The organism is Brevundimonas sp. Leaf280 (assembly GCF_001422455.1).
In the GTDB taxonomy this organism is placed as follows: Bacteria; Pseudomonadota; Alphaproteobacteria; order Caulobacterales; family Caulobacteraceae; genus Brevundimonas.
Window position 1 is genome coordinate 1 of record NZ_LMNC01000002.1, and the last position, 109,029, is coordinate 109,029.

Consider the following 109,029-nt stretch of genomic DNA (forward strand, 5'->3'; position numbering starts at 1 on the left):
ATGGCCAAGGAAAAGTTCGAACGGACGAAGCCGCACTGCAACATCGGCACGATTGGTCACGTTGACCACGGCAAGACGACGTTGACGGCTGCGATCACGATGACGCTGGCGAAGGCCGGCGGCGCGAAGGCGATGAACTACGCCGACATCGACGCTGCGCCGGAAGAGAAGGCGCGCGGCATCACGATCAACACCGCGCACGTGGAATATGAGACGGCCAACCGTCACTACGCCCACGTCGACTGCCCCGGCCACGCCGACTATGTGAAGAACATGATCACCGGCGCCGCGCAGATGGACGGCGCGATCCTGGTGGTGTCGGCCGCTGACGGCCCGATGCCGCAGACCCGCGAGCACATCCTGCTGGCCCGTCAGGTCGGCGTGCCGGCCCTGGTGGTCTTCATGAACAAGGTCGACCTGGTCGACGACGAAGAGCTGCTCGAGCTGGTCGAGATGGAAGTGCGCGAGCTGCTGAGCTCGTACCAGTTCCCCGGCGACGACATTCCGATCACCAAGGGTTCGGCCAAGGCCGCGACCGACGGCGTGAACCCGGAAATCGGCGAACAGCGCGTTCTGGCCCTGATGGAAACCGTCGACGCCTACATCCCGCAGCCGGAGCGTCCGGTCGACCTGCCGTTCCTGATGCCGGTCGAAGACGTGTTCTCGATCTCGGGCCGCGGCACCGTGGTCACGGGCCGCGTCGAGAAGGGCATCGTCAAGGTCGGTGAGGAAGTCGAGATCGTCGGCATCCGTCCGGTCCAGAAGACGACCTGCACGGGCGTGGAAATGTTCCGCAAGCTGCTGGACCAAGGTCAAGCGGGCGACAACGTCGGCGTGCTGCTGCGCGGCACCAAGCGTGAAGACGTCGAGCGCGGCCAAGTGCTGTGCAAGCCGGGCTCCATCACCCCGCACACCAAGTTCCTGGCCGAAGCCTACATCCTGACCAAGGAAGAAGGCGGTCGTCACACCCCGTTCTTCACGAACTATCGCCCGCAGTTCTACTTCCGCACGACGGACGTGACCGGCATCGTTCACCTGAAGGAAGGCGTCGAGATGATCATGCCGGGCGACAACGCCGAGCTGAACGTCGAGCTGATCACCCCGATCGCGATGGACCAGGGCCTGCGCTTCGCCATCCGTGAAGGCGGCCGCACCGTCGGCGCCGGCGTCGTCGCCAAGATCGTCGAGTAAGAAGACNCCCCCGATCGCGATGGACCAGGGCCTGCGCTTCGCCATCCGTGAAGGCGGCCGCACCGTCGGCGCCGGCGTCGTCGCCAAGATCGTCGAGTAAGAAGACGTCCTTTTGGCCTAACGCGCTCACGCGCTGCTTGAGGCCGGTTGGATACAGAGTAGCGTAACAGAACGGCCCCCGGAGCAATCCGGGGGCCGTTTTGCTGTGGGTGAGCCACAGGCGCCCGCAACGGGCCTGCTGTTCAGGCGTTAGGTTCGTCTGCCCAACAGCCAAGGTTCACGATGCGTCTGATCTCGTTGCTTGCGTGCCTTGTCGCCCTGTCGGCTTGCGCCACCCATCCCGGCAAGGTCGATCAGGTCCGTTTCGCTAAGGATGCCGAGTCGGTGTTGGCGACGACGGAAGCCGGGACGCTGGGCGGCGTCGATGGGGCGGGGACGCGAGCGTTCCTCGGCGTGCCGTTCGCGGCGCCGCCGGTCGGCGATCTGCGTTGGCGCGCGCCGCAACCGGTTGAGGCCTGGCAGGGCGTTCGGGACGCGACGCGGATCAGCTCGGACTGCACCCAGGCGATCGGGCGTCGCTCGATTCTGGGCGGCGGCGGCGGGTTCGTCGTCGGGTCCGAGGACTGTCTGTATCTGAACATCTATGCGCCGGGCGGAGACGCGGCCGAGGCTCGGCCGGTGATGGTCTATATTCCCGGCGGCGCCTTCACCGTGGGGGCGGGCGCCAACTACGATCCGTCGAAACTGGCGCGCGAGCAGGGGCGGGTGGTCGTGACGATGAACTATCGGCTCGGCGCGCTGGGCTGGCTGGCGCATCCGGGGTTTCAGGCGACCGGCGAAGGCTTTGGCGGAAACTTCGGCCTGATGGATCAGCAGGCCGCGCTGAAGTGGGTGCATCGGAACATCGCGGCCTTCGGCGGCGACCCGGCCGACGTCACCCTTTTCGCCGAAAGCGCGGGGGCGTGGACGGCCTGTTACCTGATGGCGTCGCCGCAGTCGGAGGGGCTTTATCAGCGGGTCATCATGCAGAGCGGCGGATGTCTTGAGCCGTCGTCCTTGGTCAGTGCGCAGGATGCGGCCCAGTCGGGGCCGATGTTCGCCGAAAGGCTGGGCTGCACCGGCGACGATCAGATTGCTTGTCTGAAAGCGCTTCCGGCCTGGCGGCTGTCGCGGGCGGCGTCATTAAGGGCGGGGATCAACGGGCCGGGATCATGGGGGCCGGTGCATACGGACGCCACTGTGCCGGAAAACCCGGCGGTCGCGATCCGCGAGGGGCGGTTCACGCGCGTGCCCGTCCTCGTCGGGACGAACCTCGATGAGGGGCGGCTGTTCGCTAACGAGGTGCAGGACATGGATCGCTATCAAAAGGAGACGATCTGGATGTATGGCGACCAGGGCGCGCGGGTGCTGGCGCGCTATCCGGTGGGAGAGGACGGCCCCGCCTATGCCATCGCCACCAACTTCACGGATCAGAGGTTCGCCTGTCCGTCACAGGCCTTGCGGCGACTGCTGGCCCAGCATGTGCCGGTGTGGGGCTATGAGTTCGCGGATCGCAGGGCGCCGTTTGTCTTGCCGGATCGGATCGTCGGTCTGGATTTAGGCGCCTATCACGCCAGCGAACTGGCCTATGTGTTCGGCACGCGCTGGGTGTTTGCTGATCCCAAGCGGTTCACGCCTGAGCAGAAGGCGCTGTCGGAGCGGATGCAGAGGCTGTGGGCGACATTCGGCCGTTCGGCCTTCGCCGCCGAATGGCCCCGCGTCGAGGGTGCGGGGCCGGTGCGGGTGTTCAAGCCAGACGGCGATGTCATGGACAACGGCTTCTTCGAGCGCCACCACTGCGACTTCTGGGACGGGACGCCGTTCGGCGCCGTCCACTAGATAAAGCGGACGGTGACGCCCGGCTTGACCTTGTCGGCCAGCATCCAGGCGTCCCAGTTGGTCAGGCGCACACAGCCATGCGAGGCCGTCTTGCCGACCAGATGCGGGTCTGGCGTGCCGTGGATGCCGTAGCTGGGCTTGTTCAGATCGATCCAGACGACGCCCACCGGATTGTTTGGGCCGGGTTTGACGACGACCTTCTTCTTGCCGTCGCCATAGCTGAGTTTCGACGGGTCGTAGGTATAGTCCGGGTTTCGAGCCACGCCGTTGACCTTGACCGTGCCAGTCGGGGTCGGGTTGTCGCCGCTGCCGATGGTGGCCGGGAAGTAGGCGATCAGCTTGCCATCGGCGCCGAACGCTTTGACCGAGCCTTCGCTCTTGTCGACGTCGATGTGGTCCACGTCGGCAGGCAGGGGCGCGCTGTTGACGGCGGGGACAAGCAGGCCTTGGCCGACGCGGTTGAAGTCGGCGCCGGGGTTCATGGCGCGCAGCAAGGCCTCGGTGATGTGGAAACGTTCGGCCAAGGCCTCGACGATATTGGCGTAACCCATGTGCGCCGCCTGACCCTGAGCCTCCAACTCAGTGGGCACGACGCCGAGGTAGGGTCCGGCGATGTCCTGCTGGGTGATGGTGTAGGTGGTGGTCACAGCGCCCGGTCCGGCGGCGGCGCGCAGTCGGCCGAGCACGTCAGCGTTCAACTCGCCGTTTACGGTCATGCCGTTGGCTTCCTGAAACGCCGAAATCGCCTGACGCATGTTCGACCCGGCCAGGCCGTCGATCGCGCCGGGCGAGAAGCGGGCGCGCTCCAGAAGCACCTGGGCGCGGATCAGGGCGGGCTGCGGCTGCTGCTGGGCGGCGTTCGGGGCGGCTGGCTGGCCGTCTTGCGCGGCGGGCGGCGGCGAATAGGCGGTGTTTTCGATGGCGTCTCGAGAGAGAGGGCCGGTTTGGCCCACTTGCGCGGCCTCGGCCGTCTGCGCCGCTGGGGCGGCTGTGTTCTCTTCCTTCGGCGAACAGGCCCCCAGAGAGAGAACAGCGAGTGCGGCGAGGTAGGCGGGACGGTTCATAAGAGACTTTCGAGGTGGTGAGTGCAGGCGGTCGGTGTTCAGTTGGGTTCGCCGGTCGCGGGGTCGGTTTCGGTTTCGCCGGAGTTGGACGAGTCCTTCGAACCCTTGGGCTCGGTCGCCGGGCGCGGCGGCTGGCCGTCGCCGTCCGGCCGCAGGTTTTCGTTTTCGACGGCTTTGCTGTCAGGGCGTTGATCGGTCATGGTCTTCTCCTTGGGTCACTCAAACGCGCCAGGGCGACCGCGGCTCCGTCAACGCGCGTTCACCATGCCGGTGAACCCTGATGAAACGCGCATAGGGCAGGGTGCAGTCTGGAATGGACCTTGCTGCGCAGGGCCCTAAGAGGATGCGTATGGCCGGAATGCTGCAGGTCGAGATCATGGACGCGGCGGCGATGGATGCTGCCGCCGTCGCCCTGTGGCGTGCGTGGACGGCTGGCAATCCCGTTCTGGCCAGCCCCTATTTCCGCTGGGACTATGCCGAGATCGCTTCGCGAGTCTGCCCCGGCGCTGCGATCGCCGTGTTCCGACGGGACGGTGAGATCGTCGGCTTCTTCCCGCATCAGCGACGCGGCGGGGCGGTGCAGCCGCTGGGCGCGCCCATGAACGACTATCACGGCGTGATCGCCCCGGCGGACGAGACGATCACGCTGGAAGACGTGGCGCGGCTGTTGAAAGCCAAGCGGCTGAACGTGCCCGGCTGGATCGGCACGGGCGAAACGGGCCAGACGCGCGAGACGGTGCAGGTGGCCATGCCCGAGGCGGGCTATGACGACTGGTACGCCGAGCGTCGCAAGACCTTCGGCAAATACTTCAAGGACAAGGAGCGGGCGCGCCGCAGCCTGGAGGCCGAGCTGGGGCCGATCCGGGTGGAGCGGGGTCTCAGAGATCCGGCGCTGCTGGATCATCTGATCGCGCTGAAGGCGGCGCAGTATCGGCGCTCGGGCCTTCATGACATCTTCGCCTGCGGCTGGACGCGGGATCTGCTCCACGCTCTGATGAGCGAGCCGCGAGAAGGATTCGGCGCTTCGATGGCGGCCATGCATGCAGGCGACAAGCTGGTGGCGATCGAGTTCTCGCTGCACGCCGGGCGGCATTACCATTTCTGGTTCCCTGCCTATGAGCCGACGCTGGCGCGGTGTTCGCCGGGCATCCTGCTGAGCATGGACACCATGCGGCTGGCGGCGGCCGAGGGCTTCCGGGTGTTCGACTTCGGCTTCGAGGGCGAGACCTACAAGAAGTATTTCGTCAACGCGCGCCAGACCGTGCGCGAAGCCGTGGTGATGCAGCCGGGCGTGACCCAGGCGCTGAGCGACTTCACGGTGGCGGCGCTGAACAGGGCGGGCGGACGCGGCGAGGCGGTGCGGGCGTCCCTGCGTCGGCGCTGGGCCACGATCGAAGCCTGCGAGGCGACGCCCGTCGGGCGGCTGAGGGGCGCGGCGGTCGCCGCACGATCGGCTGTCCAGAAGGCAGCTGCGAAGAAGAAGACGCCGGCGCGCGTCGCCCACGTTTGAGGACATCGGCATGACCCAACGTCGCACACGCTATCCGGGCCCGATCGCCGAGGCCAAGACCCACGCCCACACCCTGATCGAGCAAGGGTTCGCCGAGGACGCGGCGCTGGCCTCCGTGTTGGATCGCTATCCGGCCGAGCTGTTCGACATCAACCTGTATGACTACGACGACGAGGGGCAGGTGTCCTTGCGCACCGGCGCGCGGGGGCGGCTGTCGGGCGAGGAGCTGCTGGAGGCGATCAAACAGGGTCGGCTGTGGGTCAATCTGCGCGGGGTCGAGACGGGCTGGCCCGAGCTGTGGGCGGCGGCGATGAAGGATTTCGCCGCGATCCAGGCGACCTATCCGGGGATGCGGGCGGTGCGGAATGCCGGGCAGTTGATCCTGTCGTCGCCCAAGGCGCGCGTGCCCTATCATTTCGACGCGGCGGGCGTGGTGCTGTTCCATCTTCGTGGGCGCAAGCGGCTGTTCGTGTATCCCGGCGACGAGGGGCATCTGCCCGAGCGAAACATGGAACAGGTGGTCGCGCGCCAGACGACCGAAGAACTGCCTTACACGCTGGCGTTCGAACAGGACGCGCAGGTCATGGATCTGGAGCCAGGCCGCGCCCTGACCTGGCCGCTGTATGCGCCGCACCGGGTGGAGAATCTGGACCGCTTCTGCGTCAGCCTGTCGATGGATTTCCAGACCTGGCCGTCGCGGTTCAGGAACGGGGCGCTGTTCACCAATGCAGTGATCCGCAGCCGGGGCGGGCGGCCGCGCTTCACCGACGGCATGACGACGCCGGAGCTGGCGGCGCGCTGGGCCGCGTCGCTGGCGCTGAAGAAGGCGGGCGCGATGAAGAGCAAGATCGCCAACTTCGAGCGCGACTTCGAGCCGGAGATCGGCGCGGCTGACGGCGCGGGCGCGCTGAACGCGACGTCATGAGCTCGGGGCGTTAATTCGAGTTCATGACCTCGAGTTAAAATGACTTGGGCGCGGGCGGCGCGCACCTTCTTCTCACATTCGGGAAGGGAACACCGCTCATGAAAACCGCACTGATCGCCGCCGCCGCCGTCGCCACCCTGACCGGGTTTGTCGCGGCGCCCGCTTCGGCCGCCGAGGTCGAGATCCGCAACGCCGTCGCCCGTGTGGTGGTCATCGTCGAGGATCGTCAGGATATCGGGGTTGAGGTCACGCAAGGCCAGACGCGCTTGCCGGCCATCCAGGTTCGCCGCGACGGCAATGACGTCAAGATCGACGGCGGCCTGCGCCGTAACGGCATGTGGGGCGGCAACAGCGCCATTCGCGGCTGCAACTCCGGCCGCAGTGATGCGGGCCAGCCGGGGCAGGGCGCGACCGTTGAGGTGCGCGACCTGGGGCGGATTCGCCTGGAAGACGCGCCGCTGATCGTCGTGCGCACGCCCCGCGCGGTGGATGTCAGCGCCAGCGGCGCGGTCTTCGGCTCGGTCGGACGCGGCGCGCGATCGGTCGAGTTGGACAACGGCGGCTGCGGCAACTGGAACGTGGCCAATGTGGACGGCGATCTGGAACTGGGACTCGGCGGCTCGGGCGCGATCCGCGCGGGCACGTCTCGATCGCTGAACGCCAGCGTCGGCGGGTCTGGCTCCATCTCGGCCGGAGCGACCGGAGCCCTGAAGGCGGCCGTCGGCGGATCGGGCAATGTCGAGGTGGCCAGCGCCGGCGGACGCAGTGAACTGTCCATCGGCGGCTCGGGCGGTGTGAATGTGCGGCAGGGCCGAATGGACAAGCTGTCGGTCGCCATCGGCGGATCGGGCGATGTTCGCTACGGCGGCGCAACGCGCGACCTGGACGTGGCGATCGCCGGATCGGGCAGCGTCCGCGTCGCCTCGGCCACGGGATCGGTTTCTCGCTCCGTCGTCGGATCGGGAACCCTGCAGATCGGGCAGTAAGACCCGAGCGCCGAGAAGGCCTCCGGTCGTGGAACCCCGGGGGTCTTTTCCGGCCCAACAAAAAGCCCCGGCGGATCGCTCCGCCGGGGCTCTTCGCACGGCTCAGGTCCGAGACGCTTAGAAGACGCTCAGGACGCTGGAGATGGCCGAGACGCCCAGGTTGGCGCCGGCGCGGTCACGCGCTTGCAGACCGCCGCCGAACGAATAGCGCAGGCCGACCGACCAGGTGTCGACGTCCAGCGAATCGATGTCGGCGCGGGTGTAGGCGGCGCCCAGCGAGAACGGGGTGTTCTCGAATTCGTATTCGGCGCCCACGCCGTAGGTCCAGGCGTCGGTGTCGCCGCCCGAGAAGTCGACGTTGTTGTAGGCGACGCCGGCGTTCAGGCGCAGGTTCGGCATGACGTAGAAGGCGGCGTCGGCGCCGACGGTCCAGATGTCGGCGTCCACGTTGTCAGCGGTCGTGTAGGCGACTTGGCCGGTCAGGGTGGCGTTCGACAGATACTTCTGAGCTTCAGCGCCCACGGTCCAGATCGGCTCATTGCCGCTGCCGATGCCGTTGGCGGCGACGAAGGCGCCGGCGCGGACGTCGGAGGACCACATCTTGGTCAGGTGAGCGGCGGCGGCGCCGGTGACGTCTTCTTCGCCAAAGGCCTTGGTGTAGTCGATCGCGCCGTTCAGGGTCACGGTCCAGTCCTGGGCCGGCAGGGCGACCGAGCCGTCAACGGTCCAGACGTCGGCGTCAACGTCGTCGCCGGCGATTTCGATCGACGGGTTGGAATAGGTCACGCCGACCGAACCGATGGCGTCTTGGGCGAAGGCCGGGGCGGCGAACAGGGCGGCGGCGGCGGCCGTGGCGAGGAGGATCGTCTTCATTTTTCTTTTGTCCTTAGCGGTCTGCACCCGGATGGGGGTCCGGGGAGGGGCGCTGCTATCAGCCTAGGACGAAGCGGAGCAATAAACCGGCGTTCGATTGGCTTAGGATGGCAAGGTTGTTGCGCAACAGCCACGCGTTGCGGCCAGAATGTGTCACGACTTGGCGATCTGTGGGGCAAGTCGTCAAGCGCGCGCCGCAGCCGCGCTCATGCACTATAAAGAGGCGTCCGACGCCGCCGATGCCGCCGACGAATGTCTCGTGGCGCCGAGCACAGGCGTGGGCGAAGACCGCGTCGAAATCCTGTGTCAGCCCGGGTTTGCGCGCTTGACGAAATCAGAATCGATAGGCATAAGCCACCACTCTTGTTGGACCGGCTGTGCAGCTCGCTGCAAACGCGGTTCGCAAGAACGACCTAAGTCACTGTTCTTTGCAGCTTCTTGGGATATCAACGGCCTTCGCGGGCAACTGCGTGGGCCGATCGTTTTTGCGGATTTGCGTTCCCTGAGGGCTTTTTGCCCGAAGGCCTTCGGTCTTTGAAATGGTTCACAGGGACGCGGTCCTCCGACCGCATTGGAAGTAAGCACCGATATGGATCAAAGCATCCGCATCAGGCTCAAGGCCTTTGATCACCGCGTCCTCGATTTTTCGACGCGCGAGATCGTTAATACCGCCAAGCGCACCGGCGCGACCGTTCGCGGTCCGATTCCGCTGCCGACCCTGATCGAGAAGTTCACCGTGAACCGCTCTCCGCACGTCGATAAGAAGTCGCGTGAGCAGTTTGAAATCCGCACGCACAAACGCGTGCTCGACATCGTCGACCCCACCCCGCAGACCGTGGACGCGCTCATGAAGCTCGACCTGTCCGCCGGCGTGGACGTCGAGATCAAGATTTAAAGTAGAAAGAGGCGGGATCCGATGCGCACGGGCGTGATCGCCAAGAAGCTGGGCATGACCCGCGTGTTCGCCGATGACGGCGCGCACGTACCGGTCACTGTGCTGCAGCTCGACGGCTGCCAAGTCGTCGGCCAACGTACCCAGGAGCGTGACGGCTACGTCGCTCTCCAGCTGGGCGCTGGCACGAAGAAGGCTAAGAACACCAACAAGGCTCAACGCGAGACCTTCGCCAAGGCGGAAGTCGAACCGAAAGCCTATGTGACCGAGTTCCGCGTCGATGCGGACGGTCTGCTGGACGTGGGCGCCGAACTGTCGGCCGAACACTTCCTGGTGGGCCAGAAGGTCGACATCCAGGGCGAGACCATCGGTAAGGGTTTCGCCGGCGCCATGAAGCGCTGGAACTTCGGCGGCCTTCGCGCCACCCACGGCGTTTCGGTCTCGCACCGTTCGCACGGTTCGACGGGTAACCGTCAGGACCCGGGTCGCACGTTCCCCGGCAAGAAGATGGCCGGCCACTACGGCACCGAAACCGTCACCACCCAGAACCTGACCGTCGTCCGCGTGGACGCCGAGCGTGGCCTGATCCTGATCAAGGGCGCTGTCCCCGGTCACGACGGCAGCTACGTTAAGGTTCGCGACGCCATCAAGAAGGCTCGCCCGGCCGACGCTCCGTTCCCCGGCGCGCTGAAGTCGAGCAAGTCTGCTGCTCAACCCGCCTCGACCCCGGCTGAAGAAGCCCCCGTCGAAGCGACCGAAGGCGGTGAAGCGTAATGAAACTCTCTGTCATCCAACTCGACGGCAAGGCTGCTGGCGACGTGGAACTGTCGGACGCCGTCTTCGGCATCTCCGACATCCGCGGCGACATCCTGGCCCGCACCGTCAACTGGCAACTGGCCAAGCGCCGCGCCGGTACGCACAAGGTTCAAACCCGCAACGAGAACTCTCGTACGGGTAAGAAGATGTACAAGCAAAAGGGCACCGGCGGGGCTCGTCACGGTTCGCGCCGTGCACCGCAGTTCGTCGGCGGTTCGCGCGCCTTCGGCCCGATCGTTCGCGATCACGGCTTCTCGCTGCCGAAGAAGATTCGCGCCCTGGCTCTGCGTCACGCCCTGTCCTCCAAGGCCAAGTCGGGCGACCTGATCGTGGTCGACACCGTCTCGGTGAAGGAAGCCAAGACCGCTTCGCTGCGTGAAACGCTCGGCAAGCTGGGCTGGACCAAGGCTCTGATCATCGCGGGTCCCGAAGTCGATACGAACTTCGGCCTGGCCGCACGCAACATCCCGCACATCGACGTGCTGCCGAACGCCGGCCTGAACGTCTATGACATCCTGCGGGCTGACAAGCTGGTGCTGACGAAGGCCGCCATTGAGGCCATCGAAGCCCGCTTCAGCGATAAGGAAGCCGCGTAATGGCCGCTCAACCTACCGCCAAGCACTACGACACCATCCTGGCTCCGGTGATCACCGAAAAGGCCACGATCCTGTCCGAGCAGAACAAGGTCGTCTTCCGCGTCGCCGACACAGCGACCAAGGACGAGATCGCCGCTGCGGTCGAAAGCCTGTTCAAAGTCAACGTCCTGAAGGTCAACACCCTGGTTCAAAAGGGCAAGACCAAGCGCTTCCGGGGTATCCTGGGTCGCCGGGTCGACATCAAAAAAGCGATCGTGACGCTGGCTGACGGCCAGTCGATCGACGTCACCACGGGGCTCTGATCAGATGGCCTTGAAACATTACAATCCGACCTCGCCGGGCCGTCGCGCCCTCGTGCTGGTTGACCGTTCGGAACTCCACAAGGGCCGTCCGGAAAAGTCGCTGACCGAAGGCCTGACCAAGTCGGGCGGACGCGGGCAGGGCGGTCGCATCGCGGTCCGCTTCCGTGGCGGCGGCGCCAAGACCCTGTACCGCAAGATCGACTTCAAGCGTCGCAAGTGGGACATGGTCGGCACGGTCGAGCGTCTGGAATACGATCCGAACCGCACGGCCTTCATCGCGCTCGTGACCTACGAGGACGGTGAAAAGACCTACATCATCGCGCCGCAACGCCTTAAGGCGGGCGACACGATCGTCGCGGGCGAAAAGACCGACGTGAAGCCGGGCAACGCCATGCCGCTCCGTTCGATGCCGGTGGGTACGATCATCCACAACATCGAAATGAAGCCGGGCAAGGGCGCCCAGCTGGCCCGTTCGGCCGGCGCCTACGCCCAGCTGGTCGGTCGCGATCAGGGCTATGCCCAGATCCGTCTCGGCTCGGGCGAACTGCGTATGGTCCTGGACGGCTGCATCGCCACGGTGGGCGCGGTTTCGAACCCCGACCACATGAACCAGAACCTGGGCAAGGCCGGTCGCAAGCGTCACATGGGCTGGCGTCCGCACGTTCGCGGCGTCGCCATGAACCCGATCGACCACCCGCACGGTGGTGGTGAAGGCCGGACCTCTGGTGGTCGTACCCCCGTCACCCCGTGGGGTAAGGACACCAAGGGCACTCGTACCCGCAAGAACAAGGCTACGGACAAGTACATTATCCGTACCCGCCACGTTAAGAAGGCTCGCTAAGAATGGCCCGCTCCTCCTGGAAAGGCCCGTTTGTCGACGGGTATCTGCTCAAGAAGGCCGACGCCGTTCAATCGTCGGGTCGCAAGGACGTGATCAAGACCTGGTCGCGCCGCTCCACCATCCTGCCGCAGTTCGTCGGTCTGACGTTCGGCGTCCATAACGGTCAGAAGCACGTGCCCGTGTCGGTCTCGGAAGAGATGGTCGGCATGAAGCTCGGCGAGTTCGCCCCGACCCGGAACTTCCCGGGTCACGCGGCGGACAAGAAGGCCAAAAGGAAGTAACCGATGGCCCAGACAAAAAACGAGCGTCGGGTCGCCCCGACCGAGGCCCGCGCCAAGCTGGTCAACGTGCGTATCAGCCCGCAAAAGCTGAACCTGGTCGCCGCTTCGATCCGCGGCATGCCGGTCCAGAAGGCGCTGAACGAGCTGGAATTCAGCCGTAAGCGCATCGCTGGCGACGTCCGCAAGGTCCTGTATTCGGCGATCTCGAACGCCGAGAACAACCACAACCTCGACATCGACAATCTGGTCGTCGCCGAGGCCTTCGTGGGCAAGAACCTGGTGATGAAGCGTTTCGCGAGCCGTGCTCGCGGTCGTTCGTCGCGCATCCTGAAACCGTTCAGCGAGATCACCATCGTGGTCCGTGAAGCCGGCGAGGCCGCCTGATGGGACAGAAAATCAATCCGGTCGGTCTGCGCCTCGGCGTGAACCGCACGTGGGACAGCCGCTGGTTCGCCGCCGGCGCCGACTATTCCCGCCTGCTGCACCAGGACCTGAAGCTGCGCGAGTGGCTGCGGGAACGCCTGGCCGCCGCCGGCGTGTCGCGCATCATCATCGAGCGCCCGCACAAGAAGTGCCGCATCACCATCTACGCCGCCCGTCCGGGCGTCGTGATCGGCAAGAAGGGCGCTGACATCGAGAAGCTCCGCAAGGACATCTCGGCGCGCACTGAGGGTGAAGTTCACCTGAACATCATCGAAGTCCGCAAGCCGGAAACCGATGCGCAGCTGATCGCCGAGAACATCGCGCAGCAGCTGGAGCGCCGCGTGGCCTTCCGTCGCGCCATGAAGCGTTCGATGCAGTCGGCCATGCGTCTGGGCGCCAAGGGCATTCGTATGAATGTCTCGGGTCGTCTGGGCGGCGCCGAAATCGCACGTATGGAATGGTACCGCGAAGGTCGCGTGCCGCTTCACACGCTGCGCGCCGACATCGACTATGGTTTCTACGAAGCCAAGACGACCTACGGCATCATCGGCGTGAAGGTCTGGGTCTTTAAGGGTGAAGTGCTGGAGCACGATCCCATGGCGCAGGACAAGCGTTGGGCCCAGGAAGCTTCGGGTCCTTCCTCGAACGAAGGCCGCGAACGCGGCGGCCCCCGTGGCGACCGCGGTCCGCGTCGCGACCGGGGACGTGAGAACTAAGTCATGTTGCAACCGAAGAAGACCAAATACCGCAAGGCCTTCAAGGGCCGGATCCATGGCTCGGCCAAGGGCGGTTTCTCGCTGAACTTCGGGTCGTATGGCCTGAAGACGCTGGAGCCGGAACGCATCACCGCGCGTCAGATCGAAGCGGCTCGCCGCGCGATCACTCGCCAGATGAAGCGTCAGGGCCGCGTCTGGATCCGCGTCTTCCCCGACCTGCCCGTCACGGGCAAGCCGGCCGAAGTCCGGATGGGTAAGGGCAAGGGCGCCGTGGACCACTGGGCCGCGCGTTGCCACCCGGGCCGTATCCTGTTTGAAATCGACGGCGTGCCAGACGATGTCGCCCGCGAAGCACTCCGTCTCGGCGCCGCCAAGCTGCCGGTCCGCACCAAGGTCGTGACCCGTATCGACGCCGGCGTCGCGCATGTGGAGGCTGCCGCCTAATGACCAAGATCGCCGATCTGCGGTCGCAAACGACCGACCAACTGTCCGACGAGCTGCTGAAGCTCAAGAAGGAACAGTTCAACCTGCGCTTCCAGGCGGCCACCGGCCAAATGGAAAAGACTCACCGCGTTGGTGAAGTCCGCAAAGACATCGCTCGCATCTCGACGCTTCTGCGCGAGAAGCGTGCGGCCTCGTAAGGAAACGAATATGCCCAAGCGAATTCTTGAAGGCGTGGTCGTGTCCGACAAGGGCGAGAAGACTGTCGTTGTGAAGGTGGAGCGCACCCTGCTTCACCCGCTTCTGAAGAAGACCGTCCGGTCGTCCAAGAAGTACCATGCGCACGACGAAGCCAACGCGCTCAAGGTCGGCGACATCGCTCGCATCGTCGAGTGCGCCCCCAAGTCCAAACTGAAGCGCTGGGAAGTCCTTTCCAACGCCTCCGCCTCGTAATCAGAAGGATCTGATCTTATGATCCAGATGCAAACTAACCTGGAAGTGGCCGATAATTCGGGCGCCCGCCGGGTCATGTGCATCAAGGTGTTGGGCGGCTCCAAGCGCCGCTACGCCTCGATCGGCGACACAATCGTCGCCTCCGTGAAGGAAGCCATCCCGCGCGGCCGTGTGAAGAAGGGCGACGTCGTTCGCGCCATCGTCGTGCGCACCGCCAAGGACATCCAACGCAAGGACGGCTCGGTCATCCGCTTTGACAAGTCGGCCGCCGTCATCGTCAACAAGCAGAACGAGCCTGTCGGCACGCGGATCTTCGGCCCGGTTCCTCGCGAACTGCGCGCCAAGAACCACATGAAGATCATCTCGCTGGCTCCGGAGGTCCTGTAACATGGCCGCCAAGATCAAGAAGGGCGACCGCGTCGTCGTCCTTACCGGCAAGGACAAGGGCCGCACGGGCACCGTGCTGAAGGTCCTGCCCACCGAAAACCGCGTCCTCGTCGAAGGCGTCAACATGGTTCAGCGCCACACGCGCCCGAGCCAGGCTGACCCGCAGGGCGGCATCAAGAACAAGGAAGCCTCGCTTCACCTGTCGAACGTCGCGATCGCCGACGCCAACGGCAAGGCGACCCGCGTCGGCTTCAAGATCGATGGGGACAAGAAGGTCCGCATCGCCAAGACGACGGGAGACGTCATCTGATGGCTACCGAAAAGTACACCCCGCGCCTCAAGGACGAGTATCACGCTCGCATCCGCCAGGTGATGAAAGAAAAGTTCGGCTACACGAACGAAATGCAGGTGCCCAAGCTGGACAAGATCGTCCTGAACATGGGCATCGGCGAAGCCGTCGCGGACTCCAAGAAGGCGAACACCGCCCTCAAGGATCTGACCGCCATTGCCGGTCAGAAGGCCGTCGCCACCAAGGCCCGTAACTCCATCGCCGGCTTCAAGCTGCGCGAAGGCATGGTCATCGGCGGCAAGGTCACCCTGCGTGGCGACCAGATGTACGAGTTCCTGGACCGGTTCATCACGATCGCGCTGCCGCGCGTGAAAGATTTCCGTGGTCTGAAGGGCACGTCCTTCGATGGTCGCGGCAACTACGCCACGGGTCTGAAGGAGCACATCGTGTTCCCGGAGATCAACTACGACCAGATCGATCAGATGTGGGGCATGGACATTGTCGTCTGCACCACGGCCAAGACCGATGAGGAAGCCAAGGCTCTCCTCACCGAGTTCAAGTTCCCGTTCGTGAAGAACTGAGCGGGAAGGGAAGAGCACAATGGCTAAGAAAAGCGCCGTAAACCGCAATGAAGCCGTCAAGGCCCTGGTTGCGAAGTATGCCGCGAAGCGGGCCGCCCTCAAGGCGACCGCCAACGACGAAAACCTGCCGCTGGAGGAGCGCTTCGACGCGCGCCTGAAGCTGGCCGAACTGCCGCGCAACTCCGCGCCGAGCCGCATTCGCAATCGCTGCGAAGTGACGGGTCGTCCGCGGGCGTTCTACCGCAAGCTCAAGATGAGCCGGATTGCGCTGCGTGAACTGGGCAACCTGGGCCAGATTCCCGGCCTGACGAAGTCCAGCTGGTAAGGGGAGCGAACAGACATGATGATCAACGATCCCCTGAGCGATATGATCGCTCGCATCAAGAACGCGGCGACCCGCAAGCGTTCCAAGGTGCTGACCCCGGCTTCCCGTCTACGCCAGCGCGTCCTCGACGTGCTGCAGGACGAAGGCTACATCCGCGGCTACAACCTGGTTCAGAACCCGGGTGAGTTTCCGCAGTTCGAGATCGAGCTGAAGTACTTCGACGGTCAGCCCGTCATCGCTGAGATCGCGCGCGTGTCCAAGCCGGGCCGCCGCGTCTATTCGGCGATCGGCGATCTGAAGCCCGTCAAGAACGGCCTCGGCATCTCGATCCTCTCGACTTCGAAGGGCGTCATGTCCGACGCTTCCGCCCGCGACGCTAACGTCGGCGGCGAAGTCCTCTGCAGGGTCTACTGATATGTCCCGTATTGGCAAGAAAACCATCGCCGTGCCGAAGGGCGTGACTGTCACGCTCGACGGCCAGAACGTCACCGTCAAGGGACCCAAGGGCGAGAGCGCCTGGACCGTCGCCGACGAGATCGAAGTCAAGCAGGAAGGCGACGAACTGTCGCTGACGCCGCGTTCGGACACGCCTCGCGCTCGCGCGATGTGGGGTCTGTCGCGCACCCTGGTCGACAACATGGTCGTCGGCGTCACCACGGGCTTCGAAAAGTCGCTGGAGCTGGTCGGCGTGGGTTACCGCGCCGCGATGAAGGGCGACGCCCTTTCGCTGCAACTCGGCTTCTCGCACGAAGTCGATATCGCTCCGCCGGCCGGCGTCAGCTTCGCTGTGCCGAAGCAGACCGAGATCAAGATCTCGGGCGCTGACAAGCAAGCCGTCGGTCAGATCGCCTCGGTCATCCGCAAGCTGCGTCCGCCGGAGCCCTACAAGGGCAAGGGCGTCCGTTACGCGGGCGAGAAGGTCCGTCGCAAGGAAGGCAAGAAGAAGTAAGTCATGGCTCTTTCTCTTCGACAACAAGCCAAGCGTCGCTCGGAGCGCACGCGTCGCCGCCTTAAGGCTGTCGCCAACGGTCGTCTGCGTCTGTCGGTCTACCGTTCGGACAAGAACATCTCGGCCCAGATCATCGACGACGCCCAGGGCGTGACCGTCGTGGCTGCCTCGTCGCTGGAAGGCGGCAAGGGCAAGCGCGGTTCGGACACGGCTGCGGCCGCCGCGATCGGCAAGCTGATCGCCGAACGCGCCATCGAGAAGGGCGTCAAGGACGTCGTCTTCGACCGTGGCGAGTACATCTATCATGGACGGGTGAAGGCGCTGGCGGAAGCCGCGCGTGAAGCCGGCCTGAACTTCTAAGGGACGCGACAGATGGCGCAACAACCCCAACGCGGCGGCGGCGGCAACGATCGCAACCGTCGTGACAACCGCAACGGTCCCGCTGCTGATGGTCCAGATTCCGACATCGTCGAGAAGCTGGTGCACATCAACCGCGTCGCCGCCACCGTCAAAGGCGGCCGTCGCTTCAGCTTCGCAGCCCTGATGGTCGTCGGCGACGGCAAGGGTCGCGTCGGCTTCGGTCATGGCAAGGCGCGCGAAGTGCCGGAAGCCATCCGCAAGGCGACTGAAGAAGCCAAGAAGACGATGATCCGCGTTCCGCTGCGCGAGAACCGCACGCTGCATCACGACGGCAACGGCCGTTGGGGCGCCGGCAAGATCATGATGCGCGCCGCCCCTCCCGGGACCGGCGTCATCGCGGGCGGTCCGATGCGCGCCGTGCTCGAAACCCTCGGCGTCCAGGACGTCGTGGGCAAGTCGACCGGTTCGTCGAACCCCTACAACATGATCCGCGCGACGTTCGAAGCGCTGAAGGTCCAGTCCTCGCCCCGTCAAGTCGCCTCCAAGCGCGGCAAGAAGGTCGCGGATCTGATGGGCCGCCGCAACGACGGCGCCTCAGCGCCCGAAGCCGTGGAGTCCTAAGTCATGGCTGAGAAGAAAACCCTCACCGTCAAGCAGACCGGTTCGCCGATCCGCCGCAAGAACGACCAGCGCGCCACCCTGGTGGGCCTGGGTCTGAACCGCCTGGGTCGTGAATCGACCCTGGAAGACACGCCTTCGGTTCGCGGGATGATCGCCAAGGTCGCCCACTTGACCGAGATCGTCGAAAAGTAAGCCGTTTCGCCCTCTCCCGGACCCGGGGGAGGGCGTTTCTGCACTTGCGAATACCCAGAGGGTCGCCTATCAGCGGCCCTTCATTTTTTCCAAGCCGAGTCCGGACGATGTCCGGGCGCTAGCACCCGAAAGGATCAGGCACATGAAACTGAACGAAATCCGCGACAACGAAGGCGCCCACAAGAAGCGCATGCGCGTCGGCCGTGGCCCGGGTTCGGGCAAGGGCAAGACCGCTGGCCGTGGCGTCAAGGGTCAGAAGTCGCGTTCGGGCGTCGCCATCGGCGGCTTCGAAGGCGGCCAAATGCCGCTGTACATGCGTATGCCCAAGCGCGGCTTCAACAACGCCAATGCTCTGAAGCTGGCTGAAGTGAACCTGTGGCGCCTGCAAGACGCCGTCGACGCCGGCAAGCTGGACGCCAAGTCCGAACTGAAGGGCGACGCCCTGGTCGCCGCCGGCGTGATCCGTCGCGTCAAGGACGGCGTGCGTCTGCTGGGCACCGGCGAGCTGAAGCAAGCGCTGAACCTGGTCGTCTGGTCGGCCACCGCCGGCGCCAAGAAGGCCATCGAGGCCGCTGGCGGCTCGGTCGTCGAGCAACGCATCGAAGCTGAAGCCAAGGCCGCTGCGCGCGTCGAGAAGCGCAACCTGGCCAAGGGCAAGGTTCCGCCCGCCAAGGCACGCCTGGGCGACGAGAACAAGATCTCGGCCCGCACCAAGCGCGCCGCCGCCAAAGCCTGATCAACGCGTCGTTGCGGCTGATTGGGCCGTGGCCTGAACACATCGCAGCGACGAAAGAACGGAAGCGGCCTCGCAAGAGCGCCGCTTCTCGCCTATCTGACGACTCAATCAGTCGTGGGGACGCATAATGGCTTCGGCCGCAGAACAACTCGCCGCCAATATGAATATGGGCTCGTTCGCGAAAGCGACCGAGCTGCATAAACGCCTGCTGTTCACGCTGGGCGCGCTTCTGGTCTATCGCATCGGCACCTATGTGCCGATCCCGGGCATCAACTCGCAGGCCTTCCTGCAGTTCTTCCAGAACCCGGACGGTCAGCGCGGCATCCTGGACATGTTCAACATGTTCTCGGGCGGCGCGGTCGAGCGCATGGCCATCTTCGCCCTGAACGTGATGCCCTACATATCGGCCTCGATCATCGTGCAGCTGATGGGCACGGTGTATCCGCCCTGGGAGAAGCTGAAGAAGGAAGGCGGCGAAAGCGGCCGTAAGCAGCTGAACCAGTACACCCGCTATCTGACGGTGTTCCTGGCGCTGGCGCAGTCCTTCGGCATCGCGGCGGGCCTGAACAGCACGGCCGGCCTGGTCGACAACCCCGGCATCTTCTTCATCATTTCGACGGTCGTGACCCTGACCGGCGGCACCATGTTCTTGATGTGGCTGGGTGAGCAGGTGACGGCGCGCGGCGTCGGCAACGGCATCTCGCTGATCATCTTCGCCGGTATCGTGGCGGTCCTGCCGTCCACCATCGCCCGCCTGCTGGGCCTGGCCCAACAAGGTCAGATGTCGGCCTTCGCGCTGCTGTTCATCGCCATCCTGGCTGTGGCCACCGTGGTCTTCATCGTCTTCATGGAGCGCGCCCAGCGCCGTCTTTTGATCCAGTATCCGAAGCGCCAGGAAGGCAACCGCATGGCTGGTGGCGAGCGTTCGTTCCTGCCGCTGAAGGTCAACACCGCCGGTGTGATCCCGCCGATCTTCGCCTCGTCGCTGCTGATGCTGCCGACGACGGTTGCGACCATGACGGCTAACGCCGACCTGCCCAGCTGGATGAGCTGGCTGCCGCTGGTGACGGCGCAGCTGACGCACGGCCAGCCGCTGTTTATGGCGCTGTATGCCGCCCTGATCGTCTTCTTCTGCTTCTTCTACACCTCGATCACCTTCAATCCCGAAGACACGGCCGAGAACCTGCGTAAATACGGCGGCTTCCTGCCGGGCATCCGTCCGGGCAAGCGCACGGCGGAATATCTGGACTATGTCCTGACCCGCCTGACCGTGATCGGCGCCGCCTACATCACCGCAGTCTGCCTGCTGCCCGAGTTCATCGTCAGCCAGTTCGGCAACAGCCTGTACTTTGGCGGAACGTCTATCTTGATCGTCGTCTCGGTCACCATGGACACTGTGGCCCAGATCCAGTCCCAACTGCTGGCGCACCAGTACGAAGGCCTGATCAAGAAGGCCAAGCTGCGTGGTCGTGGCGGTCGCGGCGCTCCCACGCCCGTTCGCCGCTAAGTCTTAGGTTGTCAGACGCCCAGGGGAGGGCTGAAGCATGAACTTGATCCTGTTCGGACCGCCGGCGGCGGGCAAGGGCACCCAGGCCAAGCGGCTGGTGGAAGAGAAGGGCATGGTCCAGCTCTCCACCGGCGACATGCTGCGCGCGGCCATCGCCTCGGGCTCGGAGCTGGGGCTCAAGGTCAAGGACGTGCTGGCGCGCGGCGATCTGGTCACCGACGAGATCGTCATCGCCCTGATCGAAGATCGCCTGACGGAGGCCGAGGCCGCCGGCGGCGCCATCTTCGACGGCTTCCCCCGCACCGTGGCCCAGGCCGAGGCGCTGGACGAGATGCTGGCCAAGCGCGGTGTTCAGATCGACGCCGTCGTCCGACTGAAGGTTGACGACGCCGCCCTGACCGAACGGATCGCCAAGCGCTTCGCCGAACAGGGCCGTCCAGACGACAATCCCGAATCCTTCAAGGTTCGGCTCGAGGCCTACAACCGCAACACTGCGCCGCTGCTTCCCTACTATGAAGCTCAGGGCAAGTTGACCGAAGCCGACGGCATGGGCTCGATCGAGTCCGTCGCCAAGGCGATCGACGAGGCCTTGGCCTGATTTGCGTTTTCGGGCGTTGATCGCCTGATGACCGAGTTGGACGATCCTAAACCCCAAAAGACCCGCCTGCGTCGCTGGCGCATGGCGGGCATATTCGTCGGCGTCGCCGTCGCGGAAATCGGCTTGTTCCTGTGGCTAGGACAGGTGAGGGGGCCGGCGCCGACGCCCGTGGTTGAGCCACCGCCGTTCGAGGTCGTTCTCTACGACCCGCCGCCGCCGATTTCCAACGAACCCCCGGCGCCCGAGACGGGCGGCGGCGCCACCGCTGCGCCATCCGTCATTCACACGCCGCCGCCTCCGCCCAAGGAACGCCCCCGCGAAGTTCCCGCCCCGCCTGTCAAGGCGCCGGAGCCTGCGCCCGTCGTCGGGATCGCGCCGTCGCCGTCGCCGCAACCCGGCTTCGGCCAGGGCGGGCAGGGGACAGGCAGCGGATCCGGCGTCGGCTCTGGGTCCGGCCCCGGCAGCGGCTCGACCGGACCGCGTCTGGTCACCGGCCCCACCATCGGCCAGATTCGCGCCAACCATCCGCCGGGCGCCCGCAGCCGGTACGGCCGGGTCGAACTGTCCTGCGTCATTCGCCTGGACAGCCGGCTGGACGGTTGCCGCGTCGTTCAGGAGACCCCCCCCGGCCTGGGCTTCGGCGCGGCCGGCCTGCAAGTGTCGGGCTATTTCCGCTTTCAGCCCCCGACCGAAGACGGTCGCCCCGTCGAGGGCCAGCGGGTCACCGTCGGCGTCGATTTCGGCCGCCCGCCACGCTGAAGCGGCGCCGCGCGGGAGCGGATGTTGACGCCCGGTGAATCATCTGTATAAGGGCGCCTTCCCGCGAAGGGCGCCACGCTCCTGGTTTGTTAACCGGAGCGTTTGTTGCGTCTGACTAACGCGTATCTGGAGAATTTCGTGGCCCGTATTGCTGGCGTCAACATCCCGACCAACAAGCGCGTAGAGATCGCGCTTCAGTATATCCATGGCATCGGCCCCGCCGCCGCCAAGGACATCACCGAGAAGGTGGGCATCGAGCCCGCTCGCCGGGTGAACCAGCTGACGGACGCCGAAGTCCTGTCGATCCGCGAAACGATCGACAAGGATCACACCGTCGAGGGCGACCTGCGCCGCGAGACGTCGATGAACATCAAGCGTCTGATGGATCTGGCCTGCTACCGCGGCCTGCGTCACCGTAAGGGCCTGCCGGTCCGCGGTCAGCGCACCCACACGAACGCCCGCACCCGCAAGGGTCCCGCCAAGCCGATCGCCGGCAAGAAGAAGTAAGACAGACACATGGCCAAGGAACCGGGTCGCGTAAAGAAGCGCGAGCGCAAGAACATCACCTCGGGCGTCGCCCACGTGAATGCTTCGTTCAACAACACCATGATCACGATCACCGATGCCCAGGGCAACGCGATCTCGTGGTCTTCGGCGGGTCACATGGGCTTCAAGGGTTCGCGTAAGTCGACCCCTTACGCCGCTCAGATGGCTGCGGAAGACGCTGGCAAGAAGGCCCAGGAACACGGCGTGAAGACGCTGGAAGTGAACGTCTCGGGTCCGGGCTCCGGCCGTGAATCGGCCCTGCGCGCGCTGCAGTCGGTCGGTCTGACGATCACGACGATCCGCGACGTCACGCCGATGCCGCACAATGGTTGCCGTCCGCCCAAGCGTCGTCGCGTCTAAGCGATAGCGTTCTAAGGCACCCCCAATCTCCGTCCGCTCCATCATGGCCTCGTCGACAAGGCCGGAGCAGGCGAAACCCGTTCGAGGGACAAAATGATCGAAAGAAACTGGCAAGAGCTGATCCGTCCCGAGAAGCCGCAGATCGAGATCGGTTCCGACGCCCAGCGCAAGGCGCGCCTGGTGGCCGAACCCCTCGAGCGTGGCTTCGGCGTTACGCTCGGCAACGCGCTCCGTCGCGTTCTGCTGTCCTCGCTGCAAGGCGCGGCCGTCACGGCCATCCAGATCGACGGCGTCGTTCATGAATTCTCGTCGCTGGAAGGCGTGCGCGAAGACGTGGTCGACATCGTCCTGAACATCAAGCAACTGGCGCTGCGTATGCACGCCGAAGGCCCCAAGCGCATGACCCTGCGCGCCACGGGCCCCGGTCCGGTGACGGCCGGCCAGATCGACGTGCCGGCGGACATCGAGGTTCTGAACCCCGACCACGTCATCTGCACGCTGGACGACGGCGCATCGGTGCGCATGGAACTGACCGTCCAGAACGGCAAGGGCTATGTCGCCGCCGAGCTGAACCGTCCGGAAGATGCGCCGATCGGCCTGATCGCCGTCGACGCCCTGTATTCGCCGGTCAAGAAGGTGGCTTACCGCGTCGAGCCGACCCGTCAGGGTCAGTCGCTGGACTACGACAAGCTGTTGCTGGAAGTCGAAACCAACGGTGCGGTCACGCCGGTTGACGCCGTGGCCTATGCCGCGCGCATCCTGCAGGACCAGCTCCAGATCTTCATCACCTTCGAAGAGCCCAAGAAGGCTGTCGAGCAGTCGGACGGCAAGCCCGACCTGCCCTTCAACCCGGCGCTGCTGAAGAAGGTGGACGAGCTGGAACTGTCGGTTCGTTCGGCCAACTGCCTGAAGAACGACAACATCGTCTACATCGGCGACCTGATCCAGAAGACCGAGGGCGAAATGCTTCGCACTCCGAATTTCGGCCGCAAGTCGTTGAACGAGATCAAGGAAGTTCTCACGACGATGGGCCTCAGCCTCGGCATGGACGTGCCGAACTGGCCGCCCGAAAACATCGAAGATCTGGCCAAGAAGTTCGACGACCAGATCTAAGTTCAACCCTCCGCCCGTCTCCTTCGGGAGAATGTCGGGGCGGTTAGAAGATTACGGTTCCAGGTCCGCTTGAGGATACCGGTTCCGGAGTAGGAGAGACCCAGATGCGCCACGGCGCCGCCCATCGTAAACTCGGTCGCACGAGCAGCCACCGCACCGCCATGTTCGCGAACATGGCCGCCTCGCTGATCAAGCACGAGCAGATCACCACGACCCTGCCCAAGGCGAAGGAACTGCGTCCCTTCGTCGAGAAGCTGGTCACCCTCGCCAAGAAGGGCGACCTGCACGCTCGTCGTCAGGCCATCAGCCAGGTTCGCGACGTGCCGCAAGTCGGCAAGCTGTTCGAAACGCTCGGCCCGCGCTACAGCGAGCGCAACGGCGGCTATATCCGCATCATGAAGGCGGGCTTCCGTCACGGCGACAACGCCCCGATGGCCGTCATCGAGTTCGTCGATCGCGACGTCGAAGCCAAGGGCAAGGACTCCGGTCCGGTCCTGGCCTTCGAAGGCGGCGACGAAGACTAAAGATTTGGTCGCATGACCAAACGCCGGAAGGGCGGTCGGAGCAATCCGACCGCCCTTTTGCTTTGCGCGGACACGGGGCATGAGAGATGAATGAGCGTCGCCATCATTGATTTCCGTCCCGACCACGCCGCCGTCTGGGCGCAGCTGAACACGGCCTGGCTGGCCGAGGGCGGGTTCGCCGTCGAGGCCAAGGATCGGCTCGCCATCGACGATCCGCAGGGGGTGTTCCTGGACAAGGGCGGGCGGATCTTCATCGCGGAGCGGGATGGGCAGGCCGTGGGGTGCTGCGCTCTGATTCCGACCGACGACGGGGTCGAGGTCTGCAAGATGACGGTCACGCCCGCCGCGCGCGGCCTCGGATTGGCGCGGCGCCTGCTTGAGGCCTGCGAAGCGGCGGCGCGGCAAGCGGGCGCTGCCCGGCTCTATCTGGAAACCAACAGCGCCCTGAAACCCGCGATCGCCCTGTATGAAAGCGCCGGCTTCGTTCACCTGCCGCCAAGGCCCACGCCCTACGTGCGCGCCGACGTCTTCATGGAAAAGCGGCTTCAGCCGTCCAGGACGCGGATGTAGACGCCTTCCGCGGCTGGCTGGTTGCGGAAGGCGCGCGTAGTCCGTCGCCGCCTATTCCTTGGACAAATCCTGGCGGTTGAACCAGGCGACGGCGGCGGCGAAGGGGACGCCGATCCAGAAGGCCAGGCTGAGAACGCCCTTGAGTACGGCATGATCGGGTAGTTGCGCCGCCGATGCGCCGCCCTCGATGGCGGCCTTCAGCAGGTCGGTGGCCATGCCGGGCGACAGCAGGGGCAGAAGCCAGCCGTCCGGCCTCACGCCCATCGGCAGCAGCAGTTGCGGCAGGAAGAACTGGGCCACGCCGATCACCAGCGGTGCGAACAGGGCCGCAAGCAATGAGCGGGTCACCACGGCGGCCAGAAGGCCGAGCATGGTGAACTGCAGGATGCGCGCCCAGGAGGTCAGGGTCAGCAGGCCGAAGTCCGTCGCGGCTGCGCCAGTCATTGAGAAGGTCAGGGGGCGGCCGAACACCGCCGCCTGGATTACACTGGCGATCACGTCGGAGATCAGGGCGGCGATGGTCGCCAGCACGATCACCAGACCCACCACCGCGACCTTGCCGGTCAGCAGGTTCGGCCGGGTGTTGCGCGCGCTGATCAGCCGCCAGGTCTCCCACCGATAGTCGCCGGCATAGATGGTGGCTGCACCGATCAGGACGAACATCAGGATCGCGGGATTGGCGAAGTCGCCCGCGCTCTTGACCAGGGCCATCCCCAGATCGAGCGGGCCGCCCTTCATCATGTCCGGCGGCAGCTTGCCCGCCAGCTTGGCCTCGTTGGCCTTGGCGACGACGAAGCCCAGGGTGGCGAGGATTAAGCCCATGATGGGGATGAACAGCACGCTCCAGAACAGGGCGGTGCGGTTCTTGGACAGGCGGTAGGTTTCGGAACGGATCGCGTCAGCCAGCACGGTTTTGCTCCTGCACGCCGGTCCAGCCGGTTTCGCTCATGAAGACGTCTTCCAGGTCCGCGCCGATCCAGCGGGCTTCTTCGATATCGACTCCGCCCTCGACCAGAGCCTTGATGGCGGCGGCGGCTTCGCTACGCGGCAGGGCGGCCACGATCGCGTCGCCCTCAAGCGTCGCGCGGTCGCCCAGCACGGACATGGCTTTAGCCAGAGGCGTGACGGACAGGCGCAGACGCTCGCCCGAGGCGGTCAGGTCGGAGACGCGGCCCTCGGTGATCACCTTGCCCTTGTTGAAGATGGCGACGCGGTCGCAGACGCGCTGGACCTCCTGAAGCTGGTGGCTGGCCAGGATGACCGTCACGCCGTCGTGGTCGGCAAGGCTGCGGATCAGGGCGCGCATCTCCTGGATGCCGGGCGGATCCATGCCGCTGGTCGGTTCATCCAGAATGACTAGATCCGGCTTGGTCATCAGGGCGGCGGCGACGCCCAGGCGTTGCAGCATGCCGACGGAAAAACCCTTCACGCGGCGATTGGCGGCCTCGGTCAGGCCGACGCGTTGCAGCCAGTTGTGGATCTCGGCCGAGGACACGCCGCCATGGGCGCGGGCCAGCCATTCCAGCACCTGGCGGGCGGTCATGAACGGCGGAAAGCGCGGCGTCTCGATCATCGAGCCCATGCGCCGCATCGAGGCCGGATTGCCGATCCGACCGCCCATCACCGTGGCCTCGCCCTCGGTCGGACGAATCAGACCCAACAGGGTGCGAAACAGCGTCGATTTGCCCGCACCATTGGGCCCCAGAATGCCGTAGACCCCGCCGCGCGGGATCGACAAGGTCAGGCCGTCCAAGGCCTTTACCGTCCCGTAGGTCTTGGTCAGGCCGCGAATGTCGATGACGGTTTCCATACGCCAAGCTTGGCGAGTGAACGCCGGTCGCACAAGCCGTCGCGTGGCTGTCGTCCATTAAGTTTAGGCAATGGTTCAGAGTCGCCTTGGAGTAAGTTCATGTCTCGTTTCGTCGCCGCCAGCCTGGCCGTGGCCGCCGCCTTCGCCGTCGCGTCCTGCGCCGGGGCCCCGCAATCCGCCCTTACATCTCCGATTGTCGAGCAGGCCGCGCAGACGACCCGTCCCGATCTGGTCATCCTGGTGTCGATCGACGGCTTCTCGCCGGACTATCTGGGCAAGGGGCAGACGCCGGTGCTGGATGGACTGGTCGCCGGCGGCGCGTTCGGGTCGATGCGGCCGTCGTTCCCCAGCGTGACCTTCCCCAACCACTATACGCTGGTGACGGGACTGCACCCGGACCATCACGGGGTGGTCGGCAACCGGTTCACCGACGCGCAACTGGGCGCCTTCACCATGGCCAGCAAGGAAAGCGGCTTCTGGGATCAGGGCGAGCCGATCTGGGTCACGGCCGAAAAGGCCGGCGTGCGCACCGGCACCATGTTCTGGCCGGGATCGGAGGTCGAGATCCACGGCGTAAGGCCCAGCCAGTGGGCGCCGTTCGACCAGGGAATGCCGGGCGATGCGCGCGTGGATCGTCTGCTGTCGTGGCTGGACCTGCCGTTGGATCAGCGACCGAAGCTGGAGACGCTCTATTTCGACATCGTCGATACCGCCGGTCATCGCAACGGCCCCGATGCGCCCGAGACGCGCGCCGCCGCCGCATCGGTGGACGCCTCGATGGCACGGTTGATCGAGGGGCTGAAGGCGAGGGGGCTTTATGAACGCACAATGCTGGTCGTGGTGTCGGATCACGGCATGGCCGCGACCTCGCCGGATCGGGTCGTGTGGATCGACGACATCATCGATCCGGCTGCGCTGAAGATCGGCTATGGCGGAGCGGTCCTGACCGCCGATCCGGCGCCGGGCCGCGAGGCCGAGGTGCAGCTGAAGCTGGTCGGACGCCATCCGCATATGGAATGCTGGAACAAGGCCGATGTGCCGGCGCGGCTGGTCTATGGATCCAACCCGCGCGTGGCGCAGATCGTCTGTCTGGTCGAGACTGGCTGGTTGACGGCGACGCGGGATCGGCCGGTGACGCGGGCGGGCGGCGCTCACGGTTATGACAATCAGGCGCCGGAGATGGCGGCGATCTTCATCGCCCATGGGCCGGGCGTGGTCGCCGGGCGTCGGCTGACCGATATGGACAGTGTCGATGTGCAGCCTTTCCTAGCGCGGATGCTCGGTATCGCGGCGCCGGCCGGCGACGGGCGGGCGCAAGACACCTTGCCCGTCACCATGCCCTGATGGGGTGATTGGCGAGCCGACGATTTGAGCGCACACTGGTCGCCAGAGGGAGAGGGGCGAAGATGCGCAAAAGTCTATGGGTCGCGACGGTTTCGGTCGCCTGTCTGATTGCGCCCGTGGCGGTCGCCGACGCCACGGCGACGGCGGCGACCGTGGCCCTGATCACCAATCCGCAGGTCTGCGGCCGGGTCGGCGCCGTCGGCGATGTCCTGCCGACACGCGACATGGTCATGGCCCCGGGCTTCGGCGACGAGGGCTTCGCGGTTGATACGCAGAACCCCGAGGCCCAGGCCTGGTTCGACCATGGCGTGCGGCTGCGCTGGGCGTTCGAGCATTCGGAATCGGTGCGGGCGTTCAGGAAGGCGAGGCAGTTGGACCCGTCGTGCGGCATGTGCGCCTGGGGCGAGGCCTGGGCGATCGGGCCGAACCTGAATGGCGGCGGCGGCGATCCCGAATCGATCGCTACAGGCCTGCGCGTTGCACGTGACGCGCGGCGTCTGGCCCGAGACGCCACGCCGATGCAGCGGCAGATGATCGACGCCCTGATCCAGCGCTATTCCGGCAAGGAGAAGACCCGCGCCTTGCGTTACGCCCGCGCCATGGACCGGATCGCAAAGCGTCACGCCGACGACGTATCGGTCGCCTCGATCACCGCCGACGCCTGGATGCTCCAGCCCGAGGGCGAATGGTGGGACAAGGACGGCAAGGCGACCGATCCGGCCGTCACCCGCGCCATGGCGATCCTGGAGCACGCCCTGAAGGTGAAGCCGAACGATCCGGGCGCCATTCACCTGTATATCCACCTGACCGAATGGTCGGACGATCCGCACAGGGCGCTGGCCTATGGCGAGCGGCTGGCCCTGCTGGCGCCGGGCGCCAGCCATCTGGTGCACATGCCGTCGCACACCTTCTATCGGGTCGGGCGCTACAAGGATGCGATGATGTCCAACGTCAACGCCGTGGCGCTGGACAAGAGCTACGACCAACTGGTCGGCCCGCCAGGCGGCATTCGCGGCATGCGGCTGCATGCTCACAACATCCATTTCGGCATGGGCGGCGCCTTGATGGCGGGCGGGGCCGAGCGGGGGCTGGAGCTGGCCGACTGGTATATGGCGACCTATCCGCAGCTGGCGGGACCGCCCGAGGCGGGCGAGGACGGCTATGTCGTCTATCGTCAGGTTATGGCGGCGGACGCCTATGCGCTTTACGGCCGGTTCGGATCGGACGCCCAAGTCGCGGCGCTGGCCGAACCAGACGTGGGCCGTCCGCTGATGCGGGTCGGTTGGCGCTATGCACGGGGCGAGGCGGCGGCGCGGCGCGGCGATGCGGCGGCCGTTCGGGTCGAGGCCCAGGCCATCGCCGGCCTGCTGGCGGACAAGGCGTTCAAGGGCCCGATGGCGGATCGTCAGACCGGTTTCGCCGAACTGTTCCAGAATGTGCTAGAAGGCCGCGCGGCCATGATCGATCAAGACTATCCCGCCGCCATCGCCGCCTATGGCCGGGCGGCGGCGATCCAGGCCATGGCGCCCGAGGGCGGCGATCCGCCGATGATCTGGTATCCGACGCGCCGAAGCCTGGCCGCCGCCATGCTGGCGTCCGGCGATGCGGCGGGCGCCAAGGCCAAGATCGGCGAACTGCTGAAGGATTGGCCGAACGACCCGTACAGCTACTACGTCCTCTACCGCGCCGAACAGGCGCTGGGCGACGAGACAGCGGCCAATGACGCCCTGCGCCACGCCGGCGTCGAATGGATCGGCGGACAGATGAGTTTGGCCGAGGCCTGACGCCTCGGCCGCAGGTTGGTCAGCGCTTCGCTGCTTCGATCAGTTTGCCGATCTCGGCCGGGTCGATGCCGGGGCTGGCCTTGCCGTTGACGAAGAAGGTCGGCGTGCCGCGCAGGCGCAGGGCGGCGGCCGTGGTGTGGATGTCGGCGATGTGGCGCGTGGTGTCGGGCGCGGCGATCGCGGCCTTGGCGCGGGCCATGTCCACGCCATGCGCCGCCAGGATGGCGTCGATCGCTTCGATCGACAGCGCCCGCTCGGTCATCAGGGCGTCATAGACCTCCAGATACTTGCCCTGCTGGTGCGCGGCCAGGGCGGCGCGGGCGGCATATTGGGAGGTGATGTCGTCGCCACGGTCCAGGATGGGCCAGTCCTTGAAGACGAAGCGGACCTCCGGATGGGCGGCCATCAGAGCGCGATAGTCGTGGGCCACGGCCTTGCAGCCGGGGCAGCGGAAGTCGAAGAATTCGATCACCGTGACCTTGGCGTTCGCTGGACCGAAGGCCGGATCGCGGGCGTCGGGCGCCAGGAGGCCGGCGTTGGCGGCGGCGGCCTGGTTCGTCTCCTCGACGGCGGCCTCTGCGTCCTTGGTCTGAAGCGCCATCTGCGCCTCCTGCAAGACCTCGGGATGCTCCAGCAGATACGCACGCACGTTCGATCCGCCGGTCAGATAGGGCGCGGCAGAAAAGCCCAGCGCGATGACCGACAGGCCCAGGGCCAGATAGCCGGCGCGGCCGCCGCTGAGCCAGGCAGGCTTGGCGGTCTTGGTTTCAGGCGCAGGCGTGGGGGCGTGGTCGGTCATTCAGGCTCGCAGTCGGCGGTAAGGTCAGTTGAGGGTGGCGGGCCGGCGCGCGGCGTCGCGGCGGTCCAGGTCGTTGAGATCGTCGGGCGTGGCGCCCGAGGCCAGGACGATATCGACGGCGCGTCGCCATTCGATTGAACCGGGATCCAGCATGGAGCGGGCGCGCAGGGCGAATTGGGTGGCCTGTTTCTCGTCCCCGCCGGCGAAATAGTACTCCGCCGAGGCCAGGCGCGCCTCGCCCTCCTTGCCTTGCGAAGCATAAGCCTGGGCCAGCAGTCGCCAGGCCATGGTGTTGTCCTTCTCGGCGACGACGGCGTGTTTCAGCTGATCGATGGCCTCGTCCAGCTTGGCCTTGTCGTTGGTCTCGATCAGGGCGTGGGCGAGGTTGACGCGCAGCAGGGGGGCGTCGGGCTTCAGGCGGACCGCCTCGCGGTGGGCGGCGACGGCCTCGGCCGGGCGGCCTTCCTCGAACAGGATCTGGCCCTTCAGTTCCTGGAAATAGGGGTTGTTCACGTCGCCCGCGATCAGGGCATCCACCGCCGTCAGGGCCTTGTCTGTCTGGCCGTCGCGATACCAGGCGATGGTGCGGGCGTAGCGGCCGGGCAGGGAGGTGTCGGTCGATGGATAGTCGCGCAGGGTGGCGTTCGGCGCATCCATGAAGGCGTGGATCTTGGCCAGGATCAGCGCGTGCTGCGCCATACGTTCGGGGCTGTCGCGATGGTCGTAGTGCGGCTGTTCCTGCACGTAGCGACGCAGGCTTTCGATCCGGTTCGACGACAGGGGGTGGCTGCGGAAATAGGGATAGCGGCGGGCGTCGGAGAAGACCTCCTGCGAGCGGAAGTTCTCAAAGAAAGACACCAGTCCGGCGCCGGATTCACCGGCCGCCTCCAGCGCCCGCGCGCCGGAGATGTCGGCCTCGCCTTCCTGGCTCTGCATATAATGCAGCGCGCCAAGAGCGCCGAAATACTGGCTGGAGCCCAGCAGGGCCACGCCTGCGTCCGGCGCGCCGGCGGCGATCGCCAGGGCGCCCAGCGCCATCGTCATGAACATCGGCTGTTTGCTGGCGTTCTCGGCCCCGTCGCGCAAGGTGTGGCGGTTCTTGATGTGGCCCGCCTCGTGCGCCATCACGCCCAGCAGTTCACCGGGCGTCTTGGTGCGCAGGATCAGGCCGGTGTTGACGCCCATGATCCGGCCGCGTGTCGCAAAGGCGTTCAGGTCGTTGTCGTTGACCAGCAGGACTTCGATGTCGTTCGGGTTCAGCCCCATGGCTACGAAGACAGGGTCGGCCCATTCGCGCACGATGCCCTCGACCTCGGTGTCGCGGATCAGGCTTTGCGCGGAGGCCTGGCCGGCGACGGAAACAGCCATCAAGGCCGTCGCCGCCAGAACGCGGGATGCAGATCGGGGAAGCCATCTCATGGCTCTACTCCAACAACGACCGGCCCCCGCCTGTATCCAGACAGTCTAATCGTGACCGATCAGCGGCGCCACCACCCGCGCTTGGGCTTTTCGGGCGGTGCGACGATCTGATTCGGATCTTCGGCGATGATCGCCTCGACATCCACCTCGGGCGTCGGCGCCACGAACGGCTCGGCCAGGACGGCCGGCTGGGGTTCGGCCGAAACGGGCGGGGCGACCGGCGCGGCAGGCTGCTCGACCGGGACGACCTCGGCCGGTTCGGCGGCCAGCGCCTCGTGGGGCGTCACGTCCAGCTCTACCGGCGCGCCTTGGACCGTGGCTTCGTTCGGCTCAATGGCGGTGTCGGGATGCGGTTCGGTCGCGATCTCGACATTGGCGCTGGCCGACTTGCGGCGCACGCGACGACGCTGAGGTTCGGGCGCGATGGCCGGGGCGGCTGGCTCGACGGCCTCGGTCGGCTCAACCATGACGGCCATCGGCGTCTCGGGCGAGCCGTCGGGCGGCATGCCTTCGTTGGTGGCGCGGTTCTCGACCTTGATCTCGTGGCTGACGGGACCGTCGCCACGGCCGCGACCGCGACGACGGCGACGACGCGAACGGCCGCCTTCCTCGCCGGAGCCTTCGCCAGCCCCGTTATTGGCGACGACGACATCCAGGCCTTCGATCTCGGACTTAGCAACAGCGGGGCGTTCAGCTCGCTCGGGGCGCTCGCCGCGTTCCGGACGACCTTCCGAGCGGCCAGGGTTCAGCGGGTCGAACCAGACATAGGGGTCGTCCAGCGACGGCGTGCGGCCGCGAACCCAGGTGTAGACGTCGCGCTCGCCATCCTCGCGGACGCGGCGACCGCCACGGCGGCCACGGCGACGGCGGCGGCCGTTTTCGTCTTCCTCATCGTCCGAGGCGTCGTCAGCGCTGACCGTATCGACGGCCTCGACGTCGGAGGTTTCCTCGTCGCGACGACCGCCGCGACGGCGACGGTTGCGCCCACGACCGCGATCGCGACCGCCTTCATGACGTTCCGAACGTTCGCGCGGTTCGTCGTCGTCGCTGTCTTCGCGGTCCAGGGATTCGACCGTGTCGTCATCGTCGTCGGCGATGATCTCCTCGTCGTCGTCCTCATCCTCGTCTTCGTACAGCGAGGCGTCGAAGTCGTCGTCGAGGTTGGGCATCTCGATCTCGGGCGCGACGAAGTCCTCGTTCGTCTCGGTGCGCTCGATATTGTGTTCGCCCTGACCCAGGCTGTCGTCGATCTGGACGATGACGTTCAGGCCGCGACGTTCCAAGAGCGACTGCAGATAGGCGCGCTTGTGGTTCAGGATGTACAGGCCAACGGCGGTGCAGACCTTCAGCACCAGGACGCCCGCGCCGTTCTTGCCGGCCTCGATGTCGACCGCGCGCAGGGTCATCAGGGCGGCGGATTCGGCCGAGCGGATGCGGCCCGTGCCCTGGCAGTGCGGGCAGGCCTCGGTCGCGCCCTCGATCACGCCCAGGCGGCGACGCTGGCGGCTGATTTCCATCAGGCCGAAGGGCGAGATGCGGCCCATCTGGATGCGGGCGCGGTCGGAGGACAGCGCCTCCTTCAGCACGCGCTCGACGGCGCGGTTGTTCTTGCCCTCATCCATGTCGATGAAGTCGATGACGACCAGGCCGGCGAGGTCGCGCAGGCGCAGCTGGCGGGCGGCTTCCTCGGCCGCTTCCATATTGGTCTTGAACGCCGTCTGCTCGACGTTGCGTTCCTTGGTGGCGCGGCCCGAGTTGACGTCAATGGCCACCAGGGCCTCGGTCTGGTTGATCACCAGATAGCCGCCGGACTTCAGCGGCACGACCGGCTGATGGATCTGCGTCAGCAGTTCCTCGATGCCATTGGCCGCGAACAGGGGCCGCGAGCCGCGATACAGGTGAACCTTCTTGGCCTGCGCCGGCATCAGCACGCGCATGAAGTCGCGCGCTTCCTTGAAGCCCTCGACGCCCTCGACCTGGATGCCGTCGAAATCCTTGTCGAACATGTCGCGCACGGCGCGGCGGACCAGGTTCTCTTCCTCGTAGATCACCGAGGGGGCGTGAGAGGCGAGGGTGGTCTCGCGGATCGTTTCCCACAGGCGCAGCAGATATTGATAGTCGCGCTTGATCTCGGCCTTGGTGCGCTTGGCGCCCGCCGTGCGGATGATCAGGCCCATGCCCTTGGGCACTTCCAGGGCCGAGACGGCGCTCTTCAGGCGACGACGGTCAGAGGTGTTCGTGATCTTGCGCGAAATGCCGCCGCCCTTGCCGGTGTTAGGCATCAGCACGCAGTAGCGGCCGGCCAGCGACAGCCAGGTGGTCAGGGCCGCGCCCTTGGCGCCGCGCTCGTCCTTGACGACCTGGACCAGCAGGATCTGGCGGCGCTTGATGACGTCCTGGATCTTGTAGCGACGCATCAGGCGGCGCTTCAGCCGCTCTTCGTCGGCCAGCGCCGATTCGGGGTCGACGTCATCGCCGGTCGATTCGCGGTCGAGATCGTCTTCGTCCTCATCGTCATGCGCCTCGGCCATGATGGCTTCGCGGTCGGCGACGGGGATCTGGTAGTAGTCGGGGTGGATTTCGTTGAAGGCGAGGAAGCCGTGGCGATTGCCGCCGTATTCAATGAAGGCGGCCTGCAGGCTGGGCTCTACGCGAGTGACCTTGGCGAGGTAGATGTTGCCGCGAAGCTGGCGCTTCGCACGGGATTCGAAATCGAATTCCTCAATCTTGCGCCCGTCCACGATGGCGACCCGGGTCTCCTCGGGATGCGCCGCATCGATCAGCATTGTCTTTGACATGGAAAGTCTCTCTCTGGCGCGCGCAGGCCGACCGTCCCGGATCTCCGGACAGGGTCATGGCGGCTCGCCGAATGAAGGTGAGGGCCGGCGCGCGCGACATCCCCTCGCCGAGAACGGCGAAGAAGGCTTGATCAAGCCGTTGGGGAACGCAGGCGGAAAGGCCCATTAAGTCGTCGGTCCTGAACCGGGCGCGCCAATCCCTTGGGAAGGCCGCGTCCCTGGTCCGCTCTTCGAACCATCGGCCAGGCCGGGGCGGTTCTAGGATTGGTGAAAGTCAACGCCGCGAGGAGGGCGCGCCAAGATTCGCAGAGGCGAAATCGGCGCGATCGGTTCGCGAGCGGTCACAGCATAGTCTTGCAACGGGAGAATTAAAAGGCGCTCGCCTTAACCCCCTGAATACGAGCCTCTGTCATGATGGGGTTCAAGTAGGCTTAAACCGGGTTCGCCGACGCAGATGAGCGGTCGCGTTTTGACAGGTCTGATGCGCTGGGGCGCGAAGGAGTGGGCGATGACCGCCCTGGCCTTCGTGGTCATCTGCATGGGCGGTCTGTCCGCAACGCGCGGTTTCGCCTGGGGCGCGCAGGGCGATGTGTTGGCGGTGCGCTTCGGCGCCGATGGCGATCGGACCCGCGTCGTCATCGATCTGGACAAGACGGCGCAAGGACGCGTCATCGACGCGGGCGGCGAAGGCCGGGTGGTGCTGGCCCTCAGCGGTGTTGCGCCAGGGCGTGGTCTAAACGGTGGCGGTTCGGGCCTAGTGCGCTCTTATGAAGTTACGTCGTCCGGCGGTTCGTCGCGAGTTCAGCTAGAACTGGCGCGCGGCAGCGAGATCGAACGGCGCTTCCTGCTGCCGCCCGGCGACGGGGTCAGCCATTATCGTTATGTCGTGGACCTGAAGGCGACGGGAGCCGCCGCGCGCGCCTCGACCACGCCGGCGCCGCGCGCCAGCGCGCCGCCGCGCCGCGCTGAACGCCCCCTGATTGTCATCGACGCCGGCCATGGCGGCAATGATCCGGGCGCCAGCGGCGCAAGCGCCCAGGAAAAGCAGGTTACGTTGGCCGCCGCCCTGGCGTTGAAGGCCGAGCTTGAGAAGAACGGCCGCTATCGCGTGCGCCTGACGCGGACCGACGACCGCTATGTCGACCTTTATCGCCGTGTCTCCATCGCGCGTCAGGCCGACGCCGATCTGTTCATTTCCTTGCATGCCGACGCCGGCGCCGATCCGGCGCTGCGCGGGGCCAGCGTCTATACCTTGTCGGAGCAGGGCGCCGGCCGCGCCGTGCGCGAGTTCACACGCGGCGACAACTGGCATCGCGAGCTGCATCTGCCGGGCCGTGATCCGTCGGTGGATCGCATCCTGCTCGACATGACCCAGCGCGCGACCCAGAACCGCTCGGCCCAGTTCGCGCGTGTCCTGCTGACCCATTTGGAGGGCTCGGACCATCCTCTCTTGCGCCGCAGCCATCGCGATGCGGGCCTGGCTGTCCTGTTGGCGCCCGACGTGCCGGCCGTGCTGCTGGAAATGGGCTTCATCACAAACCCCGAGGACGAGCGGCTTCTGACCGACGAGCGCGCGCGCCGTCGCCTGATGAAGTCGGTGGCGGACGGGATTGATCGCTATTTCCGCGAACCGTCGAGCCCGATGATGGCCGCCACGAACAGCCAGGCCGCTGGTCAGCCCTGATCCGGCGCAACCAAGCCGGCCGTCGCCGGTTTTCGGACCATGAAAAAAGCGATTGTCACGGGCGGATCGGGCCTGATCGGAACGGGCGTCTGTAAGGCCTTGCTGGCCAACGGATGGGAAGTCGCCTCCTTCGACCTGAAGCCGGGAGAGGGCGAAGCGCGTCATATCGACTGCGATTTGGGTGATGAGGACTCGGTCAAACAAGCGTTTGAGACGCTGGGCTGGTCGTCGTTGGAGCTGCTGGTCAACAACGGGGGCATCGCCGACCCGGTGAACGGCCCGCTGGCTAAGCTGTCGCTAGCGGACTGGCGCAAGACCATCGACAGCCATCTGACCGGCGCCTTTTTGATGAGCCGCGCCGCCATTCCGATGCTGAACGAGGGCGGCGCCATCGTGAACATGATCTCGACGCGCGCCTTCATGTCCGAGCCGCACACCGACGCCTATGCGGCGTCCAAGGGTGCGCTGTTCGCCCTGACACACGCCCTGGCGATTAGTGAAGGCCCTCGAATCCGCGTGAATGCCATTGCGCCCGGCTGGATTTCGGATGGCGAGGATCTGCGTTCTGTCGATCACGAACAGCACCCGGTCGGCCGCGTCGGCCGCGCCGAGGATATCGCCGGTGCTGTGCTCTATCTCGCCGAAGCGAGTTTCGTGACGGGCCAGGTGCTGACTGTGGACGGCGGCCTGACACGCAAGATGATCTACGCCGACTAGGCCGTCAGGCCAGACCGGCCTTTTTCAGCGTCTTCCACGCCTTGATCACGCGTTGCAGCTTGGCCTCGGCGCTGCGGTCGCCGCTGTTGGTGTCGGGGTGAAACCGCTTCAGCAGCTCGTGATACTGAGCCTTGATCTTCGCCTTGTCGGCGCCCGGATCCAGATCGAGGTCGGCCAAGGCGGCGCGTTCCAGCTTGCCGATGCGGCGGTCCTCGGTCGCGGACTGCGGCGCCTGATCGCCCTTGCGACCGAAAAGGCCGAAGCTGTCGCGCCATGAGCCGGCGCCGGTGGTGTTCGAGGTGCCCATCTTGGCGGCGAAGGCGGCGGCCTCGCGCGTGAACTTGCCGGCCTGCATCTCCCAGGTCGGGCGCCCGCCAGTCATGGCCTCGTTTTCCTGGGCGGCGCGGATCTGGCCTTCGCTCATGCCGGCGTAGAAGTTCCAGCCTTTGTTGTACTCGCCGGCGTGCGGCTGGCAGAATTCGTAGAAGTCGTTCAGCCGCTCGCGCGACTTGGGCGCCTTGGCCGCAGCAGCCCGGCGACAGTCGGGCCACTGGCACGGCTTTTCGCCGGGCTTGAGGTGAAGGACGTCGGCTTTCGCCGCCTCTTCCTCTGGCTTGGGCGGCTTCACCCGAATGTCGGTGAAGCGCGGCTTGTATTGAAAGGAGGCGGACATCAGCCGAAGTGTAAGCCCGATTGGGACAGCATCAAGGAATCGATCATGTCTGAAGGCCCGGTGGCGACGATTATTCGTGCAAAACTGACGGCAGGGCTATCGCCCGAGCGTCTGGAGGTCGAGGACGACAGCTGGCGCCACGCCGGACATCATCATGAAGGCGGAATGGACGCCGAGCCTGGCGGAGAAAGCCACTTCAATCTGGTGATCGTGTCCGCCGCTTTCCAGGGGCAATCGCGGCTGGCGCGACAGCGCGCGGTCAACGCGCTGTTGAAGGACGAGATGGCCGGACCGGTCCACGCCCTTTCGATCAAGGCGCTGACGCCGGAGGAGGCAGGCTGAGCGAAAGAACTGCGTTCACATCGTCTTAGAACCTTCGTCTTAGCGTCATCCGACCAAACAGAACGTGGGGATCTGGGCTTATGGTGGAATCCGATGGCGTCGTGAAGGCGCTCGAAGGCGAACAACGCGCCGGAGACGCGGCCCAGGCGCTGACCGCCATCCTGCAGACGCAGTATCTCCGCTACATGATCATCGCCTCGTGGGCCGTGGGTCTGCTGGGCACGGTGGGCTTGTGGCCGGCGCTTCTGTGGTTCGGCGGCACGCTGGCGGCCGGGTCGCTGCGGGGACTTGTCGAACACCGTCTGAGCCATCGCGTCGGCACCAACTGGGGCGTGATCTTCCCGATCGTGGCCACGGTAACGACCGGCGCCTGGGCCATTGCGCCTCTGATGGCCTGGTTCTCGCCCACCGAGTTCGGACGGCCCCTGGCCCTCGCCCTGCTGATTTCCGGCTATGTGCTGGTCTTCGCCCAGCTTCGCAGCTCGCCGCGTCAGGCCCTGATCATCTCTTCGCCCTACGGTGCGGCCGCGACGATCATTCTGTTCAGCCTGTGGGGCACCAACGCCTTCTGGTCGATGCTGGCTGTCCTGCCGTTCACGGCGGCGGGTCTATTCGTGCTGGTGACCATGACCTTGCTGCGCGAAGACCGCATCCGGGCCTTCCAGTCGCACCAAGCGCATCTGATCGAGGAACTGGAAGCGGCCCGCGACAAGGCCAATGCCGCCAATGACGCCAAGTCGAACTTCCTGGGCGTGATCTCGCACGAGCTGCGCACCCCGATGAACGGCGTGCTGGGCGCGGCCCAACTGCTCAGCGCGACGCGACTGGAGACGACGCAGCGCGAATATCTGTCGATCATCCGCAACTCCGGCGACAATCTGTTGTCGCTACTGAACGACATCCTCGACATGACCAAGATCGAGGCGGGCAAGATGAACTTCGAGGTCGTCGATATCGTCATCGACGGTTTGAACAAGCGCATCACCGGCCCGTTCGAGGCCCAGGCCGAAGCCAAGGGCCTGACGTTCGTCACGACCGTGGAGGGCGAGATTCCGACGGTGGTGCGCGGCGATCCGCTGCGCGTCTGTCAGGTCGTGCAGAACCTGCTGTCCAATGCGGTCAAGTTTACCGAGGCCGGCGAGATCCACTATCTCGTGCGCGGACACCGCGTATCGGATCAGCGCGTGCGGTTCGAATTCGTCGTCCAGGACAGCGGTGCGGGCATTGCCGCGTCCGATCTGGAGCGGCTGTTCATGCCCTTCACCCAGGTCGATACCTCGTCGACCCGGCGCTTTGGCGGCACGGGTCTGGGCCTGACCATCGCACGGCGCATGGCCAACATCATGGGCGGCGATATTACGGTGACGTCCAAGCTCGCCGAGGGCTCATGCTTTACCCTGGAGATCGAGGCCGAGGTGGTGGAATGGGCCAAGCCCGTCGCGGCGGCCGAGGTTCATGCCGAGATCGAAGGCGGCGAATCGCTGCGTGTCCTGGTGGTCGAGGATCATCCGGTGAACCGCATGATCCTGGAGGCCTGGATGAGCTCGGCCAGCCACGTCACTTCGACGGCCGAAAATGGTCAGGTCGCGGTCGATATCGCCAAGGACCAGCCGTTCGACCTGATCATCATGGATGTGAACATGCCGGTGATGGACGGACTGACCGCGACCCGCATGATCCGCGAAGGCGGCCAGAACGCCGGCACCCCCATCGTGGTCCTGTCCGCCTCGGCGCGTCATGAGGATCACGAGGCCGGTCTTCAGGCCGGCGCCGACGCCTATCTGAACAAACCGATCGATTTCGGCGCTCTGGCCGCCCTGATGGGTCGCGTCAGCGGCGGTCGCGAGGCAGTTGCGCAAATGGCGCTGCCTTCGTCGGAGGCCTCCGTCGCCGCCTGATTGCGGCCGCGACGTGTCCACCAGATGAACCTTAGCCACTGGCGGCGGTTCAGACACGCCTCAGCCGCCGTGCTCCATAACTGCGCTCAAGTCGAAACTCTTCGGCGCAGATGGAGCAACGATAATGAGAAAGATCCTCACCGCCACGATGGCCGCCCTGATCGCCACGACCGCTCTGGGCGCCGCCGGCGCTGCCTCGGCCCAGTCGCGCGGCGATCACCGCTATGAGCAGCGCGAAGACCGTCGCGATCATCGCCAGGACCGTCGGGACGACCGCCGCGAATTCCGTCAGGACCAGCGCCAAGACCGTCAGGAATATCGCCAGGAACAACGCGCCTACGCTCGTTGGCAGCGGGCTGAGCGTCGCTACAACGCTCCGCGATATGCCCCGCCGCGCGGCTATGCAGTTCGGACCTGGAGCTATGGCCAGCGGATGCCGTCCTACTACCGGACCAACGCCTATGTGGTGAATGACTATAACCGCTATGGCCTGCGTGCGCCGCCCCGTGGCTACCAATACGTCCGCAGCGGTAATGACGTGGTGCTCGCCGCCGTCGCCGGCGGCCTGATCACCGCCGTGATCGCCGGCCTGTTCAACTGATCCGCCAAGGATTTGAGATGCGCCCCGGAGGGAAACCTCCGGGGCGTTTTTCGTTCTGAAGAGGACGGCGACGCTTCTGGCGCCCAAGATGGATGACGATGCGCGCCTTCGCCGAGCTACTGGACCGCCTGTCCCTGACGGCCTCGCGCAACGCCAAGCTGGTGCTGGTGCGCGATTATCTGAGGGCGACGCCTGATCCCGATCGGGGATGGGCGCTGGCGGCCCTGACCGGCGACCTGACGTTCGACGCGGCCAAGCCGGCCATGATCCGAAAGGCGGTCGAGGGGCGGGTCGACAGCGTGCTGTTCGGCTGGTCCTACGACTATGTGGGGGATCTGGCGGAGACGGTGGCCTTGATCTGGCCCGTGACGCCCGACCACCGGCCGAACCGCGAGCCCGAATTGGCCGAGGTCGTTGAAGCGCTAAGGACCGCGACCCGGACGGAGGTGCGCGGTCTTCTGGAGGGTTGGCTGGATGCGCTGGAGCCGAAAGGGCGCTGGGCGCTGCTGAAGCTGATGACCGGCGCCTTGCGCGTAGGCCTGTCGGCACGGCTGGCCAAGACGGCGGCGGCCATGATGCGCCCGGACGCGGTGATGGCGCCGCCTTCGCCGGAGGGTGACGAGGCGCAGATGACCCTGGAGGCCCTCGACGCCTCGGCCATCGAGGAGGTCTGGCACGCGGTTGAGCCGCCCTACGCCGACCTGTTCGTCTGGCTGGAGGGCAGGGCGGAGCGGCCCAGCCCGGATGCGCCCGGCCGATTCCGACCTGTCATGCTGGCTGTCGCCATCGATGAAGCCTTGGACCTGCCCAAATTGTCGCCGGCCGACTACGCGGCCGAATGGAAGTGGGACGGCATTCGGGTGCAGGCTGTGCTGGAGGGCGAGGTCCGCAAGCTCTATTCGCGCACGGGCGACGAGATTTCAGCCGCCTTTCCCGATGTGATGGAGGCCCTGGCGTTTCAGGGCGCGATCGATGGCGAGCTGATCGTCTGGCGCGACGGGGCGGTCGCGCCGTTCGGGGACCTTCAGCAGCGGCTGAATCGCAAGTCGGTCGACGCCAAGGCGATGCAGGCCTTCCCGGCGGCGGTCGTCGCCTATGACCTGCTTGCCGAGGATGGCGAGGATTTGCGTGGCCTGCCGCTGCGCGAGCGTCGGGCGCGGCTGGAGACCTTGGTCGCTGGTCATACCGGCGAGCGACTGCATCTGTCGCCGGTGGTCGATTATGCCGATTGGGATCAGTTGGCGCGGTTGCGTGCCGATCCGCCGGTCGGGGCGGCGGCAGAGGGGCTGATGCTGAAACGTTGGGACAGCCCCTATCTGGCGGGGCGACCCAAGGGGCCGTGGTTCAAGTGGAAGCGCGACCCGCACGTCATCGACGCCGTCATGATGTACGCCCAGCGGGGGCATGGGAAACGCTCCAGCTTCTATTCCGACTACACCTTCGGCGTCTGGACGCCGGAAGGCGCGCTGACGCCGGTGGGCAAGGCCTATTTCGGCTTTACCGACGAGGAGTTGAAACAGCTCGACAAGTTCGTGCGCGATCACACCATCGACCGGTTCGGGCCGGTGCGGTCTGTGCGAGCCGAGCGGGACTTCGGCCTGGTGCTGGAGATCGCCTTCGAAGGGCTGAATCGCTCGACCCGGCACAAGTCGGGCGTGGCCATGCGTTTTCCGCGCGTCAGCCGCATTCGCTGGGACAAGCCGGCGCGAGAGGCCAACACCATCGACGACGTGATGGACCTGCTGGACGCCATTGAAAGCGGCGGCGGACGGATCGCAAAGGCCTGAAATCGGGCTTTCAGGGGTTCCAATCGTCGCATCAGGCGTTAGACCCGGCCTATGTCTTCGCCTCTCCCCACCGATGTCGCCGAAGCGGTCGCCGCAGGGCGTAAGGCCGTTTCGATCGACGCTGCCGTGATCGCCAAGCTGACCGACATGGCCGGTGATTTCGCGATCAATCTGACGATCGCCATCCTGATCTTCGTCCTCACGGTCTTTGCGGCGAAGTGGGCGGCGCGGGCGGCGCGCAATACCCTGTCGCGGGTCAAGGGCTTCCGTCACGACCCGACGGTCCTGAGCTTTGCGGTTCAGGTGGTGCGGGTGGTGGTCTTTATCATCGGCATGATCGCCGTGCTTCAGCGCCTGGGCGTTCAGACGACCTCGATCATCGCCGTGCTGGGCGCGGCGTCCTTGGCGGTGGGTCTGGCGTTGCAGGGCACGTTGTCGAACGTGGCGTCGGGGATCATGCTGCTGGTGCTGCGGCCCTACCGGGTCGGCGACGTGGTCGATGTCGGCGGGATGAGCGGCACGGTACAGCGACTGGACCTGTTCACGACCCAACTGTCCAACGCCAACAACCACAAGATCGTCATTCCGAACTCCAAGGTCCTGAGCGACCCGCTGACCAATCTGACCGGCCAGCAGACGCGCCGGATCGAGATCAACTTCACGGTCGGCTATGGCGACGATCTGAACCAGGCGCGTTGCGTGCTGGCGGACATGGCCGCCGCACACGAAAAGGTGCTGCACGATCCCCATCCGTGGACCGGCGTGACGGGCCTGCTGGACAGCTCGGTGCAGGTGACGCTGCACGCCTGGGTCAAGGTCGGCGACTGGTGGCAGACCCAGGCCGACCTGATGCAGGGCGGCAAGGAGGCGCTGGACGCCGCCGGCATCGAGATACCGTTCCCGCATCAGGTGGCCGTGCCCTATGGCGATGAGGATGTGGCGCCGGTCGTGCGCGTCCGCACGGTCGATGACGATACGGCCGATCTGAAGGCGACGAACCGTTGATGCGTTACGATTTCGGCTCCGACAACACCGCCGGCATGGCGCTGAGCGCCATCGAAGGCCTGGTGCGCGCCAACAAGGGATTCGCCCGCGCCTATGGCGCAGACGAGGTCACCGCCCGCGCCGCCGACCAGATTCGCCAGCGGTTGGATGCCGACGCCGAGGTGCGGTTTGTATTCAGTGGGACGGCGGCCAACGCCATCGCCCTGTCGATGCTGGCCCAACCCTATGAGGCGGTGCTGGCGCACCATGCGGCGCACATCTGCACAGACGAGACGGGCGCGCCGGGCTTCTTCGGTCACGGCGTCGGCCTGATCGGCTTGCCGGGCTTCTCGGGCAAGATCGATCCATTGGCCCTGCAGGCGCAGTTGGGCGAACCCGAAGTGGGGCATCGTCAGCCGCCCGCCGCCCTGTCGCTGACACAGGCCACGGAATATGGCTCGGTCTATACCGAGGAAGAACTGCGCCACCTGATCGAACCGGCCAAGGCGCTGGGCTACGGCGTTCACATGGACGGAGCGCGCCTGACCAATGCGGTCGCCGCCGGTTTCGACCTGAAGGACATTCCGCGCCTAGGCGTGGACGTGCTGGTGTTCGGCGGGGCCAAGGCGGGCGCCAACTGCGCCGAGGCGATCGTGCTGTTCGACAAGAGCCTGGCGCGGCGATTGGACAATCGGCTGAAACAAGCGGGCCAGACGTCATCCAAGACGCGTCTGTTGTCGGGCCCGATGCTAGGGTTGCTGGAAAGCGGCGATTGGGAATCGGGCGGCGCCCATGCCAATCTGATGGCGCAGCGACTGGCGGCGGGCATCGCGGGGCGGTCGCCCTTCGTCCTGGCCCATCCGGTGGAGGCGAACGCCGTCTTCGTGCGGATGCCGCCAGAGGCGCATGCCCGCCTGAATGAAATGGGCTGGGCCTGCTACGCCTTCGATGACGGTTCGGTGCGCTTCGTCTGTTCATGGGCGACGCAGGAAGCGGCCGTGGACGAGTTGATCGAGGCGGTCGCCGGTCTGGGCTGAGCGACTAATCCCCGTTCGCGCGCCAGCGTGGCCTTTCCCCGGTCGCAATGGGTTTCCATATGCGCATCATGGCGATGCGAGGCGAACGCTCCGGCGGCAGGCGTGACCCGATGGTCAAGGCGCAGCAGGCAGGGAGCACACAGGACAAGACGGACGGACCCCCGACGCTGACGGCGTTGGCGGACCTTGCGCGGCTGGTCGCCCGTTCAGGCGCACCGCACCTGAAACTGCGGCTGATCTCGGCCATCCTGCTGACGCTGGCGGGCAAGGGGCTGGGCGTCATGGCGCCGCTGGTGCTGGGTGCGGCGGTCAACCGTCTGGCGGCGGGGCAGGGTGCCGCGACCGCCGTCGGCCTGGGCTTTGCGGCCTACGCCATCGGCTGGACGCTTGTTCGGTTCCTGTCGGCGGCCTCGCCCCTGATCTCCGACGTGGTGTTCGCGCCGGTGCGTGCCGCCGCCCAGCGCGCGACGGCGGCCGAGGCCTTCGCCCATGCGCTGAGCCTGTCGCTGGATTTTCACCAGACCAAGCGCTCAGGCGCCCTGTCGCGGACGATGGACCGGGGATCGCGCGCGGTCGATTTCCTGCTGCGCATCCTGGCCTTCAACTTGGTTCCGACGGGGGTGGAGCTGGTGCTGGCGGCCGGGGTGCTGGGCGCCAAATACGACTGGCGCTTCGCCGCCGTCGCGGTGGTCGTGGTCGTCATCTACACCGCCGCCACCTTCGCCATGTCCAACTGGCGGTTGGAGCATCGCCGGATCATGAATGCGGCCGATTCCGAGGCCGCTGGCGTCTCGGTCGACGCCCTGCTGAACTATGAGACGGTCAAGTCGTTCGGCGCCGAGACGCGCGCGGCTCAGACTTATGACCGCGCGTTGGGCGACTATGCCGAGGCGTCGCTGAAGGCCAACAGTTCGCTGAACATGTTGAACGGGATGCAGGCCCTGGTAATGAACCTGGGCCTGGGCGTCATGGCGGTGATGGCCGGATTCGAGGCGGCGGCCGGTCGGATGGGGCCGGGCGATGTGACGGCGGCGGTGCTGATCATGATCTCGCTATATGCGCCGCTCAACATCCTGGGCTTCGCCTATCGGGAAATCCGTCAGTCCTTCATCGACATGGAGGAGATGCTGAAGGTGACGCGACAGACGCCGCAGGTCGCCGATGCGCCGAACGCCGTCGCCCTGCCGCGGCCGGTCGATGCGCGCGGGGCGTCGGTAGCGTTCGAGGCCGTCGGCTTCCGCCACGACGCGCGGGCCAATGGGCTGGAGGACGTCAGCTTCTACGCTGCGCCTGGCACCACGACGGCGCTGGTCGGGCCCTCGGGCGCGGGCAAGTCCACCATTGTCAAACTGGCGCTGCGTCTGCTCGATCCGCAGGAAGGCCGCGTGCTGATCGACGGCCATGATGCGCGCGAAGTGACCCAGGCCTCGCTGCGATCGGCGGTGGCGCTGGTGCCTCAGGATGTGGCGCTGTTCAACGACACCCTGGCCGCCAACATCGCCTTCGCCCGGCCCGAGGCGGATGAGGCGCAGGTGTGGGCGGCCGCGGAGGCGGCGGAACTGGCCGACTTCATTCGCGGCTTGCCGGACGGGATGCAGACCAAGGTCGGCGAACGGGGACTGAAGCTGTCGGGCGGCGAACGTCAGCGGGTGGGCATCGCCCGAGCCCTGCTGGCCGATCCGTGCATCCTGATCCTGGACGAGGCGACCAGCGCCCTGGACAGCCGCACCGAAGCCGCGATCCAGAAGACGCTGCGCAAGGCCAGGAACGGCCGCACGACCCTGGTGGTCGCACACCGGCTGTCGACCGTGGCGGATGCGGACCAGATTCTGGTGCTGAAGGCCGGGCGGGTCGTCGAACGCGGCGGTCACCACGAACTGGTAGCCCGACAGGGCGGGGAGTATGCGGCGCTGTGGCGCAAACAGACGCGCGGCGGCAAGACGCCTCAGATGGCCGACTGATCGGCGGTCGGCAGCTTCTTTCTCAGAACCTCATGCAGGTTCGTCAGGATGGCGGTCCGCGCGGCCTGCTCTTGCGGCGGCAGCGCCAGCAACAGCTTCATCGCCTGGGCATGGACCGTGGCGATGCGCCAGTCGAAACCGCCCTGACGCGGCGCGGCGTCCAGCAGGTCGCACAGGCCCTTGGCCGCGGTGCACAGGTCGTCCATCGAGAAGGGGCTGGCGGCGTCAATGATCTGGCTTGAGGCGGAATAGGCCAGATCCAGCCGCATGGGCTCGATCAGGTTCGGATCGGGCTTGGCCAGCAGGGCCGCGATATTGTCGCCGATGATGGCGCGGGCCTGATCCTGAAGTCCGTCCAGATTGGCGCGGGCCTGGGCCAGGGCGACCCCGACGCTGACACCGCCGGGGCGATCCAGCATCTCTGCCAGGCGAGACTTGCGCTGAGTGTGGGTGATGACGGTCATAGGGCCAGACTCTCCATCCCCTTCGCCTTGCGAATCATGTCGGCGCGGCGTTCCACGCCTTCATAGCCGGTGTGTCGGAACCGGCGATCCGGGCCCAGATAGTCGCCGACCTCCAGGAAGGGCCGGCTGTCGCGCGCCACCCACAGGATGCGCTCCAGCAGAAGCGCCGGGCTGAAGGGCTTGGTGACGACGAAGTTGGCGCCGCAGTCCCGCGCCTCGGCGACGCGCCCGCGACGAATGTGGCTGGCGGTCATGATGACGGGGGTGAAGGCGTTGGGATTGGGGCCGGAGCGACGCAACCACCGCACCAGTTCAAATCCGTCGATGTCGGGCATGTCGGTGTCGACGACCAGCAAATCGACGGGCTTGTCGGTCAGCAGCTTCTTGGCTTCCATGCCCGTGCCGCAGGCATAGGTGGGGCGGATGCCGAAGCCGGTCAGGGCGTTGGAGGTCAGCGTCAGCGAAAACGGCGAATCGTCGACGATCATCGTGATCGCGCCGCCCAGGTTGAAGACGGCGCTTTCACGCAGAGACTCGCCGCCGCTCATGACGCCAAGGCCCCCGTCTGGCCCGCCGATAGACTCATGGCCGGTCGCAAACCCCGATGCCTCCTAACGAAGGGCTGAGTTTGGCAGACGAGGGTGGATGCTGCGTTAACGTTGGTCGGCCAAAGCGACCAAGCGTCAGAGGGCGCCGATGGCGTAGAAGCGATCCGCGCGGCGCTTCTTGATCTGCTGGGGCGTCAGGCCGTCGAAGCCCTTCAGCTCTTCGGCAAGAACGTCGCCGACATTGGCCATGGCTGCGTCGCGATCAGTGTGGGCGCCGCCGACAGGCTCTTCAATCAGGCGGTCCACGATCTTCAGCTGCATCAGGTCCGGGCCGGTGATCTTCATCGCCATGGCCGCGTCCCTGGCGCGCGCGCCGTCGCGCCACAGGATGCCGGCTGCGCCCTCGGGCGAGATGACCGAATAGATCGAGTGTTCCAGCATCAGCACGCGGCTGGCCGCTGCGATGGCGATGGCGCCGCCCGACCCGCCTTCGCCGGTGATGGTGGCGATGGAGGGGACGCCTAGAGTCAGGCAACGCTCGGTCGAGCGGGCGATGGCCTCGGCCTGGCCGCGCTCCTCGGCGCCCAGGCCCGGATAGGCGCCGGCGGTGTCGATGAAGCTGAGGACCGGCAGGCCGAACTGTTCGGCCATGTCCATCAGGCGCACCGCCTTGCGATAGCCCTCGGGCCGGGCCATGCCGAAGTTGTGGGTGATGCGGGTCGCAGTGTCGTGACCCTTTTCGTGGCCCATGATGACAACCGGACGACCGCGGAACCGGGCTAGGCCGCCCAGGATGGCCTGATCGTCGCCGAACTGACGGTCGCCGTGCAGTTCGTTCCAGTCGGTGAACAGGCTCTGGACGTAATCGATGAAGTGCGGGCGCTGCGGATGGCGCGCGACCTGGGTCTTCATCCAGGGGTCGAGGCCGGCGTAGGTCTTCTTGCGCAGCTGCTCGGCCTTTTTGCGCAGGCCCTCGATCTCATGGTCGATGTCGCCCGAGGTGTCGGCCAGCAGCGAAAGCTCCTCGATCTTGGCTTCCAGATCGGCGATCGGCTTTTCGAAGTCGAGATAGTGCGTGGCCATCAAGGCGTCCGGGAACTGCAAACGGGCGTAAGCGCCCTTGGGGAAGGCGCGCGAACCTAGAGAGGTCAACGCCGCCGGGCAAGCGGGGGTTCAGTCGTCGCGCGCCAAGGGGTGGTTTTGTTGGACGACCTGGGCCAGGCGATCGGTGGCGACGTGGGTGTAGATCTGGGTCGTGGCGATATCGACATGGCCCAGCAGGGTCTGGACGACGCGCAGGTCCGCGCCGCCTTCCAGCAGGTGGGTGGCGAAGGCGTGGCGCAGGACGTGGGGGCTGATGCGGGCCGGGTCGATGCCGGCCGTGATCGCGGCCTCGTCCAACAGTTGGGCGAAACGGCGTGGGGTCAGGTGGCCGGTGCGGCCCGAGGAGGGGAACAGCCAGGGACTGTCGGGCGCCTCAGGCTTTCGCCCATCCTTGCCCTTGAATCTGGCGTCGCGCGCGACAAGCCAGGCCTTGATCGCTTCGCGGGCGGCGGCGTTGAGGGGGGCGAGCCGTTCCTTGCCGCCCTTGCCGCGCACGATCAGATAGGCGGGGTCGCGCCGAACGGCCTCGACTTTGAGCCCCAACAGTTCGGATACCCGCAGGCCGGAGGCGTAGGCCATCTCGACCAGGGCGACCAGGCGCAGACCCGCCGCCGCGTCACGGGTGGCCGAGGCGGCCAGCAGGGCGTCGATCTCGGTTCGGCTCAACACCTTCGGCAGCGACCGGCCCTGTTTGGGAGCGTCGAGGCGGCGCGAGGGGTCGTCGGTGCGCCACCCCTCAGCCAGGGCGAAGCGGTAGAACTGACGCGCGGACGAGCGGCGACGGGCGGCGGTGGCGGCGGACAGGCCGCGCCGCGACAGGTCGGCGAACCAGGCCTCGACCGCCTCGGCGTCGGCCTTCATCAGGCCACCGGCGTCCGACAGCGCCGTCTCGGCGTCGGCCAGATCGCGGCCATAGGCGGACAGGGTGTGGGGCGAGGCGTCGCGTTCGACCGCCATCATCTCCAGAAAGGCCTCGATCTGGGGCGTCAAAGAGCGAACCTGCCGTCGAACGGATGGCGCAAGGTCAGGCTTGGTGTAGAGGTTTTCTGGATCATGCCTGCCCGCGCCGCCGCCTTCGCCTTCCTCTCGACCGACCGTTCCGCCGGAGCCGCCGGATGAGGCGGCGCGCGAATCCGGGTCCGACCCGCACCATAGCCCTGGTCGGCCTGATGGGGGTGGGCAAATCGTCGGTCGGCCGTCGGCTGGCCAATCGGCTGCGACTGCCGTTCGCGGACGGCGATGTGGAGATCGAGGCGGCGGCCGGAATGACGGTGTCGGAAATCTTCGCCGCCTTGGGCGAGGCCGAGTTCCGCGCGGGCGAGGCGCGGGTGATCCGCCGCCTGCTGGAGGGGCCGCCCGTCGTGTTGGCGACCGGCGGCGGGGCGATGATGAACCCGGAGACGCGGGCGTTGCTGAAAGCCAAGGCCGACACCGTCTGGTTGAGGGCCGATCTGGCGGTCATTGCGGAGCGGGTGGCGCGGCGCGACACGCGGCCTCTGCTGCGCGGCAAGGATCCGCTGGAGGTGCTGACCGGCCTGGCCGAAGCCCGCTATCCCATTTACGGCGAGGCCGATGTGACCGTGGACGTCGGGCAGGGCTCGCACGGCCAAGCGGTGGACGCCATTCACAAGAACCTGCGCCGGCACTGGCGCCAGAGACGACGCACGGAGACCCCGCAATGACGATCATTCCGGTCAGCGGCGGGGCCTTTGCCGCCTATGACGTGGTGGTGGGACGCGGGCTACTGGCGCAAGCCGGCGCACGCATCGCGCCGTTGGCCAAGGGGCGGACGGTCATCGTCACCGACGAGACGGTGGCGGGCATCCACGCTCAGGCCCTGACGGCGTCGCTGACGGCGGCGGGCGTGACCAGCGAGATCGTAGCGGTGCCGGCAGGCGAGGGCTCCAAGTCCTTCGCCGAGCTGGAACGGGTGCTGGATCGGCTGCTGGAGATCGGGCTGGATCGGAAGGACGTGGTCATCGCCCTGGGCGGCGGGGTCGTCGGCGATCTGGCTGGTCTGGCGGCGGCCCTGTTCATGCGCGGCATCGACTTCGTTCAGATCCCGACGACCCTGCTGGCCCAAGTGGATTCGTCGGTGGGCGGCAAGACGGCTATCGATACGCCGCGCGGGAAGAACCTGGTCGGCGCCTTCCATCAGCCGCGTCTGGTGCTGGCCGACATCGACGTGCTGGCGACCCTGCCGGAACGCCAGGTGAGGTCCGGCTGGGCCGAGGTGCTGAAGCACGGGCTGATCTGCGATGCGGCCTTCTTCGACTGGCTGGCGGGCGAGGGGGCGGCGGGCGCTAAGGGCGATGCGGCGGCGCTGGAACGGGCGGTGATCCGCTCGGTCGAGATCAAGAGTGCGGTTGTCGGCGAGGACGAGAAGGAGGCGGGGCGGCGCGCCCTGCTGAACCTGGGTCACACCTTCGGCCATGCGGTCGAGACCGAGGTCGGCTTCGACGAGGGCGCGCTGGCGCACGGCGAGGCGGTGGCGCTCGGCTGCTGCATGGCCTTCCGCTATTCGGCGGGTGAAGGCCTGTGTTCGGCGGACGACGTTGCGCGTGTCGAGACGGTGGTCGCGGAGGCTGGGCTGCCGACGCGGCTGGATCAGGCGGGATCCTTCGCGGCCGAACGGCTGCTGGCCCTGATGGCCGGGGACAAGAAGGCCGAGGGCGGGGCGCTGACCTTGATCCTGGCGCGTGGCATCGGCCAGGCCTTCGTGGCCAAGGGCGTGGATGCGGCCAAGGTGCGGGCCTTCCTGATCGAGGAAGGCGCGACCGCGTGATGCAGATCGCCTCGGTCCCTCTGGAGGATCGCTTCGTGCGGCTGGAGCCGTTCGAGGAAGGACTGGAAGCCGAGGTCAAGGCCGCGCTGGATTGCGATCCCGCGTCCTGGGATATCATGGTCGCGCCGGCCTATGGCGCGCATTTTTACGCCTGGTGGAAGGCCGCGCTGGCGGCGATGCAGGCGCAGACGCGGATCGCCTACGCGGTGCGGCGGGCCTCGGACGGGGCGGTGGTCGGGACGACCAGCCTGTATGAGATCAACCCCGCCTATCGCCGCTGTGAGATCGGCTCGACCTTCTATCGGCCAGAGGCGCGGGGAGGGGCGATCAACCCGGCCTGCAAGCGGCTGTTGCTAGGGCATGCCTTCGATGCGCGCGCGGTGCGGGTCGAGATCATCACAGACGCCGTCAACGCCCAGAGCCAGGCCGCCATCCTGAAACTAGGCGCCAAGGCCGAGGGCGTCCTGCGTAAGCACAAAATCACATGGACTGGCCGGGCGCGCGACACCGCCATGTTCGCCGTCATCGACGACGACTGGCCCTCAGTGCGCGACGGGCTGGATCGGCGACTGGCGGCGTTGGTCTAGGCCCGCATCTCCTCGATCAGAGCCGCGATCAGGTCGGCGGCGGGCATGGCGCGCGCCAACGGGGCGCCCTGACCTGCCCATTGGGCTCCGAAGCCGGTCTCGCCAGCGGCCTTTGCGGCGGCGTTCAGGGCCTTGCCCGCATCATAGGCGACCGGGTAGTCCGGGATGACCGCCGTCGTCTGCTCGCCCCACTCGGTGAAACGATTGCGCAGGCAGCGGGCAGGGCGGCCCGAGACGGCACAGGTCATGGTGGTGTGGTGCGCGGCGTCGCTGCTCAAAGCGGCGCGATAGCCCGCGTCGGCCGCGCTTTCTGGACAGGCGATGAAGGCGGTGCCGAGCTGAGCCGCGACGGCGCCGAGGTCGAGGGCGGCGCGGACGCCTCGCCCATCCATGATCCCCCCGGCAGCGATGACTGGCAGGCCGGAGCGCATCACCAGAAGACGGGTCAGCGCCAGCGTCCCCAGGCGGCTGTCCTCGTCGTCGGGGTCGAGCATCCCGCGATGGCCGCCGGCTTCCCAGCCCTGGGCCACGATCGCGTCCACGCCGGCTGTCTTGCAGGCCAGGGCTTCGTCCAGATTGGTGGCGCTCGCCAGCAGCAGGCATCCGGTCTGTTTCAGCGCGCGAACCCGCTCGGCGTCAGGCAGGCCGAAATGGAAGCTAACTACGCGAGGCGCATTGGCGAGCAGGGCCGACAGCATGGCGTCGTCGTCGGCGAAGCTTTGGTAGATGGCGGCGAGTCCGGCGGGCGGGGTCGCGCCGAAAGCCTCGAACTGCAGGGTCAGAGCGTGAAGCCAGGCCGTTTCGACGATCGTATCTCTTCGCGGCGCGGCATGGACGAAAAGATTGACGTTGAAGGGGCGGTCGGTCAGCGCTCGCGTCTCGGCGATCATCCGGCCCGCGCCGTCCGCATTCGTCGCGCCAACGGCGATGGAGCCCAGCGCGCCAGCGTTGCAAATGGCGGCGGCCATTCGGGGCGTCGAGACGCCGGCCATCGGCGCCTGGATGATCGGAGCGGTCAGGCCGAGCTGTTCGATCAGGGACATGAGGTTGACGTATGCAGCCGCGCCACCTCTCGCAACGCGATCAGTCGACTGCGCGGCATTCCGTCGGCTGGCGACCCTCGACAGACCAGGTGGCCAAAACGCCCTTGCCGCGCAGTTCGACGTTGGAGGCGCGATACCAGATGCCGTCGGCGGCGCGTTCTTGGTACAGGTCGATGGCCTCGCCGGACGAGTTGCGGATGGTGGCCATCTGGCGCGGGTTGTCGAAGTCGACTGACAGACGCTCGCCATTGTCGCAAAGATAAACGGTGTGGACGACGCGGTTCAGGGTGCGGTCCTGGATTTCGGCGCCGGTGCGCTGGCGGGCGGTCTGGGCCTGGATGGCGCGTTCCTTGACCTCGTCGCCGGTGCGCGGAGCCTTGTCGGGATCGGCGCCGCAGGCGGTGAGGAGGGCCAAGGCGGCTAGGCCGCTGAACACGATCGACTGCGGCAGATCCGGCTTGAACAAGGTCTTTTCCCTCCACGGCCCCGCCCAACGGCGCAGCTTTTCGCGGCGTTCTAACGTGCGCCGCCTGTCGCCGTTCCCCGTCTTTGACGGAAGAAGGATTTGAGCAGCGACGACGCCTCGCCCGCCAGAAGGCCTGAGTCCGTGGTCGGGCGCCAGTGGCAGGTGGGTTGTTCGAACAGACGCGGGCCGTGGATGACGGCGCCGCCCTTGGGATCGTCGGCGGCCCAGACCACGCGGCCGATGCGGGCGTGGCTGATGGCCCCGGCGCACATGGCGCAGGGCTCCAGCGTCACATAGAGGGTCAGGCCGGTAAGGCGATAGTTGTCCAGCGCCGTCGCCGCGCGCCGCATGGCGACGATCTCGGCATGGGCGGTGGGGTCGCGAGCTGCAATCGGACCATTGGCGCCGGTCGAAATTACCTCACCTGAGGTGGGATCGACAAGAATTGCGCCCACGGGCACCTCTCCTGCGTCCGCCGCCGCTTGCGCTTGGTCCAGCGCCATGCGCATGAACCGCTCATCATGGTCCGCCATACAGACGACAACGACAAGAAGCCCCGCGCCCGTCAAGACGAACGGTCGCCCCGGCCCTTTAAATCCTCCGGTCCCCGCAAGAGCGGCGACGGGACGAGATCATTCGGCGACAAGCCGCGCGGCCCTCGCGAAGACGGCGCCAAGCGGTTCGGCGACAAGGCCGACCGCCCACGCAGCGACAAGCCGCGCAGCGACCGGCCCCGCACCGACAAGCCGCGCAGCGATGGGGGCGGCAAGGACGGCAAGTCCAAGACGCCGGACACGCCTCTGCGCGCTGAGCGAATCGCCAAGACCATGGCCCGCGCCGGCATCGCCTCGCGCCGTGAGGTCGAGCGTCTGATCGGCCTGGGCAAGGTGGCGGTCAACGGCCGCATCCTGGACACGCCCGCGACCCTGGTGACGCGCGACGACGTGATCACCGTGGACGGCAAGCCCATCGGTTCGACCCAGGCGACGCGGGTCTGGCGCTATCACAAGCCGGCGGGCCTTTTGACCAGCCACAGCGATCCGACGGGACGACCGACGGTGTTCGACGCCCTGCCGGCCGGCTTGCCGCGCGTGATCTCGGTCGGGCGGCTGGACCTGGCGACCGAAGGCCTGCTGCTGCTGACCAACGACGGCGAGCTGAGCCGGGCGCTGGAGCTGCCCTCGACCTCGCTGGTGCGTCAGTACCGGGCGCGGGCGCGGGGCAAGATCACCCAGGAACAGCTGGACGCGCTGAAGGACGGCGTGGTCGTGGACGGCGTCGCCTATGGTCCCATCGAGGCCAAGCTGGACAAGGCCAAGGAGTCGAAGTCCGAAGACGGCAAGGCGCCGGCGAACCTGTGGATCTCGGTGTCGATCACCGAGGGCAAGAACCGCGAAGTCAGGAAGGTGCTGGAGTCCGTCGGCCTGACGGTTAACCGGCTGATCCGCCTGGCCTACGGCCCGTTCCGCCTCGACGTCCTGCCCATCGGCTCGGTGGAAGAGGTCGGGCCGCGCGTGATCCGCGAGCTGCTGGCCGACTATATCCGGCCCGAGAACCTGCCGACCGGCAATACGGTCGAGACGCCCGCGCCCATCCCCGGCCGTCGGGTCTCCACGCCCATCGTCAAGGGCCGGTCGGGTTCGGCCATGTCGGACCCGTCGCGCAAGCCCAGCCGCGTTCGCGCCGCCGAGACGGCCCAGGCGGACGCGGTCGAGCGCCGCGAGCGTCCGCCCAAGAAGGAAGGCTGGGCCAAGGCCGCGCCCAAGTTCGAGCATTCCAAGAGCTTCAAGCCGCGCGAACGCACCGCGCCGGCAGGCGATCGTCCGGCGCGTGAAGACGGAGACCGGCCAAAGCGCGCCTTCAAGCCGCGCGACGACCAGTTCATCGACGACCGGCGCGGCAAGCCCGGCGCCAAGCCGGCGGGACGCGCCGGCTCCGGCCCCCGCGCAGGCGGTCCCGGCGGAAAACCGACCGGCGGCCGCGACTTCAAGCCTCGCACGGGCGGCGGCGGCAAGCCGGCCGGTCCGTCCGGAACGAGTGGACGCGGGCCAGGCGGCAAGCCCCGCACGCCCCGCTGAGGATCGCCGCCGAGGACTGAGCGATGACGATCTCGACCGGGCGGTGCCTGTGCGGCGCTGTCACCTTCACCGCGACGCCGAACGGCGGGATGCACGCCTGCCACTGCCCGACCTGTCGGCGGCAGTCGGGCGGCATCCTGTTCAGCGTAGACTGCGGCGACAGCGTCGCGGTCACGGGCGAGGTGGCGACCTATGTGTCGTCCGACTGGGCGACGCGGCAGTTCTGCCCCGCCTGCGGGACCGGCCTGTTCTGGCGCTCGAACGACGGGGCGATCACCATGGTCTCGGCCCAGGCGTTCGACGATCCGTCGGTCTTTGCCCTGGAGGACGAGTTCTGCATCGAGAGCAAGCCGGCGACCTATGCGCTGGCGGGCGAGCGGCCGCGCCTGACGACGGACGAGCTATGGGCGCAGTTCGCGCCGCCGCAGGATTGACGACAAGGGTTGCGACAGGGGGAATGGCGATGAACACGACGACAGCGGACCTGAGCCCGGCGAAGGGCGATCACAGCCTGGAACGGCTGCTGCTGTTCTCGGACGGGGTGTTCGCCATCGCCATCACCCTGCTGGCCATCGAACTGCATGTGTCCGAAGGCTGGAACGGACAGTGGGCCAGCCTGTGGGCCGAGCGGTGGCCGATGTTCACCGCCTTTGCGCTCAGCTTCGCCATCATCGGCGTCTTCTGGAACACGCACCGGCGGGTGTTCGCTCGCATGACCGGCTTCAGCAACGGGGTGATGCTGTTCAACATGCTGGCCCTGGCCGGGGTGGTGCTGATGCCGTTCGCCACGACCCTGCTGTACGAGCAGCCGCGCAACGGCGAGGGGGCGTGGATCTATCTGAGCCTGGTGGCCTTGGTTGGCGTGATGCACGCCGGCGCCTATGGCTGGGCCGCCTTCGTCACCGACGCGATCCGGCCCCGGCCGCATTGGGCGGTGCGCGCCACGGTGGTCGTGACCCATGCCCTGATGCCGGGGCTGGCCTGCGCGCTGAGCTTCTTCCTGATGGCGCGGGGCGTGGGGCTGCTGGCGGCCGTGACGGCGCTGGCGCTGGGTCTGCTGATCGCCGGCCGGGTCTGGGTCGGTCGGCGCTTTGGCGGAGCCGCCTGATGCGGATCGTCGCCGGAAGCCTGAAGGGCCGGGCCATCGTCGCGCCGGAGGGGCAGGGCACACGCCCGACCTCGGACCGTGCGCGCCAGGCCGTCTTCAATGTGCTGGAACACGCCGCCTGGGGTGAGAGCCTGCAAGGCTTGCGGGTCATCGACCTGTACGCCGGTTCGGGCGCCCTGGGGTTCGAGGCGGTCAGCCGGGGGGCGGGCTTCTGCCTGTTTGTCGAGACGGACGACGGGGCGCGCGGCGCGATCCGCGAGAACGCCGACGCCTATGGGCTGATGGGACGCACGCGGGTGCATCGCAGGAGCGCGACGGACCTGGGCGTGCGGCCCGGCCCGATCGCCGAGGCGTTCGACCTGGCCTTCTTGGACCCGCCCTACGGCAAGGGGCTGGGGGAGCAGACGCTGGCGCGGCTGATCGAGGGAAGCTGGCTCAAGCCCGGCGCCCTTGTGGTGTTCGAGCGCGGGTCGGACGAGCCGGAGATCGACACCCCCGGCTATCAGCGGCTGGACGCGCGCGACTATGGCGCAGCCAGGGTGCTGTTCCTGAAGGTTTCGCCGACAGCAGAGTGAGGCGATGCTGCCCGTCTCCCAACGGGAGAGGGGAGGGTTACAGTTTGGCGGCCAGGCCGCGCGCCGCCGCCGTCACCTCGGCCCAGGTGATCTCGAACCCGTCGTCGTCGCCGAAATAGGGGTCGGCGACGGCCTGACCCTCGCGGCCGGGGACGTGGTCGAGCAGCAGGCTGAGTTCGGCGGTCGCATCGGCGGGGGCGAGGCGGCGCAGATTGGCCAAGTTGTCGTGGTCCAGGGCGATCACATGGGTGAAGCGGCGAAAGTCCGCCTGCGTCACCTGCCGCGCCTTCAACCCCGAAATCTCGACCCCATGGCGCCGCGCCGTCGCCTGCGCCCTCGGGTCCGGCGCCTCGCCCGCATGCCAGTCCCCGGTCCCGGCGGAATCGACGATCAGGTCGAGACGGAGCCGCTCCGCCTCGGCGCGTAGGGCGGCCTCGGCGAGGGGAGAGCGACAGATGTTGCCGAGGCAGACGAAGAGGATGGAGGGCATGGTACCTTTGAGTATCGCGGGGTCAGTTTTTCGGACCCGCCTCGTCGGCAGGTTTTAGAAATTGAGTGCGAAAGATTTCTGCGCCCGTTTCCTTGATGAATCCTCGGGCTGACAAAAGCGTCGAGCCGCTGAGTTCAACTTCCGCCCAAGACAAGAAGTGGCCGTTTACCTTGATAGCCAACTTGCTGGTCGGTTTTGTGCCAGGAACTTCGAAATCCATCGCCCCGGTGCGTTGACGTCCGTCATCGTCGATAAAGTGGAACTGCACTTTGATCGTCATCGCCGCTCCTTGAGATTTTGCATCGGTCATGAACCTCGGACCAATATCTGGCTCGAACATCGCAGAGGCGTGAGCCGCCGCGATTTGGCCGGCAACATCAACCACGATTTCCGCAACTGGTTTGGCCTCGGCCTGACGGTCAGGATGCCAAGCGTCCTGCCGCTTCAGGTTGCCGTGGAAATAAAATCCACGACGGTCGAGTAGGTGTTTGACTAAAGCATCCGCAGTGGAATGTGTGACGATGGTAGGTTTAGCAGCTGAACGATTGTCATCAGGATCATTTGTGATCGACAAGATCGTTTGATCTAGCATGCTTTTGAAATCAGCGTTCCCAACCAGTTCGCGCATTAAATCGCGAGTTTGAAACTTACCGTTCCCGTACAACGCTTCGATAAGAAGGAATCCAAATCGGAAAGCATCAATGTATTGTTGGGTGATAAGCGCTTCGCGAGCCAAACGCGTCATGTGAGAAGCAAACGATGGATCATCGTTACTTTCGACGGCATAGAAGGCTTGCGCCATCATATCGAAAGGAAGTGGCGGATTTGGCCTTACGCTCTTTGAGCTGAACCCGAACATTTGTATGGCTTCGCGTTCCTCATTGTTGGCGGGTATATAATCCGCTTCCATTGCATTGATATCGATTGGAACGGCGAAATATAGATTGATGTAATCGCTAAAGCGTTGTGCGATACGACGTCCAGTTTCCTCTATGCTGCCGTTGATTGTAATCTCAGCCTTTATAGGGCCGTCGAGTTTTTTTACTGATGGTGCAAGGCTGGTTGGTTGGTTAGTAAAAAATAGAACAATTGCCGTAGCTTCACCATTGGTGAATTCAAACGACATCTCGGCACCCGACCCATTCAAAATCCAGGCGTCATCCAGCTTTAATGGACGCAAGATTGGGAATTTGAGTCGAACGTCCATCCCTCTCACCGCCGCCCAAACAGCTTCTCTAGATCGTGCAGCTTCAGCTCCACATAGGTCGGGCGGCCGTGGTTGCATTGGCCCGAATGGGGGGTGGCTTCCATCTGGCGGAGCAGGGCGTTCATTTCGGGGGCCGAGAGGACGCGGCCGGAGCGGACGCTGCCGTGGCAGGCCATGGTGCCGCAGATGGCAGCGAGGCGTTCCTTGAGCGACAGGGCCTGGCCGTGTTCGGACAGATCGTCGGCGATGTCGCGGATCAGGCCCTGAACGTCCGTATCGCCCAGCATCGCCGGGGTCTCGCGCACCAGGACGGCGCCGGCGCCGAAGGCCTCGACGATCAGGCCCATCTCGGCCAGTTCCTCGGCGCGCGAGGCGACGCGTTCGGCCTCGGCCGGGTCCAGATCGACCACTTCGGGCGTCAGCAGGGCCTGGCGGGTCACGGCCCCCTCGGCCATCTGGGCCTTCATCCGCTCATAGACCAGCCGCTCGTGCGCCGCGTGCTGATCGACGATGACCAGGCCGTCGCGGGTCTGGGCGACGATATAGTTGGCGTGGAGCTGCCCCCGAGCGGCGCCCAGGGGGTAGTCGAGGGGGTCGGCGGGGGCGTGAGCGGTGAATCGTGACTCGTGACTGATCGAGGCGGCATCGGCGGATTGCGACGGCCATGACGGGCCGTCCCAGCCGGATTCGACGCGGGCGCTGCGTTCATTGAGGCCGGGCAGGACTTGCGCGGCGGCGGCGGGCTGGGACCAGCCGGTCCAGCCGCTGAACCCTTGCGCCGACGGGGCGCTGGGGCTGTAGGCGGGGCCGGAGGCGACGCCGGTGTGGGGCTGGAAGCCCGACAGGGCGTCGGCGGCGACGGTGGTCGAGGCGCGGTGGCCGGCGGCGTGCAGCGCGTGCCGCAGGGCGCCGACGATCAGGCCGCGCACCAGGGCCGGGTCGCGGAACCGGACCTCGGCCTTGGCCGGGTGGACGTTGACGTCGACATAGAGGGGATCGATGTCCAGGAAGAGGACGGCGGCCGGATGCCGGTCGCGCGCCAGGAAGTCGGCGTAGGCGCCGCGCAGGGCCCCTTGAAGCAGCCGGTCCTTCACCGGGCGGCCGTTGACGAACAGATACTGATGCGCCGCATTGCCGCGCGAATAGGTGGGCAGGCCCGCATAGCCCGACAGGCGCACGCCGTCGCGCTCCTGATCGATCAGCAGGGCGTTGGCCTCGAAGTCGCGACCCAAGAGGGCGGACAGCCGCTTCAGCCGGCCCTCGTCGCCCGGATGTTCGGCGGGCAGGCGCAGGGTGACCTTGCCGTCCAGCGACAGGGTGAAGGCGACGGCCTCGTGCGCCATGGCCTGGCGCTTGATCTCTTCGGAGATGGCCATGGCCTCGGACCGCTCGGACTTCATGAACTTGAGCCGGGCGGGGGTGGCGTAGAAGAGGTCGCGCACCTCGACCCGCGCGCCGTGCGGACCGGGGAAGGGGGCAGGGGCCAGGGGACGCGTCTCGCCGCCCTCGACCGTGATGGCCCAGGCGTCGGTTTCGTCACGGGATCGGGTGGTGATCGACAGCCGGGCGACCGAGCCGATGGAGGGCAGGGCCTCGCCCCGGAAGCCCAGGGTGTGAATGCGCAGCAGGTCCACGTCGCCGGCGTCGTCAGGCTCAAGCTTGGACGTGGCGTGGCGTTCGATGGCCAGGGGCAGTTCTTCGCGCGGAATGCCCTTGCCGTCGTCGGCGATCAGGATGCGCGACAGGCCGCCGCCGTCGGCCTGGATCTCGATATTGCGCCCGCCGGCGTCCAGGGCGTTCTCGACCAGTTCCTTGATGGCGCTGGCCGGCCGCTCGACCACCTCGCCGGCGGCGATGCGATTGACGGTTTCGGGGGAAAGGCGGCGGATGGGCATGAGCAGGCGAAGATAGGGCGCGGGGGGGATTCGCGCCATGAGGCTTCGTCTCCTCCCTACGCCGCGGGGAGGAGACGTTGAGCGTCAGTCTTCGGTCTTGGACTTCGCGGCCTTCTTCGCCGGAGCCTTCTTGGCGGACGGTTTCTTGGCGGCGGCCTTTTTCGGGGCGGCGGCCTTCTTGGCGGGCGCCTTTTTCTTGGGCGCGGCGCCGGCCTTGGCGGCCAGCAGTGGCAGGGCGTCTTCCAGGGTCAGGTCTTCGGGCGCCGTGCCCTTCGGCAGGGTGGCGTTGATCTTGCCGGATTTGACGTAGGGCCCGAAGCGACCGGCCATGACGTGGATCGGCTCGCCCGTTTCCGGGTGGGCGCCCAGGTCCTTGAGCGGAGCCGTGGCGGCGCCGCGACCGGGACGACCCGCGCGCTTCTCGGCCAGCAGGGCGACGGCGCGGTTCAGGCCGACCTCGAACACCTCGTCGATGTCCGAGACATTGGCGTAGGTGCCGGCGTGCAGGACGAAGGGGCCATAACGACCTAGGCCCGCCGTGATCATCTTGCCATCCTCGGGGTGCACCCCGACCTCGCGCGGCAGGGCCAGCAGACGCAGCGCCTGGTCCAGCGACAGGGAGGCCGGCGACCAGCCCTTGGGCAGGGACGAGCGTTTGGGCTTGTCGCCCTCGGGAGGCGTGATTTCGACGTAGGGGCCGAAACGGCCGATCTTAAGTTGGACCGGCTGGCCCGTCTCCGGATCGATGCCCAGTTCGCGGTCGCCGCTCTCGGCCGAGCCGTCCTCAGCCGACGGGCTGGCGACGGGGCGGGTGTATTTGCACTCGGGATAGCGGTCGCAGCCGATGAAGGCGCCGAAACGGCTGGTCTTCAGGCTGAGCTGGCCCTGGTGGCACAGGGGGCACTCGCGCGGATCGGTCCCGTCGCCCTTGTCCGGGAAGATGTGGGCGCCGAGGCTTTCGTTCAGGGCATCTAGGATCGCCGTGGTGCGCAGCTCGCCGGCGGCTTGCGTCGCGGCGTGGAAGTCCTGCCAGAAGTTGCGCAGCAGCACCTTCCAGTCCAGCTGACCGGCCGAGACCTCATCGAGCTGGGTCTCCAGCGCGGCGGTGAAGTCGTATTCGACCCACCTCCTGAAGAACTGCTCCAGGAAGGCTGTCACCAGCCGTCCCTTGTCCTCGGGATAGAAGCGGTTCTTGTCGACGCGGACATATTCGCGGTCGCGCAGGGTCGACAGGGTCGAGGCGTAGGTCGAGGGTCGGCCGATGCCCAGCTCTTCCAGCTTCTTGACCAGGGTGGCTTCCGAATAGCGCGGAGGCGGTTCGGTGAAATGCTGATCGGTGCGGATGGCGTCGACCTTGGCCTTGGCGCCTTCCTTGAGGGCGGGCAGGCGGCTGGTGTCGTCGCTCTCGTCGTCTTCGGCGCCCTTCTGCTTTTCGTCGCGGCCTTCCTCATAGACGGCGAGGAAGCCGTCGAAGGTGACGACCTGGCCGGTGGCGCGCAGACCCGTCTGGCCGTCGGCGGTCTCAATGTCGACGGTGGTGCGGTCCATCCGGGCCGCCTCCATCTGCGAGGCGACCATCCGTTTCCAGATCAGTTCATAGAGGCGCTGAAGATCGGATTCGAGGCGCAGGCTGTCGGGATGGCGCGCGATGTTGGTCGGCCGGATCGCTTCGTGCGCTTCCTGAGCATTCTTGGCCTTGGTCTTGTAATAACGCGGTTCTTGCGGGACGAAGGCCGGGCCGAACGCCTGGCTGATGACCTCGCGCGCCTGGGCGATGCCCTCGGGCGTGGTCTGGACACCGTCGGTCCGCATATAGGTGATCAGGCCGCCGGACTCGTCGACGCCCTCGTACAGTTTCTGCGCCGCCTGCATGGTGCGCTGGGCCGAGAAGCCGAGCTTGCGCGCCGCCTCCTGCTGCAGGGTAGAGGTGGTGAAGGGCGGGGCCGGATTGCGGCGGACGGGCTTCTTCTCCACCGCATTGACGGTGAAGTCGCCGGCGGCGATGGCGGCGCGGGCGGCGGAAGCCGTGGCCTCGTCCTTGATGTCCAGACGCTGGATGCGCTTGCCGGCGTGTTTGACCAGGCGGGCGGTGAAGGGCGGGCTGTCGGCGTTCAGGTCGGCCTCGATGGACCAGTATTCCTGAGCCTTGAACTTCTCGATCTCCATCTCGCGATCGACGACGATGCGCAGCGCCACCGACTGGACGCGGCCTGCCGAGCGCGCGCCCGGCAGCTTGCGCCACAGGACCGGCGAGAGGGTGAAACCGACGAGGTAGTCCAGCGCGCGGCGAGCCAGATAGGCCTCGACCAGCTCCATGTCGATCTGGCGCGGATTGGCCATGGCCTCGAGCACGGCGGACTTGGTGATGGCGTTGAAGGTGACGCGTTCAACGTGGGTGTCCTTCAACGCCTTCTTCTTGTTCAGCACTTCCAGTACGTGCCAGCTGATGGCTTCCCCTTCGCGGTCGGGGTCGGTCGCCAGGATGACGCGGTCGGCGCGCTTGGCGGCCTCGGCGATTTCGGACAGGCGTTTGGCGCCCTTGGCGTCGGCTTCCCAATGCATGGAGAAGTCGTCGTCAGGCAGGACCGAGCCATCCTTGGACGGCAGATCGCGGACGTGGCCGTACGAGGCCAGGACCTCATAGTCCGAGCCCAGATACTTATTGATGGTCTTGGCCTTTGCGGGGCTCTCGACGATGACGAGGTTCATAACGGTCCGGTCTCGGGAAGGGGCGCGAACGTGGTTGGAGCGGAGCCGTGAGTCAATCGCACATGTCGTCTTACAGCCTAAGGTAGTTGTGTTTTAATTAAGCGCGGTTAGATTGCAGACTTGGCAACGGAGACGATCATGGCGACGGCGCAACCTCAATCGACCTCCGAGACGGCCCATCGCGCCGATGTCGAGGCGGCGGCCTTTCCCACGCGGGAATACATCGGCGCCATGGCGCTGGAAATGGCGCGGCTGGCGCGGGACGAGGGCGACGTGCGGCTGGCTGGCTTGCTGGAACAGGCCGCGGGCGTTGCGGGTCATCCGCAGGCCTAGAGCGAAGCTAGGCCGTCGGGCAGCAGGTCGGCGCGGCCGGTTAGGCTGAGCTCCAGCAGAGCGGCGGCGACCTGGGACACCGGGGCGTTTAGGGCGCGGGCGATCTCGTCGCGTGGGGTGGGTGTCGGCGACAGCAGGGCGGCGACGCGGTCGAGGAAGGCGTCGTCGATGTCGCCGTCGAATCGCATCGGATCGGCGGGCGGCTCGCGCAGGGTGCGCAGGGTGTTGAAGGCGCGGTCGATGTCCTCGATCCCCTCGCACAGGATGGCGCCCTGGCGCAGCAGTTCGTTGGGCCCGCGCGCGCGGGGATCCAGCGGCGAGCCGGGCACGGCGAAGACGTCGCGGCCCTGTTCGGCGGCGAGACGGGCGGTGATCAGGGAACCGGACCGGACCTCGGCTTCAACGACCACCACCCCGCGTGACAGGCCGGAGATGATGCGGTTGCGGCGCGGGAAGTCGCGCGCCTGGGCGCGGGCGCCGACCGGGCTTTCGGAGACGACGCAGCCCTGGTCCGTCAGGCGGGCGTAGAGGTCGGCGTGTTCGGACGGATAGATGTCGTTCACCCCGCCGCCCAGGACCGCAACGGTTCCAGTCGCCAAGGCGCCTTCGTGGGCGGCGGCGTCGATGCCGCGCGCCATGCCTGAGACGACGACATGACCGGCCTGACCGAGTTGCTGCGCCAGGCCGCGTGCGATCCGCTGACCGCCCGCCGAGGCGATGCGGGCGCCGACGATGGCGACCGAGGGCTGGTTCAGCAGGTCGACGCGGCCTCGCGTCCACAGGATCGGCGGCGGCGGATCGAGCGCGGCCAGCATTTCGGGATAGTCGGGATCGCCCAGCACCAGCAGGCGGGCGCCGATGGCCTCGCCGGCGGCGATCTCGCGTTCGACCGCCTCGACGGGGGGTGGAATGGAGGCTGCGCCGGATTTGCGCACCAGATCGGGCAACGCGTCCAGCGCACTGAGGGCCGAGCCGTAGCGGCTGATCAGTTGGCTGAAGGCGACGGGGCCGATGCGGTCGGTGCGGGCGAGCCGCAGCCGGGCGAAGCGTTCCGCCGGGTCCAGGCTCACGCCTTCTTCGCCCCGATGCGCGGTTCCGCGCCCTTCAGCAGCCGGGCGATGTTCTGGTGATGTCGAACCCAGATCAGAACGGCGGCGAACACGGTCAGGGCGAGGATGGGCAGGCTGACCGGCAGGCCGACGACGGCGAGCGGCAGAAGCGCCAGCAGCGGCGCGGTCGCCGATGAAATGAGCGCCGCCAGCGACGAATAGCGGAACAGGAAGGCGCAGAGCAGCCAGACCGCCCCCGCCATCAGGCCCAGCGGCCAGGCGGCGGCCAGCAGCAGGCCGTAGAAGGTGGCGACGCCCTTGCCGCCCTTGAAGCCCAGCCAGACGGGAAACAGGTGTCCCAGGAAGGCCGCGCCGCCGGCGATGGCGCCGGCCAGTTCGCTGCCGAACAGATGACGGGCGATCAGCAGGGCGACCGCGCCCTTGCCCGCGTCCAGCAGCAGGGTGGCCAGGGCCAAATCCTTGCGGCCGGTGCGCAGGACATTGGTCGCGCCGATATTGCCCGACCCGATGTTGCGCACGTCGCCGGCGCCGGCTGCACGCGTGATCACCACGCCGAACGGAATCGAGCCGAGCAGATAGCCGCCCAGCGCCACCAGCGCCAAGGTCCCGAGAGCCGGGGCCACTAGATCCTGCACGTTGATTCGCTCCCCGCGTGTCGTTGCGGCAAAATGCGTCGCGGGGCGGCCGGGAGCAAGGGCGATCCGACCTCTTGACCCGATGATCGGCGCAGCGTTTGGTCCGCGCGTCTTTCCGGAGCCTGTCATGACTCGAATCCTCGCCGCCGCCGCCGTGATCCTGATGCTTTCTACGGCAGGTTGCGTCGGTGCGCCGCCTGTCCGGTCAACGCCTGCCGCAGGGCCGGCTTTGGCCGCCTATTTTGACTGCGTGCGGGACGGCGGCGTGGCGATCTCGGCGCACCGGGCGGTCTCGGCGATGGATCAGCCCGAAAACTCCATCGCCGCCATCGAGGCGACCGGACAGGCCATTCCCAATGCGATCCTGGAGTTGGACGTCGTCCTGACCAAGGACCGGCAGTTGGTGCTGATGCACGACGAGACGATGAAGCGGACGACCACCGGGCGCGGGCGGGTCGCGGACCTGACCCTGGCGCAGGTGAAACAGGCGCGGCTGAAGGCGTCGAACGGCGCCTCGACCCGCGCCGCGCCGCCGACCCTGGGCGAGGCGCTGGACGCTGCCGGGCGCGTCGGGGGCATCGCCAGCATCGACCTGAAACCTGCAGACGGCGAGACGACCGTCGATCTGGCGCGGGCGGTGATCGATCAGGTGCGCCGGTCGCGGGCCGGAAACCGGGTGATCCTGATCACCTATAACGAGGCCGACGCACGGGCGGTGGCGGCCATGGCGCCGGAGATGATGATTTCGGCCGGACTGAGCGGCGTGGAGGACCTGCAAGGGCTGAACGCGCCGCAGATCCTGGCCTGGACCGGGACGCGCGAGGAACGGCCGGCCCTGTGGCGCGCGCTGCGCGAGGCCGGCGTCGAGGTGCAGTTCGGCACCCTGGGCCGGGAAGGCGTGCGTCGCGACGACCTATACGCCGCCGACGGCGACGTCTCGGAATACCGCGACCTGGTGCGCCAGGGCGTGACGGTCATCGCCACCGACACGCCGCTAGCGGTCAAGTCGGTGCTGGGCGTCGAGGTGGCAAAAGCGGCGACGTGCGAGCGGGTGCCCTGATCACGGTTTCGCCGGCAGCACCGCCATCAGGGCGCGGGTGAAGCCGACGGGGGCGACGGTCAGGTGGTCTTCGTCGGGCAAGACCGTGGATCGGACCGTCAGGCCGGGATAGGCGCGCGATTTCAGGGTGCGCTCCATCGTGCGGACATCGGCGACCATGTCGGCGCCGGAGGTGTTGCGGCGGTCGGGGCCGGGGACCTCCCAGCCGCCGATGTACATGAAGATATCGGCGGGCAGGTCGCGGTGGGTGCGGGCGTAGTCGGCCTCCATCCCCATGATGTGGCGCTTGTCGTACCAGAAGGACGGGCTGCCCAGGACATAGGCGTGGAACAGGCCGGGGTCTGTGAACAGAATCTGCGCGCCCAGCAGGCCGCCGTAGGAATGGCCCAGCAGGATGCGGCGCGCAGGATCGACACGGAAGCGGCTCTCGACGAAGGGAAGGGTCTGGGTCTTCAGATAGGTCTGATAGGCGGGACCGCCGCCGTGAACGAGAGAGCTGGCGCTGCGCGGGCCGTTTTCGGTTGGCGTGTAGTCGCGGTTTCGGCTGACCGTGCCGCTGTCGCCGCGCGAATAGGACAGGCCCACCAGGATGAACTCCTCGACCACGGGGCCGTCCAGATTCATGCGCCGGGCGATCTGGCGGATGATCGGGAAGGCGTAGTCCGCGTCGGTGACATAGAGGACTGGATAGCGACGCTGGGGGCTGGTCTCGTAGCTGGCGGGCAGGCTGACGAAGACCTGATAGTCGCGGCCGGAGACGGGATCCGGCACGGTCCAGACCTGGGTGCCCGTCAGCACATAGGGCGCGCCTTCGGCCGGGGCGTCGGGGGCAGGCGAGGACTGGGCGTCGGCCCGTTCCGAACAGCCCATGACGGCGCCGGCCAGCAGAACCAGCCCAAGTGTGACCATCTTCATCGACGAATCCTTCAAAGCTGTACTGTGGTCAGCCTTGAAGACGAATGAGGCGGCAAGTCGGCCCTAGAACATGAAATCCGTCACCCTCGGGCTTGTCCCGAGGGCCTACGGTTAGGCTGTTTCTGGCATCAACCGTTCTACTCAGGCCCATGCCGCCAGACCGGTGGCGCATTCCAGACGAGGGACAGGTCGTCCCAGTTCGGATTGTCCCGCTCGATCAGGTTGAACTTCCAGTCGCGAAGATACCGCTTGATCGATTTCTCGCGTTGAATGGCCGTTGTGACGCGCTCGTGAGGCTCGAACCAGACGAGGTGTTTGAGGTCGTGATCCTTCGTAAAGCCGGCGATCACGCCTGCCTTGTGTTCACTAACACGTCGGTAGAGATCGCTGGTCACGCCGACGTAAAGCGTGCCGCGTATGCCATTCGTCATGATGTAGACGGCGACCAAGCCTCGTTCCATGAGCGAAGTGTTGTCAGGCGTGGGCCCTCGGGACAAGCCCGAGGGTGACGGGGTTGTTTGAGGTCAGTGAACCTTGCGACCGCCCACCCAGGTTCCGATCACCTTGCCTTGAAGCCTGCGGCCGTCGAACGGGGAGTTCTTGGATTTGGAGTGCAGGGCGTCGGCGTCGATGATGATCGGCGCGCCGAGGTCGAACAGGACCAGGTCGGCGGGCGCGCCCTCGGCCAGGACGCCGGCGTCGAGACCCAGCAGGGCGGCGGGGCCCTGGGTCAGGGGGCGCAGCACGTCCAGCAGGTCCAGGCCGTCCTCGTGGTGCAGGGTCAGGGCGGCGGGGAGCAGGGTTTCCAGGCCCACGGCGCCGGGCGCGGCCTCGGCGAAGGGACGGCGCTTGTCCTCGGCGGGGGCCGGGGCGTGGGCCGAGGTGATGACGTCGATCAGGCCCTCGCGCACCGCCTCGATCAGGGCTTGCCGGTCGGCTTCCGAGCGCAGCGGCGGGTCAAGCCGGTAGAAGGTGCGGTAGTCACCGATGTCCACCTCGTTGAAGCACAGGTGGTTGATCGAGACGCTGACGGCGACCTCCAGCCCCTTGGCCCGCGCCCGGGCCAGGGTCTCCAGCGCGCCCTCGGTCGAAATCTGATCCACCAGGAACCGCGCGCCCGTCTGTTCGACAAGGGCCAGGTCGCGCTCCAGGCCGATGCGCTCGGCGATGGCCGGGCTGCCGGAAAGGCCCAGGCGCGTGGCCAGTTCTCCGGAGGCGGCGACCGATCCTTCCGTCAGCCAGGGGTCGGCCGGGCGGCAGGCGATCAGGGCGTTGAAGGCGGCGGCGTAGCTCATCACCCGTTGCAGGGTGCGGCTGTTGACGATGACCTTGTCGCCGTCGGTGAAATACAGGGCGCCCGCCTCGTCCATCAGGCCGATCTCGGCCATGCGCTGGCCGTCCAGGGCCTTGGTCGCGGCGCCGGCGGCGCGAACGTTGACGAGGTTCAGGGCTGCGCCGCGCCGCTGGATGAAGTCGATCATGGCCGGGTCGTCGACGGCGGGATCGGTGTCGGGCTGGACGACGATGGTGGTCACGCCCCCGGCGGCGGCGGCCAGGCTGGCGGATTTCAGCGTCTCTTTCGGTTCGGCGCCGGGTTCGCCGGTCTTGACGCGGATGTCGATCAGGCCGGGCGCGAGGCACAGGCCGTCGGCGTCGATGGTCTGGTCGGCGGCGATGGGCGCTGCGCCGTGGACGACGCGGACGATGCGCCCATTCTCGATCAGGAGGCCGCCGGGACCGTCATAGTCGGTGGCGGGGTCCAGCAGGCGGGCGTTGAGGATTGCGATCGTACTCATTCCCGTCACCCTCGGGCTTGTCCCGAGGGCCCACGGCGGGGGCGGCTCGGTTGTTGGATGGCGGAGACTGAGCGGCGGGCGCTCGTGTGGCGGACGGGTGGGCCCTCGGGACAAGCCCGAGGGTGACGGATGTGCTTGCGGTCCATCACTTGTCCCCCCAACGGGCGGAGAGGGAGGCCAACACGGCCATGCGGGCGGCGACGCCCATCTCGACCTGATCCTGGATCAGCGAGACGTCCAGGTCGTCGGCCACGTCGGAATCGATCTCGACGCCGCGGTTCATGGGGCCGGGGTGCATGACCCGGGCGCCGGGGTTGGCCCAGGCCAGCTTCTCGCGATCCAGGCCCCAGAAGCGGAAATATTCGCGGGTCGAGGGGACCAGGGCGCCGGCCATCCGCTCCAGCTGAAGCCGCAGCATCATGACCATGTCGCAGCCCTTCAGACCCTCGCGCATGTCATGGAAGACCTCGCAGCCCCAGCGGTCGGCGTCGCCAGGCACCAGGGTCGGCGGACCGATCAGGCGGACGCGCGCCCCCATCATCTGCAACAGGGCGACGTTGGAGCGCGCCACGCGGCTGTGGGTGATGTCGCCGCAGATGGCGACGGTCAGGCTGGTCACATCGCCGAAGGCGCGGCGCATGGACATCAAATCAAGCAAGGCCTGCGTCGGGTGTTCGTGGCGGCCGTCACCGGCGTTGACGACGGCGCAGCCGACCTTCTGGCTCAGCAGTTCGGCCGCGCCCGAGGCCGAATGACGGATGACCAGGATGTCGGGCTTCATGGCGTTCAGGGTGACCGCCGTGTCGATCAGGGTTTCGCCCTTCTTCACGGAGGAGGAGGCGACCGGCATGGTGACGACGTCCGCGCCCAGCCGTTTGGCGGCGATCTCGAAGGAGGAGGAGGTGCGGGTTGAGTTCTCGAAGAACAGGTTCACGACCGTGCGGCCGTGCAGCAGATCCAGGGCCTTGGACGACTGACGATTGAAATCGACGAAGGCGTCGCCGAGATCCAGCAACTGCGGCGTCACATACGGATCGAGGTCCGATGCGGCCAGGAAGTGCGGTTTCGGGAACGGGACCAGCCGGTCGCGGATGGTCTGGTCGGTGACTTGAGCGGGCTGGGTCATCGAGACGCGGCTATAGGCGTGACTCGGCCTGAACGCGAGTCAGACGAAATGGAACAGCGCCAGAAGGATGGGGATGACCACGGCGCTGCCGACGGTAGTCAGGGCGATGACGCCGGCGATCAGGGGCGCGTCGCCGCCCATCTGACGCGCCAGGATATAGGAGGCGGCCGAGCCGGGCGCGGCGCCGCAGATCAGGGCGATGCCCTGCGCCAGGCTGTCGCCGCCCAACGCCCAGGCGATGAACCACATCAGCGGCGGCATGACGCCCAGCTTGACCAGGCTGACGGCGGCGATGGTGGTGCGGCGGCGTTTGACCTCGGCGAAGGACAGACCCGCCCCGGCGACGATCAGGCCCAGGGGCAGGGCGGCGGCGCCCAGCAGGTCCATCGCATCCGACAGGCCAGGGATCAGCGGCACATGCATTAGATTCAGCGCCAGGCCGATCAGGCAGGCCAGCAGGATCGGATTGGCCAGCATCGACTTGATCAGGCCGACAACGGAAGGCTCGCGCCGCAGCGACCCCCATTTCGCCAGCACGGCGACGCAGGCGATGTTGGTGACGGGAATGATGAAGGCGATGGCGACGGCGGCCAAGGCCGTGCCTTCCGAGCCATAGACCGACTGGATCACCGGTACGAAGACGAAGCTGTTCCAGCGGATCACGCCCTGAAAGACGCTGGTGTAGGCCGGGCCATCCAGGGTGATCAGAGGCTTGGACGCCAGGGTCGCCGCCGCCACGATCAGGGTCGCCCCGACCGCCGCAGCACCCGCCACGGTCGCGCCGCCGCCGGCGAGGTCGGCGTGCCAGATCGCGGGGATCAGGAAGCTGGGGTAGAAGATGTTGATCGACAGCTTCTCGATCGGCCGCCAGGCCTCGTCGGGCAGGAAGCCGGACTTTCTGAGGCCGTAGCCCAGGGCGATCATCAGAAAGACCGGCAGGACGCCGGCGATCAGGGCCGTCAAACCCAGGTCGCCTGGTCCCGAACCCGATCCAGCGCCCCTTGCAGAATCCAGGCGGCGGCGGTGCGGTCCACGACCTGGGCGCGGCGTTTGCGGTTCAGGTCCAGATCCTCGATCAGGAAACGCTCGACGGCGCTGGTGGACAGCCGCTCGTCCCAGAAGGCGATGTTGACGGGCCGCAGCCGCTCCAGATTGCGGGCGAAGGCGCGGCACGACTGGGCGCGCGGGCCTTCCGTGCCGTCCATGTTGGCGGGCAGACCGATGACCAGGGCCGAAATCCTGCGATGCGCCATCAGCTTGAACAGGTGTTCGGCTTCCTGCGTGAACTTGGACTTGCGGATCAGCTCCAGCGGCGAGGCGATCAGGCGGGTGGAATCCGACACGGCGACGCCGATGGTCTTCTCGCCCAGATCCAACCCCATCCACGGCGTGTCGGGCGGGCAGGCGGCGGGCAGATCGAGGAGGTCTAGGACGGGCACGGCCTGCGGTTAGGACTGGCGCGGGCCGAAGTCAAAGGCGATGGTGACGACGATCGACAGGAAGGACGATGACATGCGCACGGCGACAGCGGCGATGACGGCTTTTGGGCTTGTGCTGAGTGGGTGCGGACAGTCCGACACGCCGGCCAAGACCCAGAACTCACAGGATACTCAGACTGCGGCAGCCGCGCCGACGCCGGCCGCGATCACGCGTGCGGCCCCGACTCCGACCGCCAAGCCGGTCGGGCCTGGTGAACGCCGCACGGCCGCTTCACGCGAGGAGATCGGCACGGCCGCCGACGTGTCGCAGTTGCAGGCCCTGCCGGACCAGAACGCCAAGGTTTTCAGTCTGTCGGGAGGCGACCCGGCGGTGAATGGTCTGGTGACCTATTTCGCCCTGTTCGGCGGCCCGGCCGAAGGCTGGCGCGCCTATCCTTTGGGCGACTACGCCGAATGGAAGGTCGTCGAGGCGAAGGCCGGACGTGTGGTCCTGGCGGTGCGTCAGGACACGGCGGGGGCGGGCGGCGACATCCTGAAGGTGGAGCGCACGGTGCAGATCGACTTCCCCCCGAGCGGCGAGACGCCGCCCGACGCGGTGTCCGTCAGCACGTCGCAGTGAGATCACGCCTGACGACGGGCGGCTGATCCTTGTGAATCCCAGTGCAGGCGGCTAATCCGACCGCTTCGTTTTCATTTTGTGTGTTGGAGGGCCGCATGGCCATCGACGCTGCGACGGTGCGCAAGGTTGCGCATCTCGCCCGCATCAAGACCCCCGAGGACCGGCTGGAGCCGCTGGCGCAGGAGCTGAACGGCATCCTGGCCTGGATCGAGCAGTTGGATCAGGTGGATGTCGAAGGCGTGGAGCCGATGACCTCGAACGTCGCCCAGCCGTTGCGCCTGCGCGACGACGTCGTCACCGACGGCGCCAAGGTCGATGCGGTCCTGTCGAATGCGCCCAAGTCGGCGGATGGCTTCTTCGTCGTGCCCAAGGTGGTCGAATAGTCATGAGCGACCTGACCAAACTGACCCTGAAGGGCGCCGTCGACGGGCTGAAGGCTAAGGACTTCACCTCGGCCGAAATCACCCAGGCCTTCCTGACCACCATCGAGGCCGCCAATCCGACCCTGAACGCCTATGTCCAGGTGACGGCGGACAAGGCCATGGACATGGCGCGCGCGTCTGACGCCCGCATCGCCTCCGGCCAGGGCGGGGCGCTGGAAGGCGCGCCTTTGGGGATCAAGGACCTGTTCTGCACCGAGGGCGTCCAGACGACGGCCGGCTCCAACATGCTGCGCGGCTTCGTGCCGCCGTATGAATCGACCGTCACCGCCAATCTGTGGCGCGACGGGGCGGTCATGCTGGGCAAGCTGAACATGGACGAGTTCGCCATGGGCTCGTCCAACGAAACCTCGGCCTTTGGTCCGGTCAAAAATCCGTGGAAATCAACCGGCTCGAACGCCGAGCTGGCGCCGGGCGGCTCGTCGGGCGGTTCAGCCTCGGCCGTGGCGGCCGACCTTTGCCTGGCTGCGACCGCGTCGGACACCGGCGGCTCGATCCGCCAGCCCGCCGCCTTCACCGGCACGGTCGGGATCAAGCCGACCTATGGCCGCGCCAGCCGCTTTGGCATGGTGGCCTTCGCCTCATCGCTGGATCAGGCCGGGCCGATCGCCAAGACGGTCGAGGACGCGGCCCTGCTGCTGCAATCCATGTGCTCGTTCGACGCCAAGGATTCGACCAGCCTGGACATCGCCACGCCTGACTGGACCCAGTCGGTCGGCAAGTCGGTCAAGGGGCTGCGTATCGGCGTGCCGCGCGAATATGTCGTGGACGGAATGCCGGCCGAGATTCAGGCCCTGTGGGATCAGGGCGTGGCCTGGCTGAAGGACGCCGGCTGCGAGATCGTCGAGATCAGCCTGCCGCATACCAAATACGCCCTGCCGACTTACTACATCGTCGCGCCGGCCGAGGCGTCGTCGAACCTGGCCCGTTACGACGGGATGCGGTTCGGGCACCGGGCGGAGAATTTCAAGTCGCTGGACGACCTGTATGCCACCTCGCGCGCCGAGGGTTTCGGCAAGGAGGTCCAGCGTCGTCTGACCATCGGCGCCTATGTGCTGTCGGCCGGCTTCTACGACGCCTACTACGTCAAGGCGCTGAAGGTTCGTCGCCGCATCGCCGAGGACTTCGACAACGTCTGGGGCCAGGTGGACGCCATACTAACGCCGTCGACGCCGTCGGCCGCCTTCGCGCTGGGCGACAAGCAGATCGACCCGCTGACCATGTATCTGAACGACGTCTTCACGGTGACGACCAATCTGGCCGGCCTACCGGGCATTTCGGTGCCGGCTGGCGTAGACGCCGGCGGTCTGCCGCTGGGTCTGCAGGTCATCGGCAAGGCGCTGGACGAGGCGACGGTCTTCCAAGTCGGCGCCGCGCTGGAACGGGCGGCGGGCTTCACGGCCAAGCCGGGCAAGTGGTGGTGAGCATGAGCGACAATACCAAGACCATCAAAGGCCGCACCGGCGATTGGGAAATCGTCATGGGCCTGGAAATCCACGCCCAGGTGGCGTCGAAGGCCAAGCTGTTCTCCGGCGCGGCCGTCGGCTTCGGCGCGGGGCCGAACGAGCAGGTGTCGCTGGTCGATGCGGGCTTTCCCGGCATGTTGCCGACGCTGAACAAACACTGTGTCGAACAGGCGGTGAAGACGGGTCTGGGCCTGCGCGCGCAGATCAACCGCCGCAGCCAGTTCGACCGCAAGAACTACTTCTATCCCGACCTGCCGACCGGCTATCAGATCAGCCAGCTCTATTACCCCATCGTGGGTGAAGGCGTGGTCGAGGTGGAGGCCGAGGACGGCAGCTTCTTCAACGTCGGCATCGAGCGGCTGCACCTGGAGCAGGACGCGGGCAAGCTGATCCACGACCTGTCGCCGACCGAAAGCTACGTCGACCTGAACCGGGCCGGCACGGCGCTGATGGAGATCGTCTCTCGTCCTGACCTGCGCACGCCGGACGAGGCGGTGGCCTATGTGAAGAAGATCCGGACCATCCTGATCTATCTGGGCACCTGCGACGGGGATATGGAGAAGGGCAATCTGCGGGCCGATGTGAACGTGTCGGTCTGCCGGGCCGGGAACTACGACAAGTTCAAGGAGACGGGCGACTTCGGCTATCTGGGGACGCGCTGCGAGATCAAGAACGTCAACAGCTTCCGCTTCATTTCTCAGGCGATCCAGTATGAGGCGCGCCGCCAGATCGAGATCCTGGAGGACGGCGGTTCGATCACTCAGGAGACCCGTCTATACGATCCGACGGCTGGCGAGACGCGCTCGATGCGGTCCAAGGAAGAGGCGCAGGACTATCGCTACTTCCCCGATCCCGACCTGCTGCCGCTGGACCTGGAAGAGGCCTGGATCGCCGAGATCAAGGCGTCGCTGCCCGAGTTGCCGGACGACAAGCGCAAACGTCTGATGGCCGACTACGGCCTGTCGCAATACGACGCCATCGTGCTGATCTCGGAACAGGCCAAGGCCGACTATTTCGAAGCCGCCGCCAAGGGTCGGGACGCCAAACTGGTGTCGAACTGGGTCACCAACGAGGTTTCGGCGCGCCTGGCGGCCGAGGGTAAGGACTTCAGCCAGAACCCGCTGCCGGCGGCGCACGTCGCGCAGCTGGTGGAGTTGATCGAGACGAACGTGATCTCGTCCAAGATCGCCAAGGAGGTCTTTGATCACGTCTGGAACGGCGAAGGCTCGCCGGCCGAGGTGGTCGAGAAGCACGGCCTGAAACAGGTCACGGACACTGGCGCCATCGAAAGGGCCGTGGACGAGATCATGGCCGCCAACCCGGACAAGGCGGCGGCGGTCGCCGAAAAGCCCCAGGCCATCGGCTGGTTCGTCGGTCAGGTCATGAAGGCCACGGGCGGCAAGGCCAATCCGGCGGCGGTCAACGACATCCTGAAGGCCAAGCTGGGCCTGTAGGGCGAGGCGTCGAACGAAAAGCAAAGGCCCTGCGGATCGCTCCGCAGGGCCTTTTCAATTCTGTGTTTAGGCTGACGGCGGTACGGGCGGCGCCGGCGGTGCAGGGGCAGCCGGAGGCGCAGGCGGGACGGGGGCGTCCGGGTCGGTCGGCGCTGGCGGAGCGGGCGGGGCAGGCGGCGGAGGAGGAGCGGACTCATCGACAGGGGGCGGCGCCGGGGGCGCGGGCGGCGCAGGCACGGCGGGATCGACCGGCGGCGGTGCCGGATGGTGCGGAGTCTGATGATCGACCGGCGGAGGCGGCGGCGCGCTGGGCGCTTGCTGGGCGGTTGCGGCGCCGGCCAGCAGCATCGAGGCGGCCAGGGCGGTCAGTGCGATCTTCATCGGGACATGTCCTTCGGTTGAAACGCCATCCGGAAACGCTTCCGGACGTCATCGCGAATGGCGACGAAGACCAGCGTCGGAGCGCATCGCGTCCGATTTTCGTCCGGCAGGTTTCAAGTCGTTTCCAGCGCTGATTGCTGAAGCTGATCTCGGCTGAGCGGTGTTTGTGGCGCAGATGAGGGCTTCGAATACCTGGCGATCCAATGACGCCTGACAAGATGTCGCACCGGAACAAGGTCACGCGAGGGTCACGGTTCGTAATCCTTCAGCGAAGCGGAGCAATAAAAAAGCCCGACGGCGCGGGGCCGTCGGGCGGAAGTGCAAAATCGGCAGGCTGTTACCAGCGCCAGGCGTCGCGGATGACGTCGATAATATAGCCGTCGTATTCGTCGATCAGATACAGAGTGTTATCGACCGAGACCCAGCGTGTGCCCTCGGGCGGATAGCCCAGACCGTAGGTGCGCCAGTCGTTCAACTGATAGCGCCAGAAGGCATCCGGCAGATACTGACCGACCGACCACGACCGACCCCAATAGGAGCGCGGCACGCTGTAGTAGCCCCAGCCCGGCGCGAAGTAGAAGCCGACGCGAACGCCGTTGTAACCCCTGAAGCGCCGATCATTGCGCCACCAGTCCGAGCGGTGGTTGCGATAGAAATCCCGCCGCCATTGATCGCCGTTGAAGCGCTGGCGGAACTCGCGGTGCTGACGGTCGCGGTCACGACCGTTGTTCCAGCCCGAGCCTGGACGGTCGGGACGGTTCCAGCCGTTTCCGGGACGGTCGGGACGTTGACCGCCAGCATTTGGGCGGTCGGGCCGATCGGGTCGGTTCCAGCCGCCTTCGGGGCGGTCGGGACGATGGCCGCCAGTGTTCGGACGATCAGGTCGGTTCCAGCCGCCTTCGGGCCGGTTTGGACGCTGGCCGCCAGTGTTCGGACGATCAGGTCGGTTCCAACCGCCTTCGGGGCGGTCGGGACGCTGGCCGCCGGTATTCGGACGATCGGGTCGGTTCCAGCCGCCTTCGGGCCGGTCCGGACGCTGGCCGCCGGTGTTCGGGCGATCAGGCCGGTTCCAGCCGCTTTCGGGACGATCCGGACGTTGGCCGCCTGCATTGGGGCGTTCGCCACCCGACGGGCGCTCGGGGCGGGGCGTATCGTTTGCGGGTCGGCTGGGACGTTCGGGGCGAGGCTCGCGCGGTCCGTCTTCACGACCCATCTGCGGACGCTCGGGCCGGTTCATGCCGCGGGCGCGGCCTTCGCGCTGCGGCCGTTCCTGCTGAGCCTGGTCTTGTTCCTGGGCGAGGGCTTGCATCGGAACTGCAAGCGGGCCGGCGACGGCGATGGCGGTGAAAGCCATCAGGAGGCGTTTCATGGTCTTTGGTTCCTGCACGCCGGGTCTCCGGCGGCTTGAGGCAATCATCGATCCGTGGCGATGAACCCAGGCTGAACACTGTTCGCAATCAAGGGGCTGTCCGAAAAAGCAGAACCCCGCAGGCAAGACCTGCGGGGTTTGATAGTCCGGTTTTGACGGGGCTTAATAGACGCCCGAGAGGACGCTGGCGATCAGGCCGCTGGCCACGGCGATCAATAGGATGTCGTTGCCGGCGTGGACGTAGCGATAGCCGCGCGGTGCTTCGCGAAGACCGTAAACATAGGGATCACGGACGTAGTAGCTGCGATACTGCGCTGGCAGATAGCCGCCAGTGCGCCAGCGATAGCCGCTGTAGCGCGGCTCGACCCGGTAATAGCCGTAGCTGGGCGCATACCAGTAACCCGAGCGCGGACCATTATAGCCCCGGAAGTCCGAACGGCCGCGCCACCAGTTGCTGTTGTTGCGGTCCCAGCGGTCGTTGCGCCAATCGCGACGGTCGTCCCGGCGTTCGTCGCGATAGTCGCGGCGGTCGTCGCGGCGATCACGACGATAGTCTTGGCGGCTGTCATAGCGACCGTCGCGCCAGTCGCGGCGATCTTCACGGCGTTCCTGGCGGAAGTCGCGGCGGTCGTCACGGCGATCCTGACGATACTCGCGGCGGTCGCGGTCCTGGGCCTGAACGAGCATCGGCACGGCCGTGGTCGACAGGGCGAGGGCGACGACGGCGGCCTTGGTGAGGCGGTTCATCTTCGTGCTCCATTCTGGGCCGCCGACGGATGTGCCGACTCGACCCGTTAATGATGAGCAAGGTCGGATCTCGCGCCTGAATGCCCGCTGAACGATCGCGTCAGGTTTGCGGAGCGCTCGTAAGTTCCGCTGGCAAGGCGTGAACGAGAGATTTCCGAGAGATTTCCGAGGTCTGAATCCCGTTGGAAGTATTCATTTCTGCTTTACTGAAAAGTCCGCGCGACCCCCTTTGCTGTTAACTTTAACTTCAAACCACCGGTATTTCATGGCGTCTCAGAGGCGGGCCCAGAATGGCGCCCGATCAGGAGATACGGTGATGAACGCGCAAGAAATGGCGCTCGACCTGCAGGCCAGCGACGACGGTCTGCCGCTGCCGACCCCGGACATGTCCGGCGACGACCTGTTCAAACTGGGCATGATGTATTCGGCCGGATCGGGCGGTTGCCCGATGGACCGGGTGTCGGCCCACATGATCTTCAACCTGGCGGCCATGAAGGGTTCGATCGAGGCGCGCGTCTATCGCCGCGAGATGAGCCTGGAGATGGAACGCGAGGAGATCGCCGAAGCCCAGAAGGCCGCGCGTCGCTACATCGATCAGGGCGTCGTTCAGCTGGTCGCCTAAACGACCATCTAGAACTGGGCGTAGCCGTTGCCGTTCGATCCGTTGATCGAATAGCTGAAGCCGATAGGCAGGGCGGCGCGGACCTGAGTGAAGAAGGCCGCCAATTCGCCCAGCGTCGAACGCGGCACGAAGACGATATCGCCACGCCGCAACGGTACGACCTCGCCGCGACGCGGACGCAGGTCCACCACGCGCATTATGCGCGATCCACCCGGACCGCGACGGATCAGGGCCACGCTGTCCTGACGCGACGTCGGGGCGAACCCGCCAGCCTGGATCACCGCCTGATAAGCGTCCAGATCGCCGATCATTTCGAAGACGCCCGGGTTGCGCACCTCGCCATCGACCCAAACGCGGATCGGGCCGGCCTGGCGCAGGGTGACCTCGACGGCAGGGCGCACCAGCTGGGTCGCATAGGCCGCAGAGACGACCTGCTGAAGCTGGGGCAGGGTGCGATCCGCCGCCATGACCGATCCGATCAGGGGCAGGGCGATACGGCCGTCGGGACCGACCTTGAGCGTGCGCGTCAGCTCCGAGGCGGTCGGCGTCGCCACCTCGATCTCGTCGCCGGGATACAGCAGATATTCCGGCTCCTGGTCCGTCCAGGGGGCGAAGGGCAGGCCGGCGAGCGCGTCGTAGGGCGACCGGTCGGCGCGCCGGGGATCGGGAACGCCGCCGGCCCCGCCGCAGGCCGCCAGCGAGGCGGCGATGGAGGCTGAACCGAGGGTCAGCAGAAACAGGCGGCGATCGGTCAGCATGGGAATCGGTCGGCCTCGACGAGGGATATCAGGCAACGTCGCCGGTTATGGGTAATCATCGGTTAACGCCGGTGGGCGAAGGGTTAGGACTACACGCCTTTCAAGGGATTCGGCCCGCCCGATGCGCTCCACCGCACACGTCACCACAAGGCCGCGCTACGGCGTTCTGGACGTGATCGGCCTGTTGTTCCGCGAACTGCTGCTGATGATCGTCGTCTTCGTGGTGATTCTGGGGCTGGGGTTCGCCGCCGCCATGACCTTGAAGAAGAGCTACACCGCAACCGGCTCGGTCTTCGCAGGCGTGGGTCAGGAATACGTTTATCAGCCGCGCGTCGGCACGGCCGAGCGGGGTCAGGCGCCGCAGGGCGACGAGGTCGCCAACTCCGAAGCCGCCATCCTGGGCTCCAGCGCCGTGCGCCAGAAGGTGGTCGAGGCCCTGGGCACCGCCGCCATCCTGGGCGAGCAGCCCAAGGGCAGTCCGCAGGCCGCGCGGTCCGCCGCGCTGAAGGCCGTCGGCGGCGGCTTGGGCGTCGCCACGGCGCCGGGCAGCGCGGTCATCCATCTGACCTACAAGGCTGACGATCCCGAACGGGCGGCCCGGATCCTAAACACGATCATCGAGCAATATCTGATCTATCGCCGCGAGGTCTTTCAAGACAAGACGCCGGCCATCGCCAGCCAACGCATCGCCTTCGAGGATGAACTCGGTAATGCGGATAGGGCTTATGAGGCCTTCCTGGCCTCCAATGACATCGGCGACTTTACGGCGGCCAAGGCGACGCTGGCGGCGACCTATCAGACGGTCTTCACCGACCGGATGTCGACACAGAGCCAGTTGAACCAGACCGCCCAGCGGCTGAACACTCTAGTGTCGCAGCAGGCGGGAACGCCGGCGGAGGTGGCGCTGCAGCAGGATCTGAACATCTCGGCCCAGGACCAAGTGCTGCAACTGCGCACCGAACGCGAGCAGCTGTTGTCGCGTTATCAGCCCGACGCCCAGCCGGTGAAGGACATTGAGGCGCGGATCAATCAACTGCAAGCCTATGTCGCGACCGGCACGGCCGTTGGGGCGAAGGAAGTCCGCACCGGACCGAACCCTGTCTGGACCGAGCTGGAGACCACGCGGATCAACACCCGGGCCGAGCGCGACTCGCTGGCGGCGCGTCTGGCGGTTCTGGACCGGCAGCTGGCCGATATCCGTTCGCGGCAGGCGCGGCTGACGGCGCTGGAATCCGAGAACACGACTTTGGCCGGCAATCGCGAAGTGCTGAGCGCCTCGATCCGAGAGTTCCAGCAGCGCGAGACGCAGAGCCGCGCCGATAACGCCCTGGTGGCCGCCGGCGCCGACAACGTCACTGTCATCGAACGCGCCCAGCCGCCGGCGACGGGCAAGAGCCTGAAGATCCCGCTGCTGGCGGCGGCCTTCCTGTTCGCGGGTTTCACCGCCCTGTGCGTGGGCCTGTTGCGCGTCTTCACACGGCGCGGCTTCACGACGCCGGCCTCGGTCAGCCGCACGCTGGATATGCCGGTCCTGGCCGTCGCGCCCGCCAAGGCAGCCTAGCGAAACTCGTGCTAGGCTGAGGGCTTAGGGAGCGCCTTGGCGATTCGATGGTCGATCTGACTTCAGAAATGGCGGGCCTGTGGGCGGCGCTGGGACCGGCGCCGGCGCACCGCGCGCGCGTGATCCAGTTTGCCTCCGCCGCGACCGGCGAGGGTGTCTCGACCGTTGCGCGAGAGTTCGCCCGATTGGCGGCGGTGCGGGCGCGCAAGCCCGTCTGGCTGATCGACGGCGATCTGGCGCAACAGGGGCAGTTGGAGACGGTGTCGGCCGAGCCGGATCGGTTCGGCCAGGTCGGAAAGGCCGCGCAAGGCTCGCCCGACGGCTCAAGCTTCTACGCCGTGACGCCGCGCGTGACCGGGCGCGACGGCAAGCCGGTGCCGGATTCGCGACTGCTGACGGCGCGGTCCTGCCTGGGCGGCCGCCTGTGGGTGACGCATTTCCACATGGAAGCGCTGCGGTCCGGGCACCGGGTCGAGGCCGTCGGCGAGCCCCGATATTGGGAGGCGCTGCGGCCCCACGCCGACACCATCGTGATCGACGCGCCCGCCGCCGATCGCAACGACATGGCGATCATCTTGGCGCCCTTCGTGGACATGACGGTGTTGGTGATCGCGGCCGAAAGCACGGCCGCCCATGCCCCGGTCATCCTGCGCGACGAGATCGAAGCGGTGGGCGGCAAGATCGCCGGCGTGGTCATGAATCGCTCGACATACAAGGCGCCGGGCTTCCTGCGGCGATTGATGGGCTGAAGCCTTCCGAAGCGCTTTTTCGGCGTCCGCTTTCGCACATTCGGCAAGAAAATGAAGCATTTGCGGCGAAGCTCGGCGTGGATGCGGCGCCTTTCCGCGTCTTGCGCATTGTGTGGCCATGACAAAGTCCGTCGCATTCGTCGGAGCGGGGCCGACGACGCTCTACGCTCTTCATGCCCTGCTGTCTCAAGGCACCGTTTCGGCGCGGGTGACGGTGTTCGAGGCGCGCGAGACGGCCGGTTGCGGCAGCCCCTACAGCCCGGACTGGAACGACGCGGCGATGCTGTCCAACATCGCCAGCATAGAGATCCCGAAGTTACAGGACACGTTGGCCGACTGGCTGTCGGCACGAACGCCCGCCGAACTGGCAGAGCTGGACGTGGATGGGGCGTCGCTCGATGAGCGCACCTTCGTCCCACGCGTCGCCCTGGGACGATATTTCGAAAATCAGTTCGCCGCCCTGGTTCAGCAGGCCCGCGCGATGGGCGTCGTCATCGATGTGCGGACGGGATGCCGGGTCATCGATGCAGCGAACCGCAAGGACGGTATCGAGCTGACCTTCACGTCGCCGCCGTCGCGGAAGGTCGCCAAGGCTGTATTCGACCACGTGGTTCTGGCGACGGGTCACCAGTGGCCGTCGCGGCCGGACGCCCAGCCCGGGTACTTCCTCAGCCCCTGGCCTTCATCCGATCTCGCAAATGTTCCGGCGACACGCATCGGCATTCGGGGGTCTTCGTTGACGGCCATCGATGCGGCCGTCGCCTTGGCCACGTCGCACGGGGACTTCGTTCGACGAGATGATCGGCTGATCTATCAGCCCGCGTCCGATACCGAAGATTTCCACATCGCCATGATGTCGCGAAAGGGATTGCTGCCCGAAGCAGACTTCTATTTTCCGCTGCCGCATGGCCCGCTGACCTATTGCACGCCCGAGGCCGTCGCTGCGGCTGTAGCGCGCGGTCCTGACAGGCTGCTGGACGCCGTGTTCGACTTGTTTCGAGCCGAGCTGATCCACTTGGATCCGAACTACGCCGCCGAGACGGGACTGCATGACGGGACGCTGGAAACCTTCGCCGAGAGCTATTTCGCGCGGCGGGCATCGGTTGATCCCTTCGTCTGGGCCGCCGCGAACCTGAAGGAGGCTCAGGCGAACCATGCCGCAGAGGTGACGGTGGCCTGGCGCGACGGCATCCTGCGCATGCATGAAATCGTCGCCGTCATCGTGCCCCATCTGGACAGCATCCAGTTCGAGCGGTTCAGCCGCGCCTTCAAGCCGATCTTTGTCGATATCTACGCCGGTGTGCCGCACGAATCGATCGAGCGGATGCTGGCGCTGCACACCGCCAGACGGCTGGATGTCATCGCCCTGGGCGACGACTACGATGTCGATACGCGTTGTCCCGAAGGCGGCGCGCGGGTGACGATCGGCGACACGACGCGCCACTTCCCGATCTTTATCGAGGCGACGGGGCAAGCGGCTCTGAGCGGCATCCAGTTTCCTTTCTTGTCCTTGTTGGAGCAAGGGATCGTGCGTGATCAGGTTGCGAATGACGCGCCCGATGTCATCCGGGGGATTGCGGTCGATGACATGTTTCGGCCGGTCGACGCGCCCCTGCCGATGGATCGGCTGTTCTGTCTCAGCCTGCCGTTCATCATAGGACGGCATCCCTTCGCGCAAGGGATCACCAGTTCGCACGAAATGGGCGGGATCGTCGGTCGGCGACTGGCGTTGATCCTGAATACCGCAAAGCCTGCGGTCGATCTTGCCGATACGGCGGCCTGACGCGAGGACGAATGAAGCTGTTTGCGATCTACATCGGCGGGGAGCACCCCGGCGCCAATATCGAGGTGCACGATATGCGCTTCCTCGTCGCCCCCACGATCGAAGCGACGAAAGACGCCTTGCTGGCGCAGTGGTGGGGACGTCAAGGGACGTTGCACATCGATTGCTGGTCGGAGATTTCGCAGGCAGACGGCTATGAGGTCAGCCTGTCGCCGACGCCTTATGAGGGCAAGGAAAAGCTCTACTACGTCAACCTGGGCGGCTACGACGGGGTGGCGTTTGCGGAACAGCACCGCAATGTCTTCGTCGTCGCCGATAGCCTGCCAGCGGCCAAGGCGCGCGCCATCAAACTGGCCAAGGGTTGGACGGACGCGCACCGGGACGAGATGTATGAGGCCGAACAGGCGTTTGCGCTGGACGACGTTGCGGGCGCCGAACGCCTGTATATCCACCTCAAGCCCAGCCTTATGAGCGGCGATCCGGACTTCACCTGCCGCTATATGCCGATCCGCTGAGCGGGTCAGGCAGTAGGGCGGCCCAGCATCGCCGCGCCGTATAGTCTCGGCTCGAACCCCTTGGTCCAGAAGACCTTGCCGAGACCACGAGCGCAGCGATCGTAGACGTTTGCGCGATCAGGACGCCGCAGGATCGCACAAAGGACGGACGCGGCGCCCCAAATTCCGGTCTGGGCCAGTCCGACCAGCATCCATTTGACGACGCCGGGCCAGTCGCGGCGGGCGGCGGCCATCTGGGTCGGGCTTTGGCCATAGGCGAAGGCGCGGGTGAGGGTGTATTTCAGGGTGGCGCGGTGGGGCGGGGCGAACTCGTCCGCCCAGGCGTCGGCGGCCCAGCCAAACCGGCCGCCGCGCGCCGACAGGGCGGTAAACAGTCGGTCGTCCTCGCCGCCCGTCTCGTTCATGGCGACATCGAAAGGCGCATCGCCGGGCAGGGCGGTGGCCCGTACCATCAGACTGTTGCCGCAGCCGTGGATGTCGTCTGTCGGGCCGGTCTCGCGCGGGCCGTCGCGGCCGAAGAACCGCTCCAGATAGGCGGTGGTCCAGCCGGTGTTGTCCGGCACGCGCCCGCGAATGGGGCCGAAGACGACATCGGCACCGGTCTGGCCTTGCGCGTCCAGCAGGGCGGCGAGCCAGCCGGGAGAGGCGGCCTCGTCGTCGTCGAGGAAGGCGATCAAGGGCGCGTCAGTCGCGGACAGGCCGACGTTGCGCGCGGTCGCGACGCCGGGGACGGGGGCGTTGGCATAGGTCAGGGGGACGGGCGCCTCGGCGCGCAGGCGCTCGATCAGGACGGCGGCGGAGCCTTGCGGGTCATTGTCGGCGACGACGATCGCGGCCACGCGGTGCAGCGATCCGGTCTGGGCGAAGACCGAGCGCAGGGCGCGCTCCAGACTGCCTGGGCGGCGCAGGGTCGGGATGATGACGGCGACATCGCGCATGGTCAGACGGCGTCCGCATAGACAGCGGCGCGGTAGAGACGCAGCGCGAATGCGCGGGCCTTGACCGGCAGGGCCACCGTCAGGGCGGCCTGTTTCATCATGCGGCGCGCAAAGGGCAGGGCGGGCAGGCGTTTCAGGGCGCGCGCGGCCTTGTAGCTGGGATAGGTCTGGACGACGGCGGAGTGCAGGGCGACGACGCGGGCGAAGTTGCCGGCGCCCTGGTCGAACTTGCGGGCCAGATCCTCGACCGTGTCGAGGCCCATATGCGTGGCGGGATTGTCGATATGGACGACGGGAAAGCGGCGCGAGACGCGCATGGCCCATTCCACGTCCTCCCAGCCCCAGCCGCTGAAACCGGGATCGAAGGATTCGGCGGCGAAGACGTCGCGGCGCACCAGCAGGTTGGAGGTGTAGACGTATTTCTCGGGCGTCAGGGCGCGCTGGGACGCCGGCAGGCATTCAGACGCGCCGGACAGGGCGCGGTGGACGGCGAACCGGGCGTCGGTCGGCGCCTGATCGAGAGAGAAGCCGCCGAAGGCCACAGCGGGAGCGTCATCCTTCGTCAGTCGCAGCCAGTTTTGCAGGAAGACGGACGTGTCGGGCCGCATGTCGCTGTCGAGGAACAGATAGGCCTCGCCTCGGGCGGCGGTGGTCAGGCGGTTACGGCCCCTGGCGCGCCCTTCGTTGGCGGCCGAGGTGATCAGGCGGACGGGCAGATGCAGGGTGTCGGTGGTCGCCTGAAGCCGGGTCGTCAGATCGGCGTCGGCGGTGCCGTCGTCCAGCAGGATCAACTCGACCGCGCCGGACAGGGCGGGGGCCTCGGTGTCCAGTTGGCGCAACAGGCCTTGCGGATCGTCGCGCAGGAAGGGGATCAGGACCGAGATCGTCGGCGTCGCCTGAGCCCAGGCGGCGTTGTCGTGAATCTGGACGCTCATGCCGTCATGCTCCGGCGCGCGCGGATCAGGCGCATGAGGACGTCACGCACGCCTGCGGCGTTCAGGGTCAGGGCGACGACGGCATAGACGAGGCCGCCCACGCTCGCGTCCAGCATCAGCTCCATGAAACCGCCCAGCGGCGGCATCATCCAGACGACCCCGGCCATGACGGCGGAGGCGATCCCGCAGCGGATCAGCGCCTCCCAGGGCATGGGCAGGGCGATGGCGCGGCGGCTGAGCAGGATACAGGCGATCAGGCCGATGGCGAAACTGGCCGTGGTCGAGACGGCGGCGCCGGTCACGCCCATGCGGGGGATCAGCATCAGGTTCAGCGCGACGTTGCACAGGGCCGGGATCGCCATGGTCACCAGCAGCAGGCCGGTCTTCTTACCCAGGGTGAAGCCGAAGCCGAAATAATAGGCGATCATGCCCGACAGGAAGGACGAGGCCGCAATCCACGGTGTGACCAGGGCGGCGGCCGCGCGCAGATCCTGGCCGATCATCAACTCCGCCAGCGGCCACGCGACCAGCGACAGACCGACAGCGGCGGGCAGACCGATCAGGATCAGGGTCGATCCCTGCTCGATGGCCGTCTGACGCAGGGCCTCGCGTCCGCCGCGCTCCAGCGCCATGACCATGGCCGGCGCACCGGCCGCGCCCAGCCAGATGAAGATGACGTCCAGCGTCCGGTTCGCCAGGCTGTAGCTGGCGTGATAGGCGCCGACCGCCGCCGCATCCATGAAGGCCGCCAGCAGGAACCGATCCGTCGAGGCCAGCACCAGCGCCAGCGTCAGCGACGCCGCGATGGGATAGCCATACAGGGCATAGGCCTTGAGCCGGACGCGATCCAAGGTCCCGCCCGTCGCATGTCGCAATTCGCCCGGCAGGATGAAGGGGAGGGCGAACAGGGGGGCGATGGCCAGACCCAGCAGGGGCGACGCCGCGCCGGCGCCGGCCAGGGCGAATCCGGCCCCGACCAGAAAGCCCAGGATGGCGACGCCGATGTCCACGGCGGCGGATTTCGACACCTCGCCCGCCGCGCGATACCGCTCCTGCGCCAGCTTCGCGAGGTTGCGCACGGGCGCGCCCGCCAGGCCGAAGGCGACGGCGATCTTGAACGCCGGCGTCAGCGGCGCCAGCCACACGATCAGGGCCGCGATCGGGGTGAAGACGGCGATGATCGTGAACGACGTGCGGTACAGACTGGCGAAATGGGTCGCCATTCCCTCGGGTGTGCGCTCGGCCGCCCAGAAGCGCGCCATCGACGCTTCCAGCCAGGTGAAGGTCACGGTGTGGGCCAGGGTCGTGACCGAAAACGCCAGGGCGTAATGGCCGAAGTCGTCGGCGCTGAGCAGGCGCGTAAAGACGAAGATCGTCAGAAAACCGACGACCCCCTGGACGATCTGGGCCGGCAGATAGCCCCAGACGCCGCGCCAGAACATGCGCTTCTCGCTCAACGCACGGCCGCCCGGTCGCCCAGAAGGACGGGAATGGTGACGGCGATGACCCACAGGTCCAGCCAGAAGGACTGTCGCTCGATATATTCGATGTCCAGCTGGACGCGTTCACGCACTTGGGCCTCGGTGTCCACCGGGCCGCGTGAGCCCTTGATGGCGGCCCAGCCGGTCATGCCGGGCTTGATCCGGTGTCGATGGGCGTATTCGGCGACCAGCAGGGCGGACTCGGTCTCGCCGGTCTTCATGCCGATGGCGTGGGGGCGAGGGCCGACCAGGGACATCTCGCCGGACAGGACGTTGAAGATCTGCGGCAGTTCATCCAGGCTGGTGGCGCGGATAAAGCGGCCGACACGGGTCACGCGGTCGTCACCGGGGCAGACCTGACGGCTGGCGCTGGCGTCGGCGGCCTCGTGACGCATCGAGCGGAACTTCCACACCACGATGGTCTCATGATTGAAGCCGTGACGGCGCTGGCGGAAGAAGACGGGGCCGGGGCTGTCCAGCTTCACCGCCAGTGCGACCAAGGCCATGATGGGCGCAGCGACGACCAGGGCTGCGGCGCCGATCACCAGATCCTGCATCCGCTTATTGAAGGCGCGGCGATCCGGATCGACGGGGCCGTCCAAGGACGCAAGAGGCGCATTGGCCAGCCTGTTCAGCAGCCCGTCGCGACCCAATTCCGGATCGACCAGGACCGTCAGCGGATTGGGCAGGGCGTTCAAGGTCTGCGTCAGGTCGCGCACGCGCTGGCCCGCCTCGGGATCGATGGCTAGGACGATCCGGTCGACATAGGGCGTCAGTCGGTGGGTCAGCAGGGCCTTGGCGTCGCCCAGCACCGGCACGCCGGCGACGCTCTCTGGCGATCGGGCCAAGCGGTCGTCGAACACGCCCAGCACATTCATGTCGCGCCGCTCCAACGCCTGTTCGATCAGACGTCGCGCGTTTCGGGTCGCGCCGACGATGACGATGTTGGGTGACAGCACGCCCAGCCGACGCCACCGAGCAATGACGACCAGCCACAGGCCGTGCAACACCGCCAAGGCGGCCGTCGTGGTCAGGGTCCAGGGCGCAATGACGTCCAGCGCCGGGCGGTCCAGCAGCCACCCCAGCACGAGCGCGACTCCTGCCGAGACGACGCCGACGCCTACCACGCCTGCCATGTGCAGAGGCCAGGGCGTGTCGCGCCCGAATCGATAAAGCTGAAGTGCGCGCATCAGTACGAGCACCAAAACGGCGCCGATGACCACGGGCGCGGCGTCGCCGACCGTGATCGAGGCCAAGCCCGTCGGCTGGATCGCCAGGACCGCGCTGAACGCCAGCCCGCAGACCATCAGCACGTCGATCAGCCGGAAATAATGCGCGGACAGACGTACGGACGATCGCTCGCGCGCATTCAGCCAAATCTCCGGGCGGAACGGCCCACGCGACGGCCGGCTTTTCAGCGGCGTGTCGGCGGCGAGAATGGCGGGGCGGTCGAGCAACAGGCGGTCCAGAAGCGATCCGGGGGGCGAATGATGGCCGCGATACTGCCGCTTGGGCCTCTATGTCGCGTTAACGTGGACGCTTTCTCTCGAACCGGATTGCGCGACGCATCAGCCTCCGCTATCGACGCCCTCGCAGGAGACGTGGCCGAGTGGCTGAAGGCAACGGTTTGCTAAATCGTCGTACCCCGTAAGGGGTACCGAGGGTTCGAATCCCTCCGTCTCCGCCATTTCCTCAAATCGTCCGCCGTTTGAACCGACCCGCCCACGCGTTGGGTCATGGACGTCACCTGTCTTGTCGCTTTGCTCGCTGCTGACTTCGTCGCCACGTGGTGAACAGGCCGTCTGTTGACACGCAACCCTGCCGAACCATCTGCCGCAAACGCAACACGGCCCGCAGGCGACTGCGGGCCGTATCTTTTAATGCGCGGTGACGCGTCGGCTTAGACAGCCTTGGCGCGGTCCTTGTCGGAGGAGCTGCGGGCCAGTTCGCGGTTCAGCCACAGGGCCACGAGGGTGCAGATGGCGCCCGACAGCAGATAGGCGCCGGCGGCGATCAGGCCGAACTGGCTGGAGATCCACAGGGCCGCGAGGGGCGCAAAGCCCGCGCCGAACAGCCAGGCCAGGTCCGAGGTCAGGGCGGAGGAGGTATAGCGGTTGGTCAGGCTGAAGCTGGAAGCCACGGGGCCAGAGGCCTGGCCGAACGACAGGCCGAGCAAGATGAAGCCGGAGATCATGAAGGTCAGCTCGCCGACCGGGCCGCCGTTCAGCAGTTGCGGCGCAAAGCCGGAGAAGGCGGCGATACCGGCAGCCGTGATCGCCAGCAAGGTGCGGCGGCCGTAGCGGTCGGCCAGAATGCCCGAGGCCAGGATGGCCAGCAGGCCGAAGACGGCGCCCACCATCTCGATCAGCAGGAAGCGCACCGGCGTTTCCTTGGTGAACAGGAACACCCACGACAGCGGGAAGACGGTGACCATGTGGAACATGGCGAAGCTGGCCAGCGGAGCGAAGGCTCCGATGGCGATCTTGGGGCCTTCGTCGCGCAGTGCCTGACTGATCGGCGTGGGCTGAAGCTCGCGCGTCTCGAACAGCTTCTGGAAGGCCGGCGTCACTACGATGCGCAGGCGCGCGAACAGGGCCACGACGTTGATGGCGAAGGCGACGAAGAACGGATAGCGCCAGCCCCAATCCAGGAAGTCAGGGGCCGACAGCGTGTTCAGGAAGAAGGCGAACAGGGCCGAGGCCACCAGCAGGCCGATAGGCGCGCCGAGTTGCGGGATCATGGCGTACCAGCCGCGCTTCTTCTCGGGCGCGTTCAGCGCGAGCAGCGAGGCCAGACCGTCCCAGGTGCCGCCCAAGGCGACGCCTTGGCCGATACGGGTGAGGGCCAGCAGCACCGGCGCCCACATGCCGATGCTCTCATATCCCGGGATAAAGGCCACCGACACGGTCGAGGTCCCCAGCAGCAGCAGGGCGGTCGTCAGCTTGGCGCCGCGCCCGAACTTGCGGTCGATAGCGATGAACAGGACGGTGCCCAGCGGCCGGGCCAGGAACGCCAGGGCGAAAACGGCGAAGGAGAGCAGGGTGCCGCCCACCGCGCCCGCATAGGGGAAGATCAACTGCGGGAAAACGACCACCGAAGCGATGGCGTAAACAAAGAAGTCGAAAAACTCGGAAGTTCGGCCGATAATGACGCCGATGGCGATCTCGCCGGCGTCAACCTTGCCATGGCCCGTGTGAAGGGCGGCGGCGTCGCGTTCCAGCGACTCTGACGAAGGGGTCGTCGAGGCGGACATGGGCTTGGTCGCTCCGTGTGAGACTGAATTATCGGCCGTACGGCAGGTCGCCGCATTATGACCGGGCGCCCTTTGCGATGAAAGCGGCCTCGTGAGGATAGGACATATTGCCCAATGTCGTTCCTGATTGAAGCTGAGTATCCCGCCGCCTACGAACGCCAACCGTCGCGGCGCCTCCCCCTCGCCCGACGCTTTTCGATTGGATCCGCCTTGCGCCGTCTGCGCCTTCTTTTGCTCGCGCCCATCGTGGCCCTGCTGTCGGCCTGCAACCTGGTCGTCCTCAACCCTGCCGGCGACGTAGCATCCCAGCAGGGCGATCTGCTGATGATCTCGACCCTGCTGATGCTGATCATCATCTTGCCCGTGATGGGTCTGATCGTCTTCTTCGCCTGGAAGTATCGAGCGTCGAACAAGGAGGCCGAGGCCGACTACCGTCCCGATTGGGACCACTCCACGTCACTGGAGTTGGTCATCTGGGCCGCGCCGCTGATGATCATCATCTGCCTGGGCGCCCTGACCTGGGCTGGCACGCACCTGCTGGACCCCTATCGTCCGATCGACCGGATCAAGCCGGGCCAGGCCGTCGAGGAAAGCGTCGAGCCGTTGCAGGTCAATGTCGTCGCGCTCGACTGGAAGTGGATGTTCATCTACCCGCAGTACGGCGTCGCCACCGTCAATGAACTGGCCGCGCCGGTTGACCGTCCGATCCGTTTCCACATCACCTCGTCCTCGGTGATGAACAGCTTCTACATCCCCGCCCTGGCCGGCCAGATCTACGCCATGCCGGGCATGGAGACGAAGCTGCACGCCGTCATCAACCGTCCGGGCGAATACGAAGGCTTCTCGGCCAACTATTCCGGCGACGGCTTCTCGCACATGCGCTTCGCTTTCCACGGTCTGGATCAGTCCGGGTTCGACCAATGGATCGCCGGAGTGCGCCAGGGCGGCCAGACGCTGGACCGCGATCGCTATCTGGAGCTGGAAAAGCCCAGCGAGAAGGTGCCGGTCATGCGCTTCGGCGCCGTGGACGGCGCGCTGTGGGACGCGATCCTCAACATGTGCGTCGAGCCGGGCAAGATGTGTATGGGCGAGATGATGGCCATCGACAAACAGGGCGGCCTGTCCATGGCGTCGGTGCGCAACACCATGCCGCTGGTCTATGACAAATACGCCGGTCGCGGAAAATCGCCCGCCTATTTTGGCTCCAACGACAGCTACGTCATGACGATCTGCACCCCGCTGCAGGCCGAAGCGGCGGCCGCCGACCGCATGCGCCGCGCCGAACTGGATACGGTCGCCGGACCGACCAGCCTGGAGCGCCTGACCGGGCAGGGGTTGTCGCCCGGTCAGACACCGATGGCCTCGCTGACGACGCTGGCCCGCAATCCCTTCGCCACGGGGCCGGTTCCGACCGACGTCCGTTCCGCCCCCAACGCCTGAGCGAACACAGTCGATGAACGCTGATCAACTCATTCCGCTAATCTTCGGGCGCCTCACGCTTGAGGCTCTGCCGTTGCACGAGCCGATCCTGGTCGTGACCATGTCGGTCGTGCTGCTGGGCGGTCTCGCCCTGTTTGGCGCCCTGACCTATTTCAAGCTGTGGGGCTATCTCTGGAAGGAGTGGTTCACCACCGTGGACCACAAGAAGATCGGGATCATGTACATGATCCTGGGTCTGATCATGTTCGTGCGCGGCTTCGCCGACGCCATAATGATGCGCCTGCAACAGGCGATGGCCTTCGGCGGGTCCGAGGGTTACCTGAACGCGCACCACTATGACCAGATCTTCACCGCCCACGGCGTGATCATGATCTTCTTCGTGGCCATGCCGCTGGTGACGGGCATCATGAACTATGTCGTGCCGCTGCAGATCGGCGCGCGCGACGTGTCCTTCCCCTTCCTGAACAACTTCAGCTTCTGGATGACCACGGCAGGCGCCATCATCGTCATGGCCTCGCTGTTCGTGGGCGAGTTCGCGCGCACCGGCTGGCTGGCCTATCCGCCGCTGTCGGGCATCGGTTACAGTCCCGGCGTCGGCGTCGACTACTACATTTGGGCGTTGCAGATCGCGGGGGTGGGGACGACACTGTCCGGCATCAACCTGATCGCGACCATCGTGAAGATGCGCGCGCCCGGCATGGGCATGATGAAGATGCCGGTCTTCACCTGGACCTCGCTGTGCACCAACGTACTGATCGTGGCGTCCTTCCCGGTTCTGACCGCCGTCCTGGCCCTGCTGACGCTGGACCGTTACGTCGGCACCAACTTCTTCACGAACGACTTCGGCGGCAACCCGATGATGTACGTGAACCTGATCTGGATCTGGGGTCACCCCGAGGTCTACATCCTGATCCTGCCGCTGTTCGGCGTCTTCTCGGAGATCGCCTCGACCTTTTCGGGCAAGAAGTTGTTCGGCTATACCTCCATGGTCTACGCCACGGTCGTCATCACGATCCTGTCCTACCTGGTCTGGCTGCACCACTTCTTCACCATGGGCTCGGGAGCCTCGGTGAACAGCTTCTTCGGCATCACGACGATGATCATCTCGATCCCGACGGGCGCGAAGATCTTCAACTGGCTGTTCACGATGTACCGTGGGCGCATCCGGTTCGAGCTGCCGATGATGTGGTTGGTCGCCTTCATGCTGACCTTCGTGATCGGCGGGATGACCGGCGTGCTGCTGGCGGTGCCGCCGGCCGACTTCGTGCTGCACAACTCTCTGTTCCTGGTGGCCCACTTCCACAACGTCATCATCGGCGGCGTGCTGTTCGGCCTGTTCGCGGCGATCAACTTCTGGTGGCCCAAAGCCTTTGGCTTTAAGCTGGACAAGAAGTGGGGCCTGATCAGCTTCTGGTGCTGGGTGCCCGGCTTCTGGCTGGCCTTCCTGCCGCTGTATGTGCTGGGCCTGATGGGCGTGACGCGCCGGATGCGGGTGTTCGACGATCCCTCGCTGCAAATCTGGTTCGTTATCGCGGCCATCGGCGCCGGCGTCATCGCCCTGGGCATCGCGGCCATGTTCATCCAGTTCGCCGTGTCGATCATCAACCGCGACAAGCTGCGCGACACCACGGGCGACCCGTGGGGCGGCCGCACGCTGGAGTGGGCGACGTCCTCGCCGCCGCCGGCCTACAACTTCGCCGCCACGCCCTACGTCCATGACGCCGACGCCTGGTGGGACATGAAGAAGCAAGGCTATCAGCGTCCGCTGAGCGGCTACAAGGCGATCCATATGCCCTCGAACACGGGGGCGGGGATCATCATCTCGGGCCTGTGCCTGGTGATGGGGCTGGCCTTGATCTGGTACATCTGGTGGCTGGCCGCCATCAGCTTCATCGGGGTGTTGGCCGTCTCGATTGGCCATACCTTCAACTACAAGCGCGACTATTACATCCCCGAGGATGAGGTCCGCGCGACAGAAGAGGCGCGGACCCGCGCCCTGGCCGGAACGGAGGCCTGATCATGAGCGCAACTGCGACCGAGATCGACCGGACCGTCTTCCACCTGGAAGAGGAGCCGCATCACGAGGAAGGCTCCAGCACCATGCTGGGCTTCTGGCTCTACCTGATGAGCGACTGCCTCATCTTTGCGATGCTGTTCGCCGTGTTCGGCGTGCTGGGCGGCAACTACGCCGCCGGGCCGGGGCCCAAGGAGCTGTTCGACCTGAAGCTGGTGGCGATCAACACCGCCATGCTGCTGTTTTCGTCGATCACCTATGGGTTCGCCATGCTGGCGATGGATCGGAACAACCAGCGTCAGACGCTGGTCTGGCTGGCGATCACCGGCCTGTTCGGCCTGGCCTTCTTGGGGATCGAACTCTACGAGTTCGCGCACCTGGTGCATGAAGGCGCCACGCCGCAACGCAGCGCCTTCCTGTCGGCCTTCTTCACCCTGGTGGGCACCCACGGCCTGCACGTCACCTTCGGCATCATCTGGCTGGTGACGCTGATGGTTCAGGTCAGCATGAAGGGCCTGATCCCCGCCAACAAACGCCGCCTGATGTGCCTGTCGATGTTCTGGCACTTCCTGGACGTCATCTGGATCGGCGTCTTCACCTTCGTCTATCTGCTGGGCATGCTGCGATGAGCGCCGACATGAACGACCATTCGCCGGAGTCTCACGAGACCGACCACCTGGGCCACGAGGGGCACAATCACGGCTCCTTCAAGAGCTATATGATCGGCTTCGTGCTCTCAGTGATCCTGACGGCCATCCCGTTCGCCCTGGTCATGACCGGCGTCCTGCCGACCCAGGCGACGGCCCTGATCGTCATGGGCTTCGCCGTGGTGCAGATCGTGGTCCACATGATCTACTTCCTGCACATGAACTCCAAGTCCGAGGGCGGCTGGATCATGCTGGCGCTGATCTTCACCATCATCGTGGTGGTCATCGCCCTGTCGGGTTCGCTGTGGGTCATGTACCACCTGAACACCAACATGATGCCCATGACGCACGACATGGCGCAGATGGGCGGCTGAGGTCGAGATTACGGACCCATCCTCAGTCCCGGCCGGCGGCAAGGCCAGACGTTCGCGATCCTTCCGCATGGCGGTCGTGGTCGCGGGCCTGGCGCTGTTCGTCGGTTTTCTGGCGCTGGGCGGATGGCAAGTTCAGCGCCTGGCCTGGAAGACCAATCTGATCGCCCAGGTGGATGCGCGCGTTCACGCGACCGCCGTTCCAGCGCCTGGTCCGACCCAATGGGCCGGCGTGACGCGCGACAAGGATCAGTACCGCCGTGTCACGATTCACGGTCGATTCCTGCACGACAAGGAAACACTGGTTCAGGCGGTGACCGACGCCGGCGGCGGTTTCTGGGTCATGACGCCTCTGGTTGATGACCGGGGTTTCACCGTCCTGATCAATCGCGGCTTTGTGCCCGCAGGCCGACGCGATCCGGCCGTCCGCGCCGATGGTCAGATCGAGGGGCCGCAGACGGTGACGGGACTGCTTCGGATCACCGAGCCCAAGGGCGGCTTCCTGCGCGCCAATGATCCCGCCGGTGATCGCTGGCGCTCTCGTGACGTCGCGGCGATCGCTGCGCGGCGCGGCCTGTCGACTGTCGCGCCCTATTTCATTGATGCGGACGCCAGCCCGAACCCGGGCGGATGGCCGCGCGGAGGATTGACGGTGATCCGGTTCGCCAACAGCCATCTTGTCTATGCCCTGACCTGGTTCGGCATGGCGCTGCTGACCCTGGTCGGTCTTTGGCTGTTCCTGCGCGACGGCAGGCGCAACAGGTCGTGACGACGACAACTGTACAAAGGCTGCTGGGCCTGGGACTCAGAGGTGGTGTCGCGACCCACGGCGGGGCCAACCGCCGCAACATGCTGCTGCTGATCCAGTTGCGCTGGCTGGCGGTCGCCGGGCAGGTGGCGACGATCCTGCTGGTCCAGTACGTGATGCGGATCCCGCTGCCGGTGCTGTGGTTGCTGGCGGCGCCGGCGGGTCTGGTGCTGGTCAATCTGGTCAGCGCGCCGTTGACCGTGCGCACGCAGGAGGTCGAGGACCAGGCGCTGATGATCGCCCTGTTGGCGGATGTGGCGGCCCTGACCTGGCTGCTGTTCCTGACCGGGGGCGCGGCCAATCCGTTCGTGGCGCTGTATCTGCTGCAAGTCGTTCTTGGGGCCGTGCTGCTGGCGCCGGTCTATGCCTGGGCGCTGATCGCCATCACCAGCCTGTGTTTCGCCGGGCTGGGCCTGCATTCCCGCCCGCTGAACCTGCCGCCGGCGCGCGAGGATTCGCTGCTCAGCCTCTATCTTCAGGGCAGTCTGATCTGTTTCGTGCTGATGGCCGTGCTGCTGGTGCTGTTTGTCACCCGGATCAGCCAGAACCTGCGCGAGCGCGACGCCTCCATGGCCGCCCTGCGCCAGCAGACGGCTGAGCATGATCATATCGTCCGCATGGGCCTGCTGGCGTCGGGCGCAGCCCATGAGCTGGGAACGCCGCTGGCTTCGCTGTCGGTGATCCTCAGTGACTGGAAGCGGATGCCGGCCCTGACCCAGGACGCCGACCTGGCCCAGGACATGACGGTGATGCGGGCCGAGGTCGAACGCTGCAAGGCCATCGTCACCGGCATCCTGATGTCGGCCGGCGAGGCGAGGGGACAGGCGCCCGAGCGCACGACCCTGCGGGCGTTCGTCGCCGATGTGGTGGCCAGTTGGAGCGGCGACGGTGTGGCGGTGCAAATCCGCGATGAACTGGCCCAGAACCCGCCGATCATCGCCGACCCGGCCCTGCGTCAGGTGCTGGGCGTGCTGTTCGACAATGCGGTCGAGGCCGGAGCGAGCCGCATCACCGTGACCACGACACGCACGGACGAGGATTTCGGCATCGCGGTCCGCGACGACGGACCGGGCTTTCCGCCGGCGATCCTTCAGGCCTGGGGCAAGCCCTACAACTCCACCAAGCCCAGGCCAGGCGCGGGTCTCGGCCTCTTTCTGCTCATGAATGTGATCCGGTCGCTTGGCGGTCGGGTAGAAGCCTCCAATCCCCCGGCGGGCGGCGCAGAAGTGCGTCTGACCCTGCCGCTTTCGGCCTTGGCTCCGACGGACGAGATCGCGCATGACCGATGACGCCAGATTGCTGCTGATCGTCGAGGACGACGAATCGTTCTCGACCACCCTGCGACGCTCGTTCGAACGGCGTGGCTATACGGTCGCCAGCGCCGCCAGTCCCGACCAGATGACCGAGGTGCTGAAGACGCATCGCCCCGGCTATGCGGTCGTCGATTTGAAGCTGGGCGGGCATTCCGGTTTGACCTGCGTCGAAGCCCTGCACGCCTTCGATCCCGAGATGAACATCGTCGTCCTGACCGGCTTCGCCAGCATCGCCACGGCGGTGGAGGCGATCAAGCTGGGCGCCCGGCACTATCTGGCCAAGCCCGCCAGCACCGATGACATCGAAACCGCGTTCGGCCGGGCGGACGGCGACGCCGAGACGCCGCTGGGCACGCGCCCCACTTCGATCAAGACGCTGGAATGGGAGCGGATCCACGAGACGCTGGTGGAGACTGACTTCAACATCTCGGAGGCGGCGCGGCGGTTGGGCATGCACCGCCGCACCCTGGCGCGGAAGCTGGAAAAGCGCCGCGTCACCTAGTCCAGTTCGGCCGCGATCCGGTCGGCCAGCGCCCGCAAGGTCGCCGTATCCGCCATCGGCGCATGGCCGTGACCCTTCATCTCGCGATCGGCCCAGCGCGGCACGATGTGGAAATGCAGGTGGAAGACCGTCTGGCCGCCCGCCTCGCCGTTGAACTGCAGGATCGACAGGCCCTCGGGCTTCAACGCTTTCTCGACCGCCTTGGCCGTGCGTTGCAGGGCGGCGGTCATGCGGGCCAGCACCTCGGGCTCGATCTCCAGCAGATTACGCGCCTGGGACTGTTTGGCGATGATCAGGACGTGGCCTTCCGACTGGGGAAACACGTCCATGAAGGCCAGGATGTGGTCGTCCTCCCACACCTTCACCGACGGAATGTCGCCGCGCAGGATCTTGGCGAAGATGTTGTTGGTGTCATAGGCGCCGTGCAGGCTCATGGGCGGTCTCCGTGCGGTTCGAACCTTCGATAGCAGCGCTGTCCACGGAGGGGGAGCCTTCGCCCACGCCATGCATTATGGTCACGCTTGAACGTAACGAGGCACGTCATGATCCGTTTCATCATCCAGGCGCTGGTCACCATGGCGGGCCTGTGGCTGTCCGCCCTGGTCGTGCCGGGCGTGGACTTCACCAGCACGGGGTCGCTCATCGCCGCCGCCATCATCCTGGGTCTGGTCAACGCCTTCGTGCGGCCGATCCTGGTGGTGCTGACCTTCCCCATCACCGTCGTGACCCTGGGCCTGTTCCTGCTGGTGGTGAACGCCGCCATGATCGGGCTGACGTCAGTGTTCCTGGACGGCTTCCGGGTCGACGGCCTGTGGGCCGGCATCGGCGCCGCCATCGTGACCGGCGTCGTCAGCTGGATCGCCGGTGCCTTCATCGGCGGTGAAGAGGGGCGGGGCTAACTTCTTCAAAAGCTCGACGAGGTGATGCGAGCCCAAGACGACTCAACACCTTAGTTTGGCCGGTCTGCGCTCGCTTCCTGACGCCTGCGGAAAAGCATGTCTGTCGTCGCTCGGGCCCTTTGCTCGATAAGTCGCTGACGGTCGGGATCGGGGTGGGGCTCTTGCGTCGTCGCCCAGCGTGCTCCGGCCGGCGCAGCCAAATCACGGCATACGCTCAGCGCAAGGCCCCGCTGGTAGGCGTTTGCATTACGCTTTTGGCGGTCGGCTTCCCCAGTGACACTGGCCGTTTCGACGGGCGTGAACGTATTTGACTTCCATTGCGCTGGCGGGACCGGCACAGGGCGACCGTTCTCGATAATCCGGATGGAACTGGGCTCTTCCCAGATCGTGTAGGCCGCAAATGGCTCGATCGTGTCCACATGCTGCACAAGACCACAAATAACCCGTCCGCCGTTTCGAACGTCACGAGCAGTGTGCTCGAGGATGACTGCGGAAGGTCGCTTTTCGAAGACTGTCTGAAGGATGGCCTCGTCCGATGGTCGGGGCGGACGAGCGGTCTCCGTAGCCGAAGCCTGGCTAGCCATGATCACGATAGACATCGCCGCCAGAAACATAGGCTTATCCCACCTTCACCCGCGTCGCCGCCTCGGGCAGGTCCTCGCCGAAGGCGCGCTGGTAGAATTCGGCGATGGTCGGGCGTTCCAGTTCGTCGCACTTGTTCAGGAAGGTCAGGCGGAAGCTGAGGCCCAGGTCGTCGTTGAAGATCTGGGCGTTCTGGGCCCAGGTGATGACGGTGCGGGGCGACATGACGGTCGAGATGTCGCCGTTCATGAAGGCGTTGCGCGTCATATCGGCGACGCGGACCATGGCGGCGATCCGACGGCGGCCCTCGGCGTCCTTCCACTCGGGCACCTTGGCGGCGACGATCTCGGCCTCCACGTCGTGATCGAGGTAGTTGAGCGTGGTGACGATGTTCCAGCGGTCCAGCTGGGCCTGATTGATCTGCTGTGCGCCGTGATACAGGCCCGTGGTGTCGCCCAGGCCGATGGTGTTGGTCGTGGCGAACAGGCGGAAATAGCGGTTCGGGCGGATAACGCGGTTCTGGTCCAGCAAGGTCAGGCGACCCTGGGCCTCCAGCACGCGCTGAATCACGAACATCACGTCAGGCCGGCCGGCGTCATATTCGTCGAAGACCAAGGCGATGGGGCGTTGCAGCGACCAGGGCAGGATTCCCTCGCGGAACTCGGTGATCTGCTTGCCGTCCTTCAGGACGATGGCGTCCTTGCCGATCAGGTCGATCCGGCTGACGTGGCTGTCCAGGTTCACCCGCACCAGCGGCCAGTTCAGGCGGGCGGCGACCTGTTCGATGTGGGTCGACTTGCCGGTGCCGTGATAGCCCTGGACCATGACGCGGCGGTCGAAGGCGAAGCCGGCGCAGATGGCGATCGTCGTCTGGGGATCGAAGCGATAGGCCTCGTCGATCTCGGGCACATGGCTGTCGCGCTCGTCGAAGGCGGGCACGGTCATGTCGCTGTCCACGCCGAAGGCTTCGCGCAGGGTCACGCGACGATGCGGTTCGAGCGTCAGCAGGGGATCGGGGGAGGCGTCGAGCGGGGAGGTCATGGACCTCATCTAGAGGCGCCGCGCGCGAGGCTCAACACGCGCGCGGCCCTTGGCGTCGGTTATTTCGTGCTCAGGCGAACATCGACGTTGTTGCGGGTGGCGTTGGAGTAGGGGCAGACTTGGTGCGCCTTCTCGATCAGGTCGTCGATGACGGGCTGCTCTAGGCCGTGGTCGGTCACGGTCAGGTCGACATCCAGGTTGAAGCCATCACCCTTGGTGTTCTTGCCGAAGCCGACGCCGGCGGTGACCTTGGTGTCGGGGCTGACGGGCGTGCCGGCCTTGCCGCTGACCAGACGCAGCGCGCCGAGGTAGCAAGCGGCGTATCCGGTAGCGAAGAGCTGCTCCGGGTTGGTGCCGTCGCCGCCCTTGCCGCCCATCTCGGTCGGCGTCGACAGTTTGACGTCGATCTTGCCGTCGTCGGTGGCCGAACGGCCGTCCTCACGGCCTCCGCCCGATGCCGTCGATTGGGCGCGATACAGAACTTCCATGGCAGGCTCCTTGGGTTGGGATGCTTGAGATGGGAGCTTAACGGCGGACGGGAAGGGGGCGTTGCATCGCGGCTCTAGCCATCGACCGGCGACGCGGGCTAAAGCACCCTTTCGAGGCGCGTCGTCGGAGTACGCAGTGAAGATTGCCGAACGCTGGTTCGTGTGGGCGGGCATGGTTCTGCTGGGCGGCATCGCCCTGGCGGGGTTGGTCGTCGCCGTCTATGCGGCGTGGTTGTTCCACGACCTGCCCGATGCGTCGGAGCTGGCAGACTATCGTCCGCCGACCGCGACGCGCGTCTATGCCGGCGACGGCACCCTGATCGGCGAGTTTTCGGACGAGCGCCGAATCTATGTCTCCTACGACCAGATTCCCCAGCCGGTGATTCACGCCTTTCTGGCGGCCGAAGATCGCAACTTCTTCCAGCATGGCGGCATCGACGTGGGCGGCATCGGCCGCGCGTCGCTGAAGAACGTCTTCAACCTGGCGTCGGGACGCCGGCTGGAAGGCGGCTCGACCATCACTCAGCAGGTGGCCAAGAATGTCCTGCTGACCAACGAATCCAGCCTGAACCGCAAGCTGAAGGAAGCCATCCTGGCCAATCGCCTGGAGGCGACCCTGTCCAAGGAACAGATCCTCGAACTGTATCTGAACGAGATTTTCCTGGGCTATCGCTCGTTCGGCATCGCGTCGGCGGCCTACAACTATTTCGGCAAATCGCTGGCGCAGCTGACGCCCGACGAAGCCGCCTTCCTGGCGTCCCTGCCCAAGGGGCCGAACAACTATCACCCCAAGCGTCACCCCGGGGCGGCCAAGGGCCGTCGTGACTGGGTGCTGGGCGAGATGGAGCAGAGCGGCTGGCTGACGCCTGAGCAGTTGGTCGAGGCGCGCGCCAAGCCTCTGGTCACGCGCGATGCGCCGCAACGGTCGGATTACAAGGACGCCGACTTCTTCGTCGAGGAGGCGCGCCGCCAGGCCGCAGCCAATCCCCAGTTCGGCGAGCAGCTGCGCGCCGGCGGCTTCTATATGCGCACGACCCTGGACCCCACGCTGCAGACGGCGGCGCGCCGGGCTCTGATGCAAGGCCTCGAGAATTACGACCGTCGTCATGGCTGGCGCGGCGGGTGGGGCACGACCGACTTCGCCGACGGCTGGCAGGCGGTCGCGCTGAAGGAACAGGCGCCGCCCGAGCGCCGCAGCTGGCAGGCTGCGGCCATCGAAAGCGTCAGCGGCAACACCGTGCGCATCCGCACGGCCCGCGACGACAAGTCCGGCACGCTGCTGGCGTCGGACGCCGCCTGGGCCAATGCCAATCGTCAGCTGAAGCGCGGCGAACTGATCTTCGTGGAGCCGCAGGGCGGTCAATTCGCCCTGAAGCAGGTGCCGCGCGTCAACGGGGCGCTGGTCGCCATCGAGCCGCAGTCGGGCCGTGTGCTGGCGATGGTCGGCGGCTATTCCTATGCGCTTTCCAGCTTCAATCGGGCGACCCAGGCGCGGCGCCAACCGGGTTCGGCGTTCAAACCGTTCGTCTATGCGACGGCGCTGGAGGGCGACTTCACCCCGGCCTCGATCGTGCTGGATGCGCCGATCAGCTTCGCCGGAGGGCCGAACGGCCAGCGCTGGACGCCCGAGAACTACAGCCGCCAATACTATGGCCCTCAGACGCTGCGGCGCGGGCTGGAGCTGTCGCGCAACGTCATGACGGTGCGGTTGGCCCAGTCGGTCGGCATGAAGAAGATCGTCGATCAGTCGGCCAAGATGGGTCTGCCGGGCATGACGCCGAACCTGTCGGTGTCGCTGGGCGCCGGTGAGGTCACGCCGCTTGAGATCACGGCCGCCTATTCCGCCTTCGCCAACGGCGGGCGGCGGGTAACGCCCTATCTGATCGACTATGTTCAGGACCGCGACGGCGAGACCATCTTCCGCGCCGACAACCGCAGCTGCCGCGAATGCGGACGGGGCTTCTCCGGTCAGGAGTCGCCGCGGCTGCAGCAGCGCGGCACCCAGGTCATCGACCCGATCACCGCCTATCAGATGAGCTCCATGCTGGAAGGCGTGGTTCAGCGCGGCACCGCCGCCAGCGCGCGCGGCCTGGGTCCGTGGGTCGCGGGCAAGACCGGCACGACCAACGAATATCGCTCGGCCTGGTTCGTGGGCTTCACCACCGACATCGTGGTCGGCGTCTTCATCGGCTTTGACGACAACCGCTCGCTGGGATCCGGTGAAGCCGGCGCCTCGGCCGCTGTGCCGGTCTTCACGGAGTTCATGCAGACGGCGTTGAAAGAAAGGCCGGCTCGCCCGTTCGTGCGGCCCAAGAACGCCATCTTCCGCACCGTCAACGGCATCGAGGAAGCCTTCCGCCCCGGCACCGAGCGTCAGGCTCCGCCGCCGCGCCCGACCGGCCCGGCTCAGCCTGTCGGACCGCAGAACTACTATGAGGTGATCCGCCGCGAGCAAGAGGCCGCCAGTGGCGCGCCCGCCTCGTCGCCCGCGCCCACCGCGCCGCCGCCGCCCAAGAAGGCGCCGGCCGAGGACTTGAGCGGATTGTACTGAGGCTCTAGGTAGGCCTTTCGAACGGCGCGTCCTCGTGGCGCGCCGTTTTCCATAAATCCTGCCCTATCGCGCGGCCTGTGGGCCGCGCTACCTGAGGGCGTTGTGTCGCGGAGATTGCGATGAGACCGGATGTCGAGGCCATGAAGGCCGACATCGAGCAGAGCGTCGCTCTGCTCAGGAGGCGTCTTTGACTGGGATGTCGCTCTGAGAAAGCTCGATGAGCTGAACGCGCGGGTCGAGGATCCGACACTGTGGGACAAGCCCGACGAGGCCCAGGCCGTCAGCCGCGAACGCTCGCAGCTGGAAGGCAAGATCAACACCGTCAAGGCGATGGAGCAGGACCTCGAAGACGGGGTGATGCTGGCCGAGATGGCGGACGAGGAAGGCGACGAGGGCGCGCTGGAAGACGCTCGCGCGTCGCTGCGTGGCATCAAGGAACGCGCCGCCCGCGCCGAGCTGGAGGCCTTGCTGTCCGGCGAGGCCGACGGCAATGACGCCTATCTGGAAGTGAACTCCGGCGCCGGCGGCACCGAGTCGAACGACTGGGCCGGCATGCTGCTGCGCATGTACTCCCGCTGGGCCAAGGCGCACGGCTACGAGGTCACGATCGAGGCGCACGAAGAGGGCGAGCAGGCGGGGGTCAAGTCGGCCACCATCCTGATCGAAGGGCCCAACGCCTATGGCTGGCTGAAGTCGGAATCGGGCGTGCACCGCCTGGTCCGCATCAGCCCCTATGACGCGGCGGCCAAGCGCCACACCAGCTTCGCCTCCATCGGGGTGTCGCCGGTCGTGGACGACGCGATCGAGATCGACATCAACCCCTCGGACGTGCGCACCGACACCTATCGCGCCTCGGGCGCCGGCGGTCAGCACATCAACAAGACCGACTCGGCCGTGCGCCTGACGCACACCCCGACCAACACCGTCGTGGCCTGCCAGGCCGGCCGGTCGCAGCACCAGAACCGCGAGATGGCGTGGAAGATGCTGCGCGCGCGCCTGTACGAGCTGGAACTGCAGAAGCGTGAGGCGGCGGCTCAGGCGCTGGCCGACGCCAAGACGGACATCGGGTGGGGCCACCAGATCCGCTCCTATGTCCTGCAGCCCTATCAGATGGTGAAGGACCTGCGGACCGAGGTTGAGACCTCGGACACCCAAGGCGTGCTAGACGGCGACCTCGACGCCTTCATGGGTGCGGCCCTGGCCCAGCGGGTCGGCGAGACCCGCGGATCGAGCGTGGACTGACGGAAAAGGGCGGCTCCGACGAGCCGCCCTTTTTGTTTTGGGCTTCCGGCCTTGCGGCCGACTTGAGCCCGTTCGAATTCGACGCGGTCAAGCGGCGGTCTTGTCCGCCTTGTCAGCCTTCGGCGCGGGGGCTTCCAGCATGGCGGCGCCCGGGGTGTCGCGCTTGGCCTGATTGCAGCGGCCCTGGAACCAGGCGCCCTGGTCGATGGCGAGCTGTTCTTGCGTGATGTCGCCCTCGACGCGGGCGGTGGCGTGCAGCTTGACCTGTTTGGCGACGATGGCGCCGGAGACGCGGCCGCGCACGTCAAGCACGTCGGCATGGACCGTGCCCTCGACCGAGCCGCCTTCGCCGATCACGACGCGCGAGACGCGGACGTCGCCCTTCAGCGAGCCGTCGACTTGAAGCTCGCCGGCGCCGGAGATGTTGCCTTCGTATTTCACGCCGGCCGAGAGTGTCGACAGGTTGCTGGACCGGGCCGCTGGACGGGCCGGTTCAGGCGCGCGCGGCGCAGGCGTTGTCGCGGGCAGGGACGGCGTGCTCGCTGCCGTCGGCGTGGGCGTGGTCGGTTCGGGCGCCGGGGGGATGCCCAGGCCGTTCGATCCGCTGTCGTAGGATTTGCTCTTGGTGAACATGGTGCGCTCCGCATCTGCCAGCCAAGGCCGGCCAAGCCCCTATTAGCCCCGACGCCCACTAGGCCGTGGAGGAGGGGCCAAGGTCAAGCATCGCTTCCGAACGGCGCTCGCCGATCACAGGGCCCTGGCGGCCTCCAGCACGGCGGCGGCGTGGTCGGCGACCTTCACATTGCGCCAGGCCTTGGCGACCCGGCCGTCGGCGTCGATCAGGAAGGTGGCCCGCTCGATGCCCATATACTCGCGGCCATAGAGCTTCTTCTGCACCCAGACGCCCCAGGCCTCGCAGGCTGCGCCGTCCTCGTCGGAGGCGAGGGTGACGGCGAGATCGTATTTGGCCTTGAACTTGTCGTGCTTCTTCACCGTGTCCTTCGACACGCCGATCACCGGCACGCCCAGAGCGGCGAAGTCGGGCGCCAGGGCGGTGAAGTCCTGGGCCTCGCGCGTGCAGCCGGTCGTGTCGTCTTTGGGGTAGAAATAGACGACGGTAGGCTTGCCTTGCAGGGCGGCGAGGGTGACGCGGCCGCCGCCGTCCGTGGGTAGGTCGAGGGCGGGCGCGGGCTGACCTTCAGTGGCGGACATCAGACGGGCCTCACCAGAACGATCTTTTTCTTGCCCGCCGCCAGTTTGATGACGCCGGCCTTGAGGTCGGCCTCGGTCAGCAGCTGGGCGCCGTCGGACACTGCGGCATCGTTTAAACGCAGGCCGCCGCCTTGGGCCAGGCGACGGGCCTCGCCGTTGGAGGCCGTCAGGCCAGCCTTCGTCACGACAGCGGCGATCATGGCGCCGTAGACCTCGGCCGACGGCAGTTCGACGGTCGGCAGGTCAGCGGACAGCTGGCCCTTTTCGAAGTTGCTTTCGGCGGCGGCGCGCGCCTTTGCGGCCTCGTCCGCGCCATGCAGGAGCGTGGTCGCGGCGTCGGCGAGGGCCTTCTTGGCGGTGTTGATGGCCGCGCCTTCCAAGTCTTCGTATTCCGCAATCTGTTCCAGGCTCAGGTCCGTGAACAGGCGCATGAAGCGGCCGACGTCGGCGTCCTCGGCGTTACGCCAGAACTGCCAGTAGTCGTAGGGGCTGAGTTGTTCGGGGTTTAGCCAGATGGCACCCTGAGCGGTCTTGCCCATCTTGCCGCCCGATGCCGTGGTCAGCAGCGGCGTGGTCAGGCCAAAGGCGGCCTTCTGATCCACGCGGCGCACCAGATCCACGCCCGAAGTGATGTTGCCCCACTGGTCCGAGCCGCCCATTTGCAGGGTGACCTTGTGGCTGCGATTGAGCTCCAGGAAGTCCACCGACTGCATCAGCATGTAGTTGAACTCAAGGAAGGTCATGGGCTGCTCACGCTCCAGACGCAGCTTGACCGAGTCGAAGGCCAGCATCCGGTTGACGGTGAAGTGGGTGCCGAAATCCCTCAGGAACTGGATGTAGCCGTAGCCGGACAGCCAGTCGTCATTGTTGACCATGACCGCATCGGTCGGTCCGTCGCCGAACGTCAGGAACTTGGCGAAGACCGTCTTGATGGTGTCGATGTTGGACTGGATCGTCTCTTCGGTCAGTTGCGGACGCGACGTATCCTTGCCGGTGGGGTCGCCGACCTTGGTCGTGCCGCCGCCCATCAGGACGATGGGCTTGCCGCCCGCCTGCTGAAGCCGGCGCAACATCATGATCTGGATCAGGCTGCCGACGTGCAGTGACGGCGCAGTGGCGTCGAAGCCGATATAGCCCGGCACCACGCCCGCAGCGGCCGCCTCGTCCAATTCGACGGGGTGGGTGATCTGATGGATGTAGCCGCGCGCCTGAAGCGTGCGCAGGAAGTCGGATTTGAAGGCGTGTTCGGTCATGGTGAGGCTGGGTTAGCAGGGATGACGAGGGTCGTCTTCCCCTAGTCGAGGCGGCGCCGGCTGTTCAGACGGTGCGGATGAAAAACACCGTCTGAAGTGTCTAATTCGTCTAATCTCGGTCGGCGAAAAATCGCACTGCACCGCGAAAACGCGTGCAAAATGCAAGATGGTGCAATTTCAGGTGGAGCGGCTTTGGGCATGGCGCGACCATTGTAACGCCGTTTCAGGCCGCGATGGGTACGACGACGCTGCTGCGCCTCATGCCGCTGTAAATGCAGCCGATATTCCGCGCAGATGCGATGCCTGACGACGTACCGCCGAGCTGTCGGCCTTCAGGGAATCACCCGGTTGAGGACCAGCGCAAAGAGAGCGGCAACTACGGTCCATGTCAGGAACACGGAAGACGGCTCAGAAGATGTGCCGCTGACGACCAAGCACGGCGTGAGCAGACCTACAACGAGGTGGAGGCGATCGTTTAAAAATTTGCGCTTCTCAGGGAAGGTCATCTGCGGACCGTAGGGGGAGCGCTTAGGCATGCTGCAATGCTTTCACACCGGTCAGAAGCAAGCAAGGGATGAGGCGTCGGGCAAGTCGGTCGGGCGATGGTTTTCGACGCTGTTTGCAAAGCGAAACGCATTTGCACAATCGGTCCCAGGTGGAGGAAGTTGGAGGCCGGCTCTTGATCTAGTGCGTGGACTTGCGAAGCAGCTTTCGCTCGACCAGCCACCAGGTGGCGTTCGCCAGAGACGCCCCGATGGCGCCGCAAAGCGCCACCGTCAGCATGTGCGGCAAAGGCGGGGGCGCGGCCTCGCTCAAGAGCAACAGCGCAAAGGTGTAGGCCAATGTCAGCGCAAAAAGGGCGAGGAACCTCATCTCCAGATTGTAGATGCGCCGCCTCGGTTGATGCAATCGACGAGTTGGCCGGCCTGCGATACGAAGGCGCCATGCGCCTGCCTCTGATCCCGCATCCGACATCCAACTCTGCGGGACTGACTCTGGACGTCGAGGCGCGGCGAGCCGGGCGGGTGTTGAGCCTGGAGTATGTGCTGGCCGGACCGGTGGAGGGGGTGTGGCGGCCGGAGACGGCGGCGCGGGTGCGGACGGATGGGCTGTGGCGGGCGACCTGTTTCGAGGCGTTCGTGCGGACGGTGGGCGGCTACGTCGAATACAATCTGTCGCCGTCGGGGGCGTGGGCGGCCTATCGGTTCGACGGCTATCGCGAGGGGATGCGGGAGCTGGAGATGCCCGCGCCCTTCATCGTGACGCGGTCGGCGCCCGGACAAATCGTGCTGACGGCGGACGTGACCTTGCCGGAAGATGCGGTCGGGGCGACGGGGTTGGCGGCGGTGATCCGGGGCGTGGACGGGGCCATCGGCTATTGGGCGCTGGCGCATCCATCGGATAAGCCGGACTTTCATCATCCCGACTCGTTCGCGCTGGACCTGACATGAACTTCGGCCTCGACCGCCTTTTGTCCGACGATGCCCTGAGGGCGCAGCTGAAGGGGCGACGCGTGGCCTTGCTGGCGCATCCGGCGTCGGTGACGAAGGATCTGACCCATGCGGTCGACGCCCTGGCCGCCTGTCCCGAGATCCGGCTGACCGCCGCCTTTGGCCCGCAGCACGGGATGAAGGGCGATCTGCAGGACAATATGATGGAGAGCCCGGACTATCGCGATCCGGTGCACGGCTTTCCCGTCTTCAGCCTGTACGGCGAGGTGCGGCGTCCGCGCGACGAATGGATGGCCGAGTTCGACGTGCTGCTGGTTGATCTGCAGGACCTGGGCTGCCGCATCTACACCTATGTGACGACCCTTCTGTACGTGCTGGAGGCGGCGGCGAAACACGGCAAGTCGGTCTGGGTGCTGGACCGGCCCAATCCGGCGGGACGGCCGGTCGAGGGGATGACGCTGAAACCCG

At 66.4% G+C, this 109,029-nt stretch carries 118 protein-coding genes, 1 tRNA gene and 2 pseudogenes (1 of these 121 only partly in view); 77 read left to right on the plus strand and 44 right to left on the minus strand.

Features of this window, described 5'->3' with window-relative positions; translation table 11 throughout:
- The 3 genes and pseudogenes from tuf to ASF31_RS03450 all read left to right on the plus strand — a co-directional run.
- Nucleotides 1-1,191: elongation factor Tu (gene tuf / locus ASF31_RS03445; RefSeq protein WP_055753383.1), on the plus strand; the 1,191-nt coding region annotated here is incomplete at its 5' end.
- Between the two features lie 7 nt (nt 1,192-1,198).
- A pseudogene (locus tag ASF31_RS14910) lies at nt 1,199-1,291 on the plus strand (hypothetical protein); the annotation flags it as partial.
- Between the two features lie 182 nt (nt 1,292-1,473).
- Nucleotides 1,474-3,069: a carboxylesterase/lipase family protein gene (locus tag ASF31_RS03450; RefSeq protein WP_055753384.1), complete on the plus strand. Its 1,596-nt coding sequence runs from the start codon at nt 1,474-1,476 to the stop codon at nt 3,067-3,069.
- On the opposite strand, the gene ASF31_RS03455 is transcribed toward ASF31_RS03450, so the two are convergent.
- Entirely contained in the window at nt 3,066-4,133 is a 1,068-nt protein-coding gene (locus ASF31_RS03455) for a L,D-transpeptidase (RefSeq protein ID WP_055753385.1), read from the minus strand. The genes ASF31_RS03450 and ASF31_RS03455 overlap by 4 nt on opposite strands.
- Before the next feature lie 38 nt (nt 4,134-4,171).
- On the minus strand, nt 4,172-4,333 hold the full coding sequence (locus tag ASF31_RS14610; protein WP_200918562.1) for a hypothetical protein: 162 nt from the start codon (nt 4,331-4,333) through the stop codon (nt 4,172-4,174).
- A 143-nt stretch (nt 4,334-4,476) separates the two neighbouring features.
- Here ASF31_RS14610 and ASF31_RS03460 point away from each other — a divergent pair, with 143 nt between their 5' ends.
- The 3 genes from ASF31_RS03460 (at nt 4,477) to ASF31_RS03470 (ending at nt 7,554) form a co-directional block, all read left to right on the plus strand.
- Nucleotides 4,477-5,643 (plus strand): GNAT family N-acetyltransferase, encoded by a 1,167-nt coding sequence (locus ASF31_RS03460; RefSeq protein ID WP_235551240.1) that lies wholly within the window; start codon nt 4,477-4,479, stop codon nt 5,641-5,643.
- Between the two features lie 10 nt (nt 5,644-5,653).
- On the plus strand, nt 5,654-6,568 hold the full coding sequence (locus ASF31_RS03465; protein WP_055753387.1) for a hypothetical protein: 915 nt from the start codon (nt 5,654-5,656) through the stop codon (nt 6,566-6,568).
- 98 nt (nt 6,569-6,666) lie between these two features.
- Nucleotides 6,667-7,554, plus strand: a complete 888-nt coding sequence (locus tag ASF31_RS03470) for a GIN domain-containing protein (protein ID WP_055753388.1) — start codon at nt 6,667-6,669, stop codon at nt 7,552-7,554.
- A 117-nt stretch (nt 7,555-7,671) separates the two neighbouring features.
- On the opposite strand, the gene ASF31_RS03475 is transcribed toward ASF31_RS03470, so the two are convergent.
- Nucleotides 7,672-8,427 (minus strand): porin, encoded by a 756-nt coding sequence (locus ASF31_RS03475; protein ID WP_055753389.1) that lies wholly within the window; start codon nt 8,425-8,427, stop codon nt 7,672-7,674.
- 589 nt (nt 8,428-9,016) lie between these two features.
- Here ASF31_RS03475 and rpsJ point away from each other — a divergent pair.
- The 29 genes and pseudogenes from rpsJ (at nt 9,017) to ASF31_RS03620 (ending at nt 24,605) form a co-directional block, all read left to right on the plus strand.
- On the plus strand, nt 9,017-9,322 hold the full coding sequence (gene rpsJ, locus ASF31_RS03480) for a 30S ribosomal protein S10 (RefSeq protein ID WP_003164367.1): 306 nt from the start codon (nt 9,017-9,019) through the stop codon (nt 9,320-9,322).
- Between the two features lie 21 nt (nt 9,323-9,343).
- Nucleotides 9,344-10,093, plus strand: a complete 750-nt coding sequence (gene rplC, locus ASF31_RS03485; protein WP_055753390.1) for a 50S ribosomal protein L3 — start codon at nt 9,344-9,346, stop codon at nt 10,091-10,093.
- The gene (rplD, locus tag ASF31_RS03490) at nt 10,093-10,731 is read left to right on the plus strand and encodes a 50S ribosomal protein L4 (RefSeq protein WP_017506058.1); all 639 of its coding nucleotides are present in this window, start codon (nt 10,093-10,095) and stop codon (nt 10,729-10,731) included. Before rplC ends, rplD begins: the two co-directional genes overlap by 1 nt.
- Nucleotides 10,731-11,033 carry a 50S ribosomal protein L23 gene (locus ASF31_RS03495; protein ID WP_008260292.1) on the plus strand — a complete coding sequence of 101 codons (303 nt, stop codon included), beginning with the start codon at nt 10,731-10,733 and terminating at the stop codon, nt 11,031-11,033. Before rplD ends, ASF31_RS03495 begins: the two co-directional genes overlap by 1 nt.
- 4 nt (nt 11,034-11,037) lie before the next feature.
- Nucleotides 11,038-11,874, plus strand: a complete 837-nt coding sequence (gene rplB, locus ASF31_RS03500) for a 50S ribosomal protein L2 (RefSeq protein ID WP_055753391.1) — start codon at nt 11,038-11,040, stop codon at nt 11,872-11,874.
- Nucleotides 11,875-11,876: 2 nt separating this feature from the next.
- Nucleotides 11,877-12,155: a 30S ribosomal protein S19 gene (gene rpsS, locus ASF31_RS03505; RefSeq protein ID WP_017506055.1), complete on the plus strand. Its 279-nt coding sequence runs from the start codon at nt 11,877-11,879 to the stop codon at nt 12,153-12,155.
- Between the two features lie 3 nt (nt 12,156-12,158).
- The gene (gene rplV / locus ASF31_RS03510; protein WP_017506054.1) at nt 12,159-12,539 is read left to right on the plus strand and encodes a 50S ribosomal protein L22; all 381 of its coding nucleotides are present in this window, start codon (nt 12,159-12,161) and stop codon (nt 12,537-12,539) included.
- Nucleotides 12,539-13,294, plus strand: a complete 756-nt coding sequence (rpsC, locus tag ASF31_RS03515; RefSeq protein WP_017506053.1) for a 30S ribosomal protein S3 — start codon at nt 12,539-12,541, stop codon at nt 13,292-13,294. Before rplV ends, rpsC begins: the two co-directional genes overlap by 1 nt.
- Before the next feature lie 3 nt (nt 13,295-13,297).
- Entirely contained in the window at nt 13,298-13,738 is a 441-nt protein-coding gene (gene rplP, locus ASF31_RS03520) for a 50S ribosomal protein L16 (RefSeq protein ID WP_017506052.1), read from the plus strand.
- Nucleotides 13,738-13,935, plus strand: coding sequence for a 50S ribosomal protein L29 (gene rpmC, locus ASF31_RS03525; protein ID WP_008263673.1), 198 nt, complete (start codon nt 13,738-13,740; stop codon nt 13,933-13,935). The genes rplP and rpmC overlap by 1 nt, the downstream gene beginning before the upstream one ends.
- A 10-nt stretch (nt 13,936-13,945) precedes the next feature.
- On the plus strand, nt 13,946-14,188 hold the full coding sequence (gene rpsQ / locus ASF31_RS03530) for a 30S ribosomal protein S17 (protein WP_017506051.1): 243 nt from the start codon (nt 13,946-13,948) through the stop codon (nt 14,186-14,188).
- A gap of 18 nt (nt 14,189-14,206) precedes the next feature.
- On the plus strand, nt 14,207-14,575 hold the full coding sequence (gene rplN / locus ASF31_RS03535) for a 50S ribosomal protein L14 (protein ID WP_003164378.1): 369 nt from the start codon (nt 14,207-14,209) through the stop codon (nt 14,573-14,575).
- 1 nt (nt 14,576) lies between these two features.
- Complete coding sequence (gene rplX / locus ASF31_RS03540) at nt 14,577-14,885, plus strand: 50S ribosomal protein L24 (RefSeq protein WP_055753392.1); 309 nt, start codon at nt 14,577-14,579, stop codon at nt 14,883-14,885.
- A complete protein-coding gene (gene rplE, locus ASF31_RS03545; protein ID WP_017506049.1) occupies nt 14,885-15,445 on the plus strand; it encodes a 50S ribosomal protein L5 in 561 nt (186 codons plus the stop codon). Before rplX ends, rplE begins: the two co-directional genes overlap by 1 nt.
- 19 nt (nt 15,446-15,464) lie before the next feature.
- On the plus strand, nt 15,465-15,770 hold the full coding sequence (gene rpsN, locus ASF31_RS03550; protein ID WP_055753393.1) for a 30S ribosomal protein S14: 306 nt from the start codon (nt 15,465-15,467) through the stop codon (nt 15,768-15,770).
- A 15-nt stretch (nt 15,771-15,785) separates the two neighbouring features.
- On the plus strand, nt 15,786-16,184 hold the full coding sequence (rpsH, locus tag ASF31_RS03555) for a 30S ribosomal protein S8 (protein ID WP_008262310.1): 399 nt from the start codon (nt 15,786-15,788) through the stop codon (nt 16,182-16,184).
- Between the two features lies 1 nt (nt 16,185).
- On the plus strand, nt 16,186-16,719 hold the full coding sequence (rplF, locus tag ASF31_RS03560; RefSeq protein WP_055753394.1) for a 50S ribosomal protein L6: 534 nt from the start codon (nt 16,186-16,188) through the stop codon (nt 16,717-16,719).
- 3 nt (nt 16,720-16,722) lie between these two features.
- The gene (rplR, locus tag ASF31_RS03565) at nt 16,723-17,079 is read left to right on the plus strand and encodes a 50S ribosomal protein L18 (RefSeq protein WP_008259637.1); all 357 of its coding nucleotides are present in this window, start codon (nt 16,723-16,725) and stop codon (nt 17,077-17,079) included.
- Between the two features lie 12 nt (nt 17,080-17,091).
- Nucleotides 17,092-17,700 carry a 30S ribosomal protein S5 gene (gene rpsE, locus ASF31_RS03570; RefSeq protein ID WP_055753395.1) on the plus strand — a complete coding sequence of 203 codons (609 nt, stop codon included), beginning with the start codon at nt 17,092-17,094 and terminating at the stop codon, nt 17,698-17,700.
- A gap of 3 nt (nt 17,701-17,703) precedes the next feature.
- On the plus strand, nt 17,704-17,892 hold the full coding sequence (gene rpmD / locus ASF31_RS03575) for a 50S ribosomal protein L30 (RefSeq protein ID WP_055753396.1): 189 nt from the start codon (nt 17,704-17,706) through the stop codon (nt 17,890-17,892).
- A gap of 142 nt (nt 17,893-18,034) precedes the next feature.
- Nucleotides 18,035-18,490, plus strand: a pseudogene (gene rplO, locus ASF31_RS03580) (50S ribosomal protein L15); the annotation flags it as partial.
- A gap of 265 nt (nt 18,491-18,755) precedes the next feature.
- Nucleotides 18,756-20,135, plus strand: coding sequence for a preprotein translocase subunit SecY (gene secY / locus ASF31_RS03585; protein WP_017506043.1), 1,380 nt, complete (start codon nt 18,756-18,758; stop codon nt 20,133-20,135).
- Between the two features lie 37 nt (nt 20,136-20,172).
- Nucleotides 20,173-20,733: an adenylate kinase gene (locus tag ASF31_RS03590; RefSeq protein WP_017506042.1), complete on the plus strand. Its 561-nt coding sequence runs from the start codon at nt 20,173-20,175 to the stop codon at nt 20,731-20,733.
- Nucleotides 20,734-20,760: 27 nt separating this feature from the next.
- Nucleotides 20,761-21,492 (plus strand): energy transducer TonB, encoded by a 732-nt coding sequence (locus ASF31_RS03595; protein WP_055753398.1) that lies wholly within the window; start codon nt 20,761-20,763, stop codon nt 21,490-21,492.
- A 138-nt stretch (nt 21,493-21,630) separates the two neighbouring features.
- The gene (rpsM, locus tag ASF31_RS03600; protein ID WP_026108555.1) at nt 21,631-21,999 is read left to right on the plus strand and encodes a 30S ribosomal protein S13; all 369 of its coding nucleotides are present in this window, start codon (nt 21,631-21,633) and stop codon (nt 21,997-21,999) included.
- A gap of 9 nt (nt 22,000-22,008) precedes the next feature.
- Nucleotides 22,009-22,398, plus strand: a complete 390-nt coding sequence (gene rpsK / locus ASF31_RS03605; protein WP_013268944.1) for a 30S ribosomal protein S11 — start codon at nt 22,009-22,011, stop codon at nt 22,396-22,398.
- Between the two features lie 93 nt (nt 22,399-22,491).
- On the plus strand, nt 22,492-23,511 hold the full coding sequence (locus ASF31_RS03610; RefSeq protein WP_017506040.1) for a DNA-directed RNA polymerase subunit alpha: 1,020 nt from the start codon (nt 22,492-22,494) through the stop codon (nt 23,509-23,511).
- Nucleotides 23,512-23,615: 104 nt separating this feature from the next.
- Nucleotides 23,616-24,035: a 50S ribosomal protein L17 gene (rplQ, locus tag ASF31_RS03615; protein ID WP_055753399.1), complete on the plus strand. Its 420-nt coding sequence runs from the start codon at nt 23,616-23,618 to the stop codon at nt 24,033-24,035.
- Nucleotides 24,036-24,125: 90 nt separating this feature from the next.
- Nucleotides 24,126-24,605 (plus strand): GNAT family N-acetyltransferase, encoded by a 480-nt coding sequence (locus tag ASF31_RS03620; protein WP_055753400.1) that lies wholly within the window; start codon nt 24,126-24,128, stop codon nt 24,603-24,605.
- 51 nt (nt 24,606-24,656) lie between these two features.
- On the opposite strand, the gene ASF31_RS03625 is transcribed toward ASF31_RS03620, so the two are convergent.
- Nucleotides 24,657-25,514: an ABC transporter permease subunit gene (locus ASF31_RS03625; RefSeq protein ID WP_055753401.1), complete on the minus strand. Its 858-nt coding sequence runs from the start codon at nt 25,512-25,514 to the stop codon at nt 24,657-24,659.
- The gene (locus ASF31_RS03630) at nt 25,504-26,415 is read right to left on the minus strand and encodes an ABC transporter ATP-binding protein (RefSeq protein ID WP_055753402.1); all 912 of its coding nucleotides are present in this window, start codon (nt 26,413-26,415) and stop codon (nt 25,504-25,506) included. Before ASF31_RS03630 ends, ASF31_RS03625 begins: the two co-directional genes overlap by 11 nt.
- Before the next feature lie 99 nt (nt 26,416-26,514).
- Between ASF31_RS03630 and ASF31_RS03635 the strand changes: the two genes are divergently transcribed.
- Together ASF31_RS03635 and ASF31_RS03640 are read left to right on the plus strand one after the other, a co-directional pair.
- The gene (locus tag ASF31_RS03635) at nt 26,515-27,759 is read left to right on the plus strand and encodes an ectonucleotide pyrophosphatase/phosphodiesterase (protein WP_055753403.1); all 1,245 of its coding nucleotides are present in this window, start codon (nt 26,515-26,517) and stop codon (nt 27,757-27,759) included.
- A gap of 62 nt (nt 27,760-27,821) precedes the next feature.
- Nucleotides 27,822-29,543 (plus strand): hypothetical protein, encoded by a 1,722-nt coding sequence (locus ASF31_RS03640; protein WP_055753404.1) that lies wholly within the window; start codon nt 27,822-27,824, stop codon nt 29,541-29,543.
- A gap of 19 nt (nt 29,544-29,562) precedes the next feature.
- On the opposite strand, the gene ASF31_RS03645 is transcribed toward ASF31_RS03640, so the two are convergent.
- The 3 genes from ASF31_RS03645 to ASF31_RS03655 are packed head-to-tail and all read right to left on the minus strand — an operon-like array spanning nt 29,563 to nt 34,559.
- Nucleotides 29,563-30,342, minus strand: a complete 780-nt coding sequence (locus ASF31_RS03645) for a thioredoxin domain-containing protein (protein WP_055753405.1) — start codon at nt 30,340-30,342, stop codon at nt 29,563-29,565.
- A 24-nt stretch (nt 30,343-30,366) separates the two neighbouring features.
- The gene (locus tag ASF31_RS03650; protein WP_055753406.1) at nt 30,367-31,761 is read right to left on the minus strand and encodes a M48 family metalloprotease; all 1,395 of its coding nucleotides are present in this window, start codon (nt 31,759-31,761) and stop codon (nt 30,367-30,369) included.
- Nucleotides 31,762-31,820: 59 nt separating this feature from the next.
- Nucleotides 31,821-34,559 (minus strand): ribonuclease E/G, encoded by a 2,739-nt coding sequence (locus tag ASF31_RS03655; RefSeq protein WP_055753407.1) that lies wholly within the window; start codon nt 34,557-34,559, stop codon nt 31,821-31,823.
- Between the two features lie 508 nt (nt 34,560-35,067).
- On the opposite strand from ASF31_RS03655, the gene ASF31_RS03660 reads away from it, so the two are divergent.
- Together ASF31_RS03660 and ASF31_RS03665 are read left to right on the plus strand one after the other, a co-directional pair.
- Nucleotides 35,068-36,243: an N-acetylmuramoyl-L-alanine amidase gene (locus ASF31_RS03660; protein ID WP_200918563.1), complete on the plus strand. Its 1,176-nt coding sequence runs from the start codon at nt 35,068-35,070 to the stop codon at nt 36,241-36,243.
- Between the two features lie 39 nt (nt 36,244-36,282).
- Nucleotides 36,283-36,960, plus strand: a complete 678-nt coding sequence (locus ASF31_RS03665) for an SDR family oxidoreductase (RefSeq protein ID WP_055753409.1) — start codon at nt 36,283-36,285, stop codon at nt 36,958-36,960.
- 4 nt (nt 36,961-36,964) lie between these two features.
- Here the strand turns inward: ASF31_RS03665 and ASF31_RS03670 are convergent, their stop codons facing one another.
- Nucleotides 36,965-37,633, minus strand: a complete 669-nt coding sequence (locus ASF31_RS03670) for a J domain-containing protein (protein ID WP_017506027.1) — start codon at nt 37,631-37,633, stop codon at nt 36,965-36,967.
- A 45-nt stretch (nt 37,634-37,678) separates the two neighbouring features.
- Here ASF31_RS03670 and ASF31_RS03675 point away from each other — a divergent pair, with 45 nt between their 5' ends.
- From ASF31_RS03675 to ASF31_RS03705, 7 genes are all read left to right on the plus strand, one after another.
- The gene (locus ASF31_RS03675; RefSeq protein ID WP_055753801.1) at nt 37,679-37,975 is read left to right on the plus strand and encodes a BolA family transcriptional regulator; all 297 of its coding nucleotides are present in this window, start codon (nt 37,679-37,681) and stop codon (nt 37,973-37,975) included.
- 80 nt (nt 37,976-38,055) lie between these two features.
- Nucleotides 38,056-39,873: a response regulator gene (locus ASF31_RS03680; protein ID WP_055753410.1), complete on the plus strand. Its 1,818-nt coding sequence runs from the start codon at nt 38,056-38,058 to the stop codon at nt 39,871-39,873.
- 124 nt (nt 39,874-39,997) lie between these two features.
- Complete coding sequence (locus ASF31_RS03685) at nt 39,998-40,474, plus strand: RcnB family protein (protein ID WP_055753411.1); 477 nt, start codon at nt 39,998-40,000, stop codon at nt 40,472-40,474.
- 98 nt (nt 40,475-40,572) lie between these two features.
- Nucleotides 40,573-42,261, plus strand: coding sequence for a cisplatin damage response ATP-dependent DNA ligase (locus tag ASF31_RS03690; RefSeq protein ID WP_055753802.1), 1,689 nt, complete (start codon nt 40,573-40,575; stop codon nt 42,259-42,261).
- Nucleotides 42,262-42,312: 51 nt separating this feature from the next.
- On the plus strand, nt 42,313-43,266 hold the full coding sequence (locus tag ASF31_RS03695; RefSeq protein WP_055753412.1) for a mechanosensitive ion channel family protein: 954 nt from the start codon (nt 42,313-42,315) through the stop codon (nt 43,264-43,266).
- Complete coding sequence (locus ASF31_RS03700) at nt 43,266-44,282, plus strand: low specificity L-threonine aldolase (protein WP_055753413.1); 1,017 nt, start codon at nt 43,266-43,268, stop codon at nt 44,280-44,282. The genes ASF31_RS03695 and ASF31_RS03700 overlap by 1 nt, the downstream gene beginning before the upstream one ends.
- Nucleotides 44,283-44,356: 74 nt before the next feature.
- On the plus strand, nt 44,357-46,243 hold the full coding sequence (locus tag ASF31_RS03705) for an ABC transporter ATP-binding protein/permease (RefSeq protein WP_156355922.1): 1,887 nt from the start codon (nt 44,357-44,359) through the stop codon (nt 46,241-46,243).
- Here ASF31_RS03705 and ASF31_RS03710 read toward each other — a convergent pair.
- The 4 genes from ASF31_RS03710 to ASF31_RS03725 all read right to left on the minus strand — a co-directional run bounded on the left by ASF31_RS03710 (nt 46,228) and on the right by ASF31_RS03725 (nt 49,349).
- Nucleotides 46,228-46,707 carry a hypothetical protein gene (locus tag ASF31_RS03710; protein WP_055753415.1) on the minus strand — a complete coding sequence of 160 codons (480 nt, stop codon included), beginning with the start codon at nt 46,705-46,707 and terminating at the stop codon, nt 46,228-46,230. The genes ASF31_RS03705 and ASF31_RS03710 overlap by 16 nt on opposite strands.
- Nucleotides 46,704-47,255 carry a PleD family two-component system response regulator gene (locus ASF31_RS03715; protein ID WP_055753416.1) on the minus strand — a complete coding sequence of 184 codons (552 nt, stop codon included), beginning with the start codon at nt 47,253-47,255 and terminating at the stop codon, nt 46,704-46,706. The genes ASF31_RS03710 and ASF31_RS03715 overlap by 4 nt, the downstream gene beginning before the upstream one ends.
- 135 nt (nt 47,256-47,390) lie before the next feature.
- The gene (locus ASF31_RS03720) at nt 47,391-48,338 is read right to left on the minus strand and encodes an acetyl-CoA carboxylase carboxyltransferase subunit alpha (RefSeq protein ID WP_055753803.1); all 948 of its coding nucleotides are present in this window, start codon (nt 48,336-48,338) and stop codon (nt 47,391-47,393) included.
- 90 nt (nt 48,339-48,428) lie between these two features.
- The gene (locus tag ASF31_RS03725; RefSeq protein WP_055753417.1) at nt 48,429-49,349 is read right to left on the minus strand and encodes a site-specific tyrosine recombinase XerD; all 921 of its coding nucleotides are present in this window, start codon (nt 49,347-49,349) and stop codon (nt 48,429-48,431) included.
- A gap of 125 nt (nt 49,350-49,474) precedes the next feature.
- On the opposite strand from ASF31_RS03725, the gene ASF31_RS03730 reads away from it, so the two are divergent.
- Genes ASF31_RS03730 through ASF31_RS03740 form a run of 3 tightly spaced genes read left to right on the plus strand, consistent with a single transcriptional unit; the run spans nt 49,475 to nt 51,731 of the window.
- Nucleotides 49,475-50,041 (plus strand): shikimate kinase, encoded by a 567-nt coding sequence (locus ASF31_RS03730; RefSeq protein ID WP_055753418.1) that lies wholly within the window; start codon nt 49,475-49,477, stop codon nt 50,039-50,041.
- Nucleotides 50,038-51,144, plus strand: coding sequence for a 3-dehydroquinate synthase (gene aroB, locus ASF31_RS03735; protein ID WP_055753419.1), 1,107 nt, complete (start codon nt 50,038-50,040; stop codon nt 51,142-51,144). The genes ASF31_RS03730 and aroB overlap by 4 nt, the downstream gene beginning before the upstream one ends.
- Nucleotides 51,144-51,731, plus strand: a complete 588-nt coding sequence (locus ASF31_RS03740; RefSeq protein WP_055753420.1) for a GNAT family N-acetyltransferase — start codon at nt 51,144-51,146, stop codon at nt 51,729-51,731. The genes aroB and ASF31_RS03740 overlap by 1 nt, the downstream gene beginning before the upstream one ends.
- Here ASF31_RS03740 and ASF31_RS03745 read toward each other — a convergent pair.
- From ASF31_RS03745 to tadA, 3 genes are read right to left on the minus strand one after another with little or no spacing between them, the layout of a single operon-like run.
- Nucleotides 51,728-52,774: a nitronate monooxygenase family protein gene (locus ASF31_RS03745; RefSeq protein ID WP_055753421.1), complete on the minus strand. Its 1,047-nt coding sequence runs from the start codon at nt 52,772-52,774 to the stop codon at nt 51,728-51,730. The genes ASF31_RS03740 and ASF31_RS03745 overlap by 4 nt on opposite strands.
- Before the next feature lie 40 nt (nt 52,775-52,814).
- The gene (locus tag ASF31_RS03750; RefSeq protein ID WP_082464998.1) at nt 52,815-53,240 is read right to left on the minus strand and encodes an MliC family protein; all 426 of its coding nucleotides are present in this window, start codon (nt 53,238-53,240) and stop codon (nt 52,815-52,817) included.
- Between the two features lie 50 nt (nt 53,241-53,290).
- The gene (gene tadA / locus ASF31_RS03755; protein WP_055753805.1) at nt 53,291-53,749 is read right to left on the minus strand and encodes a tRNA adenosine(34) deaminase TadA; all 459 of its coding nucleotides are present in this window, start codon (nt 53,747-53,749) and stop codon (nt 53,291-53,293) included.
- Between the two features lie 12 nt (nt 53,750-53,761).
- Here tadA and ASF31_RS03760 point away from each other — a divergent pair, with 12 nt between their 5' ends.
- From ASF31_RS03760 to rsmD, 4 genes are read left to right on the plus strand one after another with little or no spacing between them, the layout of a single operon-like run.
- Entirely contained in the window at nt 53,762-55,318 is a 1,557-nt protein-coding gene (locus ASF31_RS03760) for a pseudouridine synthase (RefSeq protein ID WP_055753422.1), read from the plus strand.
- Between the two features lie 23 nt (nt 55,319-55,341).
- Nucleotides 55,342-55,752, plus strand: a complete 411-nt coding sequence (locus tag ASF31_RS03765; RefSeq protein ID WP_066551267.1) for a GFA family protein — start codon at nt 55,342-55,344, stop codon at nt 55,750-55,752.
- 29 nt (nt 55,753-55,781) lie between these two features.
- A complete protein-coding gene (locus ASF31_RS03770) occupies nt 55,782-56,426 on the plus strand; it encodes a TMEM175 family protein (RefSeq protein ID WP_162233932.1) in 645 nt (214 codons plus the stop codon).
- Complete coding sequence (gene rsmD / locus ASF31_RS03775; protein WP_055753424.1) at nt 56,426-57,001, plus strand: 16S rRNA (guanine(966)-N(2))-methyltransferase RsmD; 576 nt, start codon at nt 56,426-56,428, stop codon at nt 56,999-57,001. The genes ASF31_RS03770 and rsmD overlap by 1 nt, the downstream gene beginning before the upstream one ends.
- A 37-nt stretch (nt 57,002-57,038) precedes the next feature.
- Here the strand turns inward: rsmD and ASF31_RS03780 are convergent, their stop codons facing one another.
- The 4 genes from ASF31_RS03780 to topA form a co-directional block, all read right to left on the minus strand.
- Nucleotides 57,039-57,491: a low molecular weight protein-tyrosine-phosphatase gene (locus ASF31_RS03780; RefSeq protein ID WP_055753425.1), complete on the minus strand. Its 453-nt coding sequence runs from the start codon at nt 57,489-57,491 to the stop codon at nt 57,039-57,041.
- Between the two features lie 22 nt (nt 57,492-57,513).
- Nucleotides 57,514-58,698: a hypothetical protein gene (locus tag ASF31_RS03785; protein ID WP_156355857.1), complete on the minus strand. Its 1,185-nt coding sequence runs from the start codon at nt 58,696-58,698 to the stop codon at nt 57,514-57,516.
- Nucleotides 58,699-58,703: 5 nt separating this feature from the next.
- Nucleotides 58,704-60,593, minus strand: coding sequence for a DNA mismatch repair endonuclease MutL (mutL, locus tag ASF31_RS03790; protein WP_055753807.1), 1,890 nt, complete (start codon nt 60,591-60,593; stop codon nt 58,704-58,706).
- A gap of 84 nt (nt 60,594-60,677) precedes the next feature.
- The gene (topA, locus tag ASF31_RS03795) at nt 60,678-63,302 is read right to left on the minus strand and encodes a type I DNA topoisomerase (protein ID WP_055753427.1); all 2,625 of its coding nucleotides are present in this window, start codon (nt 63,300-63,302) and stop codon (nt 60,678-60,680) included.
- A gap of 138 nt (nt 63,303-63,440) precedes the next feature.
- Between topA and ASF31_RS03800 the strand changes: the two genes are divergently transcribed.
- Nucleotides 63,441-63,635 (plus strand): hypothetical protein, encoded by a 195-nt coding sequence (locus tag ASF31_RS03800; RefSeq protein WP_055753428.1) that lies wholly within the window; start codon nt 63,441-63,443, stop codon nt 63,633-63,635.
- Here the strand turns inward: ASF31_RS03800 and dprA are convergent.
- A complete protein-coding gene (gene dprA, locus ASF31_RS03805) occupies nt 63,632-64,705 on the minus strand; it encodes a DNA-processing protein DprA (protein ID WP_055753429.1) in 1,074 nt (357 codons plus the stop codon). The two genes, ASF31_RS03800 and dprA, sit on opposite strands and share 4 nt — an antisense overlap.
- Nucleotides 64,702-65,340, minus strand: a complete 639-nt coding sequence (gene plsY, locus ASF31_RS03810; protein WP_055753430.1) for a glycerol-3-phosphate 1-O-acyltransferase PlsY — start codon at nt 65,338-65,340, stop codon at nt 64,702-64,704. The genes dprA and plsY overlap by 4 nt, the downstream gene beginning before the upstream one ends.
- A 127-nt stretch (nt 65,341-65,467) precedes the next feature.
- On the opposite strand from plsY, the gene ASF31_RS03815 reads away from it, so the two are divergent.
- Nucleotides 65,468-66,400: a glycerophosphodiester phosphodiesterase family protein gene (locus ASF31_RS03815; RefSeq protein WP_055753808.1), complete on the plus strand. Its 933-nt coding sequence runs from the start codon at nt 65,468-65,470 to the stop codon at nt 66,398-66,400.
- Here ASF31_RS03815 and ASF31_RS03820 read toward each other — a convergent pair whose 3' ends face one another.
- From ASF31_RS03820 to ruvX, 6 genes are all read right to left on the minus strand, one after another.
- Complete coding sequence (locus ASF31_RS03820; protein ID WP_055753431.1) at nt 66,401-67,315, minus strand: alpha/beta hydrolase; 915 nt, start codon at nt 67,313-67,315, stop codon at nt 66,401-66,403.
- A 137-nt stretch (nt 67,316-67,452) separates the two neighbouring features.
- Nucleotides 67,453-67,776 (minus strand): GIY-YIG nuclease family protein, encoded by a 324-nt coding sequence (locus ASF31_RS03825; RefSeq protein WP_055753432.1) that lies wholly within the window; start codon nt 67,774-67,776, stop codon nt 67,453-67,455.
- A 63-nt stretch (nt 67,777-67,839) separates the two neighbouring features.
- On the minus strand, nt 67,840-69,111 hold the full coding sequence (pyrC, locus tag ASF31_RS03830) for a dihydroorotase (protein ID WP_055753433.1): 1,272 nt from the start codon (nt 69,109-69,111) through the stop codon (nt 67,840-67,842).
- Nucleotides 69,112-69,256: 145 nt separating this feature from the next.
- Nucleotides 69,257-70,237 carry an aspartate carbamoyltransferase catalytic subunit gene (locus ASF31_RS03835; RefSeq protein WP_055753434.1) on the minus strand — a complete coding sequence of 327 codons (981 nt, stop codon included), beginning with the start codon at nt 70,235-70,237 and terminating at the stop codon, nt 69,257-69,259.
- 39 nt (nt 70,238-70,276) lie between these two features.
- The gene (locus ASF31_RS03840; RefSeq protein WP_055753435.1) at nt 70,277-71,200 is read right to left on the minus strand and encodes an AEC family transporter; all 924 of its coding nucleotides are present in this window, start codon (nt 71,198-71,200) and stop codon (nt 70,277-70,279) included.
- Nucleotides 71,197-71,676, minus strand: coding sequence for a Holliday junction resolvase RuvX (gene ruvX, locus ASF31_RS03845; protein WP_055753436.1), 480 nt, complete (start codon nt 71,674-71,676; stop codon nt 71,197-71,199). Before ruvX ends, ASF31_RS03840 begins: the two co-directional genes overlap by 4 nt.
- A gap of 73 nt (nt 71,677-71,749) precedes the next feature.
- Between ruvX and ASF31_RS03850 the strand changes: the two genes are divergently transcribed.
- From ASF31_RS03850 to gatB, 4 genes are all read left to right on the plus strand, one after another.
- Nucleotides 71,750-72,295 carry a hypothetical protein gene (locus ASF31_RS03850; RefSeq protein ID WP_156355858.1) on the plus strand — a complete coding sequence of 182 codons (546 nt, stop codon included), beginning with the start codon at nt 71,750-71,752 and terminating at the stop codon, nt 72,293-72,295.
- 95 nt (nt 72,296-72,390) lie between these two features.
- Entirely contained in the window at nt 72,391-72,678 is a 288-nt protein-coding gene (gene gatC / locus ASF31_RS03855; protein ID WP_039247681.1) for an Asp-tRNA(Asn)/Glu-tRNA(Gln) amidotransferase subunit GatC, read from the plus strand.
- A gap of 2 nt (nt 72,679-72,680) precedes the next feature.
- Complete coding sequence (gene gatA / locus ASF31_RS03860; RefSeq protein ID WP_055753438.1) at nt 72,681-74,159, plus strand: Asp-tRNA(Asn)/Glu-tRNA(Gln) amidotransferase subunit GatA; 1,479 nt, start codon at nt 72,681-72,683, stop codon at nt 74,157-74,159.
- Between the two features lie 2 nt (nt 74,160-74,161).
- Nucleotides 74,162-75,655: an Asp-tRNA(Asn)/Glu-tRNA(Gln) amidotransferase subunit GatB gene (gene gatB, locus ASF31_RS03865; RefSeq protein WP_055753439.1), complete on the plus strand. Its 1,494-nt coding sequence runs from the start codon at nt 74,162-74,164 to the stop codon at nt 75,653-75,655.
- A 66-nt stretch (nt 75,656-75,721) separates the two neighbouring features.
- Here gatB and ASF31_RS14395 read toward each other — a convergent pair whose 3' ends face one another.
- The 3 genes from ASF31_RS14395 to ASF31_RS03875 all read right to left on the minus strand — a co-directional run bounded on the left by ASF31_RS14395 (nt 75,722) and on the right by ASF31_RS03875 (nt 78,152).
- Nucleotides 75,722-76,036, minus strand: coding sequence for a hypothetical protein (locus tag ASF31_RS14395; protein ID WP_156355859.1), 315 nt, complete (start codon nt 76,034-76,036; stop codon nt 75,722-75,724).
- Between the two features lie 337 nt (nt 76,037-76,373).
- Nucleotides 76,374-77,405, minus strand: a complete 1,032-nt coding sequence (locus tag ASF31_RS14700) for an RcnB family protein (RefSeq protein WP_235551241.1) — start codon at nt 77,403-77,405, stop codon at nt 76,374-76,376.
- 162 nt (nt 77,406-77,567) lie between these two features.
- Nucleotides 77,568-78,152 carry an RcnB family protein gene (locus ASF31_RS03875; RefSeq protein WP_055753440.1) on the minus strand — a complete coding sequence of 195 codons (585 nt, stop codon included), beginning with the start codon at nt 78,150-78,152 and terminating at the stop codon, nt 77,568-77,570.
- Nucleotides 78,153-78,468: 316 nt separating this feature from the next.
- On the opposite strand from ASF31_RS03875, the gene ASF31_RS03880 reads away from it, so the two are divergent.
- Nucleotides 78,469-78,774 (plus strand): hypothetical protein, encoded by a 306-nt coding sequence (locus tag ASF31_RS03880; RefSeq protein WP_055753441.1) that lies wholly within the window; start codon nt 78,469-78,471, stop codon nt 78,772-78,774.
- An 8-nt stretch (nt 78,775-78,782) separates the two neighbouring features.
- On the opposite strand, the gene ASF31_RS03885 is transcribed toward ASF31_RS03880, so the two are convergent.
- Nucleotides 78,783-79,532 carry a polysaccharide biosynthesis/export family protein gene (locus ASF31_RS03885; protein ID WP_055753442.1) on the minus strand — a complete coding sequence of 250 codons (750 nt, stop codon included), beginning with the start codon at nt 79,530-79,532 and terminating at the stop codon, nt 78,783-78,785.
- 121 nt (nt 79,533-79,653) lie between these two features.
- On the opposite strand from ASF31_RS03885, the gene ASF31_RS03890 reads away from it, so the two are divergent.
- From ASF31_RS03890 to ASF31_RS03905, 4 genes are all read left to right on the plus strand, one after another.
- Nucleotides 79,654-81,093: a chain-length determining protein gene (locus ASF31_RS03890; protein ID WP_055753443.1), complete on the plus strand. Its 1,440-nt coding sequence runs from the start codon at nt 79,654-79,656 to the stop codon at nt 81,091-81,093.
- A gap of 47 nt (nt 81,094-81,140) precedes the next feature.
- Nucleotides 81,141-81,842 (plus strand): hypothetical protein, encoded by a 702-nt coding sequence (locus ASF31_RS03895; protein WP_017506474.1) that lies wholly within the window; start codon nt 81,141-81,143, stop codon nt 81,840-81,842.
- Between the two features lie 118 nt (nt 81,843-81,960).
- A complete protein-coding gene (locus tag ASF31_RS03900) occupies nt 81,961-83,625 on the plus strand; it encodes an FAD/NAD(P)-binding protein (protein ID WP_055753444.1) in 1,665 nt (554 codons plus the stop codon).
- An 11-nt stretch (nt 83,626-83,636) separates the two neighbouring features.
- The gene (locus ASF31_RS03905; RefSeq protein WP_055753445.1) at nt 83,637-84,140 is read left to right on the plus strand and encodes a DUF1543 domain-containing protein; all 504 of its coding nucleotides are present in this window, start codon (nt 83,637-83,639) and stop codon (nt 84,138-84,140) included.
- 5 nt (nt 84,141-84,145) lie between these two features.
- On the opposite strand, the gene ASF31_RS03910 is transcribed toward ASF31_RS03905, so the two are convergent.
- The 4 genes from ASF31_RS03910 to ASF31_RS03925 are packed head-to-tail and all read right to left on the minus strand — an operon-like array spanning nt 84,146 to nt 88,951.
- Nucleotides 84,146-85,078 (minus strand): glycosyltransferase family 2 protein, encoded by a 933-nt coding sequence (locus tag ASF31_RS03910; RefSeq protein WP_055753446.1) that lies wholly within the window; start codon nt 85,076-85,078, stop codon nt 84,146-84,148.
- Between the two features lie 2 nt (nt 85,079-85,080).
- Entirely contained in the window at nt 85,081-86,013 is a 933-nt protein-coding gene (locus ASF31_RS03915; protein ID WP_055753447.1) for a glycosyltransferase family 2 protein, read from the minus strand.
- Entirely contained in the window at nt 86,010-87,470 is a 1,461-nt protein-coding gene (locus ASF31_RS03920) for a polysaccharide biosynthesis C-terminal domain-containing protein (RefSeq protein ID WP_369814628.1), read from the minus strand. Before ASF31_RS03920 ends, ASF31_RS03915 begins: the two co-directional genes overlap by 4 nt.
- The gene (locus ASF31_RS03925) at nt 87,467-88,951 is read right to left on the minus strand and encodes an exopolysaccharide biosynthesis polyprenyl glycosylphosphotransferase (protein ID WP_055753449.1); all 1,485 of its coding nucleotides are present in this window, start codon (nt 88,949-88,951) and stop codon (nt 87,467-87,469) included. The genes ASF31_RS03920 and ASF31_RS03925 overlap by 4 nt, the downstream gene beginning before the upstream one ends.
- A 138-nt stretch (nt 88,952-89,089) precedes the next feature.
- Between ASF31_RS03925 and ASF31_RS03930 the strand changes: the two genes are divergently transcribed.
- A tRNA-Ser gene (locus ASF31_RS03930) sits at nt 89,090-89,181 on the plus strand.
- Nucleotides 89,182-89,394: 213 nt separating this feature from the next.
- Here ASF31_RS03930 and ASF31_RS03935 read toward each other — a convergent pair.
- On the minus strand, nt 89,395-90,747 hold the full coding sequence (locus tag ASF31_RS03935) for an MFS transporter (RefSeq protein WP_055753450.1): 1,353 nt from the start codon (nt 90,745-90,747) through the stop codon (nt 89,395-89,397).
- A 210-nt stretch (nt 90,748-90,957) separates the two neighbouring features.
- On the opposite strand from ASF31_RS03935, the gene cyoA reads away from it, so the two are divergent.
- The 7 genes from cyoA (at nt 90,958) to ASF31_RS03970 (ending at nt 97,842) form a co-directional block, all read left to right on the plus strand.
- Nucleotides 90,958-92,187: a ubiquinol oxidase subunit II gene (cyoA, locus tag ASF31_RS03940; RefSeq protein WP_055753810.1), complete on the plus strand. Its 1,230-nt coding sequence runs from the start codon at nt 90,958-90,960 to the stop codon at nt 92,185-92,187.
- Between the two features lie 13 nt (nt 92,188-92,200).
- Complete coding sequence (gene cyoB / locus ASF31_RS03945; protein WP_055753451.1) at nt 92,201-94,204, plus strand: cytochrome o ubiquinol oxidase subunit I; 2,004 nt, start codon at nt 92,201-92,203, stop codon at nt 94,202-94,204.
- Between the two features lie 2 nt (nt 94,205-94,206).
- A complete protein-coding gene (cyoC, locus tag ASF31_RS03950; RefSeq protein WP_055753452.1) occupies nt 94,207-94,830 on the plus strand; it encodes a cytochrome o ubiquinol oxidase subunit III in 624 nt (207 codons plus the stop codon).
- Entirely contained in the window at nt 94,827-95,222 is a 396-nt protein-coding gene (gene cyoD, locus ASF31_RS03955) for a cytochrome o ubiquinol oxidase subunit IV (RefSeq protein WP_082465001.1), read from the plus strand. Before cyoC ends, cyoD begins: the two co-directional genes overlap by 4 nt.
- 67 nt (nt 95,223-95,289) lie before the next feature.
- Nucleotides 95,290-95,988, plus strand: a complete 699-nt coding sequence (locus ASF31_RS03960) for an SURF1 family protein (RefSeq protein WP_055753454.1) — start codon at nt 95,290-95,292, stop codon at nt 95,986-95,988.
- On the plus strand, nt 95,985-97,316 hold the full coding sequence (locus tag ASF31_RS03965; protein ID WP_082465002.1) for an ATP-binding protein: 1,332 nt from the start codon (nt 95,985-95,987) through the stop codon (nt 97,314-97,316). The genes ASF31_RS03960 and ASF31_RS03965 overlap by 4 nt, the downstream gene beginning before the upstream one ends.
- Nucleotides 97,306-97,842, plus strand: coding sequence for a response regulator transcription factor (locus ASF31_RS03970; protein ID WP_055753455.1), 537 nt, complete (start codon nt 97,306-97,308; stop codon nt 97,840-97,842). Before ASF31_RS03965 ends, ASF31_RS03970 begins: the two co-directional genes overlap by 11 nt.
- Here ASF31_RS03970 and ASF31_RS03975 read toward each other — a convergent pair.
- Nucleotides 97,839-98,276, minus strand: a complete 438-nt coding sequence (locus ASF31_RS03975) for an HIT family protein (protein ID WP_055753456.1) — start codon at nt 98,274-98,276, stop codon at nt 97,839-97,841. The two genes, ASF31_RS03970 and ASF31_RS03975, sit on opposite strands and share 4 nt — an antisense overlap.
- Before the next feature lie 108 nt (nt 98,277-98,384).
- Between ASF31_RS03975 and ASF31_RS03980 the strand changes: the two genes are divergently transcribed.
- Nucleotides 98,385-98,741 carry a phage holin family protein gene (locus ASF31_RS03980; RefSeq protein ID WP_055753457.1) on the plus strand — a complete coding sequence of 119 codons (357 nt, stop codon included), beginning with the start codon at nt 98,385-98,387 and terminating at the stop codon, nt 98,739-98,741.
- A 618-nt stretch (nt 98,742-99,359) separates the two neighbouring features.
- On the opposite strand, the gene cobS is transcribed toward ASF31_RS03980, so the two are convergent.
- The gene (gene cobS, locus ASF31_RS03990; RefSeq protein ID WP_055753459.1) at nt 99,360-100,364 is read right to left on the minus strand and encodes a cobaltochelatase subunit CobS; all 1,005 of its coding nucleotides are present in this window, start codon (nt 100,362-100,364) and stop codon (nt 99,360-99,362) included.
- Between the two features lie 59 nt (nt 100,365-100,423).
- Nucleotides 100,424-100,852 carry an organic hydroperoxide resistance protein gene (locus tag ASF31_RS03995; RefSeq protein ID WP_055753460.1) on the minus strand — a complete coding sequence of 143 codons (429 nt, stop codon included), beginning with the start codon at nt 100,850-100,852 and terminating at the stop codon, nt 100,424-100,426.
- Nucleotides 100,853-100,988: 136 nt separating this feature from the next.
- Between ASF31_RS03995 and ASF31_RS04000 the strand changes: the two genes are divergently transcribed.
- Complete coding sequence (locus ASF31_RS04000; protein WP_055753461.1) at nt 100,989-103,403, plus strand: penicillin-binding protein 1A; 2,415 nt, start codon at nt 100,989-100,991, stop codon at nt 103,401-103,403.
- A gap of 119 nt (nt 103,404-103,522) precedes the next feature.
- Nucleotides 103,523-104,645, plus strand: a protein-coding gene (gene prfB, locus ASF31_RS04005; protein WP_099052186.1) for a peptide chain release factor 2 whose coding sequence is annotated in 2 segments (ribosomal slippage) — nt 103,523-103,591 and nt 103,593-104,645 — 1,122 coding nt in all. Because the reading frame shifts where the segments join, the coding sequence is not laid out codon by codon here.
- An 87-nt stretch (nt 104,646-104,732) separates the two neighbouring features.
- Here prfB and ASF31_RS04010 read toward each other — a convergent pair.
- The 4 genes from ASF31_RS04010 to ASF31_RS04030 form a co-directional block, all read right to left on the minus strand.
- Complete coding sequence (locus tag ASF31_RS04010; protein ID WP_082465003.1) at nt 104,733-105,278, minus strand: polymer-forming cytoskeletal protein; 546 nt, start codon at nt 105,276-105,278, stop codon at nt 104,733-104,735.
- Between the two features lie 114 nt (nt 105,279-105,392).
- Nucleotides 105,393-105,857: a peroxiredoxin gene (locus ASF31_RS04015; protein ID WP_055753462.1), complete on the minus strand. Its 465-nt coding sequence runs from the start codon at nt 105,855-105,857 to the stop codon at nt 105,393-105,395.
- Nucleotides 105,857-107,110: a tyrosine--tRNA ligase gene (tyrS, locus tag ASF31_RS04020; RefSeq protein ID WP_055753463.1), complete on the minus strand. Its 1,254-nt coding sequence runs from the start codon at nt 107,108-107,110 to the stop codon at nt 105,857-105,859. The genes ASF31_RS04015 and tyrS overlap by 1 nt, the downstream gene beginning before the upstream one ends.
- A 684-nt stretch (nt 107,111-107,794) precedes the next feature.
- Nucleotides 107,795-107,983, minus strand: a complete 189-nt coding sequence (locus ASF31_RS04030; RefSeq protein ID WP_055753465.1) for a hypothetical protein — start codon at nt 107,981-107,983, stop codon at nt 107,795-107,797.
- A 71-nt stretch (nt 107,984-108,054) separates the two neighbouring features.
- On the opposite strand from ASF31_RS04030, the gene ASF31_RS04035 reads away from it, so the two are divergent.
- Together ASF31_RS04035 and ASF31_RS04040 are read left to right on the plus strand one after the other, a co-directional pair.
- Nucleotides 108,055-108,561, plus strand: a complete 507-nt coding sequence (locus tag ASF31_RS04035; protein ID WP_055753813.1) for a DOMON-like domain-containing protein — start codon at nt 108,055-108,057, stop codon at nt 108,559-108,561.
- On the plus strand, nt 108,558-109,029 hold the 5' portion of the coding sequence (locus ASF31_RS04040) for an exo-beta-N-acetylmuramidase NamZ domain-containing protein (RefSeq protein ID WP_055753466.1). The gene runs 731 nt beyond the window's last position; only the first 472 of its 1,203 coding nucleotides appear in the window; the start codon lies at nt 108,558-108,560; its stop codon lies off the right edge, out of view. The genes ASF31_RS04035 and ASF31_RS04040 overlap by 4 nt, the downstream gene beginning before the upstream one ends.

Coding starts and splice junctions, on each gene's coding strand:
- ASF31_RS03450 (WP_055753384.1), top strand. CDS start 1,474: ATGCGTCTGATCTCGTTGCTTGCGTGCCTTGTCGCCCTGTCGGCTTGC.
- ASF31_RS03455 (WP_055753385.1), bottom strand. CDS start 4,133: ATGAACCGTCCCGCCTACCTCGCCGCACTCGCTGTTCTCTCTCTGGGG.
- ASF31_RS14610 (WP_200918562.1), bottom strand. CDS start 4,333: ATGACCGATCAACGCCCTGACAGCAAAGCCGTCGAAAACGAAAACCTG.
- ASF31_RS03460 (WP_235551240.1), top strand. CDS start 4,477: ATGCGTATGGCCGGAATGCTGCAGGTCGAGATCATGGACGCGGCGGCG.
- ASF31_RS03465 (WP_055753387.1), top strand. CDS start 5,654: ATGACCCAACGTCGCACACGCTATCCGGGCCCGATCGCCGAGGCCAAG.
- ASF31_RS03470 (WP_055753388.1), top strand. CDS start 6,667: ATGAAAACCGCACTGATCGCCGCCGCCGCCGTCGCCACCCTGACCGGG.
- ASF31_RS03475 (WP_055753389.1), bottom strand. CDS start 8,427: ATGAAGACGATCCTCCTCGCCACGGCCGCCGCCGCCGCCCTGTTCGCC.
- rpsJ (WP_003164367.1), top strand. CDS start 9,017: ATGGATCAAAGCATCCGCATCAGGCTCAAGGCCTTTGATCACCGCGTC.
- rplC (WP_055753390.1), top strand. CDS start 9,344: ATGCGCACGGGCGTGATCGCCAAGAAGCTGGGCATGACCCGCGTGTTC.
- rplD (WP_017506058.1), top strand. CDS start 10,093: ATGAAACTCTCTGTCATCCAACTCGACGGCAAGGCTGCTGGCGACGTG.
- ASF31_RS03495 (WP_008260292.1), top strand. CDS start 10,731: ATGGCCGCTCAACCTACCGCCAAGCACTACGACACCATCCTGGCTCCG.
- rplB (WP_055753391.1), top strand. CDS start 11,038: ATGGCCTTGAAACATTACAATCCGACCTCGCCGGGCCGTCGCGCCCTC.
- rpsS (WP_017506055.1), top strand. CDS start 11,877: ATGGCCCGCTCCTCCTGGAAAGGCCCGTTTGTCGACGGGTATCTGCTC.
- rplV (WP_017506054.1), top strand. CDS start 12,159: ATGGCCCAGACAAAAAACGAGCGTCGGGTCGCCCCGACCGAGGCCCGC.
- rpsC (WP_017506053.1), top strand. CDS start 12,539: ATGGGACAGAAAATCAATCCGGTCGGTCTGCGCCTCGGCGTGAACCGC.
- rplP (WP_017506052.1), top strand. CDS start 13,298: ATGTTGCAACCGAAGAAGACCAAATACCGCAAGGCCTTCAAGGGCCGG.
- rpmC (WP_008263673.1), top strand. CDS start 13,738: ATGACCAAGATCGCCGATCTGCGGTCGCAAACGACCGACCAACTGTCC.
- rpsQ (WP_017506051.1), top strand. CDS start 13,946: ATGCCCAAGCGAATTCTTGAAGGCGTGGTCGTGTCCGACAAGGGCGAG.
- rplN (WP_003164378.1), top strand. CDS start 14,207: ATGATCCAGATGCAAACTAACCTGGAAGTGGCCGATAATTCGGGCGCC.
- rplX (WP_055753392.1), top strand. CDS start 14,577: ATGGCCGCCAAGATCAAGAAGGGCGACCGCGTCGTCGTCCTTACCGGC.
- rplE (WP_017506049.1), top strand. CDS start 14,885: ATGGCTACCGAAAAGTACACCCCGCGCCTCAAGGACGAGTATCACGCT.
- rpsN (WP_055753393.1), top strand. CDS start 15,465: ATGGCTAAGAAAAGCGCCGTAAACCGCAATGAAGCCGTCAAGGCCCTG.
- rpsH (WP_008262310.1), top strand. CDS start 15,786: ATGATGATCAACGATCCCCTGAGCGATATGATCGCTCGCATCAAGAAC.
- rplF (WP_055753394.1), top strand. CDS start 16,186: ATGTCCCGTATTGGCAAGAAAACCATCGCCGTGCCGAAGGGCGTGACT.
- rplR (WP_008259637.1), top strand. CDS start 16,723: ATGGCTCTTTCTCTTCGACAACAAGCCAAGCGTCGCTCGGAGCGCACG.
- rpsE (WP_055753395.1), top strand. CDS start 17,092: ATGGCGCAACAACCCCAACGCGGCGGCGGCGGCAACGATCGCAACCGT.
- rpmD (WP_055753396.1), top strand. CDS start 17,704: ATGGCTGAGAAGAAAACCCTCACCGTCAAGCAGACCGGTTCGCCGATC.
- secY (WP_017506043.1), top strand. CDS start 18,756: ATGGCTTCGGCCGCAGAACAACTCGCCGCCAATATGAATATGGGCTCG.
- ASF31_RS03590 (WP_017506042.1), top strand. CDS start 20,173: ATGAACTTGATCCTGTTCGGACCGCCGGCGGCGGGCAAGGGCACCCAG.
- ASF31_RS03595 (WP_055753398.1), top strand. CDS start 20,761: ATGACCGAGTTGGACGATCCTAAACCCCAAAAGACCCGCCTGCGTCGC.
- rpsK (WP_013268944.1), top strand. CDS start 22,009: ATGGCCAAGGAACCGGGTCGCGTAAAGAAGCGCGAGCGCAAGAACATC.
- ASF31_RS03610 (WP_017506040.1), top strand. CDS start 22,492: ATGATCGAAAGAAACTGGCAAGAGCTGATCCGTCCCGAGAAGCCGCAG.
- rplQ (WP_055753399.1), top strand. CDS start 23,616: ATGCGCCACGGCGCCGCCCATCGTAAACTCGGTCGCACGAGCAGCCAC.
- ASF31_RS03620 (WP_055753400.1), top strand. CDS start 24,126: ATGAGCGTCGCCATCATTGATTTCCGTCCCGACCACGCCGCCGTCTGG.
- ASF31_RS03630 (WP_055753402.1), bottom strand. CDS start 26,415: ATGGAAACCGTCATCGACATTCGCGGCCTGACCAAGACCTACGGGACG.
- ASF31_RS03635 (WP_055753403.1), top strand. CDS start 26,515: ATGTCTCGTTTCGTCGCCGCCAGCCTGGCCGTGGCCGCCGCCTTCGCC.
- ASF31_RS03640 (WP_055753404.1), top strand. CDS start 27,822: ATGCGCAAAAGTCTATGGGTCGCGACGGTTTCGGTCGCCTGTCTGATT.
- ASF31_RS03645 (WP_055753405.1), bottom strand. CDS start 30,342: ATGACCGACCACGCCCCCACGCCTGCGCCTGAAACCAAGACCGCCAAG.
- ASF31_RS03650 (WP_055753406.1), bottom strand. CDS start 31,761: ATGAGATGGCTTCCCCGATCTGCATCCCGCGTTCTGGCGGCGACGGCC.
- ASF31_RS03655 (WP_055753407.1), bottom strand. CDS start 34,559: ATGTCAAAGACAATGCTGATCGATGCGGCGCATCCCGAGGAGACCCGG.
- ASF31_RS03660 (WP_200918563.1), top strand. CDS start 35,068: ATGACCGCCCTGGCCTTCGTGGTCATCTGCATGGGCGGTCTGTCCGCA.
- ASF31_RS03665 (WP_055753409.1), top strand. CDS start 36,283: ATGAAAAAAGCGATTGTCACGGGCGGATCGGGCCTGATCGGAACGGGC.
- ASF31_RS03670 (WP_017506027.1), bottom strand. CDS start 37,633: ATGTCCGCCTCCTTTCAATACAAGCCGCGCTTCACCGACATTCGGGTG.
- ASF31_RS03675 (WP_055753801.1), top strand. CDS start 37,679: ATGTCTGAAGGCCCGGTGGCGACGATTATTCGTGCAAAACTGACGGCA.
- ASF31_RS03680 (WP_055753410.1), top strand. CDS start 38,056: ATGGTGGAATCCGATGGCGTCGTGAAGGCGCTCGAAGGCGAACAACGC.
- ASF31_RS03685 (WP_055753411.1), top strand. CDS start 39,998: ATGAGAAAGATCCTCACCGCCACGATGGCCGCCCTGATCGCCACGACC.
- ASF31_RS03690 (WP_055753802.1), top strand. CDS start 40,573: ATGCGCGCCTTCGCCGAGCTACTGGACCGCCTGTCCCTGACGGCCTCG.
- ASF31_RS03695 (WP_055753412.1), top strand. CDS start 42,313: ATGTCTTCGCCTCTCCCCACCGATGTCGCCGAAGCGGTCGCCGCAGGG.
- ASF31_RS03700 (WP_055753413.1), top strand. CDS start 43,266: ATGCGTTACGATTTCGGCTCCGACAACACCGCCGGCATGGCGCTGAGC.
- ASF31_RS03705 (WP_156355922.1), top strand. CDS start 44,357: ATGCGAGGCGAACGCTCCGGCGGCAGGCGTGACCCGATGGTCAAGGCG.
- ASF31_RS03710 (WP_055753415.1), bottom strand. CDS start 46,707: ATGACCGTCATCACCCACACTCAGCGCAAGTCTCGCCTGGCAGAGATG.
- ASF31_RS03715 (WP_055753416.1), bottom strand. CDS start 47,255: ATGAGCGGCGGCGAGTCTCTGCGTGAAAGCGCCGTCTTCAACCTGGGC.
- ASF31_RS03720 (WP_055753803.1), bottom strand. CDS start 48,338: ATGGCCACGCACTATCTCGACTTCGAAAAGCCGATCGCCGATCTGGAA.
- ASF31_RS03730 (WP_055753418.1), top strand. CDS start 49,475: ATGAGGCGGCGCGCGAATCCGGGTCCGACCCGCACCATAGCCCTGGTC.
- aroB (WP_055753419.1), top strand. CDS start 50,038: ATGACGATCATTCCGGTCAGCGGCGGGGCCTTTGCCGCCTATGACGTG.
- ASF31_RS03740 (WP_055753420.1), top strand. CDS start 51,144: ATGCAGATCGCCTCGGTCCCTCTGGAGGATCGCTTCGTGCGGCTGGAG.
- ASF31_RS03745 (WP_055753421.1), bottom strand. CDS start 52,774: ATGTCCCTGATCGAACAGCTCGGCCTGACCGCTCCGATCATCCAGGCG.
- tadA (WP_055753805.1), bottom strand. CDS start 53,749: ATGCGCATGGCGCTGGACCAAGCGCAAGCGGCGGCGGACGCAGGAGAG.
- ASF31_RS03760 (WP_055753422.1), top strand. CDS start 53,762: ATGGTCCGCCATACAGACGACAACGACAAGAAGCCCCGCGCCCGTCAA.
- ASF31_RS03765 (WP_066551267.1), top strand. CDS start 55,342: ATGACGATCTCGACCGGGCGGTGCCTGTGCGGCGCTGTCACCTTCACC.
- ASF31_RS03770 (WP_162233932.1), top strand. CDS start 55,782: ATGAACACGACGACAGCGGACCTGAGCCCGGCGAAGGGCGATCACAGC.
- rsmD (WP_055753424.1), top strand. CDS start 56,426: ATGCGGATCGTCGCCGGAAGCCTGAAGGGCCGGGCCATCGTCGCGCCG.
- ASF31_RS03780 (WP_055753425.1), bottom strand. CDS start 57,491: ATGCCCTCCATCCTCTTCGTCTGCCTCGGCAACATCTGTCGCTCTCCC.
- ASF31_RS03785 (WP_156355857.1), bottom strand. CDS start 58,698: ATGGACGTTCGACTCAAATTCCCAATCTTGCGTCCATTAAAGCTGGAT.
- mutL (WP_055753807.1), bottom strand. CDS start 60,593: ATGCCCATCCGCCGCCTTTCCCCCGAAACCGTCAATCGCATCGCCGCC.
- topA (WP_055753427.1), bottom strand. CDS start 63,302: ATGAACCTCGTCATCGTCGAGAGCCCCGCAAAGGCCAAGACCATCAAT.
- ASF31_RS03800 (WP_055753428.1), top strand. CDS start 63,441: ATGGCGACGGCGCAACCTCAATCGACCTCCGAGACGGCCCATCGCGCC.
- ASF31_RS03815 (WP_055753808.1), top strand. CDS start 65,468: ATGACTCGAATCCTCGCCGCCGCCGCCGTGATCCTGATGCTTTCTACG.
- ASF31_RS03820 (WP_055753431.1), bottom strand. CDS start 67,315: ATGAAGATGGTCACACTTGGGCTGGTTCTGCTGGCCGGCGCCGTCATG.
- ASF31_RS03825 (WP_055753432.1), bottom strand. CDS start 67,776: ATGGAACGAGGCTTGGTCGCCGTCTACATCATGACGAATGGCATACGC.
- pyrC (WP_055753433.1), bottom strand. CDS start 69,111: ATGAGTACGATCGCAATCCTCAACGCCCGCCTGCTGGACCCCGCCACC.
- ASF31_RS03835 (WP_055753434.1), bottom strand. CDS start 70,237: ATGACCCAGCCCGCTCAAGTCACCGACCAGACCATCCGCGACCGGCTG.
- ASF31_RS03850 (WP_156355858.1), top strand. CDS start 71,750: ATGCGCACGGCGACAGCGGCGATGACGGCTTTTGGGCTTGTGCTGAGT.
- gatC (WP_039247681.1), top strand. CDS start 72,391: ATGGCCATCGACGCTGCGACGGTGCGCAAGGTTGCGCATCTCGCCCGC.
- gatA (WP_055753438.1), top strand. CDS start 72,681: ATGAGCGACCTGACCAAACTGACCCTGAAGGGCGCCGTCGACGGGCTG.
- gatB (WP_055753439.1), top strand. CDS start 74,162: ATGAGCGACAATACCAAGACCATCAAAGGCCGCACCGGCGATTGGGAA.
- ASF31_RS14395 (WP_156355859.1), bottom strand. CDS start 76,036: ATGAAGATCGCACTGACCGCCCTGGCCGCCTCGATGCTGCTGGCCGGC.
- ASF31_RS14700 (WP_235551241.1), bottom strand. CDS start 77,405: ATGAAACGCCTCCTGATGGCTTTCACCGCCATCGCCGTCGCCGGCCCG.
- ASF31_RS03875 (WP_055753440.1), bottom strand. CDS start 78,152: ATGAACCGCCTCACCAAGGCCGCCGTCGTCGCCCTCGCCCTGTCGACC.
- ASF31_RS03880 (WP_055753441.1), top strand. CDS start 78,469: ATGAACGCGCAAGAAATGGCGCTCGACCTGCAGGCCAGCGACGACGGT.
- ASF31_RS03885 (WP_055753442.1), bottom strand. CDS start 79,532: ATGCTGACCGATCGCCGCCTGTTTCTGCTGACCCTCGGTTCAGCCTCC.
- ASF31_RS03890 (WP_055753443.1), top strand. CDS start 79,654: ATGCGCTCCACCGCACACGTCACCACAAGGCCGCGCTACGGCGTTCTG.
- ASF31_RS03895 (WP_017506474.1), top strand. CDS start 81,141: ATGGTCGATCTGACTTCAGAAATGGCGGGCCTGTGGGCGGCGCTGGGA.
- ASF31_RS03900 (WP_055753444.1), top strand. CDS start 81,961: ATGACAAAGTCCGTCGCATTCGTCGGAGCGGGGCCGACGACGCTCTAC.
- ASF31_RS03905 (WP_055753445.1), top strand. CDS start 83,637: ATGAAGCTGTTTGCGATCTACATCGGCGGGGAGCACCCCGGCGCCAAT.
- ASF31_RS03910 (WP_055753446.1), bottom strand. CDS start 85,078: ATGCGCGATGTCGCCGTCATCATCCCGACCCTGCGCCGCCCAGGCAGT.
- ASF31_RS03915 (WP_055753447.1), bottom strand. CDS start 86,013: ATGAGCGTCCAGATTCACGACAACGCCGCCTGGGCTCAGGCGACGCCG.
- ASF31_RS03935 (WP_055753450.1), bottom strand. CDS start 90,747: ATGTCCGCCTCGACGACCCCTTCGTCAGAGTCGCTGGAACGCGACGCC.
- cyoB (WP_055753451.1), top strand. CDS start 92,201: ATGAACGCTGATCAACTCATTCCGCTAATCTTCGGGCGCCTCACGCTT.
- cyoC (WP_055753452.1), top strand. CDS start 94,207: ATGAGCGCAACTGCGACCGAGATCGACCGGACCGTCTTCCACCTGGAA.
- cyoD (WP_082465001.1), top strand. CDS start 94,827: ATGAGCGCCGACATGAACGACCATTCGCCGGAGTCTCACGAGACCGAC.
- ASF31_RS03960 (WP_055753454.1), top strand. CDS start 95,290: ATGGCGGTCGTGGTCGCGGGCCTGGCGCTGTTCGTCGGTTTTCTGGCG.
- ASF31_RS03970 (WP_055753455.1), top strand. CDS start 97,306: ATGACCGATGACGCCAGATTGCTGCTGATCGTCGAGGACGACGAATCG.
- ASF31_RS03975 (WP_055753456.1), bottom strand. CDS start 98,276: ATGAGCCTGCACGGCGCCTATGACACCAACAACATCTTCGCCAAGATC.
- ASF31_RS03980 (WP_055753457.1), top strand. CDS start 98,385: ATGATCCGTTTCATCATCCAGGCGCTGGTCACCATGGCGGGCCTGTGG.
- cobS (WP_055753459.1), bottom strand. CDS start 100,364: ATGACCTCCCCGCTCGACGCCTCCCCCGATCCCCTGCTGACGCTCGAA.
- ASF31_RS03995 (WP_055753460.1), bottom strand. CDS start 100,852: ATGGAAGTTCTGTATCGCGCCCAATCGACGGCATCGGGCGGAGGCCGT.
- ASF31_RS04010 (WP_082465003.1), bottom strand. CDS start 105,278: ATGTTCACCAAGAGCAAATCCTACGACAGCGGATCGAACGGCCTGGGC.
- ASF31_RS04015 (WP_055753462.1), bottom strand. CDS start 105,857: ATGTCCGCCACTGAAGGTCAGCCCGCGCCCGCCCTCGACCTACCCACG.
- tyrS (WP_055753463.1), bottom strand. CDS start 107,110: ATGACCGAACACGCCTTCAAATCCGACTTCCTGCGCACGCTTCAGGCG.
- ASF31_RS04030 (WP_055753465.1), bottom strand. CDS start 107,983: ATGAGGTTCCTCGCCCTTTTTGCGCTGACATTGGCCTACACCTTTGCG.
- ASF31_RS04035 (WP_055753813.1), top strand. CDS start 108,055: ATGCGCCTGCCTCTGATCCCGCATCCGACATCCAACTCTGCGGGACTG.